The sequence below is a fragment of the Roseivivax sp. THAF197b genome (assembly GCF_009363255.1).
In the GTDB taxonomy this organism is placed as follows: Bacteria; Pseudomonadota; Alphaproteobacteria; order Rhodobacterales; family Rhodobacteraceae; genus Roseivivax.
This window is the reverse complement of record NZ_CP045318.1, coordinates 2323642-2437960: the sequence shown is the minus strand read 5'-3', so window position 1 is coordinate 2437960 and position 114319 is coordinate 2323642. Positions and strand designations below refer to the sequence as shown.

At 65.0% G+C, this 114319-nt stretch carries 103 protein-coding genes and 1 pseudogene (2 of these 104 running past the window's edge); 65 read left to right on the top strand and 39 right to left on the bottom strand.

Translation table 11 applies throughout. From position 1 onward, the window contains the following. Positions 1-14, bottom strand: partial view of an NAD(P)/FAD-dependent oxidoreductase gene (locus tag FIV09_RS11855; protein ID WP_172975698.1) — the start only. 952 nt of this gene lie to the left of the window's left edge; the window shows 14 of its 966 coding nt (coding positions 1-14); the start codon lies at positions 12-14; its stop codon lies off the left edge, out of view. A 180-nt stretch (positions 15-194) separates the two neighbouring features. After that, positions 195-1298 carry a Gfo/Idh/MocA family protein gene (locus tag FIV09_RS11850; protein ID WP_152450143.1) on the bottom strand — a complete coding sequence of 368 codons (1104 nt, stop codon included), beginning with the start codon at positions 1296-1298 and terminating at the stop codon, positions 195-197. 235 nt (positions 1299-1533) lie between these two features. Here FIV09_RS11850 and FIV09_RS11845 point away from each other — a divergent pair, with 235 nt between their 5' ends. Next, positions 1534-2562 carry a carbon-nitrogen hydrolase family protein gene (locus FIV09_RS11845; protein ID WP_172975697.1) on the top strand — a complete coding sequence of 343 codons (1029 nt, stop codon included), beginning with the start codon at positions 1534-1536 and terminating at the stop codon, positions 2560-2562. A gap of 56 nt (positions 2563-2618) precedes the next feature. Here the strand turns inward: FIV09_RS11845 and FIV09_RS11840 are convergent, their stop codons facing one another. The 4 genes from FIV09_RS11840 to FIV09_RS11825 form a co-directional block, all read right to left on the bottom strand. Further along, positions 2619-4124 (bottom strand): fumarate hydratase, encoded by a 1506-nt coding sequence (locus FIV09_RS11840; RefSeq protein ID WP_152450141.1) that lies wholly within the window; start codon positions 4122-4124, stop codon positions 2619-2621. A 90-nt stretch (positions 4125-4214) separates the two neighbouring features. After that, positions 4215-5027, bottom strand: a complete 813-nt coding sequence (locus tag FIV09_RS11835; protein WP_152450140.1) for a CoA ester lyase — start codon at positions 5025-5027, stop codon at positions 4215-4217. A 306-nt stretch (positions 5028-5333) separates the two neighbouring features. Further along, a complete protein-coding gene (locus tag FIV09_RS11830) occupies positions 5334-6164 on the bottom strand; it encodes a universal stress protein (RefSeq protein WP_172975696.1) in 831 nt (276 codons plus the stop codon). A 152-nt stretch (positions 6165-6316) separates the two neighbouring features. Then, a complete protein-coding gene (locus FIV09_RS11825; RefSeq protein ID WP_152450138.1) occupies positions 6317-6991 on the bottom strand; it encodes a helix-turn-helix domain-containing protein in 675 nt (224 codons plus the stop codon). Between the two features lie 170 nt (positions 6992-7161). Between FIV09_RS11825 and FIV09_RS11820 the strand changes: the two genes are divergently transcribed. Then, positions 7162-7968, top strand: a complete 807-nt coding sequence (locus FIV09_RS11820) for a response regulator (protein WP_152450137.1) — start codon at positions 7162-7164, stop codon at positions 7966-7968. Here the strand turns inward: FIV09_RS11820 and FIV09_RS11815 are convergent. The 3 genes from FIV09_RS11815 to FIV09_RS11805 all read right to left on the bottom strand — a co-directional run bounded on the left by FIV09_RS11815 (position 7914) and on the right by FIV09_RS11805 (position 10524). Further along, positions 7914-9458 (bottom strand): PAS domain S-box protein, encoded by a 1545-nt coding sequence (locus FIV09_RS11815; RefSeq protein WP_254702214.1) that lies wholly within the window; start codon positions 9456-9458, stop codon positions 7914-7916. The genes FIV09_RS11820 and FIV09_RS11815 overlap by 55 nt on opposite strands. 59 nt (positions 9459-9517) lie before the next feature. Continuing rightward, entirely contained in the window at positions 9518-9985 is a 468-nt protein-coding gene (locus FIV09_RS11810) for a CBS domain-containing protein (RefSeq protein ID WP_216646957.1), read from the bottom strand. A gap of 98 nt (positions 9986-10083) precedes the next feature. Then, positions 10084-10524 (bottom strand): Fur family transcriptional regulator, encoded by a 441-nt coding sequence (locus tag FIV09_RS11805; protein WP_152450135.1) that lies wholly within the window; start codon positions 10522-10524, stop codon positions 10084-10086. Between the two features lie 146 nt (positions 10525-10670). Between FIV09_RS11805 and FIV09_RS11800 the strand changes: the two genes are divergently transcribed. From FIV09_RS11800 to FIV09_RS11745, 12 genes are all read left to right on the top strand, one after another. Next, positions 10671-11582: a metal ABC transporter substrate-binding protein gene (locus FIV09_RS11800; RefSeq protein WP_152450134.1), complete on the top strand. Its 912-nt coding sequence runs from the start codon at positions 10671-10673 to the stop codon at positions 11580-11582. A 61-nt stretch (positions 11583-11643) separates the two neighbouring features. After that, positions 11644-12498 carry a manganese/iron ABC transporter ATP-binding protein gene (locus FIV09_RS11795; RefSeq protein WP_152450133.1) on the top strand — a complete coding sequence of 285 codons (855 nt, stop codon included), beginning with the start codon at positions 11644-11646 and terminating at the stop codon, positions 12496-12498. A gap of 5 nt (positions 12499-12503) precedes the next feature. Beyond that, the gene (locus tag FIV09_RS11790; RefSeq protein WP_152452557.1) at positions 12504-13361 is read left to right on the top strand and encodes a metal ABC transporter permease; all 858 of its coding nucleotides are present in this window, start codon (positions 12504-12506) and stop codon (positions 13359-13361) included. Next, on the top strand, positions 13358-14221 hold the full coding sequence (locus FIV09_RS11785) for a metal ABC transporter permease (protein ID WP_152450132.1): 864 nt from the start codon (positions 13358-13360) through the stop codon (positions 14219-14221). Before FIV09_RS11790 ends, FIV09_RS11785 begins: the two co-directional genes overlap by 4 nt. Positions 14222-14523: 302 nt before the next feature. Then, positions 14524-15810: a DEAD/DEAH box helicase gene (locus tag FIV09_RS11780; protein ID WP_152450131.1), complete on the top strand. Its 1287-nt coding sequence runs from the start codon at positions 14524-14526 to the stop codon at positions 15808-15810. Between the two features lie 386 nt (positions 15811-16196). Next, a complete protein-coding gene (locus FIV09_RS11775; RefSeq protein WP_152450130.1) occupies positions 16197-17429 on the top strand; it encodes a putative DNA modification/repair radical SAM protein in 1233 nt (410 codons plus the stop codon). After that, on the top strand, positions 17429-18913 hold the full coding sequence (locus FIV09_RS11770; protein ID WP_152450129.1) for a UdgX family uracil-DNA binding protein: 1485 nt from the start codon (positions 17429-17431) through the stop codon (positions 18911-18913). The genes FIV09_RS11775 and FIV09_RS11770 overlap by 1 nt, the downstream gene beginning before the upstream one ends. A 176-nt stretch (positions 18914-19089) precedes the next feature. After that, positions 19090-20187 carry a TRAP transporter substrate-binding protein DctP gene (gene dctP / locus FIV09_RS11765; protein ID WP_152450128.1) on the top strand — a complete coding sequence of 366 codons (1098 nt, stop codon included), beginning with the start codon at positions 19090-19092 and terminating at the stop codon, positions 20185-20187. An 84-nt stretch (positions 20188-20271) separates the two neighbouring features. Then, positions 20272-21585, top strand: coding sequence for a TRAP transporter small permease subunit (locus FIV09_RS11760; RefSeq protein ID WP_152450127.1), 1314 nt, complete (start codon positions 20272-20274; stop codon positions 21583-21585). Between the two features lie 3 nt (positions 21586-21588). Next, positions 21589-22947: a TRAP transporter large permease subunit gene (locus FIV09_RS11755; protein ID WP_152450126.1), complete on the top strand. Its 1359-nt coding sequence runs from the start codon at positions 21589-21591 to the stop codon at positions 22945-22947. A gap of 517 nt (positions 22948-23464) precedes the next feature. Beyond that, entirely contained in the window at positions 23465-25282 is a 1818-nt protein-coding gene (gene typA / locus FIV09_RS11750; protein WP_152450125.1) for a translational GTPase TypA, read from the top strand. Between the two features lie 95 nt (positions 25283-25377). Next, the gene (locus FIV09_RS11745; RefSeq protein ID WP_152450124.1) at positions 25378-26022 is read left to right on the top strand and encodes a DUF6639 family protein; all 645 of its coding nucleotides are present in this window, start codon (positions 25378-25380) and stop codon (positions 26020-26022) included. A gap of 40 nt (positions 26023-26062) precedes the next feature. Here the strand turns inward: FIV09_RS11745 and FIV09_RS11740 are convergent, their stop codons facing one another. The 3 genes from FIV09_RS11740 to recA form a co-directional block, all read right to left on the bottom strand. Next, positions 26063-26371 carry a DUF1330 domain-containing protein gene (locus FIV09_RS11740; protein WP_152450123.1) on the bottom strand — a complete coding sequence of 103 codons (309 nt, stop codon included), beginning with the start codon at positions 26369-26371 and terminating at the stop codon, positions 26063-26065. Between the two features lies 1 nt (position 26372). Further along, positions 26373-29033: an alanine--tRNA ligase gene (alaS, locus tag FIV09_RS11735; protein WP_152450122.1), complete on the bottom strand. Its 2661-nt coding sequence runs from the start codon at positions 29031-29033 to the stop codon at positions 26373-26375. 165 nt (positions 29034-29198) lie between these two features. Next, on the bottom strand, positions 29199-30263 hold the full coding sequence (gene recA, locus FIV09_RS11730) for a recombinase RecA (protein WP_152450121.1): 1065 nt from the start codon (positions 30261-30263) through the stop codon (positions 29199-29201). A gap of 187 nt (positions 30264-30450) precedes the next feature. Between recA and FIV09_RS11725 the strand changes: the two genes are divergently transcribed. After that, entirely contained in the window at positions 30451-31044 is a 594-nt protein-coding gene (locus FIV09_RS11725; protein WP_152450120.1) for a gamma-glutamyl kinase, read from the top strand. 4 nt (positions 31045-31048) lie between these two features. Here FIV09_RS11725 and FIV09_RS11720 read toward each other — a convergent pair whose 3' ends face one another. The 6 genes from FIV09_RS11720 to FIV09_RS11695 form a co-directional block, all read right to left on the bottom strand. Further along, positions 31049-31162 (bottom strand): DUF2474 family protein, encoded by a 114-nt coding sequence (locus FIV09_RS11720; protein ID WP_152450119.1) that lies wholly within the window; start codon positions 31160-31162, stop codon positions 31049-31051. After that, positions 31162-32166, bottom strand: a complete 1005-nt coding sequence (gene cydB, locus FIV09_RS11715; protein WP_152452555.1) for a cytochrome d ubiquinol oxidase subunit II — start codon at positions 32164-32166, stop codon at positions 31162-31164. The genes FIV09_RS11720 and cydB overlap by 1 nt, the downstream gene beginning before the upstream one ends. A 7-nt stretch (positions 32167-32173) precedes the next feature. Further along, entirely contained in the window at positions 32174-33589 is a 1416-nt protein-coding gene (locus FIV09_RS11710) for a cytochrome ubiquinol oxidase subunit I (protein WP_152450118.1), read from the bottom strand. 142 nt (positions 33590-33731) lie between these two features. Continuing rightward, complete coding sequence (locus FIV09_RS11705) at positions 33732-35468, bottom strand: SulP family inorganic anion transporter (RefSeq protein ID WP_216646425.1); 1737 nt, start codon at positions 35466-35468, stop codon at positions 33732-33734. A gap of 127 nt (positions 35469-35595) precedes the next feature. Then, positions 35596-36471: an MBL fold metallo-hydrolase gene (locus FIV09_RS11700; RefSeq protein ID WP_152450117.1), complete on the bottom strand. Its 876-nt coding sequence runs from the start codon at positions 36469-36471 to the stop codon at positions 35596-35598. Positions 36472-36495: 24 nt separating this feature from the next. Then, positions 36496-36711, bottom strand: a complete 216-nt coding sequence (locus FIV09_RS11695; RefSeq protein WP_152450116.1) for a DUF2892 domain-containing protein — start codon at positions 36709-36711, stop codon at positions 36496-36498. Positions 36712-36924: 213 nt separating this feature from the next. On the opposite strand from FIV09_RS11695, the gene FIV09_RS11690 reads away from it, so the two are divergent. The 7 genes from FIV09_RS11690 (at position 36925) to paaZ (ending at position 43639) form a co-directional block, all read left to right on the top strand. Continuing rightward, positions 36925-37785 carry a PaaX family transcriptional regulator C-terminal domain-containing protein gene (locus FIV09_RS11690; protein WP_216646956.1) on the top strand — a complete coding sequence of 287 codons (861 nt, stop codon included), beginning with the start codon at positions 36925-36927 and terminating at the stop codon, positions 37783-37785. A 73-nt stretch (positions 37786-37858) separates the two neighbouring features. Beyond that, positions 37859-38851 carry a 1,2-phenylacetyl-CoA epoxidase subunit PaaA gene (gene paaA, locus FIV09_RS11685; RefSeq protein WP_152450114.1) on the top strand — a complete coding sequence of 331 codons (993 nt, stop codon included), beginning with the start codon at positions 37859-37861 and terminating at the stop codon, positions 38849-38851. 11 nt (positions 38852-38862) lie between these two features. Beyond that, complete coding sequence (gene paaB, locus FIV09_RS11680) at positions 38863-39162, top strand: 1,2-phenylacetyl-CoA epoxidase subunit PaaB (protein WP_152450113.1); 300 nt, start codon at positions 38863-38865, stop codon at positions 39160-39162. After that, positions 39162-39965: a 1,2-phenylacetyl-CoA epoxidase subunit PaaC gene (gene paaC, locus FIV09_RS11675; RefSeq protein WP_152450112.1), complete on the top strand. Its 804-nt coding sequence runs from the start codon at positions 39162-39164 to the stop codon at positions 39963-39965. Before paaB ends, paaC begins: the two co-directional genes overlap by 1 nt. Continuing rightward, positions 39959-40480 (top strand): 1,2-phenylacetyl-CoA epoxidase subunit PaaD, encoded by a 522-nt coding sequence (gene paaD, locus FIV09_RS11670; protein WP_152450111.1) that lies wholly within the window; start codon positions 39959-39961, stop codon positions 40478-40480. The genes paaC and paaD overlap by 7 nt, the downstream gene beginning before the upstream one ends. A 12-nt stretch (positions 40481-40492) precedes the next feature. Next, positions 40493-41563: a 1,2-phenylacetyl-CoA epoxidase subunit PaaE gene (paaE, locus tag FIV09_RS11665; protein ID WP_152450110.1), complete on the top strand. Its 1071-nt coding sequence runs from the start codon at positions 40493-40495 to the stop codon at positions 41561-41563. A 27-nt stretch (positions 41564-41590) separates the two neighbouring features. Beyond that, on the top strand, positions 41591-43639 hold the full coding sequence (gene paaZ / locus FIV09_RS11660) for a phenylacetic acid degradation bifunctional protein PaaZ (protein ID WP_152450109.1): 2049 nt from the start codon (positions 41591-41593) through the stop codon (positions 43637-43639). An 18-nt stretch (positions 43640-43657) separates the two neighbouring features. Here paaZ and FIV09_RS11655 read toward each other — a convergent pair whose 3' ends face one another. The 7 genes from FIV09_RS11655 to FIV09_RS11625 form a co-directional block, all read right to left on the bottom strand. Then, on the bottom strand, positions 43658-44257 hold the full coding sequence (locus tag FIV09_RS11655) for a TetR/AcrR family transcriptional regulator (RefSeq protein ID WP_152450108.1): 600 nt from the start codon (positions 44255-44257) through the stop codon (positions 43658-43660). A gap of 4 nt (positions 44258-44261) precedes the next feature. Further along, the gene (paaK, locus tag FIV09_RS11650) at positions 44262-45569 is read right to left on the bottom strand and encodes a phenylacetate--CoA ligase PaaK (RefSeq protein ID WP_152450107.1); all 1308 of its coding nucleotides are present in this window, start codon (positions 45567-45569) and stop codon (positions 44262-44264) included. Further along, complete coding sequence (gene paaI, locus FIV09_RS11645; protein ID WP_152450106.1) at positions 45566-46036, bottom strand: hydroxyphenylacetyl-CoA thioesterase PaaI; 471 nt, start codon at positions 46034-46036, stop codon at positions 45566-45568. The genes paaK and paaI overlap by 4 nt, the downstream gene beginning before the upstream one ends. A gap of 203 nt (positions 46037-46239) precedes the next feature. Further along, positions 46240-46800, bottom strand: a complete 561-nt coding sequence (locus FIV09_RS11640) for a sarcosine oxidase subunit gamma (RefSeq protein ID WP_152450105.1) — start codon at positions 46798-46800, stop codon at positions 46240-46242. Positions 46801-46814: 14 nt separating this feature from the next. Then, positions 46815-49805: a sarcosine oxidase subunit alpha gene (locus tag FIV09_RS11635; RefSeq protein ID WP_152450104.1), complete on the bottom strand. Its 2991-nt coding sequence runs from the start codon at positions 49803-49805 to the stop codon at positions 46815-46817. Further along, complete coding sequence (locus FIV09_RS11630; protein ID WP_152450103.1) at positions 49802-50101, bottom strand: sarcosine oxidase subunit delta; 300 nt, start codon at positions 50099-50101, stop codon at positions 49802-49804. The genes FIV09_RS11635 and FIV09_RS11630 overlap by 4 nt, the downstream gene beginning before the upstream one ends. Before the next feature lie 11 nt (positions 50102-50112). Beyond that, complete coding sequence (locus FIV09_RS11625; RefSeq protein ID WP_152450102.1) at positions 50113-51366, bottom strand: sarcosine oxidase subunit beta family protein; 1254 nt, start codon at positions 51364-51366, stop codon at positions 50113-50115. A 97-nt stretch (positions 51367-51463) separates the two neighbouring features. Here FIV09_RS11625 and FIV09_RS11620 point away from each other — a divergent pair, with 97 nt between their 5' ends. From FIV09_RS11620 to FIV09_RS11610, 3 genes are all read left to right on the top strand, one after another. Then, positions 51464-52459, top strand: a complete 996-nt coding sequence (locus tag FIV09_RS11620; RefSeq protein WP_152450101.1) for a GlxA family transcriptional regulator — start codon at positions 51464-51466, stop codon at positions 52457-52459. Positions 52460-52655: 196 nt separating this feature from the next. Next, on the top strand, positions 52656-53408 hold the full coding sequence (locus FIV09_RS11615; RefSeq protein ID WP_254702213.1) for a response regulator: 753 nt from the start codon (positions 52656-52658) through the stop codon (positions 53406-53408). A gap of 311 nt (positions 53409-53719) precedes the next feature. Next, a complete protein-coding gene (locus FIV09_RS11610) occupies positions 53720-54829 on the top strand; it encodes an ATP-binding protein (RefSeq protein ID WP_172975694.1) in 1110 nt (369 codons plus the stop codon). A gap of 130 nt (positions 54830-54959) precedes the next feature. Here FIV09_RS11610 and FIV09_RS11605 read toward each other — a convergent pair whose 3' ends face one another. Next, positions 54960-57140 carry a DEAD/DEAH box helicase gene (locus FIV09_RS11605; RefSeq protein ID WP_152452549.1) on the bottom strand — a complete coding sequence of 727 codons (2181 nt, stop codon included), beginning with the start codon at positions 57138-57140 and terminating at the stop codon, positions 54960-54962. A 247-nt stretch (positions 57141-57387) separates the two neighbouring features. Between FIV09_RS11605 and FIV09_RS11600 the strand changes: the two genes are divergently transcribed. After that, positions 57388-58722 (top strand): NAD(P)-dependent oxidoreductase, encoded by a 1335-nt coding sequence (locus FIV09_RS11600; protein ID WP_152450099.1) that lies wholly within the window; start codon positions 57388-57390, stop codon positions 58720-58722. Positions 58723-58759: 37 nt separating this feature from the next. Then, a complete protein-coding gene (preA, locus tag FIV09_RS11595) occupies positions 58760-60067 on the top strand; it encodes an NAD-dependent dihydropyrimidine dehydrogenase subunit PreA (RefSeq protein ID WP_152450098.1) in 1308 nt (435 codons plus the stop codon). A 159-nt stretch (positions 60068-60226) separates the two neighbouring features. Here the strand turns inward: preA and FIV09_RS11590 are convergent, their stop codons facing one another. Next, complete coding sequence (locus tag FIV09_RS11590) at positions 60227-60463, bottom strand: N-(5'-phosphoribosyl)anthranilate isomerase (RefSeq protein ID WP_254702212.1); 237 nt, start codon at positions 60461-60463, stop codon at positions 60227-60229. Between the two features lie 34 nt (positions 60464-60497). Next, positions 60498-61148: a TetR family transcriptional regulator C-terminal domain-containing protein gene (locus tag FIV09_RS11585; RefSeq protein WP_152450097.1), complete on the bottom strand. Its 651-nt coding sequence runs from the start codon at positions 61146-61148 to the stop codon at positions 60498-60500. Between the two features lie 181 nt (positions 61149-61329). Between FIV09_RS11585 and FIV09_RS11580 the strand changes: the two genes are divergently transcribed. The 19 genes from FIV09_RS11580 to FIV09_RS11490 all read left to right on the top strand — a co-directional run bounded on the left by FIV09_RS11580 (position 61330) and on the right by FIV09_RS11490 (position 83017). After that, positions 61330-62580 carry a Zn-dependent hydrolase gene (locus tag FIV09_RS11580; protein ID WP_152450096.1) on the top strand — a complete coding sequence of 417 codons (1251 nt, stop codon included), beginning with the start codon at positions 61330-61332 and terminating at the stop codon, positions 62578-62580. 67 nt (positions 62581-62647) lie between these two features. Next, on the top strand, positions 62648-64108 hold the full coding sequence (gene hydA, locus FIV09_RS11575) for a dihydropyrimidinase (protein WP_152450095.1): 1461 nt from the start codon (positions 62648-62650) through the stop codon (positions 64106-64108). 8 nt (positions 64109-64116) lie between these two features. Next, positions 64117-64689, top strand: coding sequence for a hypothetical protein (locus FIV09_RS11570; RefSeq protein WP_152450094.1), 573 nt, complete (start codon positions 64117-64119; stop codon positions 64687-64689). Next, complete coding sequence (locus tag FIV09_RS11565) at positions 64689-65471, top strand: ABC transporter ATP-binding protein (protein WP_152450093.1); 783 nt, start codon at positions 64689-64691, stop codon at positions 65469-65471. The genes FIV09_RS11570 and FIV09_RS11565 overlap by 1 nt, the downstream gene beginning before the upstream one ends. Further along, positions 65468-66469, top strand: coding sequence for an ABC transporter permease (locus tag FIV09_RS11560; protein ID WP_152450092.1), 1002 nt, complete (start codon positions 65468-65470; stop codon positions 66467-66469). Before FIV09_RS11565 ends, FIV09_RS11560 begins: the two co-directional genes overlap by 4 nt. Continuing rightward, positions 66466-67311 carry an ABC transporter permease gene (locus FIV09_RS11555; protein ID WP_152450091.1) on the top strand — a complete coding sequence of 282 codons (846 nt, stop codon included), beginning with the start codon at positions 66466-66468 and terminating at the stop codon, positions 67309-67311. The genes FIV09_RS11560 and FIV09_RS11555 overlap by 4 nt, the downstream gene beginning before the upstream one ends. A 41-nt stretch (positions 67312-67352) precedes the next feature. After that, positions 67353-68354 (top strand): ABC transporter substrate-binding protein, encoded by a 1002-nt coding sequence (locus FIV09_RS11550; protein ID WP_152450090.1) that lies wholly within the window; start codon positions 67353-67355, stop codon positions 68352-68354. Positions 68355-68564: 210 nt separating this feature from the next. After that, positions 68565-70178, top strand: a complete 1614-nt coding sequence (locus FIV09_RS11545; RefSeq protein ID WP_152450089.1) for a thiamine pyrophosphate-binding protein — start codon at positions 68565-68567, stop codon at positions 70176-70178. Next, the gene (locus tag FIV09_RS11540; RefSeq protein ID WP_152450088.1) at positions 70162-71388 is read left to right on the top strand and encodes a CaiB/BaiF CoA-transferase family protein; all 1227 of its coding nucleotides are present in this window, start codon (positions 70162-70164) and stop codon (positions 71386-71388) included. Before FIV09_RS11545 ends, FIV09_RS11540 begins: the two co-directional genes overlap by 17 nt. 114 nt (positions 71389-71502) lie before the next feature. Further along, entirely contained in the window at positions 71503-72864 is a 1362-nt protein-coding gene (locus FIV09_RS11535) for a tetratricopeptide repeat protein (protein ID WP_152450087.1), read from the top strand. 27 nt (positions 72865-72891) lie between these two features. Next, the gene (locus tag FIV09_RS11530; RefSeq protein ID WP_152450086.1) at positions 72892-74103 is read left to right on the top strand and encodes an OpgC family protein; all 1212 of its coding nucleotides are present in this window, start codon (positions 72892-72894) and stop codon (positions 74101-74103) included. Between the two features lie 6 nt (positions 74104-74109). Then, on the top strand, positions 74110-75645 hold the full coding sequence (locus FIV09_RS11525; RefSeq protein WP_152450085.1) for a glucan biosynthesis protein: 1536 nt from the start codon (positions 74110-74112) through the stop codon (positions 75643-75645). Further along, a complete protein-coding gene (mdoH, locus tag FIV09_RS11520; RefSeq protein WP_152450084.1) occupies positions 75642-77522 on the top strand; it encodes a glucans biosynthesis glucosyltransferase MdoH in 1881 nt (626 codons plus the stop codon). Before FIV09_RS11525 ends, mdoH begins: the two co-directional genes overlap by 4 nt. A 44-nt stretch (positions 77523-77566) precedes the next feature. Then, complete coding sequence (locus tag FIV09_RS11515; protein ID WP_152450083.1) at positions 77567-78439, top strand: PHB depolymerase family esterase; 873 nt, start codon at positions 77567-77569, stop codon at positions 78437-78439. 211 nt (positions 78440-78650) lie between these two features. Continuing rightward, positions 78651-79562: a 2-dehydro-3-deoxygalactonokinase gene (locus FIV09_RS11510; RefSeq protein ID WP_152450082.1), complete on the top strand. Its 912-nt coding sequence runs from the start codon at positions 78651-78653 to the stop codon at positions 79560-79562. Beyond that, a complete protein-coding gene (locus FIV09_RS11505) occupies positions 79559-80182 on the top strand; it encodes a 2-dehydro-3-deoxy-6-phosphogalactonate aldolase (RefSeq protein WP_152450081.1) in 624 nt (207 codons plus the stop codon). Before FIV09_RS11510 ends, FIV09_RS11505 begins: the two co-directional genes overlap by 4 nt. Before the next feature lie 75 nt (positions 80183-80257). Continuing rightward, a complete protein-coding gene (locus FIV09_RS11500; RefSeq protein ID WP_152450080.1) occupies positions 80258-81034 on the top strand; it encodes an SDR family NAD(P)-dependent oxidoreductase in 777 nt (258 codons plus the stop codon). An 80-nt stretch (positions 81035-81114) separates the two neighbouring features. Next, the gene (locus FIV09_RS11495) at positions 81115-81879 is read left to right on the top strand and encodes a LamB/YcsF family protein (protein WP_152450079.1); all 765 of its coding nucleotides are present in this window, start codon (positions 81115-81117) and stop codon (positions 81877-81879) included. Further along, the gene (locus FIV09_RS11490; RefSeq protein ID WP_216646424.1) at positions 81872-83017 is read left to right on the top strand and encodes an FAD-binding oxidoreductase; all 1146 of its coding nucleotides are present in this window, start codon (positions 81872-81874) and stop codon (positions 83015-83017) included. The genes FIV09_RS11495 and FIV09_RS11490 overlap by 8 nt, the downstream gene beginning before the upstream one ends. Before the next feature lie 37 nt (positions 83018-83054). Here the strand turns inward: FIV09_RS11490 and FIV09_RS11485 are convergent, their stop codons facing one another. Further along, entirely contained in the window at positions 83055-83234 is a 180-nt protein-coding gene (locus FIV09_RS11485; RefSeq protein WP_152450078.1) for a hypothetical protein, read from the bottom strand. Positions 83235-83241: 7 nt separating this feature from the next. Continuing rightward, positions 83242-83805, bottom strand: coding sequence for a hypoxanthine phosphoribosyltransferase (gene hpt, locus FIV09_RS11480; protein ID WP_152450077.1), 564 nt, complete (start codon positions 83803-83805; stop codon positions 83242-83244). 70 nt (positions 83806-83875) lie between these two features. On the opposite strand from hpt, the gene FIV09_RS11475 reads away from it, so the two are divergent. After that, positions 83876-84319, top strand: a complete 444-nt coding sequence (locus FIV09_RS11475) for a type II toxin-antitoxin system RatA family toxin (protein WP_152450076.1) — start codon at positions 83876-83878, stop codon at positions 84317-84319. A gap of 280 nt (positions 84320-84599) precedes the next feature. On the opposite strand, the gene FIV09_RS11470 is transcribed toward FIV09_RS11475, so the two are convergent. From FIV09_RS11470 to FIV09_RS11460, 3 genes and pseudogenes are all read right to left on the bottom strand, one after another. Continuing rightward, positions 84600-85073 carry a CinA family protein gene (locus FIV09_RS11470; RefSeq protein WP_152450075.1) on the bottom strand — a complete coding sequence of 158 codons (474 nt, stop codon included), beginning with the start codon at positions 85071-85073 and terminating at the stop codon, positions 84600-84602. Further along, positions 85070-85558: a phosphatidylglycerophosphatase A gene (locus tag FIV09_RS11465; protein WP_152450074.1), complete on the bottom strand. Its 489-nt coding sequence runs from the start codon at positions 85556-85558 to the stop codon at positions 85070-85072. The genes FIV09_RS11470 and FIV09_RS11465 overlap by 4 nt, the downstream gene beginning before the upstream one ends. Beyond that, a pseudogene (locus FIV09_RS11460) lies at positions 85555-86686 on the bottom strand (bifunctional 2-C-methyl-D-erythritol 4-phosphate cytidylyltransferase/2-C-methyl-D-erythritol 2,4-cyclodiphosphate synthase). Before FIV09_RS11460 ends, FIV09_RS11465 begins: the two are co-directional and overlap by 4 nt. Positions 86687-86871: 185 nt before the next feature. Between FIV09_RS11460 and dusB the strand changes: the two are divergent. The 9 genes from dusB to hflX all read left to right on the top strand — a co-directional run bounded on the left by dusB (position 86872) and on the right by hflX (position 99079). Then, a complete protein-coding gene (dusB, locus tag FIV09_RS11455) occupies positions 86872-87849 on the top strand; it encodes a tRNA dihydrouridine synthase DusB (protein WP_254702211.1) in 978 nt (325 codons plus the stop codon). Beyond that, positions 87846-88931 (top strand): nitrogen regulation protein NR(II), encoded by a 1086-nt coding sequence (locus FIV09_RS11450; protein ID WP_152450073.1) that lies wholly within the window; start codon positions 87846-87848, stop codon positions 88929-88931. Before dusB ends, FIV09_RS11450 begins: the two co-directional genes overlap by 4 nt. Continuing rightward, positions 88931-90301 (top strand): response regulator, encoded by a 1371-nt coding sequence (locus FIV09_RS11445; RefSeq protein WP_152450072.1) that lies wholly within the window; start codon positions 88931-88933, stop codon positions 90299-90301. The genes FIV09_RS11450 and FIV09_RS11445 overlap by 1 nt, the downstream gene beginning before the upstream one ends. Before the next feature lie 154 nt (positions 90302-90455). Continuing rightward, positions 90456-92678: a PAS domain-containing sensor histidine kinase gene (locus tag FIV09_RS11440; protein WP_152450071.1), complete on the top strand. Its 2223-nt coding sequence runs from the start codon at positions 90456-90458 to the stop codon at positions 92676-92678. A gap of 16 nt (positions 92679-92694) precedes the next feature. Beyond that, a complete protein-coding gene (locus FIV09_RS11435) occupies positions 92695-94122 on the top strand; it encodes a sigma-54 dependent transcriptional regulator (RefSeq protein WP_152450070.1) in 1428 nt (475 codons plus the stop codon). 420 nt (positions 94123-94542) lie between these two features. Further along, positions 94543-95919, top strand: a complete 1377-nt coding sequence (gene trkA / locus FIV09_RS11430; protein WP_152450069.1) for a Trk system potassium transporter TrkA — start codon at positions 94543-94545, stop codon at positions 95917-95919. Positions 95920-95922: 3 nt separating this feature from the next. Then, positions 95923-97437 (top strand): potassium transporter TrkG, encoded by a 1515-nt coding sequence (locus FIV09_RS11425; protein ID WP_152450068.1) that lies wholly within the window; start codon positions 95923-95925, stop codon positions 97435-97437. 128 nt (positions 97438-97565) lie between these two features. Next, positions 97566-97808 carry an RNA chaperone Hfq gene (gene hfq / locus FIV09_RS11420; protein ID WP_076446634.1) on the top strand — a complete coding sequence of 81 codons (243 nt, stop codon included), beginning with the start codon at positions 97566-97568 and terminating at the stop codon, positions 97806-97808. Then, positions 97805-99079, top strand: a complete 1275-nt coding sequence (gene hflX / locus FIV09_RS11415; RefSeq protein ID WP_152450067.1) for a GTPase HflX — start codon at positions 97805-97807, stop codon at positions 99077-99079. The genes hfq and hflX overlap by 4 nt, the downstream gene beginning before the upstream one ends. A gap of 119 nt (positions 99080-99198) precedes the next feature. On the opposite strand, the gene FIV09_RS11410 is transcribed toward hflX, so the two are convergent. The 5 genes from FIV09_RS11410 to FIV09_RS11390 all read right to left on the bottom strand — a co-directional run bounded on the left by FIV09_RS11410 (position 99199) and on the right by FIV09_RS11390 (position 104002). Beyond that, the gene (locus FIV09_RS11410; RefSeq protein WP_152450066.1) at positions 99199-99432 is read right to left on the bottom strand and encodes a hypothetical protein; all 234 of its coding nucleotides are present in this window, start codon (positions 99430-99432) and stop codon (positions 99199-99201) included. 5 nt (positions 99433-99437) lie between these two features. After that, positions 99438-99686: a hypothetical protein gene (locus FIV09_RS11405; RefSeq protein ID WP_152450065.1), complete on the bottom strand. Its 249-nt coding sequence runs from the start codon at positions 99684-99686 to the stop codon at positions 99438-99440. An 11-nt stretch (positions 99687-99697) separates the two neighbouring features. Next, a complete protein-coding gene (locus tag FIV09_RS11400) occupies positions 99698-99943 on the bottom strand; it encodes a hypothetical protein (RefSeq protein WP_152450064.1) in 246 nt (81 codons plus the stop codon). 67 nt (positions 99944-100010) lie between these two features. Further along, a complete protein-coding gene (locus tag FIV09_RS11395) occupies positions 100011-101381 on the bottom strand; it encodes a radical SAM/SPASM domain-containing protein (RefSeq protein WP_152450063.1) in 1371 nt (456 codons plus the stop codon). A gap of 152 nt (positions 101382-101533) precedes the next feature. Further along, positions 101534-104002, bottom strand: coding sequence for a penicillin acylase family protein (locus FIV09_RS11390; RefSeq protein WP_152450062.1), 2469 nt, complete (start codon positions 104000-104002; stop codon positions 101534-101536). 136 nt (positions 104003-104138) lie between these two features. Here FIV09_RS11390 and FIV09_RS11385 point away from each other — a divergent pair, with 136 nt between their 5' ends. The 5 genes from FIV09_RS11385 (at position 104139) to FIV09_RS11365 (ending at position 109485) form a co-directional block, all read left to right on the top strand. Continuing rightward, on the top strand, positions 104139-105011 hold the full coding sequence (locus tag FIV09_RS11385; RefSeq protein ID WP_152450061.1) for an NAD(P)-dependent oxidoreductase: 873 nt from the start codon (positions 104139-104141) through the stop codon (positions 105009-105011). Positions 105012-105119: 108 nt separating this feature from the next. Next, the gene (locus FIV09_RS11380) at positions 105120-105461 is read left to right on the top strand and encodes a hypothetical protein (protein WP_152455479.1); all 342 of its coding nucleotides are present in this window, start codon (positions 105120-105122) and stop codon (positions 105459-105461) included. Next, the gene (locus FIV09_RS11375) at positions 105454-105804 is read left to right on the top strand and encodes a helix-turn-helix transcriptional regulator (RefSeq protein WP_152450059.1); all 351 of its coding nucleotides are present in this window, start codon (positions 105454-105456) and stop codon (positions 105802-105804) included. The genes FIV09_RS11380 and FIV09_RS11375 overlap by 8 nt, the downstream gene beginning before the upstream one ends. Next, a complete protein-coding gene (locus FIV09_RS11370; RefSeq protein ID WP_152450058.1) occupies positions 105804-106094 on the top strand; it encodes a hypothetical protein in 291 nt (96 codons plus the stop codon). Before FIV09_RS11375 ends, FIV09_RS11370 begins: the two co-directional genes overlap by 1 nt. Before the next feature lie 478 nt (positions 106095-106572). Then, the gene (locus FIV09_RS11365) at positions 106573-109485 is read left to right on the top strand and encodes a ribonuclease E/G (RefSeq protein WP_152450057.1); all 2913 of its coding nucleotides are present in this window, start codon (positions 106573-106575) and stop codon (positions 109483-109485) included. A gap of 106 nt (positions 109486-109591) precedes the next feature. Here the strand turns inward: FIV09_RS11365 and FIV09_RS11360 are convergent, their stop codons facing one another. After that, positions 109592-109813 carry a sulfurtransferase TusA family protein gene (locus tag FIV09_RS11360; RefSeq protein ID WP_152450056.1) on the bottom strand — a complete coding sequence of 74 codons (222 nt, stop codon included), beginning with the start codon at positions 109811-109813 and terminating at the stop codon, positions 109592-109594. 116 nt (positions 109814-109929) lie between these two features. On the opposite strand from FIV09_RS11360, the gene FIV09_RS11355 reads away from it, so the two are divergent. The 4 genes from FIV09_RS11355 to FIV09_RS11340 form a co-directional block, all read left to right on the top strand. After that, a complete protein-coding gene (locus FIV09_RS11355) occupies positions 109930-110682 on the top strand; it encodes a cytochrome c biogenesis CcdA family protein (protein ID WP_152450055.1) in 753 nt (250 codons plus the stop codon). A gap of 113 nt (positions 110683-110795) precedes the next feature. Continuing rightward, positions 110796-112037, top strand: coding sequence for a hypothetical protein (locus FIV09_RS11350; protein ID WP_152450054.1), 1242 nt, complete (start codon positions 110796-110798; stop codon positions 112035-112037). Then, positions 112034-113386, top strand: a complete 1353-nt coding sequence (locus FIV09_RS11345; RefSeq protein WP_152450053.1) for a cytochrome P450 — start codon at positions 112034-112036, stop codon at positions 113384-113386. The genes FIV09_RS11350 and FIV09_RS11345 overlap by 4 nt, the downstream gene beginning before the upstream one ends. A gap of 122 nt (positions 113387-113508) precedes the next feature. Continuing rightward, on the top strand, positions 113509-114319 hold the 5' portion of the coding sequence (locus FIV09_RS11340) for a fructose bisphosphate aldolase (RefSeq protein WP_152450052.1). It continues 95 nt past the right edge of the window; only the first 811 of its 906 coding nucleotides appear in the window; its start codon is at positions 113509-113511; the stop codon falls past the right edge of the window.

Below are 114319 nucleotides of genomic sequence, written 5' to 3'. Positions count from 1 at the left end.
CGGCGCTCAGACATGACGGGCCGCGTGGAGCGCATGGTTCTGCATGAAGGCTCCGACAAGGCGCGAATAGGAAGGGCGGTGCGAATTACTCATAATACGTTTGTAGGCCAGTGCGCGCGGAAGACCATGCCGGGCGGCACCGGATATCCGCATTCTATGCACGCCGGATCTTCACCACCGGACAGCAGACGACATCACGACACACCAACGGATTGCCAACGGCCTTCAGCCTGCGAACGCCGCGCCGCTTCCGTCACCTCGCTCACGGACAGGCCATCGCGGAACGTGGGCCAGAGCGCGCGTCCTTCATGGATCGCCTGCAGGAAATCGCGTGCCTCGATGATGATCTGGTCCTGATAGCCCGTGCCATGCCCCGGCCCCTGGCAGAAGGGCAGGTAATCGGGATGTGCGGGCCCGGTCAGGATCTGGCGAAAGCCGCGCGTGGCCTCGGGGCCCTCGGCCTCATAAAGCCAGAGCGCGTTCTGGTCTTCCTGGTTGAAGCGGATCGCGCCACGGGTGCCGGTGATCTCGTAGATATAGCCCATCTTGCGACCCGTTGCGACGCGGCTGAAGAACATATGGCCCATCGCGCCACTCTCGAACCGGCACATCATCTGCGCCTGATCGTCATTCTCGACCGCTCCGCCTTCGCGCTGGGCGTGCACGGTCTCGATCTCGGCCATGACGGTGCGGACGGGACCCACGAGGGCCAGTGCCGCGTTGATCATATGCGGCGCGAGATCCCCGAGCGCGCCGTTGGCATCCCCCTTGGCGCGCCATGTCGCGGGCAGGGCGGGGTCGGAATAGAAATCCTCCACATGCTCGCCCCGAAACCATGTGATGTCGCCGATGGCGCCCTCCGCCACGAGTTGCCGGGCGAATTGCGAGGCGGGCGTGCGGATATAGTTGAAGCCGATCATGTTGACGATCCCGGCCGTTTCGACCGCCTCGACCATGGCCGCGCCATCGGCGAGCGACGCGCCCAGCGGCTTTTCGCAGAAGACCGGCTTGCCGAGCGCTGCAGCCGCGCGGGTGATCTCAAGATGCGTCTCGGGCGGGGAGGCGATGACAATCGCCTCGACCTTCGGATCGGCGACGAGCGCCTGCCAATCCTGCGCTGCACGAGCAAAGCCGAAAGCCTTGGCGTAGCGGGCGGCCGAGGCGGGCATGGAGGCCGCGACCATCTCCAGCCGGGGCCGCAGGGGCGTGTCGAACACCGCGCCCACGGCCGCATGCGCCACGGCATGGGCCTTGCCCATGTAGCCGCCGCCGATGATGCCGATGCCGATCTCGGTCATGTGCTCTCCTTCGCAGAATGCCGGGCGCTGATCGGAGCCGCCCCACGCGGCGGGCGGCTGCCGATCAGCGCCGGGGATGTTGGAATCCCGAATAGGGCGGAATGGCCGGGAATGCGACCTCGGATGCGCATGCGCCCCCGCGGAAAGGCGCCCGTTTGCGAAGTTCGGGCGCGCGCCTATAGTCGCGGGATCGCGCGTCCCGGCGCATTCGTTTTGCAAAAGGAAGGCCTGCACCATGTTCGCAATGCCAAGCTTCAAGGCGGCGGTGGCGCATGCGGCGCCGGTCTATCTCGACCCGGCGGCGACGGTGGACAAGGCCTGCGCCATCATCGCGGAGGCTGCGCGAAACGGCGCGCGGATCGTGGCATTTCCCGAAAGCTACCTGCCGGGCTTTCCGGTCTGGGCGGCCCTTTTCCGGCCCATCGAGACGCATGATCTCTTCGCGCGCTTCGCCGCCGCGTCGGTGCGCGCCGACGGGCCAGAGATCGCGGCGATCCGGCAGGCCGCGCGGGCGCATGGGATCCTCGTCTCGCTGGGCTTTTCAGAGGCGAATCCGGTCTCCATCGGCGGGTTGTGGAACAGCAATATCCTGATCGACGAGACGGGCGCCGTGCTGGTTCATCACCGCAAGCTCGTCGCGACCTTCTTCGAAAAGCTCGTCTGGGCTCCGGGCGATGGCGCGGGCTTGCGCGTGGCGGATACCTCGGTGGGGCGCGTCGGCGCGCTGATCTGCGGGGAGAACACCAATCCGTTGGCGCGGTTCGCCCTGATGGCGGAGGCCGAGCAGGTGCATATCAGCAGCTACCCGCCCGTCTGGCCGACCCGGCCGCCCGAGGACGCGGGCAATTACGACAATCGCGGCGCGAACCTGATCCGGGCCGCGGGCCATGCCTTCGAGGCCAAGGTCTTCGGCCTCGTCTCGGCGGGGTGCCTCGACGACAACGCGAAGAGGATCATTGCGAATGGGTCGTCCGAGGCTGCCGAGATGCTTGAGAAATGCCCCGCTGCTCCGAGCTTTTTCGTCGATCCGACCGGCAAGTGCATCGGCGACGAGCTGACCGAGGAGGGCATCGGCTATGCCGAGATCGATCTCTCCGGGGCGGTGGAGCCGAAGCGCTTTCACGATGTCTCGGCGGGCTATAACCGCTTCGACGTGTTCGACCTTCGGGTGGATCGCACCCGGCATAGCCCCGCGACATTCACCGAGATGGACGCGCCGGGGCCTGCCGATCTGCCCGATCCCGGTGGGGTTGCAGAGGAGTAGAGGCCAGTAGAGGGCGGGTCGCACCGCCGCGCCTGTCACGCGGCGGCGTCGTCACCTCAGGCCGGTTCGGGCGTGCGGCGCCAGGCGGCAGGTCCTGTCTTGTGGATCGAGTTGCCGCTCGTATCGACAGCGACGGTGACGGGCATGTCCTCGACCCGCAGCTCGTAGATCGCCTCCATCCCGAGGTCCTGGAAGGCCACGGGTTTCGCTTCCTTGATGGCTTTCGACACCAGATAAGCCGCGCCGCCCACCGCGATCAGGTAGGCCGCCTTGTGCTTTGCGATGGCCTCAAGCGCCGCGGGGCCCCGTTCGGCTTTGCCGATCATGACCTTGAGCCCCGTCTCGCCCAGGATGCGGTCGGTGAACTTGTCCATCCGGGTGGACGTGGTAGGGCCCGCAGGGCCGATCGCCTCGTCGCCCACCGCGTCCACGGGGCCCACGTAATAGATCGCGCGGCCCTTGAGATCGACAGGCAGCGGTTCGCCGCGATCCAGCATGTCGATCATCCGCTTATGCGCGGCGTCGCGGCCCGTATAGAGCGTGCCCGACACGAGCAGCGTCTGGCCGGGCGTGAGCGAACCCACGACCTCGTCGGTGAGGTTGTCGAGGTCGATCCGCGTGGCATGGGCGCTGGCCTGATCGAGCAGAATTTCCGGCCAGTCATTGATGTCGGGCGGCGTGAAGGCGGCAGGGCCCGAGCCGTCGAGCGTGAAATGCACATGCCGTGTGGCCGCGCAATTGGGGATCAGACCCACCGGCAGCGAGGCTGCGTGGGTCGGGAAGGATTTCACCTTCACGTCGAGCACGGTGGTGACGCCGCCCAAACCCTGCGCGCCGATGCCAAGCGCGTTGACCCGTTCGTAGATCTCCACGCGCAGCTCCTCGGTCTTGTTGGCGGGGCCGCGGCGCAGCAAATCTGCCATGTCGATGGGCTCGGACAGCGCGGCCTTGGCGAGCGCCATGGACTTGTCGGCATTCCCTCCCACGCCGATGCCCAGGATGCCGGGCGGGCACCAGCCCGCGCCCAGCGTCTCGACCGTGCTCACCACCCAGTCGGCGACCGAACCCGACGGGTTCAGCGTGGTGAATTTCGACTTGTTCTCCGACCCGCCGCCCTTGGCCGCGACCTCCACCTCGATCCGGTCGCCGGGCACCATTTCCACGGTCAGCATGCAGGGCGTGTTGTCACCGGAATTCTTGCGCTCCCCTAACGGGTCTACCACGACCGAGGCGCGCAGCGGGTTCTCGTCGCGCAGATAGCCCTGCCGCGTGCCCTCGTCGCAGATCTCCTGCAGGGAGCGTTTGAAATTGGTCTGCGCCTCCACGCCGTATTTGACGTGGATGTTCGCGGCCCCGGTATCCTGGCAGATCGGCCGACGCCCCAGCGCGCACATGCGCGAATTGACGAGGATCTGCGCCATGGCCTGCTTGGCGCCGGGATTTTCCTCGCGCTCCCAGGCGGCCGACATGGCGCGCACGAAATCCTGCGGGTGAAAGTAGGAGATATATTGCAGCGCTTCGGCGATGGAGGCGATGAGGTCGTCTTCGCGGATGACGGGCATGGCGGGAGTTCCTTGCAGCGGGTCACGTCTATGGACGCAAGATTGCCGGTTTTGCGAGCGGCCACAACGCGATTGGCGCTTTCGGGCGCGCTATTCGGTGGGCAGATCAGCGGCAGCCAGGATGCGGCGCGCGGCCTCCTCCACGGGTTTGTCGATCATCTTGCCGTCGATGGTGCTAGCGCCGGCGGCACCATCGGCCACCGCCGCGATCACGCGCTGGGCCCAATCGATCTGGGCCGCGTCGGGCAGGAAGGCCTCGCGGACGGGGGCCACCTGCGCGGGATGGATCAGAAGCTTGGCGCCGAAGCCCAGGTTGCGCGCCGCCTCGGCATCGGCGCGGACCTTGCCTGCATCCTTCACCTCGGCGGTGATGCTTTCGACGGGCGGCTCCGCCCCGGCGAGACGCGACAGGGCCACAAGTCGCGAGCGGGCGTAAAGCAGCGGCTCCCATTCCGGCGCGGCGCCGAGATCAAGCGAGAAGTCGAGATGCCCGAAGACCGCGCGCCTTGCCATCGGATGCGAGAGGATATCGCCCACAGCCTCGAGCCCCGCCACAGTTTCGACCTGCGGCAGAAGCTCCGCCGCGCGCCCCAGCGCCTCGGCCACACGAGCCAAGACATCGGGATGTTCGGCCTTCGGGATCATCACGGCAGCCGCCTTCAGCGACGCGAGGAAGGTAAGGTCATCGGCGAAAAAGGGCGTCGCGGCATCGTTGATCCGTACCGCCACCCGCGACCAGTCGAGATCGGCGGCAAGGATCGCGTCCCGCGCTGCCGCCTTCTGGTCCGGACGGACCGCGTCTTCGAGATCGAGGATCACCCGATCCGCACCGGAGGCCTGCGCCTTGGCAAACCGGTCGGGCCGGTCCCCCGGCACGAAGAGATAGGTGATCGCTGGGCGCATGGTCTGGTCCTTTCGCGGGTATCTCGGGACGGGGTCAGGAGGGTCGTCGGTCGTGCGGCTGAAGGATGGTTCGGGTTGGACAGGGCACCGCGTGGCGCGCAGCGGATGCCCTTTCTTCGGCCAATCCTATCCTGTCCCCGTCTTTCGTTCGGGCGCGATCTTGCCCAGCAGAAGGGGCGGGAAGTCAAGCGCGATGATGCAAGGGGATGGCGGCGCGGGCCAGTCTTTGGCACAGGCGGGGCCCTCCGGCTTGGATGGATCGATCCGGCGCACGGAGCGGCAAACCGAACTGCGCGGCCGGAGCGCTCAGGCGCTGAACATCACCGGCATCTCGGCATCGCGCAGAAGCGTGTGGGTCACGGCGCCGATGACAAAGTCATAGGTCCGGGAATGCCCGTAGGCCCCGGTTGCGACCAGGTCGGCGCCGATCTCGCTTGCATGGTCGAGAAGCACGCGGGCGATATCCGCGCCGTGACCGTGACGATGTGCGGTCTTGGCCGTCAGCCCCTGCCGCGCCATTGCCGCCGCGAGGTCGACCGCGTCATGGTCATGCAGGGCGTCGCGGTGGCCATCGACGCGCAGGATGCAGACCTCCGCGTCCTTCTCGGCCAGTGCCACGAGGTCATGGGCCGCGCGGGCCGCTTCGCGCGTATCGCTCCAGCCCAGCACGATCGACCGGCCCACCTCCGGGCCGTCGTAATCGGGCGGTACGATCAGCACGGGCCGCCCGCTTTCGCGGATCACCCGGGTCTGGGCATGGACCTGGTCACCCCGGTCGATGGCGTGATCCTCCTTCGGCATGACGACGAGATCGGCGGCATGAGCGCTTTCGATCATCCGGTCCGCCGCGGAGGTGGATTCCGTGCGCAGGCAGCGCCATTCCGCGGTGAACGGCTCTCCGTCCGTGTGCTTGGCGAAGACGGCCTCGATCTTGTCGGCCTCCTCGGACTGGCTGGCATTGAAGGCCGCGAAGGTCGCGTCGGGCACATGCATGGCGATGCCGGGATAGACCAGAAGCGCCTCGATCGTGTGCAGGCCGATCAGATGCGCATTGTGCCTGCGCGCAAGTGGCACAGCACAGGAGAGGATCGCATCGGCGCTCTCATGGTTCATCAGGCAGCACAGCAGCGTTTTCATCGGCATGTCCTCCGGGGGGCGGCCATCAGGGCGCGCGCATCATGGTCTCCGTCTCCCGAGGGGAAGCCGGAAGATCCGGATGTCCTTGATAGCAATGCCGCAGCGAAACGCCTTGATCGGGGTCAAGTATGCCCGAAGGGCCGCGGGCCGCGCTATCCGCAATTGCCTGTGGCCAGCGCCCGCAGCGCTTCCCCGCGCAGGAAAACGACGCGGTGTATCCCGTCGAGCGCGATCACCCGGCTTTTGCGCAGCTGGCTAAGCACGCGGCTCACGGTCTCCGTCGTCAGGCCCAGGAAATCCGCGATATCGGCGCGGCTCATGGGCAGGTCGACCTGCCGCCTGCCGTCGCGATCCTGACCGGTGCGGGCCTCCAGCGCGAGGAGGAACGAGGCCACCCGTTCTGCTGCGGATTTGCGGCCCAGCATCATGAAGTGGTCCTGCATCGCCGCGATCTCGCGCAGGGCGGCCTCCATGAAGCGGCCGCGCAGTTCCCGATCCCCGGTCCTGCAATCGATCTGCGACAGCCGGAAGGGCTGCAGGCGCACGAGCGACAATGCTTCGCAATCGGTATGGTGGCGCCCGTTGCTCGGAAATCCCACCAGATCGCCGGGCAGCCCGAAGGCGATGATCTGGCGGCGTCCGTCTTCCAAGAGCCGATTGAGCGAGACCACTCCGGTGACGACCTTGTAGATCCGTTCGACCGGATCACCTTCGCGAAAGAGGTGGGTGCCGGCCTCGAGCCGGGTTTCCGGCAGGGCGGGCGCCCGCTCGGACCATTGTGCAAATTCACTCGTGTCGAAGGCCTGGCCTGCATTCGTGACATACATCTGTTTCGTCCCCCAAGGCTGCAAGACGGGGCACTTTGACAAGCCGGTGTCATGGAATTGCACCCGCAGATGTATCGTTTTGTAGCGAAATGTATCGCGGGTATCGGCGGCAGGGTGCACGGGCGCGATCAATGCTGGCCCGAGCGCGAGGGAGGCGTTAAATTCCTGCCATGACACCGCAAAGCATTCTTGTCGTGGACGACGATGCGGGCGTGCGCGCCCTGTTGCGGGACGTGTTCGAAGGCGGGGGGTTCCGGGTGATCGAGGCCAAGGATGGCGCAGCAGCGCTCGACCTGCTTGAGCACGAAGCGGTCAGCCTCGTCTCGCTCGATCTGCAACTCGGGGCCAAGGACGGGCTGGATGTCGCCCGCGAGATCCGCAAGCGCCGCGATGTGCCGATCGTGATGGTGACGGGGCGCGACGACGTGGTCGACCGCGTCGTGGGGCTGGAGCTGGGTGCGGACGATTACATCACCAAGCCGTTCCATGTCCGCGAGGTCCTGGCGCGGGTGCGCAGCGTTCTGCGGCGGGCCGCTCAGGCGGAGGGCGCTGTCGGGCATGAGGATGACACCGCGCAGGCCGCGCCGGGGCTGGCCGCAGAGGGGCCTTCCGCCTTTCGCTTCGACGGCTTGGTGGCCATCCCCGACCGGTTCGAGCTGATCGACCGCGACGGCACCCGCTCGGATCTGACCAGCGGCGATTTCCGGCTTCTGACCGTCTTTTTGCAGAATGCGGGCCGGGTGCTGTCTCGCGACCGGCTGATGGACCTGACCAGCGGCACGGGCTGGAGCCCGCTTGACCGGACCATCGACAACCAAGTGGCGCGGCTGCGAAAGAAGATCGAACGCGATCCCGCCGATCCGCAGATCATCAAGACCGTGCGCGGCGTGGGCTACACTTTCGCGGCCGAGATCACGCGCCCTCAGTCGGAGGATCGGCGCAACAGCTCGGACAGTCGGCGCGCCAGCACGCCTTGATGATAGGGCTTATGTAGAAGGTCGGCATCGGGCGCGCCGGGCAGGCGGTCCGAGACCGCGTCGCTGGCATAGCCCGAGGTCAGGATCACGCCGATCGACGGGAAGCGCTCGTCGATGCGCCGGGCCAGATCGAAGCCGTTCAGCGCGCCGGGCATGATCACGTCCGACAGGACAACCGCCACGTCGAGTCCGCCCTCCAGCATGCGCCAAGCCGCATCGCCGCTCTCCGCGACCTCGACGGCGTAGCCAAGCGCAAGCAGCCGGTCGGCGGTGATCTGGCGCACATGCGCGCTGTCTTCGACCACGAGGATGCGTTCTCCGTTCCCGCGGGGCAGGGCGTCCGGGCCCGCCTCATTGGGGCCCGATCCGGCCTCGTCTGCATCGCGGGGCAGGGCGGGCAGGTAGACCCCGATGGCGGTGCCGTGGCCCAATTCGCTGTAAAGGGTGATATGCCCGCCCGATTGCCGCACGAAGCCGTGCACCATCGCAAGGCCGAGACCCGTGCCCTGACCGGGCGCCTTGGTGGTGAAGAACGGCTCGAAGGCGCGGGCCTGGGCTTCTTCCGACATGCCCGATCCATTGTCGCTGACCAGAAGGCGCAGATAGTGACCGGGCGCCACATGCGTTTCCTGCGCCATGTAGGTGTCGTCGATCTCGATCTCGCTGACCTGGAACAGGATGCGCCCACCCTCCGGCATGGCATCGCGGGCATTCACGGCGATGTTGACGATGGCTGATTCCAGCTGAACGGGATCGACGTGCACGCGCGGCAAGCCTTCGGGGCATTGGGCCGCGATCTCGTAAGCCTCGCCAAGGGTGCGTTCCAGAAGCGCCACGGTCTTGCGGCAGATATTGCCCAAATCCACGGCCTCGGGCTTCAGGCTGCCCTTGCGCGCGAAGATCATCAGGCGCGAGGTCAGGCCCGCCCCGGTCTCCGCCGCCTCCATCGCGCGAGCGAGATACCGCCGCGTGTCGGGCGCGTCCGTCGTGGCCTCGGCCAGTTCCAGGTTGCCGATGATGACGGTCAGCAGGTTGTTGAAGTCATGTGTGATCCCGCCGGTCATCTGCCCCACCGCATCGAGCCGCATGCTGCGCGCGAGCGCCGTCTCGCCCGCGCGGCGCTGGCTCAGATCGTGCAGGATCGCCACGAAGACCGGCTCGGCACCCACCTTTGCCTCGCCAACGGAAAGATGCAGCGGAAAGGTGCTGGCATCCGCCCGGCGGCCCGTCAGGTCGCGCCCGATCCCGACAATGCGGGCGATGCCGGTGTCGCGATAGGCGGTCATGTATTCGTCATGGGCGCGGGCATGATCCTCGGGCATCAGGACGCGCACATTCGCACCGATCAGCGCATCGGGATCATGGCCGAACAGATCATGGGTCGCGCGATTGGCCCGCAGGATGGTGCCCTTCGCGTCAGCCACCACCATCGCATCGACCGCCGCATCGAGGATCGCGCTCAGGATTTCGCTGTCGGCGGGATCAGGCAAGGCGGCGCTCCTTTCGGGCCAGGGTCATGTCTCGTGCCGAAGGGGATTAGACCGCAGGCTCACGGCGCTGACAAATACTCCGTCAGATCGCTCAGGGTGAGGACACCGACAAGATGAGCGTCTTCGGCGACAAGGAACTTGTGCTGACCGGTCTTCGAGATCAGCGCGAAGACATCGCCAAGCGGCAGCGCATCCGACAGGACATGATCGCGGGCCAGATCGACAAAGATATCGTTAGCGCGGGTGCTGACCCAATGCTCGCGGTCGATGGCGGAGATGGCGCGCCGGTCGAGCCGTCCCAGAAGCACGCCGTTCTCGACCACGGGCAGGAGGCCGATGCCGCGTGCGACCATCAGCCCTTCGAGGGCCTCGGCGAGGGTCGTCTCGGGCGCGATGCAAACGGGCTCACGGGTCATGACATCGGCCACGATGCCCGCGGAGCCGGGCGCAGTGCCGCGCGGCACGCGCCGATGCGCGCCGGGTGCGGCCCGCGCGCGGACAAGTCGGAGGAACGAGGACAGGGACATCGCAACACCCGATGAAACGGGCATCATGCTAGCGCGATGCGCCGGTGAGCGGTTGATCTTGCGCAAATGACGCGGGCGAGGGCTGCTCCGCGCGCGCCTCAACCGCCGCGTTTCTTGCGTGCCTTGCGGACGTAAAGCTCCATCCGGTGATGCACGATCTCGTAGCCCATGGAGGCCGCCAGAGATTCCTGTAGCGCCTCGATTTCCGCGGATTGGAATTCCACCACCTCGCCGCTGTCGACGTCGATCATGTGATCGTGATGGTCGAGATCGGCATGCTCGAACCGGGCGGTGTCGCCTTCGAATTGCAGCCGCTGGATGACGCCATGCTCCTCCAGCGCGGAAAGGGTGCGGTAGACCGTCGAAAGCGAGATGCCCGGCACCGTGTCCGTGGCGCGGCGGTGCAATTCCACCGCGTCGGGATGATCGTCCGATTGCGCGATGATGTCGACAAGCGCCGCCCGCTGGCGGGTGATCCGGATGCCGGACTCCCGCAGCGCCTGGGTGAATTTGTCGGCCAATGCATCGCTGTCGCTCATGGCGTCTGAATGCACAAAGCGCAGGCGTTCATCAAGGGCTTTGTTGCAAATCACTCGCAACTGGCTTGACAGTTGCAAATCATTCCTAAATGCATATCGAGAAACCAAGCAATCCATCGACCAACCTACCGACAGAGGAGATCCGCATGTTCCGCCGACCGACCGTTCCGGCCGTTATCCTGACCGCTCTTGCCGCGAGCTGGGGCGCCACGCCTGCCGCAGCAGAGGACAAGATGAAGGTTGTCACGACCTTTACGGTGCTCGCGGACATGGCGGCGAACGTGGCGGGGGATGCCGCCGAGGTCGTGTCCGTCACCAAGCCCGGCGCGGAAATTCACGGGTATGAGCCCACGCCGCAGGATATCGTGCGCGCGCTCGATGCCGATCTCGTGCTGTGGAACGGCCTGAACCTGGAGCTGTGGTTCGAGCAGTTCCTCGCGAACCTGCGTGATGTCCCCTCGGTGACCCTGTCGGAAGGGATCGATCCCATTTCGATCTCCAGCGGCTCCTACGAGGGCAAGGCCAACCCGCATGCCTGGATGGGGCTCGATAACGCGCTGATCTATATCGATAATATCGCCGCCGCCTTCGCCGAAGAGGATCCGGACAACGCGGAAATCTACGCCGCCAATGCCGAGGCCTACAAGGACGAGATCCGCGCCGCGATCGAGCCCTTGCGCGCGCGGGTCGAAACCATTCCCGAAGATCAGCGTTGGCTTGTGACCTGCGAGGGCGCGTTCAGCTATCTCGCGCGGGATTTCGGAATGCAGGAGCTGTATCTCTGGCCGATGAACGCCGATCAGGTGGGCACACCGCAGCAAGTGCGCGCCGTGATCGACGGGGTGCGTGAGAACGACATCCCCGTGGTGTTCTGCGAAAGCACCGTCAGCACCGCGCCCGCCGAGCAGGTCGCGCGCGAGACCGGCGCGGCATTCGGCGGCGTGCTCTATGTCGACAGCCTCAGCGCTGGGGATGGGCCGGTGCCGACCTATCTGGACCTCTTGCGGGTCACGGCGACCACCGTTGCGGACGGCTTGACCCAATCGGCCACCAACTAGGGGCGCGCGGATGACGCGGGCCTGACATCACCCCGGAAGGATACGAGGGATCGAAAGCGCCATGAAACACGACACGCCCGATACGGCCCGTTCCGTTCCGGCGGAGCATGCGCGGCCCCATGCGCAGTACGTAGCGGCTGAACAGCCAAAGGCCGAGCAGGCCGAGGCGGGCATTTCCGTGCGCGACGTGACCGTGACCTATCGCAACGGCCACACGGCGCTCTGGGATGCCTCCTTCGAGGTGCCGCGCGGGTCGATCACGGCGATCCTCGGGGTGAATGGCGCGGGCAAATCGACGCTCTTCAAGGCGCTGATGGGCTTCGTGCCCGTGGCACGGGGCGATATCGCTCTGATGGGTCGCCCTGTGGCAGACGCGTTGAAGCGCAATCTCGTGGCTTACGTGCCGCAGGCCGAGGAGGTGGACTGGGATTTTCCCATCCTCGTCGAAGACGTCGTGATGATGGGCCGTTACGGGCATATGGGCTTTCTGCGCCGCGCACGGGCTGCCGACCGCGCAGCCGTGGATGCCGCGCTCGCCCGCGTCGACATGACCGAGTACCGCCACCGCCAGATCGGCGAGTTGTCGGGCGGGCAACGCAAGCGCGTCTTTCTCGCGCGCGCGCTGGCGCAGGAGGGGCAGGTGATCCTGCTCGACGAGCCCTTCACCGGGGTCGACGTGAAAACCGAGGAACGGATCATCGAGCTTCTGCGCGAATTGCGCGCCGAGGGTCGGGTGATGCTGGTCTCGACGCATAACCTCGGCACGGTGCCCGATTTCTGCGACCGGACCGTGCTGATCAAGGGCACCGTGCTCGCTGCCGGTCCGACCGAGACGACCTTCACCCGTGAGAAGCTGGAAGACGCCTTTGGCGGGGTGCTCAGGCAGGTCACGCTGGGGCTCGAGGCGGCCGGGTGACCCAGATGCTCTTCGAGCCCTTCACCTATGGCTACATGACCAACGCGATCTGGGTGTCGGCGCTGGTGGGCGGCGTCTGTGCCTTCCTGTCGGCCTACCTGATGCTCAAGGGCTGGTCGCTCATCGGCGACGCGCTGTCCCATTCGGTCGTGCCGGGCGTGGCGGGCGCCTACATGCTTGGTCTGCCCTTTGCGCTGGGCGCGTTCCTGTCGGGCGGGCTGGCGGCGGGGGCGATGTTGTTCCTGTCGGAACGCTCGGGCCTGAAGCCCGACGTGATCATCGGCATGATCTTCACCTCATTCTTCGGCCTCGGCCTCTTCATGGTCTCGGTGAGCCCCGTCTCCGTGTCGGTGCAGACCATCACCATGGGCAATATTCTGGCGATCACGCCCGAGGATACATTGCAACTGGCGATCATCGGGGTGGTGTCGCTGACCATCCTGACGCTGAAATGGCGCGATCTCATGGTGACCTTCTTCGACGAGACCCATGCCCGCGCCATCGGGCTCAGGCCCGATCTGCTGAAGGCGTTGTTCTTCATCCTTTTGTCGGCCAGCGTCGTCGCCGCGATGCAGACCGTGGGCGCCTTCCTGGTCATCGCCATGGTGGTGACGCCCGGGGCCACGGCGTACCTGCTCTGCGACCGGTTCGAACGGCTGATCGTCACCTCGGTGGCCATCGGGGCGGGCACGAGCTTCGCGGGCGCTTATCTCAGCTACTTCCTCGACGGGGCGACGGGCGGCGTGATCGTCACGCTGCAGACGCTGATTTTCCTCGCGGCCTTCGCCTTCGCGCCAAAATACGGACGGCTCGCATCGCGCCGCCGCGCCGCCGAGGCCTTGTCCGGGGAGCGCGCGGCATGACTCTCGACGCTCTCCTTTTGCCGTTCCAGCTGCCCTTCATGCAGAACGCCTTTCTGATCTGCCTGATCGTGTCGGTGCCCGCAGCGCTTCTGTCCTGCTTTCTTGTCACCAAGGGCTGGGCGCTGATGGGCGATGCGGTCAGTCACGCGGTCCTGCCGGGCATCGTGCTGGCCTATATCCTGGGCATCCCTCTGCTGATCGGAGCCTTCGCGGCGGGCATGACTTGTGCGGTGGCCACGGGCTACCTCGCGGGCAATTCCCGGGTGAAGCAGGACACGGTGATGGGCGTGGTCTTCTCGGGCATGTTCGGCATTGGCATCGTCATGTATGTCTCGATCGAGACCAATGCCCATCTCGACCATATCCTTTTCGGCAACATGCTGGGCATTGCGCCCGCTGAGCTTTGGACCGCGCTCGTCATCGCGATCGTGGTGGCAGCAGGTCTGCTCCTGCGCTGGCGGGACCTGATGCTGCACGCCTTCGATCCCGCGCAGGCCCATGCGGCGGGTCTGCCCGTGACATGGCTGCATTACGGGCTTCTGGCGGCGATTTCGCTGACCATCGTGGCGACCCTGTCGGCGGCAGGGCTGATCCTCTCCATCGGGCTGCTGATCGCGCCCGGCGCCATCGCCTTCCTGCTGGTGCGGACCTTCCGCGCGATGCTTTGGGTGTCCGTGGCAATCTGCATGGGGGCGATGAGCCTTGGCACCTATCTGAGCTTCTTTATTGACAGCGCGCCTGCGCCGACCATCGTGCTGATCCTGACCGCGCTCTTCGTGATGGCGTTCCTGCGTCGTCAGATCACGACCCGCCGCGCCAGCCTGCGCGCGCGCGATGCCGTGGCGGATATGCCCGGTTGAGGAGCCATGTCCGCGCACCGCTTGACTTCGGGCCGGGCAGGCGCCATGTGTCCTCCATCGCCGCGCTGCCGCGTGAGCTAGCCGCGCCTGACGTCATCCCAGACGATCCAAGCGCACCCGGCGATATGACATTCCCAGTTCCCCATCACGCAGGGTTCCTGATGCGACGGCCAGAGCCGCGGGAAACGCCCGCGCCTTGAGAGGCCGCGCTTGACCCCACGTGCGCCGCACCCCGCGGCCATGATCAAGCATGGTCTGCCCCGCAACACGGGTGTCGGGCCTTGCGGCTTAAAGGATATCTTTTGTTCGACTTTGACATGCTCGGCCTCGCGCCGGCCCTCAACACCGCCCTTCTGAACAACAAACTGACCCAACCCACGCCGATCCAGAACAAGGCCATTCCGCTGGCCCTGGAAGGCCATGACATCCTGGGCCTCGCCCAGACCGGCACCGGTAAGACGCTGGCCTTCGGCCTGCCGCTCATCGACCATCTGCTGGCAGCCCCCGGCAAGCCCGAGCCCAAGCAAGCCAAGGCGCTGATCTTGGCACCCACGCGCGAACTGGTGAACCAGATCGCCGACAGCCTGCGCAGCCTGACGCGCGAGACCCGCATCAAGGTCGCGACCGTGGTGGGCGGGCAGTCCATCAACCGCCAGATCTCCACCCTGTCGAGGGGCACGGACATTCTGGTGGCGACGCCCGGACGGCTCATCGACCTGATGGATCGCCGCGCGGTGGATCTCTCCTCCGTGCGCCATCTGGTGCTGGATGAGGCGGACCAAATGCTCGACATGGGCTTCATCCATGCGCTGCGGAAGATCGCACCCAAGCTCGGCACGCCGCGTCAGACCATGCTGTTCTCGGCCACGATGCCGAAGCAGATGGAGGAGCTGTCGGGCGCCTACCTGACCAATCCGCGCCGCGTGCAGGTCTCCCCTCCGGGCAAGGCCGCCGACAAGATCACCCAGTCGGTGCATTACGTCGAGAAGGGCGCAAAGCCCGGCCGTCTGCGCGAGATCCTGTCGCAGGACCCCGACGCGCTGACGCTCGTCTTCGCGCGCACGAAGCACGGCGCCGAGAAGCTGATGAAGGGTCTCGTGGCGGATGGCTTCAACGCCGCCTCGATCCACGGCAACAAGAGCCAGGGCCAGCGCGACCGCGCGATCAAGGCCTTCCGCGACGGCACGATCACCATCCTCGTGGCGACCGATGTGGCCGCGCGCGGCATCGACATCCCAGGTGTGGCCTACGTCATCAACTACGAGCTGCCGGATGTCGCGGACAACTACGTGCACCGGATCGGACGCACCGCGCGTGCCGGACGCGAGGGCGAGGCGATTGCCTTCTGCGCCGCGGACGAGGTGGAACTGCTGGAGCAGATCGAGAAGGTCATGAAGACCGAGATCCCGGTGGGCTTCGGCACCCGCCCGAAGGCCGAACCGCGTCCCAAGCCGGGCGGCGGGCGTCGCGGTGGCGGCGGCAATCGCGGCGGTGGCAACCGGGGTCGCGGCGGCAAACCGCAGGGCGCTCCCAAGGCGCAGGGTAGCGCGCCGAAGAAGCACCGTCCGCGCCGACGCAAGGCGGCGTAACGGAATAGGGAGAGGCCTCGAACTTTGTTCGGGGCCTTTTCCTTTTCGTCGGGCTCCAGAAACGTTTGGTGTGCTTAAGACGGGTTTGCAAAGCGCCCCAGGCGCGGAATCAAGGCTGCTTGCAGCCGCCGCGCCAAGCGCCTGCCCGCTCGGGTGGGCTGGCGCTCTGGTTACGTTGGCGCAGTCGCTCGTTCTGTGGAGGGGCGTTGCAGGCATAAAGCGCCTGCGTTCGGCCGTTGCAGCGCCATCCCGCGAGCAGGCGCACCAACCGATGGGCTTTGTGGTCACGGCATGTGGTTCCGGACCATAGCCCAAATCCGCAAACGCGACCCCCTGCCGCAGCCTTTCCACTTGCCGGACCCCACGTGCGAACATACCATGAACGCATGGTCAAGCGTACTCTCTCAGACAAGCTCGCGATTCTGTCCGACGCGGCGAAATACGACGCCTCCTGCGCTTCGTCCGGGGGTGAACGGCGCGACTCGCGCGATGGCAAGGGCCTCGGCTCCTCGGGCGGGTCAGGCATCTGCCACGCCTATGCGCCGGACGGGCGCTGCATCAGTCTTCTGAAGATCCTGATGACCAATTTCTGCACTTACGAATGCGCCTATTGCATCAACCGCGCCTCCTCTCGCGTGGAACGCGCGCGCTTCTCGGTTGAGGAGGTGGTGCATCTGACGGTCGAATTCTATCGTCGCAATTACATCGAGGGGCTGTTCCTGTCCTCGGGCATCATCCGTTCGCCCGACGACACCATGGCCGACATGGTCCGCATCGCCCGCAAGTTGCGAGAGGAGGAAGGCTTTCGCGGCTATATCCACCTCAAGACCATCCCCTCGGCCAGTCAGGAACTGATCGACGAGGCGGGCAAGTGGGCCGACCGGCTGTCCATCAATATCGAGATGCCGACGGAGCGGAGCCTGAAATCGCTGGCACCCGAAAAGGATGCCCGCAACATCAAGCAGAGCATGGCCGATGTGCGCGTGAAGCGCGAGGAAAGCCGCACGGGGCGCAGCTGGCGCGGCAAGCGGCCCGCGAAGTTCGCGCCCGCAGGCCAGTCGACGCAGGTGATCGTGGGCGCCGATCAGGCCAATGACCGTACGATCCTGACGCAAAGCTCGGACCTTTACGCGAGCTACGGTCTGTCCCGCGTCTATTATTCCGCCTTCTCGCCCATCCCGGACCCGGCGAAAGCGCTGCCGATCAAGCCCGCGCCGCTCATGCGCGAACATCGCCTGTATCAAGCCGATTGGCTGCTGCGCTTCTACGATTTCCAGGTTGAGGAGATCGGCGGCGCGTCGGGGATGCTCGACCTCGATCTCGACCCCAAGACCGCTTGGGCAGTGGCGCACCGCGAACATTTTCCCGTCGATATCAACCGCGCCCCGCGCGAGGCGCTGCTGCGGGTGCCGGGCTTTGGCACGAAAACGGTGAACCGGCTGTTGGCCGCGCGGCGCAGGGGGCTGGTGCGCTATGAGCATCTGGCGGCCATGGGCGCCATCGTGAAACGCGCGAAGGCCTTCATCACGGCCCCCGGCTGGGCGCCACGCGGTCTTCTGGAAGAAGAACACCTGCGCGCCCGGTTCGCGGCGCCTGCCGAGCAACTCTCGCTTTTCTGATGTACGAGGTGGTGCTGCCCCGGATCGGCACGGTCGCGGCCTGGCGGGCCGAGGCGCGCAGGCTTGCCCGTGCCGGTATCCCGCCCGAGGCGGTGCTGTGGCGGCGCGGCGGGCAGGCGCCGGATCTCTTCGCGGGCGCGCCGGTCGTGGCCGAGGGCACGGCGCGGGACATCCGCCTGTCGAAAATCGCCATCGACGGGATCGAAAGCGCGCTCTACCACACCGATCCCGAACGCTTCGCAAGAGCCTATCGCACGGTACTGCGGCTCAGCGCAGGCGCGGTGCAATGGGGTGACCGCAGCGATGCGGATGTCGCGAAACTGCTGGCGCAGGGCAAGGCCATCGGGCGCGACGTGCACAAGATGCACGCCTTCGTGCGCTTCCGCGAGGTGGAGGCGCAGGGGCCGCGCCGGGCCTTCGCCGCGTGGTTCGAGCCCGAGCATCCCTGCCTGGAACGCGGTGCGCCGTTCTTTGCCAAACGCTTCGGCGATATGGATTGGGTGATCGCCACACCCGACCTGACCGCGCGGTTCGAGGATGGCAAATTGCGGTACGAGGAAACGGAGGCGCCCGAACGCCCACCCGAAGACGCGACCGAGGATCTGTGGCGCACCTATTACGCGTCGATCTTCAATCCCGCGCGGGTAATGGTGAAGGCGATGTGCGCCGAGATGCCCAAGAAATACTGGAAGAACCTGCCCGAGGCGGAGCTGATCCCGGGCCTTATCGAAGGGGCCGAGGCCCGCGTGCGCGCCATGGCCGAGACGATGCCGGTGCTGGAGCCTGACCGCCGGGCACGAGCGCTCTCCGATCATGCGGCGCGGGTGCTGGCAAAGCCCGCGCCCGAAGGCCCGGTCGCCACCTTGGCCGAGGAGGTGCGCGGCTGCACGCGCTGCGATTTGTGTCATCACGCGACGCAGGCCGTGCCGGGGCAGGGGCCGCGGGAGGCGCGGGTGATGATCGTGGGCGAACAGCCCGGCGATCAGGAAGATCTCCGTGGTCAGCCCTTCGTGGGACCTGCGGGGCAGGTCTTCGACCGGGCCGCAGGGGCCGCAGGGCTCGACCGCCAGGCGGCGTTCATCACCAACGCGGTCAAGCATTTCAAATTCCAGGCGCGCGGCAAACGGCGCATCCACCAGCGTCCCGATGCGGGCGAGGTCGAGGCCTGTCGCTGGTGGCTCGATCTCGAACGCGAACTCGTGCGGCCCGAGCTGATCGTCGCGATGGGTGCCACCGCTGCCGAGGCGCTGACGGGCGAAGGGCGGCACCTCACCCGGCGCAGGGGCCGGATCGAGACGTTGACGGACGGCACGCCGGTTCTGATCACCTGGCATCCCTCCTACATCCTGCGCCTTCCCGATGCCGACGCCCGCGCCCGTGCGGAGGCGGAACTGGTCGGTGATCTGACCATCGCACGCCAGATGGGAGAGGCGGGTGCACTTGGCGCGGCGGGCGCGCAGATCGCCACGATACGTGAGCGGTAACGCCGCATTGCGGCGACGAAAGTGCTTGCCCTCACCGCCCAGAAATCTAGCCTCCGCGCCAGGAGGAGGCGTCCGATTTGCTGTGCGGCGAAGGGCGATCATCGGGGATGACACGCAACAAGCTGTTGGCAGGGCGCGCTTTTTCCAAGAAGAAAGAGTGACCTAGGGAGGACTCAATGAAAAAGCTCACAACGCGGCGCCATGCGCTACGCACACTGGCCGGTGCCGGTGCGGCCACGCTTGCAGCGCCCCATATCGCAGGTGCTCAGGCCAACGGCACCACCTGGAAGATCCAGACGTCCTGGCCGGGCGGCGCAGGCCTTCAGATCTTCAAGGATTGGTGCGCCTCGATCCAGGAAAAGTCGGGCGGCGAGCTGGCCTTCCAGGCCTTCGGTGCAAATGACGTCGTTGGCGACTTCCAGCTTTACGACGCGGTGAAGAACGGCGTTCTGGACGCAGTGAACCCCTTCACCATCTACGGACAGGGCATCATTCCGGCGGCGACGTTCCTGACGTCCATCCCGCTCGGTCTGCGCAACCCGCACGAGTTCGACGTGTTCTATTACGGCCTCGGCGGCATCGACATCGCGCGCGAGCTCTACGCCGAGCAGGGCCTGATGTTCGTGGGCCCCGTCCACCATGGCCCGAACATCATTCACTCGAAGGTGCCGATCCGCTCCATCGACGACTTCGCGGGCCGCAAGATGCGCCTGCCGGGCGGCATGGTCGCGGAAATCTTCACCGAAATCGGGGCCGAGACCACGGTTCTGCCGGGCTCCGAGATCTTCCCGGCGCTCGAGAAGGGCACGATCGACGTGGCCGATTACGTGGGCCCCGCGGTGAACTACGCGCTCGGCTTCAGCCAGGTCACCGACTACATCGTCATGGGCCCTCCGGGCTTCATGTCGCTCTACCAGCCGGTCGACATCATGGACATCACCGTGGGCATGGATGCGTGGAACGCGCTCTCGCCGCAGATGCAGCAATTCGTCGAGATGGAGACGCATGTCTACTCCGACATGCACCATGCCGCGATCCAGGCCGCCGACCAGGAAGCCTGGGGCAAGTTCGAGGCCGATGGCACCGAGGTCACGCGCCTCAGCCAGGACGACGTGGAACTGATGACCGAAGTGGCCGTGCCGATCTGGTTCGACTACGCCAACCGCGATCCGAATGCGGCGCGGGTCTTCAAGATCCAGCTCGACTACATGATGTCCGGCTCGCTGGGCTACGTGGATCCGGCGCTGACCGACGGTCTGTCGCTCGATATCTGAAACCGCTCGCCGGTAATCTAGGCCGCCCGGCACGGATCGTGTCGGGCGGTCGCTCATGTCATATAAGGAAATAAGGGACAGGACATGCCCAGCATAAGCTTCACGCTTCCGCATTGGCTCTATTGGGTGGGGCTGATCGTCTTCCCGCTGATCGCCATGGCGCTGGCCAAGCGCCCGAAGGTCGTTCACAAGCAGTATTCCGTCGCACTGGGTTACATGATCCTCGTGACGGGTGGCATGCTCGGCCTGCACCGGTTCTATCTGAAGAACCTTTTGGGATTTCTCTTCATCCCGGTCTTCATCGTCATTCTCTATGCCAACGGACAGCAGCAGACCGCGCGCACCGTGGTCTCGAACCTCGCCAACGAGGAACGGGTCGCACAGCGCGTGATCGAGCGCGAAGAGGAGCGGGTCACGCAGGCGCGCGAAGATATCGCCGGGCTGCGCACTGACTTGGCCGAGGCCGAGGAAGGATCCTTCCAGCAGCGCGCCGCAGAGCGCCGGGTCGAGCGCGCCGAGCGCACGATCGAGCAGGGGCAGGAACGACTCGATGAGGCCCAGGCCTCGCTTACGGAGCTGTCCGCCCCGCTGGAGGAAGCCCGCGCGAACCGGGTCTTCTGGGACAACACGGTCGGACGCAATGCGCTTTATCTGCTGCTGGCGATGATGGCGATCGACGCGCTTCTGCTGCCCATGCTGGTGCGCCGCGCCAATGCGAACCTGCCCGTGGAGGTCGAGACCGAAAACGACCGCAAACTGCGCGAGGCGGGCATCGGCGTGATGGAGGAGGACAGCCGCTTCGCCAAGAACTGGATCGACCGGCTGTGTCTGTTCGCGGGCGAATTCACCGCCTATTGGGCCGTGATCGCCGTCTTCGTCTATTATTTCGAGGTGATCTCGCGCTACGTCTTCGGCAGCCCCACCAACTGGGCGCATGAGGCGATGTATCTGATGTTCGGGATGCAATACCTCATCGCGGGCAGCTACGCGATGCTGACCGAGCAGCATGTGCGCGTCGATATCTTCTACGCGCCGCTGCCCAAGAAGAAGAAAGCCTGGGTCGATATCGCGACCTCGATCTTCTTCTTCATCTTCGCCTTCACGCTTCTGGCCACAAGCTGGATCTTCGCGATGGATGCAATCGCCGTGCCCTCGGGCAACGGACTTATCAGCCAGTGGGCGCGCGGGGAGATCCCCACGGGCGAGATGCTGGCCAACTGGAACATGGCCCAATGGACGGACAGCAATATCCGCTGGGGCGAGATTTCCTTCAACGAATGGGAGGTGCCTTTGTGGCCCATGAAATGGGTGATGGTGATCGGAGCATTGCTGCTCGTTCTGCAGGGGGTGTCGAAGCTGATGAAAGACATCCAGATCGCAATGCGGGGGGAGGCCTGATCCATGGGACTTGAGATCGGTATCGGGTGGCTCACCCTGATCATGTTCGGCACGCTTCTGGTGCTTCTGATGGCGGGCCTGCCTTTGGCCTTCGTCACCGGTGGCCTGGCTTGCGTGTTCCTCTTCATCCTGGGCGACGAGCGCGCCCTCAACATCGTGCCGTCACGTATCTTCCCGCTGATGACGAACTATCAGCTCTCGGCCATTCCACTCTTCATATTCATGGCCGCGATGCTCGAAAGGGCGGGGATCATCAACGACATGTTCGACGTGATCTACAAGGTCCTGGGCGGCGTGAAGGGTGGCCTCGCGGCCGCGACGATCCTCGCCTCCACGGTCCTTGCGGCCATGGTGGGCGTGATCGGGGCTGCGGTCGTGACCATGGGCATCATCGCGCTGCCGGCGATGCTCAACCGCGGCTATGATCCGAAGATCGCCATGGGTTCGATCATGGCAGGCGGCACGCTGGGCATCCTGATCCCGCCCTCGATCCTCGCCATCATCTACGCGGTGGTGGCCGAGCAATCGGTGGGTGAGCTCTTCATCGGCGCGGTCATTCCGGGCCTTCTGCTGTCGGGCATGTACATCGTCTACGTGCTGGTGCGCAGCTTCATCAACCCGCAAGTCGGCCCGCCGATCCCGGTCGAGGAGCGCATCTCGACGGCCGAGAAAATCAAGCTGCTGGGCAACATGTCCGCGCCCATCGTGCTGATCGCGCTGGTGCTGGGCGTCATCTTCTCGGGCGTGGCCACGCCCGTGGAAGCGGCGGGCATCGGCACGTTCGGCGCCTTCATCGTGGCGGCCATTCACCGCAAGCTTGACTGGCAGACGGTGCGCGAGGCGTCGCTGACGACGCTGAAGGCCTCGGCCATGGTGATCTGGATCATGTTCGGCGCGACGATCTTCGTGGGCCTCTACGTGCTCGAAGGCGGTCAGCAATTCGTGCAGGACAGCCTGGCCGCGACGGGTCTTGGCCCCTGGGGCATCGTGATCCTGATGCAGGTGCTGCTGGTGGTCCTGGGCATGTTCCTCGACTGGGTGGGCATCCTTCTGCTCTGCGTGCCGATCTTCGTGCCGATCGTGAAGGCGCTGGGGGCTGCGGCCTTCGGGCTCGACGATCCCAACGATCTGGTGCTGTGGTTCGGGGTTCTTTACCTTGTGAACATGCAGATGAGCTTCCTGTCGCCGCCCTTCGGCTACGCGCTCTTCTACCTGCGGGGCGTGGCACCGCCGGAGATCCCGATGACGGACATCTTCAAGGCCGCACTGCCCTTCCTGGCGCTTCAGATCGTCGGTCTGGTGATCTGCATGCTGTTCCCGCAAGTGGTGATATGGCTACCCAACATTGTCTACGGGCCATAGGGCCCGACAGAGCGACACAGGGAAGGGGCGGTCTTCGGGCCGCCCCTTTTTACTTTGTCGGGGGGGGACGGGGTTTTTGCCATGGCATGTGTTGGGGGGAATCCTCGGGACAGGCCCGAGGGTGACGGTTTCTTGTCTCCAGCCGAGCGAAGTTACCCCGAGCGCGGAACAAGGCTGCTTGCAGCCGCCGCGCTCGAGCGCCTGCCCGGCCCGGCGGGCTGGCGCTTTGGTGACACCAGCGCTTGCGTTCGACCTGTAGAGGGGCGTGGCTGGGATAAAGCGCTTGCGTTTCAACGTAGCAGCGCCATCCCCCAGAACAGGCGCGCGAGCGTGGAGCATGTGGCCTTGATCACAGTTGCCGCACTTCGGCCATGCAATCCCTCGCGGCTGCGACGAGAGCGCCAGCCGTGGTTCCGGTCCCAAAGTCACGCGCGGACACGCCCAAACGAAAACTGCTGGCCTTTTCCCGGTCCCCGCTATAGGTCGCGCGCAACTCTCGAGATATTGGATACCCGACATGGACCTGCGCAACGTCGCAATCATCGCTCACGTGGACCACGGCAAGACAACCCTGGTGGACGAGCTTCTCAAGCAATCCGGCGCTTTCCGCGAAAATCAGCAGGTGGCCGAGCGGGCGATGGATAGCAACGACCTCGAACGCGAACGCGGCATCACCATCCTCGCCAAGGCCACCTCGGTCGAGTGGAAGGACAGCCGCATCAACATCGTGGACACGCCCGGACACGCCGATTTCGGCGGCGAGGTGGAGCGCATCCTGTCGATGGTGGACGGTGTTGTCCTCTTGGTCGATGCCGCCGAAGGTCCGATGCCGCAGACGAAATTCGTGACCTCCAAGGCGCTGGCGCTCGGCCTGCGTCCCATCGTGGTGCTGAACAAGGTCGACAAGCCCGACGCCGAGCCCGACCGCGCGCTCGATGAGGTGTTCGATCTCTTCGCAAGCCTCGGTGCCAATGACGATCAGCTCGATTTCCCGCATCTCTACGCCTCGGGTCGGTCCGGCTGGGCCGATGCGGAGCTTGATGGCCCGCGCAAGGACCTCACGGCGCTGTTCCAGCTGATCGTGAACCACGTGCCGCGCCCCAAGCAGCAGAAGCGCCAGGACGAGGACTTCCGCATGCTGGCGACCACGCTCGGCGCCGATGCTTTCGTGGGACGGATCCTGACGGGCCGGGTGGAGACGGGCAAGCTGAAGGTCGGTGCGACGGTGCAGGCGCTCAGCCGCGTCGGTCAGAAGATCGAGCAGTTCCGCGTCACCAAGATCCAGGCCTTCCGGGGTCTCGGCCAGCAGGACATCGAGGAAGCGGTCGCGGGCGACATCGTCTCCATCGCGGGCATGTCGAAGGCCACCGTGTCGGACACGATCTGCGCGCTTGCGGTGGACGAGCCGCTCGATGCGCAACCCATCGATCCGCCGACCATCACCGTGACCTTCGGCATCAATGACAGCCCGCTGGCGGGCCGCGACGGCAAGAAGGTGCAGTCGCGTGTCATTCGCGAACGCCTGATGAAAGAGGCCGAGTCCAACGTCGCCATCAAGATCAAGGACACGCCCGGCGGCGAGGCCTTCGAGGTGTCTGGCCGCGGCGAATTGCAGATGGGCGTTCTGATCGAGAACATGCGCCGCGAAGGGTTCGAGCTGTCGATCTCGCGCCCGCAGGTGATCATGCGCGACGGCGAGAACGGCCTCGAGGAGCCGGTCGAGGAAGCCACGATCGACGTCGACGACGATTATTCCGGTGCGGTGATCGAGAAGCTCACCGGCGCGCGCAAGGGCGAGCTCGTGGAGATGAAGCCCGCTGGGGCCGGCAAGACCCGCATCGTGGCGCATGTGCCCTCGCGCGGCCTGATCGGCTATCACGGCGAATTCCTGACCGATACGCGTGGCACCGGCGTTCTGAACCGCGTCTTCCATGGCTGGACGCCCCACAAGGGCCCGATCCCGGGTCGGCGCGCGGGTGTTCTGATCTCGATGGAGAACGGCGAGGCAGTGGCCTATGCGCTGTGGAACCTCGAGGAGCGCGGCAAGATGTTCATCGGCGCGCAGGCCAAGGTCTATGAGGGCATGATCATCGGCGAGCATAGCCGCGAGAACGACCTCGAGGTGAACCCGCTCAAGGGCAAGAAGCTCACGAACGTGCGCGCGTCGGGTACGGATGATGCGGTGCGTCTGACCCCGCCCGTGATCCTGAACCTCGAAGAGGCCATCGCCTATATCAACGATGACGAACTCGTCGAGGTGACGCCGAACGCCGTGCGTCTGCGCAAGCGCTTCCTCGATCCGCATGAGCGCAAGCGCCAGTCGCGCACGTCCTGATCGGCGACTTGATGCGCGCGGGATGCGCCGGGCTTTGCGTTCGGCGCGTCCGCCTCTAAGCTTGTCCGATGGGGGCGTGTCTTCGCATCGTTGGAATGCCTGTGCTGCTCTGTGCAAGCGTCGCCGCAGCAGAGGCGCAGCGTTGCGACAATGGCGTCGTCGCAACTGTCGACGTGCCGCCCCCTCTGGCCGCCCGGATTTGCAATGCGGCGGATGCGGCGCTGTCGCTCTACGAAGCCTGCGATCTGTCGCTGTCCGGGCCGGTGGTCATCACCGTCACGGACCGGATCGAGCCGTCCTGTTTCGGCGTGTTCCATTGCGGCGAGGCGCGGATCGAGCTTCTGACGCCCGATGCGATGGGGGAGGCGCTGCGCGATGAAAGCGTCTTTGCCCATGTGCCGCCCGAGCGGTTTTTCGACAGCGTCGTGGTGCATGAACTGACCCACGCGCTTTACGATCAGGTCGAATGCCCGTTCCCGAGCTGCATGGCGACGGCGGAATACATGGCCTACAGCTACCAGATCGAAAGTCTGACGCCGGAAGATCGCGCGCCGATCATGGCCGCCGAGGGCGCGGACAAGCACGTGCCGCGCGACATGATAAATCCGTTCATCGTGATGATGGCGCCCGACCGGTTCGCAAGCGCTGCCTGGCGGCATCTGCAGCAGCGCGACGATATCTGCGCTTGGCGGCAGGGGATCATGTCAGGCACGATCCTGTTCGATCATGAAACCCCTTGAGGCGGGCGCGCGGATGCCGCGAGGCTGGCGGCCCTATCCTCTAGGCTTCGGGCAATTCCACAAGGATCAGGTCGCGGTCGGAGGCGCCCTTCGCGTGGCTCAGCGCTTCCTGGTAGGCGTCCGACCGGTAGCAGGCCTCCGCCGCCTCGAGCGACGGGAAACGCGCCACCACATGGCGCTCGCGGTCCTGACCGTCTGCGGTCTTGTTGCCTTCGAGCACGATATAGGCGCCGCCGCGGGCCATGAACTCACCGCCATGGGCGGCGATGGCCGGGCCTGCCAGCTTGGCGTATTGGCCGTAGGCGTCGGCATCCGTCACATGCACATGGGCGATCCAGAGTGCGGGCATCTTATCCTCCGATCACGGCTTCCGCCGCCTTGATGGCCTGGTCTGCATTCTCGGCCGAGGCGGCACCGCCCTGGGCCATGTCGGGACGTCCACCGCCGCCCTTGCCGCCAAGCGCTTCGACCGCGGCCTTCACCAGGTCCACCGCCGACACCGTGCCGGTCAGATCGTCGGTCACGCCTGCGGCCACGGCGGCCTTGCCGTCCGCATCGGCGACAAGCAGGATCGCGCCCGAGCCGAGGCGCTTCTTGTGCTCGTCGATGAGCGGGCGCAGGTCCTTGCCCGACACGCCGGACAGGACCTGGCTCAGGAATTGCACACCGCCCACATCGCGCGGCTCGGCCCCGCCGCCAGAGGAGGCGCCGCCGCCCATGGCGATCTCGCGCTTCAATTGAGCCACTTCGTTCTGCAGCGCTTTCCGCTCGTCGAGAAGGGCGCGCAGCCGGTCGGGCAGGTCGGCGGCCGAGGTCTTCATCTCGCCCGCGAGGCGCGCCACCATCTGGTCCTGCGCCCGCAGGTGATCGAGCGCGGCCTGTCCGGTCAGCGCTTCCACGCGGCGGACACCCGCCGAGGATGCGCTGTCGCCCAGAAGCGTGAACAGGCCAATCTCGCCCGTGCGGCCCACATGGGTGCCGCCGCAAAGCTCGATCGAATAGGTGTCGCCATTCGTGCCTTTCTGCGCCTCGGGATCGAGGCCCATCGACACGACGCGGACCTCGTCGCCGTATTTCTCGCCGAAGAGAGCCTGTGCGCCCAGATCGCGAGCGTCGTCCGGTGTCATGATCCGGGTCTCGACGGGGGCGTTCTGGCGGATGTAATCGTTCACCTCACGCTCCACGGCCTCGATCTCATCGACGGTCAGCGCCTTGGCATGGCTGAAGTCGAACCGCAGACGGTCGGGCGCGTTGAGCGATCCGCGCTGTGCGACGTGATCGCCAAGCGCGCGGCGCAGCGCCTCGTTCAGAAGGTGCGTCGCGGAATGGTTCGCGCGGATATTGCCGCGCCGTGCATGATCCACCTCCAGCTTCGCAGCCTCTCCGGAGGCCAGCGCGCCTTCGGTGATCTCGGCGAAATGGATGAACACACCGGCGGTCTTGCGAGTGTCGGTCACGCGCGCCTGTCCGGCTTCGGTCGTGATCAGGCCGGTATCGCCGACCTGACCGCCGGCTTCCGCATAGAAGGGCGTCTGGTTCAGCACGATCTGCACGCTCTCGCCCTTGCTGGCGGTCTTCACCTCGGCGCCATCACGTACGAGCGCCAGGATCTGACCCTCGGCTTGCTCGGTATCGTAGCCCAGGAAATCCGTCGTGCCCTTGGCTTCGGCGATGTCGAACCAGATCTCGGCATCGGCCGCCTCGCCGGAACCGGTCCACGCAGCGCGGGCCTTGGCCTTCTGTTCGGCCATGGCCACATCGAAGCCGTCGGTGTCGACCTTGCGATCCTTTTCGCGCAGCGCATCCTGCGTGAGGTCCAGCGGGAAGCCGTAGGTGTCGTAAAGCTTGAACGCCGCTTCGCCGGGCAGGGCGGCGTCTTCGGGCAGCTTGGCCAACTCGTCATCGAGAAGCTTCAGGCCGCGATCCAGCGTCGACTGGAAGCGCTGCTCCTCGAGTTTCAGCGTCTCTTCGATCAGCGCCTGCGCACGGCCCAGCTCGGGGTAGGCACCGCCCATCTTCTGCACGAGGGCCGGGACCAGACGGTGCATCACGGGATCCTTCGCGCCCAGAAGATGCGCGTGGCGCATGGCGCGGCGCATGATCCGGCGCAGCACGTAGCCGCGTCCGTCATTCGAGGGCATCACCCCATCCGCGACCAGGAAGGAGGTGGAGCGCAGATGGTCCGCGATCACCCGGTGGTGCACGTTGCCGGGGCCATCCGGTTCGGTCGAGGTGACATTGGCCGAGGCCTCGATCAGCGCGCGCATCAGGTCGGTGTCGTAATTGTCGTGCTTGCCCTGCAGAAGCGCGCCGATCCGTTCCAGCCCCATGCCGGTATCGATCGACTGCATGTCGAGCGCGCGCATGGAGCCGTCCTCGAACTGCTCGTTCTGCATGAAGACGATGTTCCAGATCTCGATGAAGCGGTCGCCATCTTCCTCGGGGCTGCCCGGCGGGCCGCCCCAGATGTGATCGCCGTGATCGTAGAAGATCTCGGTGCAGGGGCCGCAGGGACCCGTGGGGCCCATCTGCCAGAAATTGTCCGAGGTCGCGATGCGGATGATGCGATCCTCGGGGATACCCATCTTCTTCCAGATCTCGAAGGCCTCGTCATCGGTGTGATAGACCGTGGCCAGCAGGCGCTTGTGATCGATGCCGAATTCCTTGGTGATCAGCTCGTAGGCGAAGGGGATCGCCTCGGTCTTGAAGTAATCGCCGAAGGAGAAGTTGCCGAGCATCTCGAAGAAGGTGTGGTGCCGCGCGGTATAGCCCACATTGTCCAGATCGTTGTGCTTGCCGCCGGCGCGGACGCATTTCTGCGAGGTCGTCGCACGGGTGTAGTCGCGATGCTCGACCCCGGTGAAGAGGTTCTTGAACTGCACCATGCCAGAATTGGTGAACATGAGCGTCGGGTCATTGCGCGGCACGAGCGGCGAGGAGGGCACAATCGTGTGCCCCTGCTTCTCGAAATAGTTGAGAAACGTGGAGCGGATATCGTTCAGGCTGGGCATCGGGCAGGCATCCGTGATCCGGGGGTCAAAAGGTTGCGCCGAGATGTATCGCCGGGGGGGGCGGGTGTCCACAAGGGCAGGGCGCAAAACGAAACGCCCCGGCGCTGTGGCCGGGGCGAGGAAAGCCCGCAAGGGCTTGAGGAGCTGTTGTGCCGGGTGGGGGCGTCAGCCCTCCATCACCGCGTCGTCGTCTTCCTTGCCGAGATCGAAATCGAGCCCATGGGCCGCGCGGATCTTGTCCTCGATCTCGAGCGCGAGGGCCGTGTTTTCACGCAGGAAGGTCTTGGCGTTCTCGCGCCCCTGGCCGATCCGTTCGTCGCCGTAAGAATACCAGGCGCCCGATTTCTCCACGACCCCGGCCTTCACGCCCAGATCGATGAGCTCGCCCATCTTGGAGATGCCTTCGCCATACATGATGTCGAACTCGACCTGCTTGAAGGGCGGGGCGACCTTGTTCTTGACGACCTTCACGCGGGTCGCGTTGCCCACGACCTCGTCGCGGTCCTTGATCGCGCCGATCCGGCGAATGTCGAGGCGCACGGAGGAGTAGAACTTCAGCGCGTTGCCGCCCGTCGTCGTCTCGGGGCTGCCAAACATCACGCCGATCTTCATCCGGATCTGGTTGATGAAGATGACCATGCAATTCGAGCGGCTGATCGAGCCCGTGAGCTTGCGCATCGCCTGGCTCATCAGGCGCGCCTGCACACCGACATTCGAATCGCCCATGTCGCCTTCGAGTTCGGATTTCGGCGTCAGGGCGGCAACCGAATCGACCACCACCATGTTGACCGCCCCGGAGCGCACCAGCGTATCGGTGATCTCAAGCGCCTGTTCGCCGGTATCGGGCTGCGAGATCAGAAGCTCGTCGAGATCGACGCCCAGTTTCTTGGCATATTGCGGATCGAGCGCATGCTCGGCATCGACGAAGGCGCAGACGCCGCCCTTGCGCTGCTGCTCGGCCACGCAATGCAGCGTCAGCGTGGTCTTGCCCGAGCTTTCCGGGCCGTAGATCTCGATGATGCGGCCCATCGGCAAGCCGCCGATGCCGAGCGCGATATCGAGCCCGAGAGAGCCCGTCGACGTCGCCTCGATGTCGCGCATCGCATTGTCGCCGCCCATCTTCATGATGGAGCCCTTGCCGAACTGCCGTTCGATCTGTGCCAGCGCCGAATCGAGCGCCTTCTGCTTGTCCGCGGTCTTCTTGCTGTCCATGGAGAGTAGGTCTGCCATATTGTGCCTTTCGGTCCTTATTCCACACCCGCAGGGGCGCGGCAATGACTGCGTCGTTCACCTCTTGTTCCGTTTTTTATGGGGTCAAAAGGAGAACATTTCAAGAAAATTCGACAGATCCAGCTTTTTCGGTTTCTGGTTAACGTCTAGTTTATGGCGCAACGAAAAAAGGCGGGCAGGGCAGGCAATGTTGGTTTTCTGGAAAGCGCGGCTCGTCATGCTGGCCGTGCCGAAAACGGGCACATCCGCCTATGCCAAGGCCCTGGCGCCCCATGCGGGCCTCGTGGTCAACGACCCGCCGGAGCTGAAACACGCGCCTGTCTATCGCTACAACCGCTTCTTCCGGCCGATGTTCGAGAAGATGGGCGCGGAGAGCATGGATGTGATGGCCGTGATCCGGGAGCCGATCTCCTGGCTCGGCTCCTGGTATCGGTACCGTCAGCGGCCGTTTCTGGATGGCAAGCGCGTCTCGACCAGGGATCTGTCCTTCGACGCGTTTGTCGATGCCTATTGCCGCGGCGATCGTCCGCCCTTCGCCAATATCGGCGATCAGTCGAAATTCGTCGAACCGCGCCCCAACGGAACAGAGGTCACGCATTTCTTCCGTTACGAGGATCAGGGGCGAATCGTAGGCTTCCTCGAAGACCGGCTTGGCGTGGCCATCGATCTGCCCCGGGAGAACGTCTCGCCCCGTCGGGATCTGAGCCTGAGCCCCGAGATCGAGGCCAAGCTGCGCCGCAAATGCGCGGCGGAATTCGATCTCTGGGAGGGGATCGGCTGACCGCTCAGACCGCGACCAGCCGGATGAGATAGGCCAGCAAGGTCAGCGCCAGAACCGAGGCGAGCCATATCCCCGCAAACCAGGCGAGCCGGGCCCAGACCGGACGATCCTCTGCCATCAGTGATAGCCCGAATTCTCGTCGATCTTGCCGCGGAACACCCAATAGGCATAGCCCGTGTAGATCAGGATGATCGGCACGAGGATCCCCGCGCCGACAAGCGTGAAGAGCAGGCTCGAATTCGGCGCTGCGGCTTCCTGGATCGTCATGCCGGGCGGCACGATATGCGGATAGAAGCTGATCCCGATGCCGATGAAGCAGACCACGAAAATGGCATTGGCCATCAGGAAGGGCTGCAGATCGAACCCGTCCCGCAACCCGGTGAAGAGCTTGTAGGCGATCACGGCGACGAGGATCGGCACGATCGCGGTCCAAAGCGATCCGGGGAAGGACAGCCAGCGCTCGAAATAGACGGCGTCCTGGAAGGGTGTGAGGGCTGACACGAGACCGATCATCACCAGTGTGATCAGCGCCAATGGCTTGGCCGCGTCCCGGTTCCAGGCCTGCAGGGCGCCTGCGGTCTTGAGATTGATCCAGGTCGCGCCCAGCAGCGCGTATCCCACGATGAGCGCGATCCCGGTGAAGACGGAGAAGGGCGTCAGCCAGTCGAACCAGCCGCCGGAATAGGCGCGCCCCTCGAACTCGATTCCTTGCACGAGGGCGCCGAGCGCGATGCCTTGCGTGAAGGCCGCAACCACCGAGCCGCCGAAGAACGCGACCGACCAGAACCCCTTCCAGCGCTGCGTCCGCCAGCGATACTCGAAGGCAACGCCCCGGAAGACGAGCGCCAGAAGCATCAGGATGATCGGGATATAGAGGGCGGGCATCACCACTGCGTAGGCCAGCGGAAACACCGCAAAAAGGCCGCCTCCGCCCAGGATGAGCCATGTCTCATTGCCATCCCAGACGGGGGCGACCGTGTTCATCATCACGTCCCGCTCCTTCTCGGAGCGGGCGAAGGGGAACAGGATGCCGACGCCCAAATCGAACCCGTCGAGCACGACGTAGACGAGCACGGCGAAGGCGATCAGACCGGCCCAGATGAATGCGAGATCGAAGATCATCATTATCTCACTCCCCCGGAGCCAGCGTATCGGGTTTCAGTTGCGGCGCGGGGGTGATCCCCGCCGTACGGATCGGTCCGTCCGTGATATCGGGCGAGGTTTGATTGACGCGCTGTGACATCAGGCGCAGCAGGTAGAAGGTCCCTGCGCCGAAGACGAAGAAATAGACCACGATGAAGGCCATGAGCGACGCACCGACCGCGGGCGCATCCACAGGAGAGAGGCTGTCCGAGGTCCGCAGCAGGCCGTAGACCGTGTAGGGCTGACGGCCCACCTCGGTCGTGATCCAGCCCGCCAGGACCGCGACGAAGCCCGAGGGGCCCATGACGACGCTGGCGCGATGCAGCCAGATGGCCTCATAGAACGTGCCGCGCCACCGCGTCCAGGCGGACCATGCGCCGACGCCAAGCATCAGGAAGCCTAGGCCGACCATCACGCGGAACGACCAGAAGACGATGAAGACGGGCGGTTGATCCTCATCCGGGACAGTATCGAGCCCTTCTGTCGGATAGTCGAGCGGGTGCTCGAAGATCAGGTTTCCAAGACCGGGAATGCCGACCGCGTAATCCAGCCGCTGCTCCGCATCGTTCGGAATGCCGAAAAGATAGAGGGGTGTCCAACCGTCGGGGTGGCTTTCGTAATGACCTTCCATGGCCATGATCTTCACCGGCTGATGCTCCAGCGTGTTCAGCCCGTGCTCGTGACCGGCGAAAATCTGCAGGGGTGTCACGATCACCGCCATCCACATCGCCATGGAGAACATCTTGCGCGCCTCGGGATCGGTCCTGCGGCGCAACAGATGCAGCGCGCCGACCGCGCCCACCACGAAGGCGGTGGTGAGGTAGGCCGCCAGAACCATATGGGTGAGGCGGTAGGGGAAGGACGGGTTGAAGACGATATCCCACCAGTCCAGCGGCAGGAATTGCCCGTTCTCCGAGATCAGGAAGCCATCAGGCGTGTGCATCCAAGAATTGACCGACAGGATCCATGTGGCCGACATGAGCGTGCCGAACGCCACCATGGCCGTCGCGAACATGTGCAGCTTCTCGCCCACCTTTTCGCGGCCGAAGAGCATGATGCCCAGAAAGCCCGCCTCGAGAAAGAAGGCCGACAGCACCTCGTAGGCCATGAGCGGGCCGAGGATGGGGCCCGTCCGGTCCGAGAAAACGGACCAGTTGGTGCCGAACTGATAGGACATGACGATGCCCGACACGACGCCCATGCCGAAGGCCACCGCGAAGATCTTCTTCCAGTAATTGAAGAGGTTCTTGTAGACGGGATTGCGCTTCCAGAGCCAAAGCCCGTTCAGCACGGCAAGGTAACTTGCCAATCCGATGGAGAAGGCCGGGAAGATGATGTGAAACGACACCGTGAAGGCGAACTGGACGCGGGCCAGCGTTTCGGCGGAAAAGGCTTCAAACATCGGGAACTCCCGTCAGGGTATAATAAAGTGGGACCTAGGCCTTACGGCAGTCATGGAAAGCGCCTGTCGGCAATGAGATGCGCGCAAACATACTAGGTCTTTACGAGCACGCTTCGCGAACAGGCCTTTTGCCGCACGCGTCTCATTGTGCGGCGGTGGCCATGGGCGCCTTGGCCAGTGCCACATGCGCATCGTATTGCGACAGGAAGACCTGGCCGTTCAGGTGTTCGAGGAAATGCGTGCCCTGCAGACGATCCATGACCGGGCCCTTCACCTCCGACAGGTGCAGTCCGATGCCAAGCTCGGTGAGACGGGTGTTGATCTCTTCCAGCGTCTCGAGCGCGGAGTAATCCACGGCGTTCACCGCCGAGAACATCAGCACGACATTGCGCAGATGCGTATCCTCGGCCACGCGGGCCATGACCATGTCTTCGAGGAAGCGGGCATTGACGAAATAGAGGTTCTCGTCGACCCGCAGCGTCACGAGGCTCGGGCAGACCTCCACCCGGTGGCGCAGGATATTGCGGAAATGCTGGCTGCCCGGCACGAGCCCGACCTCGGCCACATGGGGCTTCGTCGTGCGGTAGAGATGCAGGAACAGCGACAGGATCACGCCGGAGGCGACGCCGATCTCGACGCCGAAGGTCAGCGTCAGCACGATGGTCGCGGCGACGGCTGCGAAATCCTGATGCGAATAGGCCCATGTTTTCTTGAGGATGCTCAGATCCACCAGCGACAGGACCGCGACGATGATCGTGGCGGCCAGCGTCGCCTTGGGCAGGAAATACACAAGCGGTGTCAGCGCCACGGCAGCGATGGCAAGGCCCGCTGCGGTGAAGGCGCCCGCCGCCGGCGTGGCGGCGCCCGCGTCGAAATTCACCACCGAGCGCGCAAAGCCGCCCGTGACCGGATAGCCCCCGGTGAAGGCCGCGCCCAGGTTGGCCGCGCCGAGGCCGATCAGCTCCTGATCGGGGTCGATGCGCTGGCGCTTCTTCGCGGCCAAGGTCTGCGCGACGGAGATCGACTCCACGAAGCCTATGACAGAGATCAGGATCGCGGGCACCAGAAGCGCACCGACCAGATCCGGCGAGAGGCCGGGCAGGGTCAGGGGCGGCAGACTTTGCGGCACGTCGCCCACGATGGCGACACCCCGGTCCTCAAGCGACAATGCCCAGGTGACGAGCGTCGTGGCGAAGACCGCCGCGACGGGGCCTGCCTTGGTCAGGATATCGGCCAGCATGGGTTTCAGGCCAAGCGCCAGAAGCCGGGGTTTCAGGCCCTTGCGCACCCAGAACAGGAAGCCCGTGGCCGCGATGCCGATCACCAGCGTGGCAAGGCTCGTCTGCTCAAGGTTGCCAATGAGGGACGCGATCATCTCGGGCAGGGTGTGGCCATGCGCCTCGACGCCCAGAATGTGTTTGAGCTGGCTCGCCGCGATCAGGATGCCCGAGGCTGTGATGAAGCCCGCGATAACCGGATGGCTCAGGAAATTGGCGATGAAGCCCAACCGGAATATGCCGAGGATCAACAGGAAGCCCCCCGACAGGAACGCGAGCGTCAGCGCCGCCACCGCGTAGCCCGCAGTGCCCTGTTCGGCCACTTGCCCCACGGCGGAGGCAGTTAACAGCGACACGACCGCGACGGGGCCCACCGCCAGCGCGTTCGAGGTGCCGAAGACGGCGTACAGCAGGATCGGCGCGATGGAGGCATAGATGCCCGCCTCGGGCGGCAGCCCCGCCAGAAGCGCATAGGCCAGCGATTGCGGGATCAGCATGATCGTCACGATCACCGCCGCCACCCCGTCATTCGTCAGCGCTGCGGTGTCGTAGCGCCGACCCCAATCGAGGATCGGCAGGTATTTGCGCAGCCGCTGGATCATCAGGTGCCTCTGTTCAGGGATTATCGTTCGGAGAAAGGAAAGGACGGGTCGGCGGGAGGAGAGGCCGACCCGTCAGGATGGCCGGGCCACAGGGAGCGAACCGGCGTCTTGGAGGGTGAAGCCGGACCTAAAGCCCGTTCACCGGAACCTTCAGCATCGGGCGTCCGTCCTTGTCTTTCGGTACTTCGCCCGCGCGCATGTTCACCTGCAGCGACGGGATGATGAGCTTGGGCATGGCCAGGGTCGCGTCCCGCTCGGTGCGGAACTTCACGAATTCCTCCTTGGTCTTGCCTGCGCCCACGTGGATGTTGTGGGCCTTCTCCTCGGCCACGGTGGTTTCCCACTTAATGTCGCGGCCATTGGGGCCGTAATCGTGGCACATGAAGAGCCGCGTCTCGTCGGGCAGGGCCAGCACCTTCTGGATCGAGTCGTAAAGCGTCTCCGCATCGCCGCCGGGGAAATCCGCACGCGCCGATCCGCCATCGGGCATGAAAAGCGTATCGCCCACGAAGGCCGCATCGCCGATGACATGGGTCATGCAGGCGGGCGTATGACCCGGCGTGTAGATCGCCCGCGCCTCCATGGTGCCGATCATGTAGGTGTCGCCATCCTCGAACAGGGCGTCGAATTGCGACCCGTCGCGCTGGAACTCGGTGCCTTCGTTGAAGATCTTCCCGAACGTGTCCTGCACGACCATGATCTTGGCGCCGATGCCGATCTTGCCGCCCAGTTTGTCCTGGATGTAGGGCGCGGCGGACAGGTGATCGGCATGCACATGGGTCTCGATGATCCATTGCAGATCGCAGCCCAGCTCCCGGATCCGGGCGATGAGCGCATCTGCGTGATCATAGGTGATCCGGCCCGCGGCGTAGTCGATATCCATAACCGAATCGATGATCGCGCAGGCAGTCGAGTTCGGGTCGCGCACGATATAGCTGATCGTGTTGGTGGCCTCGTCGAAGAAGCCTTCGACCTCCGGATGGAGCGGAGTTTGGTCAGTCATGTCATGTCTCCGTGGGACAGGGCGTCACTTGCGTGGGCAGGTGGACATCCCGAGCATGGTGTAAAGCGGACAGGAGCGCATCGCGGAGGTGACAAGCATCACGAGGCCCGCAAGCGCCGCGATCCATTTGAGCAACCCGGCCTCGAAAGCGGGCAGGCCCGACGCAAAAGCGAGGTATAGGAGAACAAGGCCCAGAAGGGCGCGGGCGATCCGGTCGATGGTGCCGACATTGGTGGTCATGAGGGGCTCCGATGCAGGTCGGGGCAGGGGCGCGATTGGCCTCTGCGGGTTTGGGTGATGTATTTGTATTCTGTTTTTTGAATATGTCAACCGTTGCAGCGTCGAATTGCATCACCAGAAACGCATCCTGTCCCCGAATTTGCATGACAGGCCGCGCGGCAAAGTTTACCTTCCCGTGCCATGACAGACCTCTTGCGCAAAGACCCGGGCGCTGTGCCCTCCGACCTTGCCTCCTGCCTCGCCTCCGGGCCGCCAAGGGCCACGGCCTTCATCGTCACGATCTATGGCGATGCCGTCGCGCCGCGGGGTGGTGTTCTGTCCATGCGCAGTCTCATCGAGGCGGGGCGCGCACATGGGCTGAGCGAGAGCCTCATGCGGACGGCGGTGTCCCGGCTGGTCACGGCCGGACGGCTTTCGGGCGAGCGGATCGGCCGAACCTCGCATTATCGCCTGACCGAGGCCGCGCAGGCGGAGTTCGGGGCGGCCGCGCGTATCCTTTACGACCCGCCCGTGGCGCCGCGCGGCTGGCTGTTTGCGATGACCGATGCCGCGCCCGGCGAGGGCTGGGCGGAAGTAGCGAGCGGCCTTTGGGCCGCCCCGGATCGCAGCGACATCGACCGTCCGGAAGGGCTGACCTTCGCGGCGGACGTGGTCGCCGGTGCGCCGGACCTGCCCACATTTGCCGCGGCGCATTGGCCGCTCGACGCGGTTGCCGCGGCCTATCGCACCTTTCTGTCTGATTTTGCACCTTTGCGCGCGGATTCTGCGGTTTTGCGCGACGTGTCTGCGGAAGCAGCGCTCGTCCTGCGGCTGCGGCTTGTTCATGCCTACCGCGCCGCGGCCCTCGCCGATCCGCGTCTGCCGGATGCGGCCTTGCCCGCGGACTGGCCCGGGGCCGCGGCCCGCGCGCTCTTCATCTCGGCCTATCTCGCGCTATCGCCCGGTGCCGATCTGCGCATCGCGCAGGTCTTCGAGGATGCGCAGGGCCCGCTGCCCCGCGAGACGGAAGCGACGCGGGACCGGATGCAGCGCCTCGGTCGGGAGGCGGCGCTGCATAACATCACACGAAAGTAGGCAATCCAGATTTGACCGTGATGCTTCTGGCGTGTATTGTTCAAGCGATAATTCCAGCTTGCTCGGAGGTCGCATGTACGCGCAGATGGTGAAATCGGAAGCTTCATCGGGGGAGATGACGCCCGAGGAGCGCGCATTCCAGGCCCGGATCGACGCGGGCGAGAAGATCGAGCCGAAAGAGTGGATGCCCGAGGGCTACCGCAAGACGCTGATCCGCCAGATCGGCCAGCACGCGCATTCCGAAATCGTGGGCCAGCTGCCCGAAGGCAACTGGATCACCCGCGCGCCCACGCTGCAGCGCAAGCAGATCCTGCTCGCCAAGGTGCAGGACGAGGCGGGGCATGGCCTGTACCTCTATTCGGCGGCGGAAACGCTGGGCGTGAGTCGGGACGAGCTCACCGAAAAGCTGCTCTCGGGGCAGATGAAATACTCGTCGATCTTCAACTACCCGACGCTGACCTGGGCGGATATGGGCGCGGTCGGCTGGCTCGTGGATGGCGCCGCGATCATGAACCAGGTGCCGCTGCAGCGCACCTCCTTCGGGCCGTATTCCCGCGCGATGATCCGCATCTGCAAGGAGGAAAGCTTCCACCAGCGGCAGGGCTACGCCATCATGATGAAGATGGCGCGCGGCACGCCCGAACAGCGGGAAATGGCGCAGGATGCGCTCAACCGGTTCTGGTTTCCGTCGCTGATGATGTTCGGCCCGTCCGACAAGGATTCGGTGCATTCCGCGCAGTCGATGCGCTGGAAGATCAAGATGAACACCAATGACGAGCTGCGTCAGAAATTCGTCGACGAGACGGTGCCGCAGGCGGAATATCTCGGACTGACCATTCCCGACGAGACCGTGCGCTGGAACGAGGAGCGCGGCCATTACGACTTCGCCGAGCCCGATTGGGACGAATTCTTCGAGGTGCTGAAGGGCAACGGCCCGTGCAACCGCGAACGGATCGAGGCGCGTCAGAAGGCCTGGGACGACGGCGCGTGGTTCCGCGATGGCCTGACCGCCTATGCCGAGAAATCCGCCGCCCGGCGCGCCGCGGCCGCCACCGCCGCGGAATAAGGAACGCCCCGATGAGCAAAAACCAGACCTCTAAAGAATGGCCCCTGTGGGAAATTTTCATCCGTGGCAATCACGGTCTGAACCACCGGCATGTCGGATCGCTGCACGCGCCGGACGCCGAAATGGCCATCCGCAATGCGCGCGACGTCTACACGCGCCGCAAGGAAGGCGTGTCGATCTGGGTGGTGAAATCCAACGACATCACCGCCTCCAGCCCGTCCGAGAAGGGTCCGATGTTCGATCCGGCGGAAAGCAAGGCGTACCGGCACCCGACCTTCTACGACATCCCCGATGATGTGGGGCATATGTGATGGCCGAGGTGATCGCGCTCGACACGGCCGATCCGCTTTTTGCTGCGGATCGCGCGGCGGCGTTCGATTGGCTCTGCCGGTTGGGCGACGCGACGCTGATCCTCGGGCACCGGTTGTCGGAATGGTGCGGCAAGGGCCCGGCACTTGAGGAGGATATCGCGCTCGCCAATGTCTCGCTCGATCTGATCGGCCATACGGAAATGTGGCTGGCGCTTGCGGGCGAAGTGGAGGGCAAGAGCCGCTCCGCTGACGATCTGGCCTTTCTGCGCGACGCGATGAAGTTCCGCAATCCGCTGCTGGTGGAGCTCCCCAATCGCGACATGGCGCTGACGACGATGCGCCAGTTCCTGTTCGATGCCTGGCATTACGAGATGCTGGACGCGCTCACCGACAGCCGCAGCGCCCGCGTGGCCGAGATTGCCGCGAAGGCGTTGAAGGAAGTCTCCTATCATCTTGAAAGATCGCAGGATCTGGTGATCCGCCTTGGCGACGGGACGAAGGAAAGCCACGCCCGGATGCAGGATGCGCTGGAGCGGCTCTGGCCCTATTCCGGAGAGCTTTTCGCTGCGGATCACGTGGATGAGGCGATGGCCGAGGCGGGTCTCGGCCCGGATCCGGCGCATCTCCGCGCGCCCTGGCGGGCGCTTGTCGAAGCGACCCTGGCCGAGGCCACGCTGGCACTGCCCGAGACGTCGGCCGATGTCCATCATGGCGGCAAGACGGGCCGTCACACCGAGCATCTGGGTTTTCTTCTGGCCGAGATGCAGTTCCTGCAACGCGCCTATCCCGGTGCAGAATGGTGACGTCGGTTCTGCCCGATATCGCAACAGTGCGCACTTGGCTGGATGAGGTGCCGGACCCGGAAATCCCGGTCATCTCCGTCACCGAGTTGGGCATCGTGCGCGACATCGCGTGGCAGGGCGACACGCTCGTCGTGGCGGTCACGCCGACCTATTCGGGCTGTCCCGCCGCCCGCGTCATCGAGATGGAGATCGAAGCGCATCTGCTTGGCAAAGGCGTCGAAAAAGTCCGCGTCGAACGACGTCTCTCGCCCGCCTGGACAACGGACTGGATCACGCCCAATGCCCGCGAAAAGCTGAAGCGCTATGGCATCGCGCCGCCCATCGACGGCACGGCCAGTGACGGGCGTCTGCGGTCCCGAGCAGCCCGGATGGCGGGCGGCAACATGGCCGTGGAATGCCCGCGCTGCGGATCGAGCCGAACGGAGGAAGTGAGTCGCTTCGGCTCCACCCCTTGCAAGGCGTCCTGGCGCTGCACCGATTGCCTCGAGCCCTTCGATTACTTCAAGTGCATCTGAGAAGGCCCTGATATGGCACGCTTTCATCCCCTTGAGGTCATGGATGTCCGGAAGACCACGCGTGATGCGGTCGTGGTCACGCTGAAGCCCGACGATGCCACGGCGGAGGCCTTCGACTTCACCCAAGGGCAATACCTGACCTTTCGCCGCGATTTCGATGGCGAAGAGCTGCGCCGCTCCTACTCGATCTGCGCGGGGCTTGATGACGGCGTCTTGCGCGTGGGCATCAAGAAAGTCGCGGGCGGGGCATTCTCGACCTGGGCGAACGAAAACCTCAAACCCGGCGACGTGCTGGAGGCGATGCCGCCTGCGGGGCGGTTCTTCACGCCGATCGAGCCCGAGACCGGCAAGCAATATCTGGGCTTCGCGGGCGGCTCCGGGATCACGCCCGTGCTGTCGATCATCAAGACCGTGCTCGCGCGCGTGCCCAAGGCGCAGTTCACGCTGATCTATGCCAATCGGCAGACCTCCTCGATCATGTTCCGCGAGGAGCTGGAGGATCTGAAGAACACCCATCTCGGTCGTCTGTCGGTCATCCATGTGCTGGAGGATGAGGGGCAGGAGATCGACCTCTTCTCGGGCCGGATCGACGCGGAAAAGATGGAGGCGCTGTTTCGTCATTGGATCGACGCGGCTTCCGTGGATACCGCCTTTATCTGCGGACCGGAGCCGATGATGCTGACCATCGCCGAGAGCCTGCGCGCGCATGGTCTGAGCGACGATCAGATCAAGTTCGAGCTGTTCGCCGCAAGCCCGCCGCGCCGCAACGCGCCGGTGCAGTCCGCCTCGGCCGAGGCGGTCGAGGGCTGCGATGTGACGGTCACGCTTGATGGCGTGACGCGCGCCTTCACCATGCCCATGGACGGCACGCCGGTGCTGGACGCAGCACTTGCGCAGGATATCGAAGCGCCCTGGTCCTGCCGGGCGGGCGTGTGCTCCACCTGCCGCGCCAAGGTGACCGAGGGCGAGGTGGAAATGCGCACGAACCACGCGCTGGAAGATGACGAGGTGCGCGCGGGCTACGTGCTGTCGTGCCAATGCATTCCGCTGTCCGAAAAAGTGTCGCTGACCTACGACGCGTGACGCGCGGAACGGCTCCGGGGAGGATCCATGTTCGACCAAAATACGGCGCCGCGGCGTCTGGAAAGCTACGTTGCGGGCGCATGGCGTCGGGGGCAGGGCGCGCGGCGACCGCTGCATCACGCGGCAACGGGCGCGGTGGTGGCCGAGATCGGGGCGGAGGGCCTCGATATGGGGGCAGCGCTTGCCTGGGGGCGCGAGGTGGGCGGACCGGCGCTGCGCCGCCATACGCTGCATGAGCGCGCGCTGATGCTGAAGACCATCGGCCTTGCGCTGATGGAGATGAAAGAGGCCTTCTACACCGAGAATTTCTGGACCGGCGCCACCCGCCGGGATGGTTGGCCCGATATCGACGGCGGCATCGGCACGATGCTGACCTTCGCCTCCCGCGCGCGGCGCGAATTCCCGAACGCGCATGTCATTCCCGAAGGCCCGGTGGAGGCGCTGTCGGGCGATAACACCTTCTCGGCCCAGCATATTCTGACCCCGCGTCGGGGCGTCGCCGTCCACATAAACGCGTTCAACTTCCCCGTCTGGGGGATGCTTGAGAAGATCGCGCCGAGCCTGATCGCGGGCATGCCGTGTCTCGTCAAGCCCGGCTCGCAGACGGCGTATCTGACCGAGCGCGTCGTGCGCGCAATCCTCGATATGGGCGTATTGCCGGACGGCGCATTGCAGATCGTCTGCGGCTCGGTCGGCGATCTTCTGGATCACGTGGAGGGGCAGGACGTGGTGACCTTCACGGGCTCTGCTGCCACGGGCCGCAAGCTGAAGGCGCATCCGGCGATCATCGAAAATGCCGTGCCCTTCACGATGGAGGCGGACAGCCTGAACGCCGCGATCCTGGGGCCGGATGCCGGGCCGGATAGCCCGGAATTCGATCTGTTCATCCGCGAAGTCACGCGCGAGATGAGCGGCAAGGCGGGGCAGAAATGCACGGCGATCCGCCGGGTTATCGTGCCGCGCGGCGTCGAGGATGCGGTGGCGGAGGCACTCACGGCGAAGCTCGCGGCCCTCAGCATCGGTCTGCCCGAGGATGAGACGACGCGAATGGGCGCGCTGGCCTCGCTGACGGATCGCGACGTCGTGCGGGATCAGGTGGCTGCCCTCCGCGCCGAGGCGGAGATCGTCATGGGCGATCCCGACCATGTCACGCTGACCTCGGGTGACGCCGAACGGGGCGCGTTCATGGCGCCGATCCTGTTGCGCGCGGGCGATCCGATGGGCGGGCAGGCGATCCACGAGGTGGAAGCCTTCGGACCGGTCGCGACGCTCATGGGCTATGACGATGCGGACGCGGCGGTCGCGCTCGCAGCGAAGGGAAAGGGCTCGCTCGTCTCCTCGCTCTTTACCAACGATCCCGCCGTTGCGGCGGAGGTCGTGGGGGCGCTTGCGCCCTATCACGGCCGGGTGCTGATCGGCAGCCGGGCCTCCGCGAAATCCTCGACCGGACACGGATCACCGCTGGCGCCCCTTGTCCATGGCGGCCCGGGTCGTGCAGGCGGCGGCGAGGAGATGGGCGGCATGCGCGGCGTGAAGCACTTCATGATGCGCAGCGCGGTGCAGGGCGCGCCCGAGCTGCTGACGGCGGTGACCGGCGAATGGTCGGCAGGTGGCGCCGTGCGCGAGGATCGCCATCCCTTCCGCAAGTCGTTGAAAGAGCTGGCACTCGGGGACCGCGTCACCGCTGGCCCGCGCGCGATCACCCGCGCGGACGTGGAGCATTTCGCGCATTTCACCGGCGATACCTTCTACGCCCATATGGACAGCGAGGCGGCGGGGGCGAACCCGTTCTTCGAGGATCGCGTCGCCCATGGCTACCTGATCGTGTCCTTCGCCGCGGGGCTCTTCGTCGATCCCGAGCCGGGGCCGGTCCTGGCCAATTACGGTGTGGATAACCTGCGCTTCATGACGCCTGTCTATTTCGGCGATGCGCTGACCGTGCGGCTGACCTGCAAGGCGATCAATCCGCGCGCGGAGGCGGGCCATGGTGAGGTGCGCTGGGACGCGGTCATCACCAATCAGAAGGATGAGATCGTCGCGCAATACGACGTGCTGACCATGGTCGCGAAGGAATAGGGCGGCTGGATCCGTGCCTCAGGTCAGGCGCGGCACGCCGCCCAACATCAGCTCCGTCGCGATCTTCGCGTAATCGCGGCGGCTGAGCGCGCCGTCGTCGCGAAACCACAGATAGGCCCAGTTGAGCATGCCCAGAAGGGACATGGTCACGGCTGTCAGGCGCGGGGCGCCGCCCTCCGACAGCGATGGCGCAACTTCGGACAGAAGAGCCGCGAACCGCCCCACGATGCGCCGCTCGATGGCGCGCAGGGCCGCCCGTTGCGCGTCCGACAGGGCCGGGTCCGCGTTGATCTGGACCTTGTGCTGATTGTCCGCGCCGCGATAGGCCTCGAGCATGGTGGCCACCAGCGTCTCGAGCCGCGCCTCGGGCGGCTCGTCCGGATCGGTCGCCGCCTCGAGCGCTGCATCAAGCGCTGCGAGATGGTCATGGATGATGGCGAAGATCAGCTCAGATTTCGACGGATAATAGTGATAGAGCAGGGACTTGGAGACACCGGCTGCGCGGGCGATCTCCGCCATGGAGGCCTTTTCCATGCCCTGTTCGGCAAAGACCCGTGCTGCGTCGAGCAGAAGCCCGTGGCGCTTTTCCTCGAAATCCTGCGCGCGGGGGCGGGCCACTGGATCACGCCCCGCGATTGTCGACGACGCGCTTGGCCTTGCCTTCGGAGCGCGCGACGCCACCCGGTGCGGCCACGTCGATCTTTGCGGTCACGCCCACGACGGATTTGATGTGCTCCGCCAATTCCCGGCCCGAGGCGGCGCGCGCAGCATCGTCCGCGGCCTGCGGCAGGGCCTCGGCATGCACGATCATCGCATCCATGCGGCCATCGCGCACGAGCTCGATCTGGAAATGCGGCGCGAGGCCTGGGCATTTGAAAAGCTGTTCCTCGATCTGGGTCGGGAAGACATTCACGCCGCGCAGGATGATCATGTCGTCCGAGCGGCCGGTGACCTTCTCCATCCGGCGCATGCTGCGCGCGGTGCCGGGCAGGAGGCGGGTCAGATCGCGGGTGCGGTAGCGCACCATCGGCAGCCCTTCCTTGGTGAGCGTGGTGAAGACGAGCTCTCCCATCTCGCCATCGGGCAGGACCGCGCCCGTCTCGGGGTCGATCACCTCGGGGTAGAAGTGATCCTCCCAGATATGCAGGCCGTCCTTGGTTTCCACGCATTCATTCGCCACACCCGGACCGATGATCTCCGACAATCCGTAGATGTCGACCGCATGCATGTCGAAGGCCTCCTCGATCTCGTGGCGCATCGCATCGGTCCAGGGCTCCGCCCCGAAGATGCCCACGTCGAGCGAGGTGTCGCGCGGATCAATGCCCTGCGCCCGGAAGGCATCGAGGATCGACAGCAGGTAGGAGGGCGTGACCATGATGATCTGCGGTTTGAAATCCTGGATCAGCGTGACCTGCCGCTCGGTCATGCCGCCCGAGACGGGCACCACGGTGCAGCCCAGCCGCTCCGCCCCGTAATGCGCGCCAAGCCCGCCCGTAAAGAGCCCGTATCCATAGGCGATATGCGCCAGATCGCCGGGCTTGCCGCCCGAGGCGCGGATCGAGCGCGCGACCACCTCGGCCCAGACATCGAGATCGTTCTGTGTGTAGCCAACAACGGTCGGTTTGCCCGTGGTGCCCGACGAGGCATGAAGCCGCGCGATCCGGTCCCGCTGCACGGCGAACATGCCGAACGGATAGGTGTCGCGCAGATCCTGCTTGGTGGTGAAGGGAAACTTGGCGAGGTCTTCCAGCCCCCGGAAATCGTCGGGATGCACGCCTGCCGCATCGAACTTCGCGCGGTAGAAGGGCGAATTGTCGTAGGCGTGGCGCAGCGAGCGGTCGAGCCGGGCGGTCTGGAGGGCCGCAATCTCGTCGCGGCTGGCGATCTCGATCGGGTCGAGGCTGCCCTTGGGTGGGGTCAGGTCCTTCATTTCTCTCCTCCCTCAGGATCAGGGCGCGGCAGCAGCGGCTTGCCGAGGCTGCGCGACTGGCCGCGAAATTCGGCGATCACGGTGCCGTCCGGATTGGTCACGCGCACATCGTAAAGGCCGGAACGTCCGGGCCGCGCGACTTCATGCGCGGTCGCGGTCAAGCGCTCGCCCAGTCGACCCGGGGCGAGGTAGGTGATCTGATTGGATTGCGCGACGGTGATGTTGTCATAGCCATTGCAGGCAAAGGCGAAGGCACTGTCGGCGAGCGTGAAGATGAACCCGCCATGGGCGATGCCATGGCCGTTCACCATCGCCTGGCTGATCTCCATCGACAATGTTGCGCGGCCGGGCGCGATGGCGTCGATGCGCATGCCGAGCCCGCGGCTGGCATGGTCCTCGGCCCACATGGCTTCTGCACAGGCTTCGGCGAGTGCCTGCGCGTCTGTGCGGGTGTCCCTGTCGGTCATTCCCGTCCTCCCTCGGCTCGGGAGAATATATAAACCGTCCGGTCGGTCAATGAATTTATGAGGGAGGTGCGCACGGCACGCTTGGGTCGCGGCCGCGGGCCGCGCTGGAGGCTCTGCCTCCAGACCTCCGGAGGTATTTCCGGTCCGGTCGTGACAGGGGCGGGGCGCGTCGTGCCCTGGGTGGGACTTGCAGGCGGTTGGGCTCAGAGCTCCAGCGCGAGTTCCCGGCAGCCGGTGGCCAGAAGATGGGCCACATGCGGTGCGAAGGAGCGCCAGACATCCATGCGGAAGGCCTGGTCTTCGTCGCGCCAGAGCACCACGGTTTGCCCGTCGAACACCGTCCGGCGGCCTTCGCCCACGGCGATGCTGTCGACGTCGCGGGGCAGGCCGAGGGTCAGAAGATCGCGCGCCTCGGGGCCCGAGATGGCGAAGGTGACCTCGCGGTCGGAAATCTCCACAAGGCTGTGCGGTGCAGCGTCATAGGCCGCGGCGCAATCGGCGGTGAGACGCGGGGCTTCCGCCTCGGGCGCGTGAATCAACCATTCGTCAGGCCCGAGGCGCAGGGCCTCGCGCGCCTCCGCACGGCTGCGCGCGCCGATCCGGTCGGGCAGAGTGAGGCCCAGCACCCGGGCCAGCGTTGCGCGCGCAGCGGGCCGGGCGCGCAGCGAGAACCGCGCGACGGGAGCGGCCAGCTTGACGCGCGCCGCGGCGCTTTCGGCCACGAGGCCCGGTGTCTGATCGGGGGAGAATGTGAATTGGGTCATGATCGTCTCCGCCGTCAGAGCTTCAGCCGGGAATTGTCGGGATCGTAGAACACGGTGCCCGTGACCTTGGCCGCAATCGTGCGGTCGGGCATCGGGATATAGACCGTCTCGTCCGTCAGGTCGTGCCCGCCTGCCAAGAGCGCCAGCGCGATGGGGCGGCCCGCGGCCACGCTGTCATAGGAGGACGTGACATGACCGACCATGGTCATGGGTAGCGCTTCGTTCGGATCGCGCACGATCTGCGCGCCTTCCTCAAGCTTGCTGTTGTCTTCGGTCAGAAGGCCCACCAGCTGCTTGCGTCCGGGCGCCACCAGGTCGGGGCGGGCAAGACCGCGCTTGCCGACGAAATCGGGCTTGTTCTTGCCCACCGCCCAGCCGATCCCGGCATCATGGGGCGTGACCGTGCCGTCGGTGTCCTGACCCACGATGATATAGCCCTTCTCGGCGCGCAGGACGTGCATGGTCTCGGTGCCATAGGGGCAGATGTCGTATTTGGCACCTTCGGCCATCAGCGTCTCCCAGAGCGCGCGGCCATGGCGGGCGGGCACGTTGACCTCGAAGCCCAGCTCGCCGGTGAAGCTGATCCGGAAGAGGCGCGCCTTGAAGCCCGCGACCGTGCAATCGGCGACCGACATATGCGGGAAGGCGTCGTCCGATAGATCGTGGCCTTCGGTCAGCGGCGCCAGCAGATTGCGCGCATTGGGACCGTTGAGCGCGATGGTGGCCCATTCCTCGGTCGTGGAGGTCAGCCAGACCTGCAGGTCTGGCCATTCGGTCTGGAGGTAATCCTCCATCATGTTGAGAACCCGCGCAGCGCCGCCCGTGGTGGTGGTGACGTGGAAGCGGTCGGACGACAGCCTGCCGATCACACCGTCGTCGCGGATGAAGCCGTCATCGCCCAACAGGAGGCCGTAGCGCGCGCGGCCCGGCGCAAGCTTGGTCCAAGGGTTGGTGTACATGCGGTTCATGAACTCGACCGCGTCGGGGCCCACCACTTCGATCTTGCCGAGGGTGGAGGCGTCGAAGATGCCGAGGCTTTCCCGTGTCGCACGGCATTCCCGGGCGACAGCCTCCTCCATGGTCTCGAAGCCTTGCGGGAAATACCACGCGCGGCGCCACAGGCTGACCGGCTCGAAAACCGCGCCGTTCTCCTCGGCCCAGGGGTCGATGGGGGTCTTGCGGGTGACCTCGAAGTGCTCGCCCTTGTGGTAGCCCGCGAAGGTGCCGAAGGTGGTGGGCGTGTAGGGCGGGCGGAACGTGGTCAGGCCGACCTGCGGCTGGGCTTTACCCAGTGCATCAGCAGCGATGTTCAACCCGTTGATGTTGGACATCTTTCCCTGATCCGTCGCCATGCCATTCGTGGTGTAGCGCTTGACATGCTCGATGGAGCGCATGCCTTCGCGCACCGCAAGGCGCAGGTCCTTGGCGGTAACGTCGTTCTGGTAATCGACGAAGGCGCGGGCGCTCGACGGGTTCCGGTCGGTGGGCAATTCGATCTGCGTGACGCCGGTGCCGGGGCGGTCGTGCTCGACGCCGAGGGAGGCGGCGTCCGCGGATTTGCCCAGAGCTTCGGCGGCAGCGGCCCCCATGGCGAAGCCATCGTTCAGCGCCGCCGCGATCCCCCAGAGCCCGCGGCCCGCGCCCGCGATCTGACAGGCCTCGGTCTTCTGATCGGGCAGGAAAGTGGTCAGGTCGTCATTCCAAACAAGCTTGCCCATCGTATGCGAAAACAAGTGCAAGGACGGCGTCCAACCGCCTGACATCAGAACACAATCGCAGAAGATGCGCCGCCCGAAGGACACCTTGCCGCCCGACACGCGGTTGACGCGGATCGACTTCACGCGCAGCCGCCCGTCGGTGCCCGAGACGGAATGGGCAAGGTGCATTTCGATGCCGCGCGCCTCTGCCGCCTCGATGAGGTCGGTGCGCACATCGGCGCGGGTATCGACGATGGCCGCGATCTCGCAACCCTCATCGGCCAGGTCGAAGGCCGCATACCAGGCGCTGTCATGGCTGGTCGCCACCACGGCGCGTTTGCCCACCATGACGCCGTAGCGGTGCAGATAGGTCTGCGCGGCGCCTGCCAGCATCACGCCGGGGCGGTCGTTGCCATCGAAGATCAGCGGTTTTTCCAGCGCGCCCTGCGCCAGCACGACCTGACCCGCACGCACCCGCCACATACGTTCGCGGGGCATGTCGGGATCGGGCGCGTCGAGGTGGTCGGTCAGCTTTTCGCTCAGGGCGACAAAATTCTGGTGGTAATAGCCGATCGCCGTGGTCCGGGTCATGACCCGCACGCCGAGCGTCTCGAGCTCGGCCAGTTGTGCCGCCAGCCAGTCCCAGGCGGGCGCGCCGTCAATCACCGCTTGCGGCTCGCTCAGCAGGGTGCCACCGGCCTCGGCGTTCTCGTCCACCAGCGTGACCCGAAGGCCCGCGCGCGCGGAAGACAGCGCCGCGGCAATGCCCGCCGGCCCCGCGCCCACGACCAGAACGTCGGTGTGGTGATAGCGGGACGCGTAGTGATCGGGATCGCGTTCCGTGGGCGATTTGCCCAGGCCCGCTGCCTCGCGGATGAAAGGCTCGTAGACCTTGTCCCAGAACGACTTCGGCCACATGAAGGTCTTGTAGTAAAACCCTGCACTGAACAGCATATAGGCCGCGTCGTTCACGGCACCCACGTCGAATTTCAGCGACGGATAGGTGTTCTGGCTGTTGGTCTTCAGGCCCGGATAGATCTCCTGCACCGTGGCGCGGGTATTGGGCTCGTACCGGCCCGTGCCGCGCTTCGTGCCGATGAGCGCGTTCGGCTCCTCGGAGCCTGCGGAGACCGGACCGCGCGGGCGGTGATATTTGAAGGATCGACCCATCAGATGCACGCCGTTCGCGAGCAGGGCGGAGGCCACGGTATCGCCGCGGCGGCCCTCATAGCTCTTGCCGTCGAAGGTGAACCGGACGGGCGCGCGGTGGTCGATGCGGCCCTTGCCATAGACGCGGAAGGGGTTCATGCGCGGGGCTCCGTCTCGTCGGTCGCGGGGCGCGGCTCGCCCGCCTTGTAGGTGGTCACGAACTTGTCGGTGACGGTGTGGCGCAGCGCGTTGAAGAAGCGCCCGCAGCCATGGACGTGCCGCCAGCGCTCGGCATGCACGCCCTTGACGTTGTCGCGGATGAAGAGGAAATCGCGCCAGTCCTCGTCCGATTGCGACGATGGATCCGCAGCGCGCGCCACATGCGCTTGCCCCGCATAGGCAAACTCCAGCTCCGGCAGCGTCTCGTCGCAATAAGGGCAGTGAATCAACAACATATCGGCTCTCCTTAATGCGCGACGGCGGCGGCGGCGGCTTCGTCGATCAGCCGTCCGGTGGTGAAACGCTCCAGCGTAAACGGCGCGTTGATCTTGTGCGGCTCGTCCTTGGCCACAGTCCAGGCGAGCGTATGCGCGGCCCCCGGTGTGGCCTTGAACCCGCCCGTGCCCCAGCCGCAATTGACGTACAAACCCTGGACTGGTGTCTTGCCGAGGATGGCCGAGCGATCGGGCGTCACATCGACGATCCCGCCCCATTTCCGCAGCATCCGCATGCGGTTGAAGATCGGAAAGACCTCGCAGATCGCGGCGACCGTGTGCTCGATCAGCGGCAACCCGCCGCGCTGCGAATAGGAGGTGTACTGGTCCGTGCCCGAGCCGATCACCAGCTCGCCCTTGTCGGACTGGCTGATATAGGCGTGCACCGTGTTCGACATGACGACGCAGGGGAAGATCGGTTTCACCGGCTCCGACACCAGCGCCTGCAGCGGATAGCTCTCAAGCGGCATGCGCACGCCCGCGCTGTCCATCAGCACGCTTGTATGTCCGGCGGCGGAAACGGCGACCTTCTTGGCTCGAATGAAGCCGCGCGCGGTCTCCACACCCTCGACGGCGCCATCCGGGCCGCGCCGGATCGCGGTGACGGGGCAGTTCTGGATGATGTCGACGCCGCGTGCCGCCGCGCCCCGCGCATAGCCCCAGGCCACCGCATCGTGCCGTGCGGTGCCCGCGCGCTGTTGCAACGCCGCGCCCATCACCGGGTAGCGCGCATCGGACCGGATATTGAGCGGCGGGCAATATTCCTTGGCCTGTTCGGGCTCCAGCCAGCGGTTGTCGACGCCGTTCAGCCGGTTCGCGTGGATGTGCCGCTTGAAGCTCTGCACGTCATGCACGTTATGGGCGAGCATCATCACGCCCCGTTGCGAGAACATGACGTTGTAATTCAGCTCCTGGCTCAGCCCCTCCCAGAGGTCGAGGGCGTGATCGTACAGCCGCGCGCTTTCGTCATAGAGGTAGTTCGAGCGGATGATCGTCGTGTTCCGGCCCGTATTGCCGCCGCCGAGCCAGCCCTTGTCGATCACCGCGACATTGGTGATGCCATGCTCTTTGGCAAGGTAATAGGCCGCTCCCAGCCCGTGCCCGCCGGCACCCACGATGATGACGTCGTATTCGTCCTTGGGCTGGCTGTCGGGCCATTGCTCCGTCCAGTTCTTGTTGCCGGAGACGGCGTTCTTCAGAAGCGACAGGGCGGAGAATCGGGTCATGGGCGGGGCCTCGCAGAACGGGGATGTCCTTTCGCTCTAGACCAGCCGATGCCTGCGGGACTGGAGAAATGCGACGCTTCGGCTGTAGTATCGCGACATGCGCCATGCTGATTCCAAACTTGCCACGAAGACACGCCGTTTGCGCGTGGGATTCCTGCTGGCCGACCGGTTCACCCTGTCGGCCTTCGCGAATTTCGTCGATGTGCTGCGGCTTGCCGCGGACGATGCCGACCGGTCGCGTCCGATCCTGTGCGACTGGGCGGTGCTGTCGCATGACATGAGCCCGGTGCGGTCCTCCTGCGCGGTCAAGGTGCAGCCCGATCTGCGCCTGCGGGCGGCACCGCGCTTCGATTACATCGCCGTTGTGGGCGGGCTGATGGGCGAGGGACGCGCGCTGGCGCCCGAAGCGCTCGATTTCCTGCGCGGGCAGGCGGCGGCGGGCGTACCCCTGATCGGGCTCTGTACCGGCGTCTTCATCCTGCATGAGGCGGGGCTTCTGGACGGTTACCGTGCCTGCGTGAACTGGTTTCACCACGATGAATTCGTCGCCCGGTTTGCAGGCGCGCGCCCGGTCTCCGACCAGATCTTCGTGGTCGATCGCGACCGTCTGACCTGTTCGGGCGGGCAAAGCACGGCGCATCTTGCCGCCCATCTGGTCGAGCGGCATGTGGGCCATTCCGCGGCCACGAAAAGCCTGTCGATCATGATCATCGACGAGGCCAAGGGCGGTGAGCGTCCGCAGCCCGGCGTGCCATCACGACGCGAGGCGGCGGACCCGGTGGTGCGCCGGGCGTTGATTCGCATGCAGCAGCATCTCGACGCGCCCGAAACCGTCGCCGAGATCGCCGCATATCTCGGCATCGGTCGGCGCAGCCTCGAGCGGCGCTTTCAGCGCGATCTGGGTGTCTCGCCGTCGCGGGCCGGGCTGGAGATACGGCTCGACCAGGCGCGCCGATTGCTCACGCGAACGGAGCATGGCCTGACCGATATCGCGATCGCCTCGGGCTTCTGCGACGCGCCGCACCTGATCCGGGCCTTCAAGGCGGAATGGGCGATGACACCCGCGGAATTCCGTTTGAAATCAGGGGCGTGAGGACGCGTCGCCTCTGGCGTCGTTCGCGCATGGCCGGTGTGTCGGCATGTCGTTGATCTCTTCACGGATTCTTAAAGCTGCGCGCGGATAGTCGCGAAAGCCGCTTCCGGTTCTGCGTGTGCATGGTCCGGGTGATTGTTTGGCTGCGCCGCGCTGTCGGCCGCTGCCGTCTCAGTGATGAAGAAAGGTCAGGAACATGCAAGGCTTAGCCACGAACCAGCCGGTGACAGGTGTCGACATGAATGTCGGGCGACACGCTGAAATCGACGCGACGCTTCACATCCTCGTGCTCGACGACATGGAGGCGGATCGCGCGCGGATCAGGCGCCTCTGCCGGAAGGCGGGCCTCGACTTCGTGATGCACGAGGTGCGCGATCTGGCGTCGATGCGCCGGGTGCTCGACCAACATGACATCGACCTTGCCTTCCTCGATTACCACCTCGAGATGGATACAGGTCTTGATGCGCTGAAACTGCTGATCGGACACGAAGATCAGGTCAACGCGATCCCGATCATGATCACCTCCGTGGATCGTCACGACATCGCTGTGGAAGCTATGCGAAAGGGATGCGCCGACTACCTCACGAAAGAGGAGTTGACCGTCGATGCCCTGCGCAAATCCGTCACCTCCGCGTTCGAGCGGCGCCTCCTGATCGCCGCCCTTGGTGAGGCGCAATCCTCCCGTTCGACGATGCACCTGTCGGTACTGCGCTTCGCGCAGACATGCGGGCCGCAGATCCGGGAAGCGCTAAATGCGACCCTGTCCCAGGTGCGCAGCCTGAAACGGGCCCAGACGGAGGACAAGCGCCTTCGCGAAACGCTTCTGGGTCTCGAAGCGTCCTGCGGGGATATCTTTGCCTTCCTCGATGACGTGCAATCCCTGATGGACGAGCAGACGCGGATGCGGGACGCCTCGGTGCAAGCCGGCAAGCTCTTGCACGACGCTTGATGGGCTGTGACCCGGGTGTCGGACAGTCACGCCTTGCGCAGTATCGCGTCTTCCCGGTGCAGGGCGGTCCGTTCGGCCTGCGCCGACGATAAAACCCTTTGGGTCCTGGTCGAAACAGTCACAGGTGGCGGGCCGATCCCCGCCGCGCGATTCAGCTGCAGCTCTTGGTCACAATCTCCGGCTCGCCAAAAACGGATACGGAAAAGGGGTGGCGTCGACTGCGCCGCCCTCGTTCCGCTCGGCATACGCTTTTCGGTGGGTGCCAGAAACACAATCCACAACAATCCAGCGTCATTCTAAGGAGAATGGACATGGACGATTATGCCGTATTGATCGTCGACGACGACGATGGGGATCGCAAGATGCTGACCCGGCTCCTCGCGAAAACAACCCTTGTCGTGACGACGCAAGAGGCGCGATCGACCGATGAGCTTGGCGATGTCGAGGCCACGCATCTTGATGCCGTGTTTCTGGACTACCTTCTTCCCGGTGCGTTCGGTCTGAATGTCCTTGAAACGGTGCGGTCGCGATGGCCGCAAGCGGCGGTGTTCATGGTCACGGGGCAGGGGGATGAGGAACTCGCGAAAAGCGCGATCCAACTCGGTGCCGCGGATTACATCGCCAAGTCCTCGATCACCGCCGCTGCGCTTGAGAGGATGTTGAGAACCGGCGTCGGGGCTGCTCGAACGCAATCGAAACTCGATGAACAGCACCGTGATCTTGCGACCTTTTCAGAGGTTCTGGTGCATGATTTCAAGGCTCCGATCCGTGCCGTGTCCTATCTGGTCGACCAGGTTTCCGAGGATATCGAGGCCGGAGAGATGGAGGATGTGCATGAAAGCCTGCGCCTGCTGCGCAAATCCTCCCGGCATATGCTCGAGACGATGAAAAGCCTGTCCGATCATATCCGCTTTGATCGAGAGGACGTCATCAACGAGGTTTCCGGCGTGGATTTGGTCGATCGCGCGATGAATGCCCTGTCTCAGGTCATCACCGAAGCGGATGCCAGGATCGATCTCGATCAGGTTGATGCAACCACGCGTCTTTCCTGCCGCGCCCCGCAAATCGCGCAGGTCCTCCAGAACCTGATCGCAAATGCGATCAAGTTCTGCAGTGCGGATGCCCCCCGCATTGCGATCAGCGTCCAAAACCGCTGCGACAGCCATCTTTTCGAGGTTTCGGATAACGGCATCGGGATCGCCAAAGACCAGATTGAGCGCGTTTTCGAGCCCTTCAAGCGCGCGCCGGGCACCACCGGCATTGCGGGCACGGGTCTTGGGCTCGCGACCTGCAAGAAAATCGTCCTGCGCCATGGCGGCCGGATCTGGTGCGAATCAACACCCGACAAGGGAACCAAATTCGCCTTCGAATTGCCCAATCGCTCAGCGCAGGAGGCGACCAACTTGGCGCTGGTCGGATGACCCGGCATGCGTGCTCCCAGCGCGTGGCGATAGTGCACCGAAGCAAAGGACACCAAGTTCGACAGAGTCGCAGACCTTTCCCGCGCAGGGATGCGCAGGCAAGGGGTCCTGCACTCCGAGCTTCGACCGATCAGCGCCGCCTTTTCGGAGCGGCGTCTCCGCCACGGGCTTTCGCGCGGGCCGTAGCCCGACGCTTGCCCATCGGCTGCGAGGGATCCGACGCGCCCGCCCGCGCGGAGGAAGGCGGTTTTGCTCCGCTCGATTTTCCGACCCCCGGTCCTTTGGGGCCTGCATTTTTCTGCGTACGCCCCGGCGCCGATTTCGAAGTTTTGGGCTTGCCCTGGGACATGCCGGTTTTGGCGCCGTCGGAACGCGACGACTTACCGGTCGCCTCATCCCGCCCTCCGGCTTTCGCGGAGGAAGCGCCTGTTTTCGTGGCTTCAGCTGCGCCTTTCTCTTTGCGATCCGGACGCTTCCAGTCTTTCTTGCCGTCAGATGAAGCTGCATCCCGCGCTGGCTTTGCCGCAACCGGTGCGCCAGGGCCGTCAGACTTGGCAGATGCCGGTTTGGCCGCCTTCGGGGGTTTCGGCGTTCCGAGAGGCGCGGAACCCTTCGTGTGCGCTTGGCCGTCACGGGGTTTGCGCGCCGGAGCCGAGCCAGACTTCGGCCCGGTCCCGTCATGCTTATCGCCCCGCGGCGCAGGGTGCGGTTTTCGCGCAGCTGCGGCGGACGGGGCCGCCCCCTGGGTCGTCGCGCGCACATCATTCTCCAGCAGCCCGTCCGGTCCGAGTTTCGCCAGGAAGTCGGGCAAGGCGGCTTCGGTGATTTCCACGGTGGTTTCCGTCTCGCTGACACGGATCTTGCCGATCTGGTCCTTGTCGAGACCCCCTGCGCGACACAGAAGCGGCAAAAGCCACCGCGGTTCGGCCTTTTGCGCCCGCCCGACCGACAGGGTCACCCATGCGGAGGGTCCGAAAGGCGCGCGCTCTGCCCCACGCTCCGCGGCCCCCCGGGGCGGCCGCGTGTTCAATTCCTCCGGCGCAGACAGTCCGGCGCGGTACAGCCGAAGGCAGGCCACCGCGATCTGTTCGGCGGAAAACGCCTCCATCAGCCGCGCGGCGAAGGCCGCTTCATCTTCCGCGGCGGGCGTCGACCAGGCCGGATCGGCCAGAAGCCGGGCCTCGTCGCGCGCGCTGATGTCGTCGGCGGAGGGGGCCGCGATCCAATCGGCCGTGATTTTCGCCCATTTCAGAAGGCGCGTGGCCTTGTTCGCTGCCTTGTCCGGCACGATCAGCGCCGAGATGCCTTTGCGCCCGGCACGTCCGGTGCGTCCCGAACGGTGCAGCAATGCCTCGGTGTTCTGGGGCAGATCCGCATGAACGACGAGTTCGAGATTGGGCAGGTCGATGCCGCGCGCGGCCACATCTGTGGCGACGCAAACGCGGGCGCGGCCATCCCGAAGCGCCTGCAACGCATGGCTGCGTTCGTCTTGGCTGAGCTCGCCCGAAATGCTGACCACGGATACGCCCCGATTGGCCAGACGTGCGGTCAGGCGCGCCACCGCCGCCCTTGTATTGGCGAACACGATCGCTGTTTGCGCATCGTGAAAGCGCAAAAGATTCAGAATCGCGGCCTCGGCGTCGTGCTGTGCGACCTGGATCGCCTGGTAGGCGATATCGGCGTGCTGGCTGCCCTTGGTCTGGGTGGTCACGCGGACCGCGTCGCGCTGATAGCGCTTGGCCAATTCGGCGATGGCGGGCGGCACCGTGGCCGAGAACAGCAATGTGCGTTTGCTCGCGGGGGTCTCGGCCAGCATGAACTCAAGGTCTTCGCGGAAGCCCAGATCGAGCATCTCGTCGGCCTCGTCGAGCACGATGGCGCGGATATCGCCCAGCTCGAGTGCGCTGCGCATGATGTGATCGCGCAGACGGCCGGGCGTGCCCACGACGATATGGGCGCCGCGTTCGAGCGTGCGACGTTCCTGCCGCGCATCCATGCCGCCGATGCAGGTCGCAACCCGTGCCGAGGTCCTGGCAAACAGCCATTCCAACTCGCGGGCCACCTGCATGGCCAGTTCGCGCGTGGGGGCCACGATCAGGGCAAGCGGCGCACCGGCCGGGCCGAAGGTTTCGGCGCCCTCTAGAAGCGTGGGCGCGATGGCAAGGCCGAACCCCACCGTCTTGCCTGATCCGGTCTGCGCGGAGACAAGAAGGTCGGCCGCGGCAAGCTCGGGCGCTGTCACCGCCTCCTGGACATCGGTCAGTGCGGTATAGCCACGCTCGCTCAGCGCATCGGCAAGGGTCGGGATCATATCGGGAATTTCCATAGTCAGGCGCGGCTCGCGATAGGGCAGGGCGCGCGGAAGTGTGCGGCATAGCCGAGCTTGGCCGCGCTGTCCATCCGCAGCGCATGTTGCAGGCGCATGGGTGCCATGTCCGGCGGATCGACCGGGCGGATGGGGCGCAGTGGTGGAATTTGTCAGATGCCTAAAATTTACCGTTTGATAAAAAAATTTTCCGTGCAAAGCTCAGATCCGAGGACAGAACGGAGACATTCGCATGACAGACACGCTGACACCGGGGATCGCCGCAGGCCGCCTGAGCGCGGAGGAGATCGCGTCGAACTTCGCCGATCTTCATGCGCCGCTCGATCCGCACGAGGCCGCCGTGGCGGCGGATCGCTGCTATTTTTGTTATGACGCCCCCTGCGTGACGGCCTGTCCCACGGATATCGATATACCGCTTTTCATTCGCCAGATCGCTACCGGCCAGGCGGAAGAGGCGGGGCGCACCATCTTCGAGCAGAACATCCTGGGCGGCATGTGTGCCCGCGTTTGTCCGACAGAGGACCTCTGCGAAGGCGCCTGCGTGCGGGAAATCGCGGAAGGCAAACCGGTCGAGATCGGACGATTGCAGCGACATGCCACCGATGCGGTCATGGCCCGTCAGGACCACCCCTTCACGCGGGCGGCGTCGACCGGAAAGAGCATTGCCGTGGTGGGGGCAGGGCCCGCGGGGCTGTCTTGTGCCCATGGTCTGGCGCGGCATGGCCATGACGTCGTGATCTACGAGGCAAAGGACAAGCCCGGCGGGCTCAACGAGTTTGGCATCGCCGCTTACAAAAGCACGGATGATTTCGCGCAGGCCGAGGTGGCCTGGCTCATGCAGATCGGCGGTATCGAGGTCCGCTACGGGCAGGCACTCGGGCAGAACCTGACCCTGGCCGCGCTTGAGGACGCCTATGATGCCGTCTTCCTCGGGATCGGGCTGGGCAATGTGAATGCCCTCGATGTCGACGGTGCGTCGCGGGACGGTGTCGAGGATGCGGTGAGCTTCATTGCCGATCTCCGTCAGGCCTCGGATCTCACGGATCTGGCGGTGGGGCGCAATGTGGTGGTGATCGGCGGCGGCATGACCGCGATCGACGCCGCGGTGCAATCGAAGCTTCTGGGCGCCGAAAGCGTGACGATCGCCTATCGTCGCGGGCAGGACCAGATGGGGGCCTCGCGCTACGAGCAGGACCTCGCGACCTCCAAGGGGGTCCGGATCCTGTGCAACGTCAAGCCGGTTGCCGTGCATGGCAACGGCGCCGCAGTCGAGATCGAGCTGGAATACACCAGGGAGGACGGCGCAGGCCTCGTCGGGACCGGTCAGACCATTCGTCTCGCGGCAGATCAGGTCTTCCGCGCCATCGGCCAGACGCTGGTCGCCCCTGACGATTTCGAGGTGGATGGCCGCAAGTTGAAGGTCAGCGCGACGGGGCAGACCTCGCGCGCCAAGGTCTGGGCCGGCGGGGATTGCACGCCGGGCGATGACCTGACCGTGGTTGCCGTTGCCGAAGGACGCGACGCCGCCGCCGACATCCACGCAAGCCTCATGGGCGCGGCACGCTGATTGCCCGGCACTGATTGCCCGACAAGGAGACAAAGACATGGCCGATCTGACGACCAACTTCGTGGGCATTGAAAGCCCGAACCCGTTCTGGCTGGCCTCCGCGCCGCCGACCGACAAGGAATACAACGTGCGTCGCGCCTTCGAGGCGGGCTGGGGCGGCGTCGTGTGGAAGACGCTGGGCTCGGAAGGGCCGCCCGTCGTCAATGTGAACGGCCCGCGTTACGGCGCCATCTATGGAGCGGATCGGCGCCTTCTGGGGCTCAATAATATCGAGCTGATCACCGACCGGCCGCTTTCGGTCAATCTCGAGGAGATGGCCCGCGTCAAGGCCGACTACCCCGACCGGGCCCTGATCGCGTCGATCATGGTGCCTTGCGAAGAAGCCGAGTGGAAAGCGATCCTGCCGCGGGTGGCGGAGACCGGCGCAGACGGGATCGAGCTGAATTTCGGCTGTCCGCACGGGATGAGCGAGCGTGGCATGGGCTCTGCCGTGGGGCAGGTCCCGGAATACATCGAAATGGTCACGCGCTGGTGCAAGCAATATTACGACAAGCCGGTGATCGTGAAGCTGACACCGAACATCACCGATATCCGGAAGCCCGCGGAGGCGGCCCGCAACGGTGGCGCGGATGCGGTTTCCTTGATCAACACGATCAATTCGATCACCTCGGTCGACCTTGACCAGATGTGCCCGCAGCCGACGATTGACGGGAAGGGCAGCCACGGCGGCTATTGTGGCCCGGCCGTTAAACCCATCGCGCTGTCGATGGTGTCCGAAATTGCCCGCGCCGAAGCCACGCACGGCCTGCCGATCTCCGGCATCGGTGGCGTGACCACATGGCGGGACGCCGCGGAGTTCATGGCGCTGGGCTGCGGCAATGTTCAGGTCTGCACCGCCGCCATGACCTACGGTTTCCGTATCGTGGAAGAGATGAAGCGCGGTCTGTCTGCCTGGATGGACGAAAAGGGCTACACGAACACGTCGGATTTTGTCGGCATGGCGGTGCCCAACGTGACCGACTGGCAATATCTGAACCTCAATTACGTCACCAAGGCCCGGATCGATCAGGACGCCTGCATCCAGTGCGGTCGCTGCTATGCCGCCTGCGAGGATACCTCGCACCAGGCGATTGCCATGAAGCCGGGAAGGGTGTTCGAGGTCATCGATGAGGAATGCGTCGCCTGCAATCTCTGTGTCGACGTCTGCCCGGTTGAGAATTGCATCTCGATGGTGGAAATGGCTCCGGGAGAAACAGATCCCAGAACCGGACGCGTGGTCGAGGAGGCCTATGCGAACTGGACGCAGCATCCGAACAATCCGATGTCGGTGGAGGCGGCCGAGTAAGGCCGGGGCCTCGGGACAATGACTTTAGGGATGGCGGTAGGCTTCATGTCGTGGCTGCCATCCTGAACTATGATTTCATTTCGATGCCTCGCGTAAGTTAAGATTATTAATGAATAATCTTATCACGATCTTATTTAAGATCGTGCGACATCGTTGCACTCAGACGAGCACCGTCAATTGCCCGGCGTTGCAGATGACAATCATCTGCCCTCCGCATTCCACCAGGTGAAATCCGCGCAATCGAACTTCGCGTTTGAATGCGTCCCGCCCGATCATCCGGTCCACATCCCTCGTCGCGCGTCGGACAACACCTCCTTTCGCAACGGCCTGGGCTCCAAACAATTGAGCCAGCCATTGTTCCCGGGTCGGGAGGGTGGTGACGCGCTGCATCTGCATGCGTCTTCCTACAGCGCGCTCGGTTAAAAGGACGTTAAGCGCGCTGCGGAGACAGAAGCGTGCGAAACATGCCGTCTACATGTGCTGTCGCACGGTCCCAGCCACCGGCCTGTCCGGCCACGAGCACATCGACCTGCGCTTCGAAATCCGCGTAATGCTGGGTGACCGCCCAGATCGTGAAGAGCAAATGCTCCGGGTCGACCGGCGCGATCCGGCCCGCCTCGATCCAGCGCCGGATCAACCGACATTTTTCGTCGAAGAGCGGTTTCAATCCGGCGCGAAGATGAGGTCCCATCCGGGGCGCGCCCTGCAGGACTTCATTCGCGAACAGACGGCTTTCGCGCGGCATGGACCGGCTCATGTCGAGCTTGGTCGCCACATAGGCCATGAGCGCATCGAGCGGCGAGTCCTCGTCGCGCAGGGCCTCGAGCGGCGCCAACCATTTGGCCATCAGGCCGTTCAGAAGCGCCACGTGGATCGCTTCCTTGCCATCGAAATAATACAGGATGTTCGGCTTTGACATGCCTGCCCTGTCCGCAATCTCATCGAGCGTGGCACCGCGGAAACCTTGGGATGAGAACACATCAAGCGCCGCGTCGAGGATCCGTTCACGGTTCCGCATCTGAATGCGGCTGAGGGGTTTTCCCTCGGGCTTTTCGGGCGCGGGGCGAGCAGACGTGTCCATGGACGGGTTCCTGATGATGCGCTTCTAGGCACTGGCATCGCAGGATGGCCGGATGCGCGCGGGTGAAGGGTTGCGCCGCTTGACAGGGGGGCGGGCGGTTGCAATCGTGTCTTGACCAAATGGTAAAAAACCACACGGGGCGCGGTCAAGCCGCTCCGAAGACAAGCGACAGGGACGAGACATGGCAGCACCAGGCGAAAATCTCAGGATCAATGGCGACCGGCTCTGGGACAGCCTGATGGAGATGGCCAAGATCGGCCCCGGCGTTGCGGGTGGCAACAATCGCCAGACCCTCACGGATGAGGATGCGGAAGGGCGCGCGCTTTTTCAATCCTGGTGCGAGGCGGCGGGCTGCAGCATGGGGCTCGACCAGATGGGCAACATGTTCGCGCGCCGCGAGGGCACCGATCCCGATGCGCTGCCTGTCTATGTTGGCAGCCATCTCGACACCCAGCCCACGGGCGGCAAATATGACGGCGTTCTGGGTGTGCTGGGCGGGCTGGAGATCCTGCGCACGCTCAATGACCTGGGGATCAAGACCAAGCACCCGATCGTGGTGACGAATTTCACCAACGAAGAAGGTACGCGCTTTGCGCCCGCCATGCTGTCCTCGGGCGTTTTCGCGGGCATTCACGATCAGGACTGGGCGTACGCCCGGACCGACGCGGCAGGCAAGACCTTCGGAGATGAGCTGACCCGCATCGGCTGGAAGGGCGACGAAGAGGTGGGCGCACGGAAGATGCATGCCTTCTTCGAGCTGCACATTGAACAGGGACCGATCCTCGAGGCCGAAAAGAAGGATATCGGTGTCGTCACGCATGGCCAGGGCCTCAGCTGGACGCAGGTGACGGTGACGGGCAAGGACGCGCATACCGGCTCGACGCCCATGCCGATGCGCAAGAATGCGGGCCTCGGCATGGCGCGCATCCTCGAAAAGGTCGACGAGATCGCCTGGTCGCACAAGCCCCATGCCGTGGGCGCTGCGGGACATATCGACGTCTATCCCAATTCGCGCAACGTGATCCCCGGAAAGGTCGTCTTCACGGTCGATTTCCGCTGTCCCGACCTTTCGGTGATCGAGGATATGGAGACAAGGCTGCGCGTCGAGGGTCAGACGATCGCCGACGAGATGGGGCTCGAGGTCGTCTTCGAGAAGGTCGGCGGCTTCGATCCCGTGGCCTTCGATGAAGGCTGCGTCAAGGCCGTGCGCGATGCCGCCGAACGGCTGGGCTATTCGCATATGGATATCATCTCGGGCGCGGGGCACGATGCCTGCTGGATCAACCAGGTGGCGCCCACGGCGATGATCATGTGCCCTTGCGTGGACGGCCTGAGCCACAACGAGGCCGAGGAGATTTCCAAGGATTGGGCCGCGGCCGGGACGGATGTGCTGATGCATGCCGTGGTCGAGACGGCGGAGATCGTCGAATAAGGCCGGGCTCTGGTCCACCGGGCCACGCGCCCCAGAAAATATGCGAACCAACGCAGGGAGAGACACCATGACCAAGGTCATCAAGAACGGCACCATCGTCACCGCCGACCGCACCTGGAAGGCCGATATCCTGATCGAGGGCGAAACGATCAAGCAGATCGGCGAGGACCTGAAAGGCGACGAATATATCGACGCCGAAGGCGCCTACGTGATCCCCGGCGGCATCGACCCGCACACGCATCTGGAGATGCCCTTCATGGGCACCACCGCCGCCGAGACCTTCGAGACCGGCACCTGGGCCGCGGCCTGTGGCGGCACCACGATGCTTGTCGATTTCTGCCTGCCGGGGGCCGACGGCTCGATCAAGAACGCGATCAACGAATGGCACCGCAAGTCCGCGCCGCAGATCTGCTCCGACATCGGCTATCATATGGCCATCACCGGCTGGAACGAGACGATCTTCAACGAGATGAAGGATGCCGTCGATATGGGCGTCAATTCCTTCAAGCATTTCATGGCCTACAAGGGCGCGCTGATGATCGAGGACGACGAGATGTTCGCCTCCTTCAAGCGCTGCAAGGAGTTGGGCGCGCTGCCGATGGTGCATGCGGAGAACGGTGATATCGTCGCCGATCTGCAGCAGGAGATGCTGGCGAAGGGCATCACCGGGCCGGAAGGTCACGCCTATTCGCGCCCGCCGGAAGTGGAGGGTGAGGCCGCCAACCGCGCCATCATGATCGCCGATGCGGCGGGCGTGCCGCTTTATATCGTGCATGTCTCCTGCGAGCAGGCGCACGAAGCGATCCGGCGCGCGCGACAGAAGGGCATGCGGGTCTATGGCGAGCCGCTGGCGCAGTTCCTGACCCTAGATGAGAGCGAGTATTTCAACAAGGATTGGGACCACGCCGCGCGCCGCGTGATGTCGCCGCCCTTCCGTTCGAAAGAGCATCAGGACGGGCTCTGGGCCGGGCTTCAGGCGGGCAGCCTGCAGGTCGTGGCCACCGACCACGCCGCCTTCTCCACCGAGCAGAAGCGCATGGGCGTGGGCGATTTCACCAAGATCCCCAACGGCTCGAACGGGCTGGAGGAACGGCTCGGCGTGCTCTGGACACAAGGGGTCGAGACGGGCCGCCTGACGATGAACGAATTCGTCGCCGTGACCTCGTCGAACGTCGCCAAGATCCTCAACATCTACCCCAAGAAGGGCGCGCTCGTGGAAGGGGCCGATGCGGATATCGTCGTCTGGGATCCGTCGATCACCAAGACGATCTCGGCTTCGAACCATCACTCCATCCTCGATTACAACGTGTTCGAGGGCTTCGAGGTCACCGCTCAGCCGCGCTACACGCTCTCGCGCGGCGAGGTCATCTGGGCTTGGGGTCAGAACAGCCAGCCCCAGCCCGGAAGGGGCCGCTTCGTGCCGCGCCCGGCCTTCCCCTCGGCGCATACCGCGCTGTCCAAGTGGAAGGCGCTGACCGCGCCTAAGATGATCCAGCGCGATCCGATGAACATTCCGGCGGGTATTTGAGGTGACAGATGACGAAAAAAAAGGCGGTTGACTTAAAGTTTGAAGTTTTGATGCAAGACTGGCGTCAAACCAAAGACTCGATTTCTTCGCTAGGCGCGCAATTGACGCGTTTTCGAAGCTGGGCCGTCGCGTTTACAGGTGTATCAATTGGAATAGCCGTTAGAGAAGAGTCCGCATGGTGGGTGTGCTTTCTTGCGATTTTTGTGAATGGCTTCCTGCTTTATTTCGACGCAATGTTCAAAGCGTTCCAAGACTGCTTCATTTGGCGAGATCGCGAGATCGGTCATTACCTCTCAACGGAAAAATTTAGCCAAGATATCAAGGGCGGGAAGGTAGGAATTCCAGTCGCTCGACCATTTTCTTTGGATGGTCTATGCAAGAGTTCCGATGTCTCTGACCTTTCAATCATGAATGCCCGTGGAATGGCAAGCAAGATTGGATTTCACGACATTTGGAATTCGGAAAGTCAAGCGAGTGTTTGGTTTATCTATTTTTTATTGATAGTGCTGTCGTTCTTTGGAATGTTATTCGCTGTCGATTTAGTGCCTTTTGCCGTAATATTTGATGAAAAGAGGCTCTAATGGCTACTGCCCCGGTGATCCGCGCCAAGGATCTGAACCTCACCTTTCAGACCAATGATGGCCCCGTCCATGCGCTGAAGGATGTGAACCTCGACGTTGCCAAGGGCGAGTTCGTGTCCTTCATCGGGCCTTCGGGCTGCGGCAAGACGACCTTTCTGCGCTGCGTGGCGGGGCTGGAGACGCCGACGGGCGGCACGCTCACGGTGGACGGAATGACGCCGGACGAGGCGCGAAAGGCGCGCGCCTATGGCTATGTCTTTCAGGCGGCAGGGCTCTATCCGTGGCGTACGATCGGCGGGAATATCCGCCTGCCGCTGGAGATCATGAAATATTCCTCGGCGGAGAAAGACCGCCGCGTGAAGGAAACGCTGGAACTCGTTGATCTTGCAGGGTTCGAGCAGAAATACCCATGGCAGCTTTCGGGCGGGATGCAGCAGCGCGCCTCCATCGCGCGGGCGCTCAGTTTCGACGCAGCGATCCTGTTGATGGACGAGCCCTTCGGCGCGCTGGACGAGATCGTGCGCGACCGGCTCAACGAGGAGCTACTGAACCTCTGGGCGCGCACGGAGAAGACCATGCTCTTCGTCACCCATTCGATCCCCGAGGCGGTCTATCTCTCGACCAAGATCGTGGTGATGTCGCCCCGTCCGGGCCGTATCTCGGACGTGATCGACAGCCCGCTGCCCAAGGAACGCCCGCTCGATATCCGCGACAGCCGCGAGTTCATCGAGATCGCCCACCGCGTCCGCGAAGGCCTCCGCGCGGGCATGGAGGCGGCATGAGCGATACCGCTCCCATCGCAGGGCAGGGCGCGGGTGTCGGGCGGTCGGGCCGCGTGGCGCTTTTCGCGCGAGCTGCCGGCGCGGGGCTGGCGCCGGTTCTGACCGTCGTCGCGGCGCTGATCGTCTTCTGGTATCTCGCCTGCATCCCCATGAACGCCGCGCAATCGGTTCGGGATGCGGCGCGAGCAGATATCGCCGTCAGCCCCGAAAGCCCTGCCGAACGGCGCGTCATGGGCGGGCTGGCCCTGGCGCTGGCCAATCCGGGCGTGGCCATTGACGGGGCCTACACGCAGGACCGCGCGCGGCTGCCCGCCCCGCATCAGGTGGCGACGGAGCTGTGGAACTCCACCGCCGCAATCGCCCCCACATCGCCGCGCAGCCTGATATATCACGGTTGGGTCACGCTGTCGGCCACGGGACTCGGCTTTCTGATCGGCACCGGGCTTGGCATCCTTCTGGCCGTGGGGATCGTGCATTCCCGCGTGATGGATATGAGCGTCATGCCCTGGGCGATCGTCAGCCAGACCATACCGATCATCGCCATCGCGCCGATGATCATCGTGGTGCTCTATTCCATCGGCATTCAGGGTCTCGTGCCCAAGGCTGTCATCTCCGCGTATCTCTCGTTCTTCCCGGTGATCGTGGGCATGGTGAAGGGCCTGCGCTCGCCCGATGCGATGCAGCTCGACCTGCTTGCGACCTATGGGGCCAGCAAGTCCGAGACCTTCTGGAAGCTGCGCCTGCCCGCGTCGATGCCTTATCTCTTCGCATCGCTGAAGATTGGTTTCGCCGCAGCCCTCATCGGTGCCATCGTGGGCGAATTGCCTACGGGCGCCACGGCGGGGCTGGGCGCGCGGCTTCTGGCGGGGAGCTATTACGGGCAGACGGTGCAGATCTGGTCTGCGCTTTTCGCGGCGGCCATTCTGGCGGCGCTCTGCGTGGGGCTCATCGGCGTGATCGAACGCGCACTTCTGGCAAAGATGGGGATGCGGCGATGACCTTGGTGGCGGCAGCAATCGTTCTCTGGGCGGCGGGCTGGATGCTGAATGTGCGTCTGGCCACCGGGCCAGTGGCCGAGACCCGCGCGGCGCAGCTGGCCGTGCCGATCATCTTCGGCCTGACGCTTCTGGGGATCTGGGAACTGGTCGTGCGCGGCCTCGACGTGCCGGGCGTGATCCTGCCTGCGCCAAGCGTGATCACCGCGACCTTCGCCGCGCAGATCGATATCCTGTGGCAGGATTTCGTGCAGACCTTCGTCAAGGGCGCGCTGTCGGGCTTTGCTATGGGCTGCGTGGCGGCGTTTGCGGTGGCGATCCTTGCGGACCGCACGGATTTCCTGCGTCGGGGCATCCTGCCGGTGGGCAATTTCATGGCAGCCCTTCCCATCGTCGGCACCGCCCCCATCCTTGTGATGTGGTTCGGCTTCGACTGGCAGTCCAAGGCGGCGGTGGTCGTCGTAATGGTCTTCTTCCCGATGCTGGTGAACACGGTCGCGGGACTGCAGGATACGGCCGCGATGCAGCGCGACCTGATGCGGACCTATGGCGCGAGCTATGTGCAGACGCTGATCAAGCTGCGCCTGCCCGCCGCGATGCCCTTCATCTTCAACGGCCTGAAGATTTCCACCACGCTGGCGCTCATCGGCGCGATCGTTGCCGAATTTTTCGGCTCTCCGATCATGGGCGTGGGCTTCCGCATCTCCACCTCGGTCGGGCAGCTTGCGCTCGACATGGTCTGGGCCGAGATTGTCGTGGCGGCGCTTGCAGGGACACTCTTTTATGGCGCGGTCGCCGCCATCGAAAAACGGGTCACGTTCTGGCACCCGTCGCACCGACGCTGAGACGTCGGGCGAGAAGCCGGAACCGACATGGAGGTTAAGATATGAAGAAAACACTCATCGGTGCTGCCGCGGTTCTGGGGATGATGGCCCCGGCCGTGCAGGCGCAGGATCTCGACGAGGTCACACTGCAGCTGAAATGGGTCACGCAGGCCCAGTTCGCGGGCTATTACGTGGCCGAGGCGCAGGGCTTTTACGAAGAGGAAGGTCTCGACGTCGAGATCAAGCCGGGTGGGCCGGACATCGCGCCCGAGCAGGTCATCGCGGGCGGCGGCGCCGACGTGATCGTGACCTGGATGGCCGCGGGTCTCGCCGCACGTGAACGCGGCGTGCCGCTGGTGAACATCGCGCAGCCCTTCGCCACGGGCGGTCTGCAGCTGACCTGCCTCAAATCCACAGGCGTCGAGACGCCCGAGGATTTCCCGGGCCGCACGCTGGGTGTGTGGTTCTTCGGCAATGAATATCCCTTCTACGCCTGGATGGCGCAGCTGGGCGTCGACACCGATGGCGCGGACGAGGATGGCGTCACGGTCCTGAAGCAGGCCTTCAACGTCGATCCCCTGCTGCAGGGGCAGGCCGATTGCATCTCGACCATGACCTATAACGAATACGGTCAGGTGCTCGATGCGGGTTACGCGCCCGAGGAGCTTGCGAATTTCAACTATCTCGAACAGGGCGTCGGCATGCTCGAAGACGGGCTCTACGTGCTCGAGGAAAACCTCGAGGATCCCGAATTCGAAGACAAGATGGTCCGCTTCGTGCGCGCCTCGATGAAGGGCTGGAAATACGCCGAGGAAAACCCCGAGGAAGCCGCGCAGATTGTTGTCGACAACGACATGACCGGCGCGCAGACGCTCGATCACCAGACCTATATGATGGGCGAGGTGGCGAAGCTGACCGCGGGCTCCAACGGTGCGCTCGATCCCGCCGATTACCAGCAGACGGTCGACACGCTTCTGTCGGCCATCTCCGAGGATAACCCCGCGATCACCGCGGAGCCGGAAGGCGCCTGGACCCATGCCATCACGGACAAGGCGCTGAACTGATCGCTTTGGTCTGAACCGACACCGCCGCGCGAGGGGACTTGCGCGGCGGTTTTTCTTTGCGGGAGCCGATCCGTGCGGTCGCGCGCGACCGGGCACCGAAATCCCGCTTTGGGTCGGCATGTTACAGCCCCCTCGCGCGGCTTTGTTGCCGGGGGTCTTGTCATTGGGGCGCGGCTCGCCTCTCGTCTGTCGGACACTTTCGGAGGCATCATGGCCGAGACACGTACTGCCGATATCCTTGCGCGCCGCCTTCACGATGCGGGCTGCCGCCACGCCTTCGGGATGCCGGGCGGCGAGGTTCTGACCCTCCTCGATGCGCTGCGTCAGGCGGGCATCGCCTTTCACCTCGTCAAACATGAAAACGCGGGCGGCTTCATGGCTGAAGGCGTGCATCACGTGGATGGTGCGCCCGCACTTCTGGTGGCCACGGTCGGGCCCGGTGCGCTCAACGCGATAAATGTCGTCGAAAACGCGCGCCAGGACCGGGTGCCGATGATCGTCGTGACGGGCGCCATTGATGCCGACACGGCGGAGCGCTACACCCACCAGGTGCTCGACCAGCGCGCGGTCTTCGGCGCGGTCTGCAAGGCGAGCTTTACCATGACACAAGGCGCGGCAGAGGTCATCGCCGACAAGGCGCTGGCCATCGCCACGGATGGGCAGCCCGGCCCGGTGCATATCGACCTGCCCATCGCTGTGGCCGATGCGCCTGCGACGGCCCAGCCTGCCTTGCGGCGGCGCGCGGCGATGCCGATGGCGCCTGCGCCCGGTGCGGCCCTCGATGCGGCGCGGGCGGCGGTCTTGGGGGCGACGCGTCCCCTGATCGTGGCGGGCGTCGATGCGGTGAACGAAGGCGCGGGCGATGCCATCCGCGCAGCCGCGGAGGCGCTAGGTGCGCCGCTCATCACCGCCTACAAGGGCAAGGGGTTGATCGACGAAGATCACCCGCTGGCCCTGGGCGGCGCGGGGCTGTCGCCCAAGGCGGACACACATCTTCTGCCGCTGGTGCGCGAAGCCGATGTGGTCCTGCTTGCAGGCTATGACCCGATCGAGATGCGGCCCGGCTGGCAGGACGCGTTCGATCCGGACCGTCAGACGGTGATCGATATCGCCGCCGTGCCCAACGCCCATTACATGCATCAGGGCAGCGTGAACGTGCTGGGCCATGTCGCCCCGAGCCTCGCCGTGCTGACCGCAGGCGCACAACCGGCAACCGGCTGGGGTGGGCGCATTGCCGAGGTTCAGGCGGCCCTCGCGGAGGCTTTCGCGCCAGAGCCCGACTGGGGCCCCGGCGTCGTCATCGATACCTGCCGCCGGGTGCTGCCGCGCGAGACCCGTGCCACCGCCGACAGCGGCGCGCACCGGATCCTTCTGTCGCAGATGTGGCGCTGCCACGCCCCGCGCGGGCTCGTGCAATCCTCGGGGCTTTGCACCATGGGTTGCGCCGTGCCGTTGGCCATCGGGCTGAAATTGGCCGACCCAAACGTGCCGGTCGTCAGCTTCTCTGGCGATGCGGGTTTTCTGATGGTCGCAGGCGAGTTGGCCAGTGCGGCGGAGCTGGGCGTCGCGCCGATCTTCGTCGTGTTCGTCGACCGCTCCCTCGCGCTGATCGAGCTGAAGCAGCGTCAGCGGCAGCTTGCCAATACTGGCGTCGATTTTGGCGGCACGGATTTTGCCGGACTTGCCCGTGCCATGGGCGGGCAGGGCGTGCATGTCTCAGACCGCGCCGGGCTGGAGAGGGCATTGCACGCGGCCATGGCCGCAGAGACCTTCACCGTGATCGCGGCAGAGATCGACAGGAGAGCTTATGACGGACGCCTCTGATCCGAAGTCCAATTCGCCCGGCGCGCTGGACGGGCTGATCGTCTGCGACCTTTCGCGCATCCTCGCAGGGCCGACGGCCACGCAGCTTCTGGGCGATCTGGGCGCGACGATCCTGAAGATCGAGAACCCCAAATCCGGCGGCGACGACACTCGCGCCTGGGGGCCGCCCTATGCCGAAACGCGAGACGGGCAGAGCGATCTCTCGGCCTATTTCATGGCCGCCAACCGCAATAAACACAGCATTGCCGCCGACATCTCCACGCCGGAAGGCGCCGCGCTGGTGCGCGAGATCGCGATGCAGGCCGATGTGGTGATCGAGAATTTCAAACCCGGCGGTCTTGAGAAATACGGGCTCGACCATGCCACGCTCTGCGCCGCGCGGCCCGATCTCGTTTACTGCTCGATTTCGGGCTTCGGGCAGACCGGCCCCAACCGGCATCTCGCCGGCTATGATCTGATGGCGCAGGGCTATGGCGGGATCATGTCGCTGACCGGCGAACCTGAAGGCGCGCCCATGAAGGTGGGCGTGGGCATCGCGGACGTGATGTGCGGGATGTACGCGACCGTGGGCATTCTGGCCGCATTGCGCCACCGCGACCGCACGGGCGAGGGTCAGCATATCGATCTGGCGCTCGTCGATGCGCAGATGGCCTGGCTGATCAATGAGGGCACGAATTTCCTCACCTCCGGCAAGGTGCCCGAGCGGCGCGGCAACGCGCATCCCAACATCGCGCCCTATGACGTTTTCGCCTGTGCCGATGGCCACGTGATCCTCGCGGTGGGCAATGACGGGCAGTTTGCGCGCTTTTCCAAGGCAATGGGCCGGGATGAGCTCGCAGCGGATTCCCGCTTTGCAACAAATCAGCTTCGGCTCAAGAATCGCGCGGATCTCACGGCAATTATTACAGAAATTCTCGCGCCAATGGCGCAATGCGACATCCTTGAGCGCCTCGCAGGCGAAACCGTGCCGGCCGGCCCCATCCATAACGTCGCTCAGGCGCTCATGTCGGATCAGGCGCAGGCGCGGGGCGCTGTGGTGGAAATGGTGCATCCGGAATGCGTCAATGAGGCGGTGCAAGTGCTTGGAAACCCGCTTAAATTCTCCAGGACGCCGGTGCGCTACCAGACCCCGCCGCCGCGCATGGGACAGGACAGCGACCGGGTTCTGGAGGTCTTGCGATCGGCCATAACCCGCCGAGACAACCGCTGATTCCCGCTCAAAGCGATTTCACAAATGCGCGTTTTGGCGCGTATGTGACCTGCCGGACGCCCCGCCGACGACTAGGCTGGTCGCGACCGGAATGACAGCGATGCAGGACAGCCCATGAATCTAGATGTTTGCCGCGCGGAGACTGACTTCGACGATCCCGCCGCGCTGGCTGCGTGGAATGCGATGGTCCGTGCCTTCCTCGCGCATGGGCTGAAGGCGCCCGATCACCTGGCCGAGGTCTTGCGCCTTTCGCCCAACTCCGTGCTGGCCCTGTCGGCCAAGGGGTTGTTCTGCCTGATGCTCGGACGGCGTGAGTTGGTGGCGACGGCGCGGGAGGTGTCGCAGCAGGTCAGGACGCTTCTGGACGAGGGCGGCGCGCCAGACCGCGCGCGGGCCTATGCCGACGCGCTTTCGGCCTGGCTTGCGGGGCATCCCTCGGGGGCGGTTTTCCATCTCGACCGGGTGTTGGCGCGCAATCCCGCCGACACGCTGACGCTGAAGATGGCCCATGGCATCCGTTTCATCCTGGGCGACGCGCCCGGCATGCGGCTTTCGGTGGAAAGCGCGCTTGCAGCCCATGACAGCGATCACGCGCTCGCAGGTTACGCGCTGGGCTGTCATGCCTTTGCCCTTGAGGAGACGGGCGCCTATTCCGAAGCTGAGAAAGCGGGGCGCGCAGGCCTGGAGCTTGCAGCCGACGATGCCTGGGGGTTGCACGCGGTCACCCATGTCTTTGACATGACGCATCGGCCCGATTGCGGCATCGCCCTGATCGAGAACAACACAAGCGCCTGGGATCATTGCAACAACTTTCGCTACCATGTCTGGTGGCACAAGGCGCTTCTGCATCTCGACCGCGGCGAGGTGGACCGGGTTCTGGCGCTTTATGATACGCAGATCCGGGCCGACAAGACCGACGATTACCGCGATATCTCCAACGCGACCTCGCTTCTTATGCGGCTGGAGCTTGATGGCGTCGATTGCGGGACGCGCTGGACAGAGCTGGCCGATCTGGCCGAAGCCCGGCTGAGCGATGGCTGCCTCGTCTTTGCGGATATGCATTACATGCTGGCCTTGTCGGGCGATCAGCGCCCCGGCGCCGCACGACAGCTTGCAGCGCGCATCGCGGGCAGCGGGGCCGCAACGCCCGAGACCGCGCGCATCGCATCCCATCCCGGCGAGCGGGCCGCGCGGGGCCTCGCCGCCTTCGGAGAGGGGCAATATGCGCAGGCCTTCGCGGACCTGACTGCCGCCCGGAGCCATATGCGCCAGATCGGCGGCAGCCATGCACAGCGCGATGTCTTCGAACGGATCACCGTCGATGCAGGCATCCGCGCCGGCGCCTTTGTCGCAACCTCCGCCATCCTCGCCGAGCGTACCGCGCTGCGGGCGAGCCGTCCCGACACCTTCGCGGAAAGCCGCATCGAGGCCATTGCCGAGGCGCGCCGCAATGCGGGCCTTTACGCCGCGCAATAACCGGGTCAGGACCCACAGAAAGCCAACATGAGTCTTGCAGACCCCACATTGACCACCGCTGCCCCCGCCACATCGGATGCCAATGCCGCCGCATCGCGGTCCGCCTTGCGCGACCCCCGGCTCGATTTCTTCCGCGGTATCGCGATGTTCATCATCCTGATCGCGCATGTGCCGGGCAATTGGCTGGCCATGTGGATCCCCGCGCGGTTCGGCTTTTCCGATGCGACGGAGATCTTCGTCTTCTGCTCTGGCATGGCCTCGGCCATCGCCTTCGGGAAGGTCTTCGCCACGCGAGGCTGGGCCTTGGGGGCGGCCCGCGTCGCGTTTCGCTGCTGGCAGGTCTACTGGGCGCATATCGGCCTCTTTCTGGCCATTGCCGCCACCATGGCCGCGCTCAATGCCAGCGGGGCGCTGGAGCGCGACTATATCGGCCAGCTCAACCTCCACCCGTTCTTCAACAATCCCGAGCGCAATCTCATGGCGCTCATGACGCTGACCTATGTGCCGAACTATTTCGACATCCTGCCCATGTATCTGGTGATCCTGGCGATGATGCCGTTTTTCGTGGCGCTCGTCTGGGTGCATCGCGGATTGGCGGCGCTGGTGGTCGTGACGGTCTGGGCCTTTGCGCAGGCGGATCTGGTGTATTTGCCCGCGGAGCCCTGGTCGGCGCGGGAATGGTTCTTCAATCCATTCGGCTGGCAATTGATCTTCTTCACGGGCTTTGCGTTCATGGCAGGCTGGCTGCCCGCGCCGCCGGTGGATCGGCGCCTCGTTCTGGTGGCGCTGGCCATCGTCCTGCTGACCTTGCCCTTTGCCTATTTCCGTCTGATCGGGGCGTGGGACTATGCCCGCGAATGGCGCTCCGACTATGCGCTTCTGATCGCCAAGACCGATTTCGGCCTCTTGCGCTACGTGCACTTCCTGTCCCTTGCCTATCTGGCGTGGGTCGCGGTCGGACCGCGCGGGGTGCGCCTGATCCCGTCCGACACGGCGGGCCTTGCGGCAGAGGCCTGGCGGCGGGTTCTCGCCGTCATCATGAAGGTCGGTCAGCAATCTCTCGCCGTTTTCATCACCTCGATGTTCCTGGCGCGGATCATGGGCACCGTTCTTGACGTCACCGGCCGGAACCACTTGTCGATGCTGCTTGTTAATGCCGCAGGTGCATTGCTGCTCGTGGCAGTGGCCTACGGAGCGGGTTGGTTCAAATCCCAACCCTGGCGCAAGTCGAAGGGATAAATGGCAATGCTGCGGCGCGAACTCATTCAGGGGCTTCTGGCCCTGTCGGCTCTGCCTGCCACGAACGCGTTCGCCGCCACGGAAGAGGCGGTTGAGCCCGGCCTGCAACTGGGCGAGGGGCGGCCTTTCACGCCTGCGGATGTGCGCGCGATGGCTGAACGCATGGCCTCCGAGGCGTATCAGCCCCCCACGCGGATTCCCGACGCTTGGACCGAGATCAGCTACGATCAGTACCGCAAGATCTGGTTCGATGCCCGCAACGCGCTTTGGGAGGGCGAGGAGGGCACGCCCGTCCGCGTCGATGTCTTCGCACCGGGGCTCTATTTCCCGACGCCGATCCGCCTTGAGGTGGTGGAAGCGGGGCAGGCGCGCCCCGTGCTGTTCGACATGGGCGTGTTCGATACGACCGACAAGTTCCCCGATCTTCCCGTCGACGAGACGCTTGGCTATTCCGGTTTCCGCCTGCGCGCAGAACTGGAACGGCAGGACATCTACACCGAATTCGCGGTCTTCCAGGGCGCCAGCTATTTCCGGGGTATCGGTGCTGGTCAAACGTACGGGCTGTCCGCGCGGGGGCTCGCCATCGACACCGCGTCGCCCGATGGCGAGGAATTTCCCGAGTTCCGGCATTTCTGGCTCGAGCGGCCGGAGGTCGAATCCGACCGGATCGTGGTTCATGCGCTCATGGACAGCCCGTCCGTGACCGGCGCGTACCGGTTCGAGATCATCCCCGGCGATACGCTCGAGATCGGGGTCGAGGCCGAGGTGTTCGCGCGCGAGCGTGTGACGAATATGGGCATCGCGCCGCTGACCTCGATGTTCCAGTTCGACGAGACGAACCGCGACCGGTTCTCCGACTTCCGCTCTGCCATCCACGACTCGGACGGGCTTTCCATCGTCAATGGCGGCGGAGAGACGATCTGGCGTCCGCTGGCCAATCCCCGCACGCTCCAGATCAGCGGTTTTCTCGACAACAACCCCAAGGGCTTCGGCCTGATGCAGCGTGCGCGGAACTTCGAGGATTTCGGCGATCTGCAGGCGCTTTATCACCGCCGTCCATCTCTCTGGATTGCCCCCCGCGAGGGCTGGGGCGCGGGTGAGGTCACGTTGGTGGAAATTCCCACCGATGACGAGATCTACGACAATATCGTCGCCTATTGGCGGCCCGCATCGCCGCTGGAGCCCGGGCAGTCGCGCGCCTTCTCCTACGACATGACGTGGGGTGCGCGCACCGAATACGGCACCGGTCTCAAGGTCGCCAATACCCGTGCCGGCGCGGATCGGGGGGGCGGGCTCCGCTTCACCATCGATTTCGCCCACGAAGAAAGCATGGCCGTCGCCCGCGACGAAATCACTCCCTTGGTGCGCGCCTCGGACGGCACAATTGTTGCGCCCATCGTGGAAGACAATCCGCAGACGGGCGGGCTGCGGCTCGGCTTCAAGCTCGAACCCGGCGATGCCGACCTCATCGAGATGCGCGCGCAGCTGCGTGCAGGCGACGGACCCTTATCCGAAGTTTGGCTATACAGGTGGACACGATGACACGGCCGCTCGATCCCATGATGCCGCCGCGCGCGCCGCTCGATCTCGCGCCGCAACGCTTCGACCGGGCCGACACGCCCGTGCATTCCCTTCCGCGCCGCAGGCTGCGTGATCTGGCTTGGCGCGTCGGTGCCTTCGGCCCGGCCATCGCGATCACGCTGTCGCTGATCGTGGGCCTAGTGCGCTGGTTCGACACGGGCGGCTTCACCTGGGGCGAGGCGCTGGCCACGCTGCTCATCGGTCTGACCTTCGTCTGGGTGTCGCTGTCAGTCTCGGCCGTTGTGATGGCGGTGATCCGGCTTTGGCTCGGTCGGGGACGCGAGGCCCGGGCGCGCGGCCCGGAGCAGAAGATCGCGCTTCTCGTGCCCGTCTATAACGAGACGCCGTCGGACGTGATGGGCAATGTCGCCGCCATGCGCCGCGAGCTTGAACGGGGCCGTCGCCGCGACAGCTACGCGTTCTTCATCCTGTCCGACACGCAGGATTCCGAAATCGCCGCCGAGGAATGGCGCGCGGTGCAGCATCTGCGCGCCGAAGAGGCCCGGCAGATCGACGTCTATTACCGCCGCCGCAACGCCAATACCGACAAGAAGGTCGGGAACATCAACGGCTGGATTGCGGAATATGGCGCGGCCTGGGATGCGATGATCGTGCTCGATGCCGACAGCCTGATGACCGGTGCCGCGATCCGCAGGCTCTCCGACGCATTGGCCCGCGATCCCGATGCCGGCCTGATCCAGTCCTTCCCGGTGCTGATCTCCGCCGAGACGCTGTTTGGCCGGATGCAGCAATTCGCCACCTCCGTCTATGGCTGGCTCGCCGCAGAAGGCCTGTCGATCTGGTCCCAGAAAGAAGGCAATTACTGGGGCCATAACGCGATCATCCGGACCCGTGCCTTCGCCGCGAGCGCCCAGCTGCCGCATCTGCCGGGGCGCAACGGGCAATCCGAATTGATCCTGAGCCATGATTTCGTGGAGGCCGGCATGCTGCGCCGCGCAGGCTGGTCCGTGCGCTTCCTGCCCCACGCAGGCGGCTCGTTCGAGGAGACGCCCGCCTCGCTGATCGATTACGTGCTGCGCGACCGGCGCTGGTGTCGGGGCAACCTCCAGCATCTGCGTCTTTTGGCGGCCCGCGGCTTCCATCCCATCACGCGCTTCCATCTTCTGCAGGGCGCGTTCGCCTATCTTCTGTCGCCCGCCTGGTTCGCGCTTCTGGTCCTGTGGTCGGCCTTCCTGCCGATGAGCGCGGTCGAGCCCAGCTATTTCAGCCCGGCCAACCCGTTCTACCCGGTCTGGCCCACTGTGAGCCGCATCGACGGGGTCTGGTTCCTGGCCTTCATCTACACGATGCTTCTGTTGCCCAAGATCGTGGCGGCAGCCCTTCTCGCGGCCTCGCCGGGGGTCGTGCGGCTTTATGGCGGGATCGGACGGTTCGCGGCCACCACCTGTGTCGAGATTGCGCTCGCAATCCTGTATGCGCCGATCCTGATGGTGCAGCAGAGCCTTGCGGTCCTGGCCTCCTTCTCGGGCAAGGCCGCGACCTGGGCTCCGCAGGCACGCGGCACGCAGCGCCATTCCTGGCCGGTTCTTCTGCGCTTTCACGCCGCCGAGACGGTGCTGGGCATCGTTATGATCGCTGGCATGGCCGCAGGGGTGCTGTCGCTCTGGCTGGCCCCGGTCGCGCTCAGCCTGGCCTTCGCGACGGTGCTGTCGCGGCTCTCCTCGCTGGAAGTTTCGAAGCTGCGGTTCCGTCCGCTCCGCCTCGATACGCCTCTGTCCCTGCGTGAGCCGCGCGTGCAGATGCATGCCCGTGCCGAGCGTGCGCGCCTGCGGGCCGCACTCGATGCGCCGGAGGCGGCCCCCATGGCCGCGGAGTGATCGTGCGTTAGGTTGCAGCCCGGATCGCAATGAAAGGGTCTGTCATGCGAGGTCTCGCGGCTCTGCTTGTCGTTTTTCTGTCTGCGCTTCCCCTGACCGCGAAGGCGGGCTGCGGCGATGCGCCGGGCCCCTGTGCGCTGCCGGGGGGCGGGACCTATCACATCGAATTGCCGACGGAGCCGCGCGCGGACGGGGCGGCGTTGATGTTCCTGCACGGATGGGGTTCTAGCGGGCAGGGCACGCTGAGCATGCGCGGCGTGGTCGAGACGGCGCTCGGCCGCGGATACGCCGTGATCGCGCCCGACGGCATTCCGCGTGAGGGTCGCAACGGACGCACCTGGGCTTTCAATCCCGAGCGCGCCGCGCCGCGGGACGAGGTCGCTTTTCTGCAATCGGTGCGCGATGCCGCCGCAGACCGGTTCGGCCTGTCTCCCGATGCGATGCTCCTGTCAGGCTTTTCCATAGGCGGTTCGATGGCGAGCTATCTGGCCTGCGCCGCCCCTGACACCTTTGCCGCTTACGCGCCGGTGGCAGGCAGTTTCTGGCGACCACACCCCGCGTCCTGTGAGGGGCCTGTGCGCCTGTTGCACACCCATGGCTGGCGCGATCAGGTCGTGCCGCTGGAAGGGCGGCTGTTGCGCGGCGCTGCCCCGGACGCGCCCGGTGCGGTGGCGCAGGGTGATGTCTGGTACGCGATGGATGTCTGGCGCCGGGCCAATGGATGCCCGCTGATGGCGGACCGGTTCGCAACCGACGCCACCTATATGCGCCGTACATGGGATGGATGCGGTCCGGGGGCTGCACTGGAATTCGCGCTTTTCGATGGCGGCCACGCTGTGCCCGAGGGCTGGGCCGCGATGGCGCTCGATTGGTTCGAAGGTCTCGACTTGGCGACGGACGCGGACGCGGTGGAGTGACCCCATACCTTTTGACGCGATGCGGCTGTCACTGGCTGGGCGTTTTCCTTCGGTCTTTCCCCGAGAGACGACCCCGTCCTTGAGGGCCCGCTCGAGGCATAGTAGGCCCCGCGCCAAAGCTGCCATTCCAGAGGGAAAAGCCCGCGATGACCCGAACTCTTCCGCGCTGCGACATTGACACAACAAGGCCCGCTGGCGGGAGGGTGGCGGCATGAGCGTCACAGATTGGATCGCCGTCGATTGGGGCATGACGCATCTCAGCGCCTGGCTGATCGGCGCGGATGGCAGCATTCTGGATCGCCGCAGTTCTGATCAGGGCGTGGACAGAGTGCCGCGCGACGGGTTCGAGGCGGCCTTGCTCGACCTCGTTGGCGATGCGCTTCCTTTGGATGGCCGCGTGATGATCGTGATATGTGGTGCTGCCGGATCACGGGACGGCTGGGCCGAGGCACCCTATCGCGCGGTGCCTTCTGCGCCGCCCGGCATGGCGCAGGCGATGCGTGCGCTGACCCTCGATCCGCGCCTTGACGTCCGCATCCTGCCGGGGCTCAAGCAGGACAAGCCCGTCGATCTCATGCGCGGGGAGGAGACGCAGATCGCGGGCGTTTTCGCCGCGCAGCCCAATTTCGACGGGGTGATCTGCCTGCCCGGCACGCATACGAAATGGGCGCAGGTCTCGGCCCGCGAAGTGGTGTCGTTCCGGACCTATCTGACAGGCGAACTCATCGACCTGCTCGCCGAGCATTCGGTGCTGCGGCATGCGGTGGGCGGCGATGGCTGGGACGAGGCGGCCTTCCTCGACGCGGTGAGCGAGGGCATGTCGCGCCCCGCACCGATGGGGGCCAACCTCTTCTCGCTCCGTGCCGAGGCGCTTTTGTCGGGCCTCGATCCGGCCACGGCCCGGGCGCGCCTCTGCGGGCTACTGATCGGCATGGAGCTTGCGGGCGCGCGCGCCTATTGGCTGGGACAGCAGGTCCTGATCGTGGGTGAGGGGACTCTGGCGCAGGCCTATCGCGCGGCCCTCGCGGCGCAGGGCGCCCCGGCCCGGATCATCGATGCCGAGGCGGCCACGCTGGGGGGGCTCGTTGCCGCGCGGGCCGGGATGACCGGGGGCGCATCATGAGCCGGGAGATCATCGCCATTCTGCGCGGCATCACGCCTGCAGAGGCCGCCCCCGTCACCGAAGCGCTGATCGCGGCGGGGATCACGAAGATCGAGGTGCCGCTCAACGTGCCGGATGCCTGGCAAAGCATCGCGGCCATGGTCGAGGTGGCGCAGGACCGCGCGATTATCGGCGGAGGCACGGTCCTCGATCCGGGCGACGTGTTGCGCTTGCGCGATATGGGCGCGCGGATGGTCGTGTCGCCGGATTGCAATCCGCGCGTGATCGTCGCGACCAAACAGGCTGGCCTGCTGTCCTATCCCGGTGTTTTCACCGCCACCGAATGCGTGGCAGCCCTGCGCAATGGCGCGGACGGGCTCAAGCTGTTTCCGGCCTTCAAGCTGGGCCCCGACGGGTTCAAGGCGCTGTCGGCCATCCTGCCGCCCGATGCGCGCAGCTATGCGGTGGGTGGCGTGGCGCCTGCGGATTTCGCGGATTGGCACGCTGTGGGCATCAGCGGTTTCGGTCTTGGAACGGCGCTTTATGAGCCGGGCTTGCCTGCAGATGCGGTCAGCGACCGTGCGGCGCAGGTCGTGGCCGCATGGGACGCGCTGTCATGGTCGCGGGATCAGGCGGTCTGATCAGGTCGCCGTCCTCTTGCACCTGCGGGTCCGGCTGTCACACTGCACCGCAACAGAAACGTAAGGATGCGACACATGAGACAAACAGACCGAGCCGTTATCGTCACAGGCGCCGCGCAGGGGCTGGGCTTGGCCTGTGCCGAACGCTTCATTGCCGATGGCGATCGGGTGTTCATGGTGGATATCAAGGAGGAGGCGCTCCTTGCCGCCGCCGACCGTTTGGGCGACCGGGCCGTCGCGCATGTGGCCGACCTTGCCGCACTGGGCGCGGACGGCGCGGCGGGCATCGTTGCGGCCTGTGTGGATGCATTCGGCCAAGTCGATGTGCTGATCAACAATGCGGGCATCATCGTGCAGGCCGATTTTCTCGACTTTCCGGAGGATGGCTTCGACAAGACCATGGCCGTGAACCTCAAGGCGCCGTTCCTTCTGGGGCAGGCCGTCGGTCGGCAGATGAAGGCGCAGGGCGAAGGTGGCGCGATCATCAACATGTCGTCCGTCAATGCCGAACTCGCGATCCCCAACACCGTGGCCTATGCCTGCTCCAAGGGTGGCATGAAGCAGCTGACTGCGGTCATGGCCGTGGGGCTCATTCCGCACGGGATCCGCGTCAATGCCATCGGGCCGGGCACGATCCTGACCGACATGGTGCGCCAGTCGGTCATGCAATCCGACGCCGCGCGTCAGACGATCCTGTCGCGCACGCCCGCGGGCCGCTGCGGGGAGCCGTCAGAGATCGCCGCTGTCGCCGCCTTCCTCGCCGGGCCCGATGCCTCCTACATGGTCGGGCAGACGATCTACCCCGATGGCGGGCGGATGGTGCTGAACTACACGGTGCCCGTTCCCGACTGAGCCCGACCGTTGCGGTCTGCCCTTGCAAGCCGCGGCTGCATGCCGTTCCCTGAGGGCCAAACATGCGCATGGAGGGCAAGATGGCGGTCACGCGGGTCGATCTGAATTCGGATATGGGCGAGGGCTTCGGCGCCTACCAATCGGGCGATGACGAGGCGATCCTCGGCATCGTCTCCTCGGCCAACGTGGCTTGCGGCTTTCACGCAGGCGATCCGGAAATCATGGCCCGCGTCTTCGCCATGGCCAAGGAGCGCGGCGTGGCCATCGGCGCGCATCCGGGCTTTCCCGACCTCTGGGGCTTCGGTCGGCGCAACATTCCCTTCTCCACCGGAGAGATCGAGCGGCTCGTGGCCTACCAGGTCGGCGCGGCGCAGGCCCTCGCGGCCTATGCGGGCTACAAGATCACTTACGTCAAACCGCATGGCGCGCTGGGCAATCTCGGCTCGCAGAACCGCGAGGTGGGCGAGGCCGTGACCCGCGCCATCAAGGCGGTGGACCCGAGCCTCGTGTCGCTCTCCATAGCGCTTGGTCATCAGGAACGCGCCGCGCGCGAGGCCGGGCTGACCGTCGCGTCGGAGATCTTCGCGGATCGCGCCTATGAGGAAGACGGCACGCTGGTCAATCGCAAGAAGCCCGGTGCGGTGATCCATGACCCGGAGATTGCAGCCGCCCGCGTGGCGCAGATGGTGGCCGAGGGGGCGATTGAGACAGTGTCGGGCAAGAAGCTTGAAACGCCCATCGACTCCATCTGCGTGCATTCCGATACACCTGACGCCGTGGCGCTGGCGCAGAAGGTGAAAAACGGGCTGGAAGCCGCTGGAATTGCAGTGAAACCTTTTGCCTGATCATGTCGTCGTCGTCGGCGGGGCTGCCATGGGCAGCTTCACGGCGCTGTCCTTGCGCGAGGCGGGCTTCACCGGCCCCATCACGGTGATCGAGCGCGATCTGAGCTATGCACGCTCCTCCACGGCGCTGTCCGCCGCCTCGATCCGCACGCAATTCGACACGGCACTCCTTGTGGAGATGTCTCTTTACGGCGCGGCCTTCCTGCGCGCGCGAGCTGCGGAGATGGCGTTTCGCGAAGGTGGCTACCTCGTGTTGTCGGCGGCCGATGCGGCAGAGGACCGTGCGCGTCTTGTCGCGATGCAAAATGCGGCCGGGGCCGAGGTTGCACTGCTGGACCGGCGGGCCTTGTCCGCCCGGTTTCCCTTTCTGAACACCGAAGACTTAGCCTGCGGGTCGTTCGGAACCCGGCATGAGGGCTGGTTCGACGCCTGGTCGCTACTGAGCCACGCGCGCGCCGGTGCGAAAGCCGCGGGCGTGACCTACCTTGTGGGCGAGGTGGCAGGGCTTTGCGTCCGGGGCGAGGCCGTTGACGCGGTGCAACTCGCAGATGGCACGCGCCTTGCCTGCGATTGGTGCGTGATCGCGGCAGGCGCCCTGTCCGCGCCTCTGGTGGCCGCAATCGGGATCGACCTGCCCGTGGTGCCGAAGAAACGCACGGCGTTCGCGTTCGATGCGCTGGTCCCGGGGGCGGGTGTTCCGATGATCTTCGATACGTCCGGGCTGTGGGTCCGACCGGAAGGCCGGGGCTTCATCGGGGGGATCCAGCCGCCGCCCGAGCGCGATTGCCATGCGCCCGACGATCTCGACCCCGATCACGATCTGCTGCTGGAGGCTTTCTGGCCACCGCTCGCCCATCGCATCCCGGCCATGGAGGAGTTGCGCGTAAGCCGCGCCTGGGCCGGGCATTACGAGATGTGCACGCTCGACCAGAACGCGGTGATCGGGCCGCATGATCGCTACGGCAACCTTCTCTTCTGCACAGGCTTTTCCGGCCACGGCATCCAGCACGCGCCTGCTGCGGGCCGGGGCGTGGCGGAGTGGATCGCCCACGGCGCCTATCGCACGCTCGACCTCGCGCCGCTTGGATGGGCGCGCATCGCGCAAGGGCGACCGCTGCTGGAAGGGATGGTGTTTTAGTTGAGGGGGCGGAGACCTGACCCGCACGGCGCAGCACTCAATCGGCCACCCGGTTCGGCGGCGCGGTGCGGTTCGTGCTCAGCGCGTCGGGCCAGCCGATCCAGCGCTCCACGGCGTATAGCGCAAGGCAGGCGGCGATGATCGCCAGCATGAATTTGACCTGCTTCTCGCTCTTGGGGTTCTGCGCCCAGAGCCGCATCCGCATGAGCATCCGCATATCAGGCCTATTCGGTGAAGCGGACTTTGCCGATATGCGGCAGGTTGCGATCCCGCTGGGCGTAATCGATGCCATATCCCACGACAAATTCATCCGGGATGTCGAAGCCGATCCAGTCGGCGCGCACCTCGACCTCACGCCGCGACGGCTTGTCCAGAAGTGCAATGGTGCGCAGCTTGTGCGGATTGCGACTTTGCAGCAGGCGGATCACGTGGCTGAGCGTGTAGCCGGTATCGACGATATCTTCGACCACGAGCACGTCGCGCCCTTCAATGCCGGTCCGCAAGTCCTTGAGAATGCGCACTTCCCGGCTGCTCTCCATCGCGTCACCGTAGGAGGAGACCTCAAGGAAATCGACCTCGACCGGCAGGCGCAGTTCGCGCACGAGATCGGCAATGAAAACGAAGGAGCCCCGCAACAGCCCCACGACGACCAGCTTGTCGGTGGCGTCGAATTCCGCTTCGATCTTGCGCGCGAGCGCCTCGATCCGGGCGGCGATCGACTTTGCTGATATCATCTCATCGATGACATAGGCCGGTTGCGTGCGCGGTTGTGTGGCAGGCTGAGACATCCCGATCCCTTGATTTCCCCGTGCCTCTATACGACATCTTTGCGCAGTGTCACCACCGGACCGGAGCCTCATGACCACGCATTCCGAGACGAAGAAGCTGCCTTACACGGCGGATCAGATGTATTCGCTTGTGGCGGATGTCGGGAAATATCCCGAATTCCTGCCATGGTGCGCGGCAGCACGGGTCCGTTCGACCGAAGACAAAGGTGACCGCACAGAAATGCTGGCCGATCTGGTGATCTCGTTCAAAGTGTTCCGCGAACGGTTTGGCAGCCGCGTGACGCTTTGGCCCGAAAAAGGCCAGATCGATACCGAATACCTCGACGGGCCATTCCGATACATGGAAAGCCGCTGGAATTTCAGGAATGTGGAAGGCGGGTGCGAAGTCTCCTTCTTCGTGGATTTTGAGTTCAAGAACCGCATCCTGCAAGGCGCGGCCGGCATGTTCTTCTATGAGGCAATGCAGCGAATCGTACGCGCATTTGAGCGGCGGGCCGCAGCACTTTACGGCTAGAGACGTTAACCCTTCCCTATCATGTCGGCGATTTTCCCGAATTTCGCCCGATTGCCGCGTCAGACCCTGCGTGCATTTTGCACGAGACGGGTCATGGACAGGCAAGACGACAGGAAAACGGATCAGCTCTTGCTCCCACCACCGGCCCCACAGCCGCACAGCGAGGCGCCTGTCAGGCCTTTGGGTCGGGAGGCGGCAAATGGCTACCTGATCGGGCAGATCGCAAGCCTCCCGCCCGAGGCAGGCCGCGTCGACACAACCTCGTAAGGCGTGTCGCGACCTACACGGTCAACGCATCGAGCAGCATTTGCAGGGCGTGGCCCCGTGTGTTCGCCCGGACCTGCGCCCGTCCAATCGCGCCGAATTCGACGGTTTCGCTGGAAATCCCGTCTTTAGTTGCCAGGGCAAAGCAGACCCGGCCTTCGGGCTTGTGCTCCGACCCGCCGGGGCCTGCGATGCCGGTGACCGCGACGGCGAGATCCGCGCGCGCCGCGTCTTTTGCGCCCTGCGCCATCTCGCGCGCGACCTCTTCGGAGACGGCGCCATGGGCGGCAAGCGTCGCCTCGGACACGCCCAACATCTCCGTCTTCGCGGCATTGGAGTAGGTGACGAAGCCGCGCTCGAACACCGCGGAGGAGCCCGCGATATCCGTGATCGCCGCGGAAATCATGCCGCCCGTACAGCTTTCGGCCGTGGTGATCGTGACCCCGCGCGCCTGGGCTGCCTTGAGCAGGTTTCCTGCCAGCGCGCTCACAGGAAGACCACGTGCCAGAGGGCACCCAGCACGAAGGTCGCCAGCGCCGCGAAAGCGCCGGCGATCAGGTCGTCAAGCATGACGCCCCAGGCCGTGCCCATGCGATCGGCCCGGCCCACCAGCCAGGGTTTCCAGATGTCGAACAGGCGGAAGAAGACGAAGCCTGCGACCCAGCCTGGCCACAGGGCGATGATGTCGCTTCCGGTGAAGTGCGCGCCGTAAGCCACTGTCAGCAAAGCAATCCATTGCCCTGCGACCTCGTCGATCACGATCTCGGACGGGTCATGATCGCTCTTGCCTCTGGTTTCGGCGGCAATGGCCCACGTGCCGAGCGCCGTGACAACTGCAATGGCCAGCAGTGTGCCGAAAAAGCCGACAAGCTCATACAGGCCCCAGAAAAGCGGCAGCGCGGCAAGCGAGCCCCAGGTGCCCGGCGCCGGGCGCAGATAGCCAACGCCGAGGACGGTCGCGATCATCCGGGTCATGGCGCCACCAAGGCAGCCGTTGCGATCGTCGCGATGCCTTCCTCGCGCCCTGTGAATCCGAGCTGTTCGGAGGTGGTGGCCTTGATCGAGACGCGCGACGGGTCAAGCTCCATGATCGAAGCCATTTTTGCAATCATGTCCGATGCGTGCGGGGTCACCTTGGGTGTTTCGCAAATAATCGTCACATCTATGTTCGATATCGTAAAGCCGCGCGTCTTGGCCAATGCCATGGCATGGCGCAGAAAGATGTCGCTGGCAGCGCCCTTCCACTGAGGGTCGGAGGGCGGGAAATGACGTCCGATATCACCCTCGGCCAAGGCGCCGTAGATCGCATCCGTGACCGCGTGCATGGCGACATCCGCATCGGAATGACCGTCGAGGCGGCTGTGATGCGGAATGTTCACGCCACACAGCGTGACGTGGTCGCCGGGGGCGAAGCGATGCACGTCGAACCCGTTGCCGAGCCTAATGTCCATTCTGTCTCTCCAGGATCGCGGCTGCGCGGGCAAAATCCGCGGGGCCGGTGATTTTCAGATTGTCTTCAGAGCCTTCGACGATGGCGACAGGCAGGCCTGCGGCCAATGCGACCGCAACATCGTCAGCCGCGTCGGGGCTGGCGCTTGCGTGAGCGGCAAGGATGGCGGGATAGTGAAAGCCCTGCGGTGTTTGTGCACGGAAAAGCCCGTCGCGGGGCGTGATCCCCGCAACCTGTCCATCCCGCCCGGACCACAGCGCATCGGTCACCGGTAACGCTGGAGCTGCGCCTGCGAAATTATCAAGCGCAGTCAGAACGTTGTCGATGACAGTTGATGTGATGCAGGGCCGGGCGACATCGTGGATGAGGACGCGCTCCGGGGCGTTGTCGACCAGCGCGTCGAGCCCCGCACGCACCGAGGCAGCACGGCTCGCTCCGCCTGTCACCACACGGATGTCCGGGGTGGTGGCGAACTGGCGGGCATGCTCCATGTCGCTTTCGTTGACGACGAGGATGCGCGTCGTGGCGCCTGCGAACCGCTCAAGCGTCCAGGCCGCGACAGGGCGGCCCGCAACGTCCTGCCATTGCTTGGGCACTTGGCCACCGGCGCGGGTGCCCCGACCGGCAGCGACAATGATCGCGGCATAGCGCAAAATCTGGTCCTTCATCTGACGCAGGTATCCTTAGAAGAGCGGCTGAATGGGCGCAATCTTTGCGGTGTCTGCCTAAAATTTACGCAACTGCCCGGAGGCGGTGCCGCGTAAACCCCGTATGGCGTTGATTGATCGCAGGCTGCGGAGTAGCTGGAAGCATCTGCACACCAAATAGGCGTTTTCGAGTGAAACTCGGCGGCACTGCCATTTCCACCCCGGTCTTTCTCGCGCCTCTGGCGGGAATCACGGATCTGCCCTTTCGAAACCTCGTGTCGCGGTTCGGCGCGGGGCTGGTGGTGAGCGAGATGGTCGCAAGCCAGGAACTCGTGCAGGGCAAATGGGCGACGCGCGAGAAAGCCGAGCTTGGCTTCGGGATCGAGAACACGTCGGTGCAGCTTGCAGGCCGCGATCCCTACTGGATGGGGGAGGCCGCGCGGGTCGTGGAAGCCTCCGGCGCGCGGGTGATCGATATCAACATGGGCTGCCCTGCAAAAAAGGTGACGGGTGGCTATTCGGGCTCTGCCTTGATGCGCGATCCCGACCATGCGCTGCGGCTGATCGAGGCCGTGGTGGGCGCGGTATCCGTGCCTGTGACGCTGAAAACGCGGCTCGGCTGGGACGATGGCTGCCTGAACGCGCCTGATCTTGCGCGCCGGGCGGAGGGTGCAGGCGTACAGATGGTGGTGATCCACGGACGCACGCGCTGCCAGTTCTACAAGGGCCGGGCGGATTGGGCCGCGATCCGACGCGTGACAGACGCGGTCGGCATTCCGGTCATCGCGAATGGCGATATCGTCGATCCGGCAAGTGCGGCCCAGGCGCTGAGCCGCTCCGGTGCGGCAGGTGTCATGGTCGGGCGCGGCGCGCAGGGTGCGCCCTGGCGGCTGGCCGAGATCGCGGCCGGCTTGGGATATGGACCCGCGCCCGACATCCCCACCGGAAACGCCTTTCTGGACATGGTTTCAGCGCATTACGAGGCGATGCTCGCGTTCTACGGCGCCGAGCTCGGTCTCAAAGTCGCGCGCAAACACCTTGGCTGGTACATGGATGAGGCAGGCACGCCTTCCGCGTTGCGGCGCGAGGTTCTGACCGCCAGATCGCCGGAGGACGTGTTGCGCCTTCTGCCCGCCGCGCTGATCGGAGCGGAGGTGGTCGCCGCATGAACACCGCGCTTGCGCTCTCGCTCTGGTCATCGCTGCCGATCCCGGCGCTGCTGATCGACGCCTCGGACAATATCGCCGACATGAACCCCGCCGCGGAAGGGTTCATGAACAACTCGGCCAAGTGGATCACCGGCCAGCCCATCTGGGACCGTCTCGCCGTCGATGCGCCCATCGAGGAGAGTTTCGCCAAGGCGCGCGCCAACGGGACGCCGCTTTTCGTCAATGATGTCGATGTCGGCACGGGTTCGCGCCCGCCGCGGATCTGCTCGCTGCATATCTCGCCGCTGCAAGGCCAGATGGACTGGATGATCGTCCTGGTCTCGCCGCGCGAGCTGGCCGGGCGCATGACGCAGAACAATTCGGTGAAGGCGGCGGCGAAATCGGCCATCGGCATGGCCGAGATGCTCGCGCACGAGATCAAGAACCCGCTCGCGGGGATCGCGGGCGCGGCGCAGCTTCTCTCCATGGGGCTCAGCAAGGACGACCTTGAGCTGACCGACCTGATCGTCAGCGAGACTCGGCGCATCGTGAAGCTGCTCGAGCAGGTGGAGCAATTCGGAAACCTCTCCGCGCCCGAGCGCAAACCGGTGAATATCCACGACGTTCTGGACCGCGCCCGCCGCTCGGCACTTCTGGGCTTCGGCGCGCATATGACCATGATCGAGGATTACGACCCGTCGCTGCCCTTGGCGCATGGGGATCCCGACCAGTTGCTGCAGGTGGTGCTCAACCTTCTGAAGAATGCCTCGGAAGCGGCGGATCAGAAGGAGGGGGGCAGGATCCGCCTGCACACCTTCTACGAGCACAGCTTCAAGCTGCGCCGCGCGGACGGCTCCGGCCAGACGTTGCCCTTGCAGATCGAGATCATCGATGACGGGCCGGGCCTGCCCGAGGATATCCGGGGCGACGTGTTCGAGCCGTTTGTTTCGGGACGCGAAAACGGCACGGGGCTCGGCCTCGCGCTCGTCTCGAAGATCATATCCGACCATGACGGCTGGATTTCCGTCGACAGCGTGCCGGGGCGGACCGTGTTCCGCATCTCGCTGCCGCTGGCGCCCAAAGACGCGAAGGAGAATGAGTGATGGATGGCACGGTACTGGTTGCAGATGACGACCGCACGATCCGCACGGTCCTGACCCAGGCGCTGACGCGGGCAGGGTGCAAGGTGCATGCTACTTCGTCGCTCACGACGCTCATGCGCTGGGTCGGCGAGGGCAAGGGCGACGTGGTCATATCGGACGTGGTCATGCCCGATGGCAACGGTCTGGAAATGCTTCCGAAAATCCAGCAGGACCGGCCCGACCTGCCGGTGATCGTGATCTCGGCGCAGAACACGATCATGACCGCGATCCAGGCCGCCGAGGCGGAGGCCTACGACTACCTGCCCAAGCCCTTCGATCTGCCGGATCTGATGAAACGGACGGCCCGCGCGCTGGAAAACCGCAACCGTGCGCCGCGCCGCGACGAGCCCGTTGAACATGCGGACGGCCCCGAGGAATTGCCGCTTGTGGGCAAGACGCCCGCGATGCAGGCGCTCTACCGTTTAGTGGCGAAGGTGATGAACACCGATCTGCCGGTCCTGATTTCGGGCGAGTCCGGCACGGGCAAGAGCCTGATCGCGCGGGCCATTCACGATTTCTCCGACCGCCGCACGCTGCCATTCGTCATGGTGACGGGCTCCGAACTGGCAGATCTCGAAGGTCCGTCGCGCATCCTCGCACGGGTTAAGGGCGGGACGCTTCTGATCGAGGAAGTGGGCGATATCGACGAGGAAGTGCAGGCCCGGATCGTGCGCATGATGGATGTGCCGGGCGAGCATGTGCCGCGCTTCATGGCGACGTCGCAGGGGGAATTGTCCATCGCGATGGAGGAAGGCCGCGTGCGCCGCGACCTCTATTACCGTTTGTCGGGAGCCACGATCCAGGTGCCGTCCCTGCGCGAGCGAGTCGATGACATCGCCCTTCTGACGGAGCATTTCCTGATGCGGATCGACCGCGAGGGCGGCTCGGCACGCTGGCTTTCCAAGGAAGCGGCAGAGTTGTTCCGCGCCTATTCCTGGCCGGGCAATGTGCGTCAGCTTGAAAACGCGCTGCGCCGCCTGTCCCTGACCGCCCGGACCGAGGAAATATCCCGTTCCGAGGTGGAGGCCGTGCTCGGCAACCAGCCCGAGACAGGCCCGATCCTGCGCGGCGGCGATACGGAAAAGCTGGGCACCTCGGTCGCGCGGCATCTGCGGCGATATTTCGATCTGCATGGCAACATGCTGCCGCCGCCGGGCCTATACACCCGGATCCTGCGCGAAGTGGAGGCGCCGCTGATCGAAATTGCCCTCGATGCGACGGGCGGAAACCAGGCCAAATGCGCCGATTTGCTTGGAATCAACCGAAATACGCTTCGGAAAAAGATCACAGACCTCGATATCCGCGTGACACGACGCCGCAAATTGATGTAAAACCGCAACATAACCGTGGCCCCGTTGCCCAGAGCAGCGGCGAGACCACAACATATGGCGGTTGGTCGCATCACGCGATCGCAGATAACGAGGGTCGGCTGTGGCCACTCGGGCACGGAATTGGTCGTGGGCGCGCATTGCGCAGCTCAGACGCATGCGGCGCGTACAGAATGCCGCCACCCTGGGACTTGTCCTTCTCGGGCCTGTTTTGGCGATCGCGACTTATCTTGTCCTCGGACCCTTGCAGGGGGCGGAGCGGACAGACCTGAGCCTGCGGCTGATCCTTCTGGCCGATCTTGTTTACGTCCTGCTGATTGCGGCGCTCGTCCTGTCGCGTGTCGCGGGGCTTGTCGCGGCGCGACGGGCGAAATCCGCAGGCTCGCGGCTGCATTTGCGCCTGACGGGGGTCTTCGCCCTTATGGCGCTCTTGCCCACGATCACCGTCGCGGTATTCGCGGTCCTGACCATCAATATCGGGCTTGAGACTTGGTTCTCGACCCGCGTGCAGAACGTTGTGGGCGCGTCCCTGTCTGCCGCAGAAGCCTATGAGGAAGAGCACCGCGCGGACCTTATCGAGGATGCAGGCGCGCTTGCGCGGTTCCTCGATGCGACGCGGCGCGCGCAGCCCCTGATGAATGACGGCGAGCTGCGCCAGCTTCTGGGCAGCGGACAGGCGCAGATCCAGCGCGGCCTGCGCGAGGCCTATGTGATCGACAGCGATCGGGAGATCCGGGCGCGCGGCGAACGGTCCTATCTTTTCGACTACGAGCGTCCGTCCCGGGCGCAGATGACGACGGCGCGCAATGAGGGCGTCGCCATCATCGAGGATTGGGACAACAACGAGTTTCGTGCCCTCGTACCGCTGCAGGCCTTCGTGGACCGCTACCTTTATGTCAGCCGCGAGGTGGATGGCGGCATCCTCAACCTGCTCGACGACACGCAGGAAACCGCGCGTTTCTACCAGCAACAGGAAAGCGAACGGGGCAGGCGGCTTTTCGACTTCGCGCTGCTTTATCTGGGCTTTGCCGTCCTGCTGATCCTGGCGGCCGTCTGGCTGGGCCTGTGGTTCGCGGAACGGCTTTCGCGCCCCGTGGGCCGTCTCACCGGGGCGGCGCAGCGCGTGGGCGCCGGCGATCTGGACGTGCAGGTCAAGGAGGACGTGGGCGACGACGAAATCGCCATGTTGGGGCGGTATTTCAACCAGATGACGCGGCAGCTGAAAGGCCAGCGCGAACGCCTGCTGGAAAATACCCGCCAGATCGAGCGGCGTCAGCGTCTGTTCGATTCCGTGCTGACCTCGGTCACCTCGGGCGTCGCGGGGCTCGATGCGGAGGGGCGGGTGACCTTCGTGAACCGCTCCGCAGAGCGGCTTTTGGGCATTGGTGCGACGCGCGCGGATCATCCCATTCACGTGGTGGTGCCTGAATTCGGGCCGCTCTTCGACCGCCTGATCGAGACCGGCGCGGAGGTCGCGCAGGAAGAGGTGAAGGTCAGCCGCAACGGACAACTCGAGAACCTGCTCGTGCGCATGTCGACCCGGCGCCGCGACGATGGCGGGCTTGAAGGCTACGTGGTGGCCTTCGACGATGTGACCGACCTTGTCTCCGCACAACGGATGGCCGCCTGGGGCGATGTCGCGCGCCGCATCGCGCATGAGATCAAGAACCCGCTCACGCCCATTCAGCTTTCGGCAGAACGCATCAAGCGCAAGTTCGGCCGCGCGCTGCCCGAGGACGATGCCGAGAAGCTCGACCAGATGACCGGCGTGATCATCCGCCAGACCGGGGATCTGCGGCGCATCGTCGATGAATTCTCGAAATTCGCCCGCATGCCCGAGCCAGAGCGCAAGCCCGAGGATCTGCGCGATCTGGTGCAGGGCGTGGTCCTCCTGCAGGAGGCGGGGCAACCGGATGTGCGCTTCGAGACGTCATTGCCGGACGGGCCGGTCGCCGCGGAGCTCGATGCGACGATGATCAGCCAGGCGCTGACCAACCTCGTGAAAAATGCGGGCGAGGCGACGACCAGCCTCATAGAGGCGGACCAGGCGCCCGACAGCTACAGTCCCGAAATTCGCATCGCCCTGACGATGATCGACGGGGACCGGGCCGAGATCACGATTGCGGATAACGGCATCGGCCTGCCCGAAGACCGCGCCCGCCTGTTCGAGCCTTACGTGACCACGCGCGACAAGGGCACCGGCCTCGGCCTGCCCATCGTCAAGAAGATCATCGAGGAACATGGCGGCACGCTCACGCTCGAAGATGCGCCATGCTTCGGCGAGACCCCGCATTACGGCGCCATGGCGGTGATCCGCCTTCCCGCCACACCGGGCCCCCTGGGACAGCCGCCCGAGGCCCGCAAGACAGAAACGGTTTGAGAGAGAGGTTTGAGACATGAGTGACATTCTGATCGTCGACGATGAACGCGACATTCGTGAGCTGATCGGGGACATCCTCGAGGATGAAGGCTTCACCATCCGTCTGGCAGGCAATTCCAACGAAGCCATGTCGCAAATCAACGGCGAGCCGCCCGCGCTCATCATCCTCGATATCTGGCTGAAGGACAGCAAGATGGACGGGATCGACATTCTCAAGACCGTCAAGCGCGACAATCCCGACATTCCCGTGGTCATCATTTCGGGCCATGGCAATATCGAGATCGCGGTCGCGGCCATCCGTCAGGGCGCGTATGATTTCATCGAGAAGCCCTTCAACATCGACCAGCTTCTGGTGGTGATCCGCCGCGCGATGGAGACTTCGCGCCTGCGCCGGGAAAATCACAAGCTCAAGCGCCGCGAGGCCGATGTGGCCGAAATGATCGGCGAAAGCCCGGTCTTCCGCAATCTCGTGAGCCAGCTCGACAAGGTCACCAAGTCGAACGGTCGGGTGATGCTGACGGGGCCTGCGGGCTGCGGCAAGGAGGTGGCCGCGCGCTACATCCATGCCAATTCCGGCCGCGCTTCCGGGCCTTTCGTGACCGTGAATTGCGCAGGTGTGACGCCCGAAAGCATGGAAGAGGTACTCTTCGGCCGCGAGACCGCCGATCGGGGAATCGAGCCCGGTCTTCTCGAACAGGGCCATGGCGGCATCGTCTATTTCGACGAGGTGGCCGACATGCCGCTCGGCACCCAGTCGAAGATCCTGCGCGTGCTGGTTGATCAGCAATTCACCCGTGTCGGCGGGCAGGACAAGGTGCGCGTGGATCTGCGGGTGATCTCCTCGACCAATCGCGATCTCGCGACGGAGATCGAGGCGGGCCGCTTCCGGCAGGAACTGTATCACCGGCTGAACGTGGTTCCGATCGCCGTGCCGTCGCTCGAGGACCGGCGCGAGGACATCGCGCTTCTGGCGGATCACTTCATCGCGCTCTGCCACAAGGGGCAGGGTCTGCCGAACCGCGCCCTGTCCGAGGATGCGATTGCGCTTCTTCAGACGATGATCTGGCCCGGCAATGTGCGCCAGTTGAAGAACCTGATCGAACGCGTGCTGATCCTGGGTGACAGCTCCGATCCCATCGAAGCCGAAGAGCTGCCGCAGGAAACCGCGCGTGGCGGCGACGGCGAGGGGCGCGTCGTGCTGTCCGGCACGCTGGCCACGATGCCCCTGCGTGAAGCGCGCGAGGCCTTCGAACGCGAATACCTCCTCACCCAGATCAACCGTTTCGGGGGCAATATCAGCCGGACCGCGAATTTCGTCGGGATGGAGCGCTCGGCCCTGCACCGCAAACTCAAATCGCTGGGGGTGGTCACCTCCGCGAAGGGCGGTGCCCGCATCGCCCATGTGGATGAGGACGAGGCCGAGCCGGAACGCCAGACCGCCTGACGGCCCGGTCGCCACGGCGCGCTCCGCAATCCCAGAATGACGTCGGAACGGCTCGGCGTCCTTTGACGGTTCGGACCCGGTCTTATCCGGCCAGCCCGAGGCATCGAAATCCCGGGCGAGACCCTTTCGTGCTTCACCTTTCCCGAAAACCGCCGGGAGTGAATTGGCCGCTTGCGGCCAAGAGAGGGCAGGGCCCTCTGACCGCCGGGACCGCCCAAAAGGGCGGATCCGGCCAGACATGCGCGCGGGGGCGCAAGACCCCGCGCCCCACCGGATCAAGACACACCGGATCAAAACCCGCTGGATCATGGCACAAAGATCAACGCCCCGCGCTGACGGGGTGGCACGGCGCAGGCTCAGATTGACGGCCCGGGCGCCCCGTGTCAGACCGAAGTACCGACCAAAGGCGCAGGGACAGCCATGAAGATCATCATCTGCGGTGCGGGCCAGGTCGGCTGGCAGATCGCCCGGCATCTCTCGGGCGAGCGGAACGATGTCACCGTTGTCGACAGCAATGCCGATCTTGTGCGCCGCGCGACCGAGGCGCTCGATGTGCAGGGCATCGCGGGCTTTGCCTCCTATCCGGACGTTCTGCAACGCGCCGGCGCGTCCGATGCCGAGATGATCATCGCCGCCACTCACTCCGACGAGGTCAACATGGTCACCTGCCAGGTGGCCCATTCGATCTTCTCGATTCCGCGCAAGATCGCGCGGCTGCGCGCGCAAAGCTATCTCGACGCTATCTATTCCGATCTTTACCGCCGCGATCACCTGCCCATCGACGTGGTGATCTCGCCCGAGCGCGAAGTGGCCGATGCGGCCCTCCAGCGGCTCGAGGCGCCCGCGGCCTTCGACACCGAAACCTTCCTCGATGGCGGCGCGCAGCTTCTGGGCCTCACGATCGAGGAGGATTGCGCGGTGGTGAACACGCCGCTGCGCCAGCTCACCGATCTCTTCTCGACCCTGCGCGCCGTGGTCGTGGGGGTGCGCCGCGAAGGCACGCTCTTTGCGCCGGAGCCACGTGACCAGGTCTTCATCGGCGACAGCGTCTACGTGATGGTCCATGCCGATGACGTGGCCCGCGCGCTGGAGATCTTCGGCAAGCCCAATCGCAAGCAGGAGCGTGTCGTCCTGATCGGGGGCGGCAATGTCGGCCTGATGGTCGCGCGCGCGCTCGAGGACCGCGAGGACCGGATCCGCGCCAAGGTGATCGAGAAGAACCGCAAATGCGCCGAACGCGCCGCCGAGGAGCTTGAAAAGACCATCGTGCTGCATGGCGACGGGCTCGATACCGCGCTTCTGGCGGAGGCCAATATCGGCCGCGCCGATGCGGTGCTCTGCGTGACCGATGACGACAAGACCAACATGCTGGCCGCGGTGCGCGCCAAGAACCAGGGCTGTCCGATGGCCATCGCGCTGATCAACGATCCCACCCTGTCGCCCTTGATGGCGCCCCTCGGAATCGATGCCTACATCAACCCGCGCGCCACCACCGTCTCGTCGATCCTGCGGCATATCCGGCACGGGCGGGTGCGGGCGGTCTATTCCATCGGCGATGCCGAGGCGGAGGTGATCGAGGCGGAGGTTCTCTCGACCTCGCCCATTTCGGGCCAGAAGATCCGCGACATCGATTTCCCGGAAGGCGTTCTCGTGGGCGCGCTGCGCAAGGCGGGCAAGGTGGTCAAGATCTCCGGCTCCACCCGGGTCGAGGAAGGCGACCAGGTCGTGATCTTCACGCTGTCGAAGGATGTGGCGGCGGTCGAGACGCTCCTGCAGGTCTCCATCGACTTCTTCTGAGCGATGGCGCGCCTTCTCTCCATCCCTTTGCTCATCCTCCTTGCCGGCGCGGCCGCGCTGGCGATGCTGGCCCCTGCCGGTCTGGCACTGGCTTACGGCGAGTATCACGACGCGCGCAGCTTTTTTCACTCGGCCCTCCTGGGGTTTCTGATCGCGAGCCTTTTGGGCATCGCCCGCGCGGGCCTGCCCAACAACCGCAACGATCTGCGCCAGCTTTTCGCGCTGCTTCTGGCCTTCATCCTGCTGCCCGCGATGCTGGCCGTGCCGTTTCACCAGGCGGTGCGCACCACGAGCTTTCTCAATGCCTATGTCGAGATGGTCTCGGCGCTGACCACGACGGGGGCCACGCTTTTCGCGCCGGACCGGCTGTCGATGGCCGAACATCTCTGGCGCGCCCAGGTGGGCTGGATGGGCGGTCTTCTCATGTGGATTGCGGCGGCAGCGATCCTCGCGCCGCTGACCCTTGGCGGTTTCGAGGTCACCGCTGTCAGCGAACCCGGCCAAAGCATGGCGCCCGGGGCCGCGCATCGCGACAAGGCCGATCCGCGCTTCCGGCTCGCCCGGGCCGTCCACGGGCTGGTGCCGATCTATCTCGGGCTGACCCTTGCGCTGTGGCTCTTGCTGATGGTGACAGGCGACCGGCCTTTTGTCGCGTTGTGTCACGCGATGTCGACCATGGCGACCTCCGGCATCTCGCCCATCGGCGGCCTCGCGCAGGCGGAATCGGGCATTTGGGGCGAGGCGGTGGTCTTCTGCTTTCTGTTCTTCGCGCTGTCGCGGCTGACCTTTTCCAACGACACATCCGCGGCCCGGCGGCAGGGCCTGATGAACGATCCCGAGTTCCGCATCGGCCTTGCCATCGTCGCAGCCGTGCCGCTGATCCTGTTCGCGCGGCATTGGGTGGCCTCCTTCGATGTCGGCACCGAGGAGAACATCGTTCTGGGATTGCGCGCCTTTTGGGGGGCGGCCTTCACCACGCTCTCCTTCCTGACCACGACCGGCTTTGAAAGCGCGGACTGGACGCAGGCGCAGGGCTGGTCGGGGCTCGACACGCCGGGCCTGATCCTGATGGGCCTTGCCATCATCGGCGGCGGGGTCGCGACCACGGCAGGCGGGGTGAAGCTTCTGCGGGTCTTCATCCTCTATCTCAACGGCAAACGCGAGCTGGAGCGTCTGATCCATCCGAACTCGGTCGGACGCTCGGGCCTTCTGAGCCGCCGGACCCGCCGCGAGGGCGCGTTCATCGCATGGGTCTTCTTCATGATCTTCGCGCTCACCATCGCGGTGATGGTCCTGGCCTTCTCGATCCAGGGCATCCCCTTCGAAGGCGCCTTCGTGATGACCATCGCGGCACTCACGAATACCGGACCGCTCGTGGCCCTGGCCACGGAGATGCCCTTGCCGCTGACCCAATATGCCCCATCGGTGAAGGCGACGCTGGCGCTCGCGATGATCCTGGGCCGCCTCGAGGTGCTGGCGATTGTGGTGATGCTGTCGCCGGATTTGTGGCGCGATTAGCGGCAGGCGAGGAACGGGTCGACGGAAATTCCCGATTTGCTCTGGAAACTCGGCACTTGGCAGACCATACTGCCCTGCGGCGAGGGGCGTCATTTTCTGTGGCGCATACAAGAATAAAAGGCTTTTCAATGGCTTCCGACAGACAGAATCTCCAAGATGCATTTCTTAACCATGTTCGGAAAACAAAGGTCCCGGTGACCGTTTTCCTGATCAACGGCGTCAAATTGCAGGGCGTCATCACCTGGTTCGACAACTTCTGCGTGCTTCTACGCCGTGACGGTCAGTCGCAGCTTGTCTACAAGCATGCGATCAGCACGATCATGCCTGCGCAGCCGATCAACCTCTATGACGGTGACGGCGAGGGGTCTTGAACGAACACGACCCGCACGTCACCCGCGCCTGGGTTCTCCACCCTGACATCAAAAGCGACCGCGAGCGGCGCGATGCCGAGATCGGCCTTGCGGAAGCGGTCTCTCTGGCCGTGGCCTTGCCCGACCTAGAAGTCGTGGGCCAGTCCATCGTGCCGCTGCCGAAACCCCATCCGGGCGAATTGTTCGGCTCGGGCAAGATTGCCGAACTGAAGGAGCTGTTTCACGAGCACGAGGTCGAACTCGTTCTTGTGGACGGCCCCGTCACGCCCGTGCAGCAGCGCAATCTCGAACGGGCCTGGAAGGTGAAGCTTCTGGACCGGACGGGGCTTATCCTAGAGATTTTCTCGGACCGGGCGGCGACGCGCGAAGGCGTCTTGCAGGTCGAAATGGCGCATCTGAGCTACCAGCGCACGCGCCTTGTCCGGGCATGGACGCACCTCGAACGACAGCGCGGCGGGCTCGGCTTCGTGGGCGGTCCGGGCGAGACCCAGATCGAGGCCGACCGCCGCGCCATCGACGAACAGCTCGTGCGCCTGCGCCGCCAGCTCGACAAGGTCGTCAAGACCCGCACGCTTCACCGCGCCGCGCGCGCCAAGGTGCCGTATCCGATCGTGGCGCTCGTGGGCTACACCAATGCCGGCAAGTCGACGCTGTTCAACCGGCTGACCGGGGCCGAGGTGATGGCCAAGGACATGCTTTTCGCCACGCTCGATCCGACCATGCGCGGGGTCCGGCTGGCCTCGGGGCCCGAGGTCATCCTGTCCGACACGGTGGGCTTCATCTCGGACCTGCCGACCGAACTGGTCGCGGCGTTTCGTGCCACGCTGGAGGAAGTGACGGCGGCGGACCTGATCGTGCATGTGCGCGATATCTCGCATCCGAATACCGAGGAACAGGCCGCCGACGTGCAGGCGATCATCGCATCCCTCGGGGTGCTGGAGACGACACCCCAGATCGAGGTCTGGAACAAGATCGACCTTCTGGACCCCGAGGCGCGCGAGGGCTTTGCCGCGCGGGCATCGCGCGAAGAGGACATCTTCGCGCTGTCGGCCTGGACCGGGGAGGGGATGGAGGCGCTTCTCGAAGCGATCGCCCACCGTCTCGAGGGCGAGACGCGCGAAGATCACCTTCGGCTCGGTTTCGACGAGGGCCGCAAACGTGCATGGCTCTTTGATCGCGGACTTGTGGAAGACGAGAGGCAGGACGAGGACGGCTACGCGCTGACCGTCCGCTGGTCGGCCAAGGATGCCGCGCAGTTCGAAAAGCTCTGAGGCGTCGCGCGCGGCATCGGTCAGATTTCAACGAATGTGGCGGTAGATACCGCAGAGCAGCGGGCGTTCGTTCCGCGTGGTGGCCGGACCCCGTGGGGATGCAGGGCCCGGCCTGTTGCTCAGCGGCGGAGCCGTCCGCCGCCCAGCATGTCACCGATCAGATTGCATTGCGGAGAGTTGCATTGGCAATTGTTCGGCGTGTTCGCGATCCCGCCTGCGATGACTTCGCGCAAGGCTGCTGCATCGCCGGCGTCGACCGCCGCCGTCAGACGCAGGTTCCAAAGCTGCATCTGACCTGCGACGAGCGCCTCTTTCGCCTTCGAGGCAGCTGTCAGCTGATGCCTGGAAAGCATCGCATTTACCGACGGACCAAGCCGCCGGGATTGACGAGCGCGCCGGGCCCTTCCTGAAGGGCGCCGCACTGGACGTTGCATCCGCAATTGTTGATGTCGTCCTCGACCGAGGCGCCGATGCGTTCCATCACCGCCTTGCCATCGCCGGTGTCGACCGCCGCCTGGAGCCGCAGGTTCCAGAGCTGGGTCTGCGCCGTCAGCTTGGCCTCCTTGGCCTGTGTGACGGTCTTGAGCTGTTCTTTCGTGAAAGCCATTGTTCCGCTCCTTACCGCCGCGTGATGCCGGGATTGACGAGACCGCCAAGATCTGCGTCCTGCAGCGCGCCGCATTGGACGTTGCAGCCGCAATTGTCGATCTTGTCTTCGACTGGGCTCGACAGATGATCGAGGACGGAGGAGAGATCGCCCGCCTCCACCAGCGCCTCAAGCCGCGTGTTCCAGAGCGTCATCTGTGCGTCGACGATCTGTTTTCGCGCGGCCATGGCCTCGGTCGCGATTTTCTTGGTATCCATAACATATTCCTTTCAAATCAATTTGGGTTGGGTCGGGCGGTTCATCCGCCCCGGGGATCCCCGGTGATCAGGCCGGAGATGGCTGGCGCGCCTCCTGTAATTGGTGCGCGGCAACAGTGACCATGCGTTCGTAATCCGCAGGGGTGAACGGGCAGGGCGGTTCGCCCTGATCCATCGCGGCAAGCGGGCAGGCCCGGCTCTGGCAGGCCGCCGAGAAGGAGCAGGTGCCGCACTTGCCCGAGGGCGAATGGGGCTCGGTCCAGGCGCGCCACTTGTCGCGGTCGATCTCGAGCGTGCCATCTGGATAAAGCTGTCCGACCTTGTTGCGGTCATCCTCGAAGGCGACGGTGCATTTGTAGATCGTCCCGTCCGAGCCCACGACCATCGACGACGCCTTGCCCGCATAACATGCCGCCCCGTGCGGCTTCAGCGCATCAAGCGCCGAGGTCGCGGGAAAGCCGTGGCACGTGGCCTGATCGATCAATCCGAGGCGGGCTTCGGCCGCACTTTGTTCCTCGACCACGGCCATGACCTGATCGTTCGGCCCGCCCCAGCGCCCCACCGCGTGGAAATCGAGGAAGAAGCGCGGATCGTCTGCGAGATGCGGCGCGGCCTCCTTCAGGAAATCGTCGATGGTGCGGATGGTGAGCGGGTTGAAATTCACCCGCACGGCCACGCTGAAATCGCGCTCCTGTTCGGTCATGCGCACGAGGTTCTGGAAGATGCGCCGGTAGGTGGGCTGGCCGCCGCGCAGGCGGCGCACGGTGTCGTGCGCCTCTTCGGAGCCGTCGATTGTGATCTGAAAATGCTGAATGCCCGCGTCGAGCAGACGTCCGACCGTGACCTCGTCCAGGAAATATCCGTTGGTGGTGATCGCAGCGCGGTACTTGATCCCGGCATTTTCGCAAAGCGACTGAAATTCCGCGGAGAGATCGTAGATCACATCCCGCGCGAGGCAGGGCTCGCCGCCGAACCAGCCCACGTTCAGAAGTCGGATATTGGGCATCTCGCGGGCAATGTAGGATTTCAGGCCCGCGACGATCTCGGGGCTCATCTTGCCGCGCTCGAAGCTCTCGTAGCAGTAGGTACACCGGAAGTTGCAATCCTCATGCGGCAGGATGATGAGATGGGTGCCGTAATCGCGCTCCCGGCTCAGAAGGTCCTCGGCGCGTGTTTCTTCCTGCAGGGACTCGTCCACCACGAAGCCCTGGCGGTGCATTTCCTGCGCGAAGGCGTCCCGCGCGGTCAGGACGGGCTGAATGTCCCGGTTCTTGGCACGCAGACGTTCGAGCCACGGGGCAAGGCTGCGCCCGATATCGGACGGCACGACCATCAGGGCCCCCATGAAGGAATTGTGCAGGAAGCCGCCTCCATCACTGGTGTCGGGAATGAAACGGCAATAGCGGGACGCCCGCCAAACGGAATGCGCTTGGGTCATAAATTTCTCCAGGAAATCAAAATTTGAACAATTGGGAATCAACTAATGGCTCAACTATACCATAAGTTGTGCAGCTTCCGTATTACGGAAAACCTGACCGGCCAGATCCCGCGCAGAAATCCGCGGTGTTCGGCGCCCTGAGATGGCTTATGTCATTCGGGCGCAGGAACCAGGTTGGTGATGCCGACAGCCGCCGCGCGGGCGAGGTCAGGATCAAGCGACATGGGGATATATTCCCCCCGCCGCCAGAGCTGTCCCAGATCGTCGTAATGCCGCGAAAGGAAGTGCCCGGACTGCCCGGTCGAGGTGATGAACACCGACGAATCCGGATCCGCGAAGTCGTAGACCCCGCGATAGCCCGCACCATGCACGTTGAGGAACGGGTTGGGCCCGCGTCCGCGCGTGGCCCCGCGCTGCAGGGTGAAATCGCCGCCCGAGGTCGATTGGCGAATATTCACGAAGGCCTGCAGCACAGGCACTTCGCCCAGCACCTGGTGGTCATGCGTGGCTTCATGCGCGTCGCCCCAGCGGAGCGAGGCGAGGGTGGTGTTGTAGGTCTCCTCGATCCAGATCAGCGCATCGTCGAGGGCAAGCCGAGCGAGGTCGGAGCAGCTTTCCTCCACGGCGGAGCGGGTCACGTCGCACCAGGCCGCAGCCCCGTCCACGTCGCGATAGACGCGTTCCAGAAAGAGCGGCTCGATCCGGGTGAACTCATCGGCAAGCGGGCCCAGATCGTCGCGGATCAGCCGGTCCTGCAGGAAGCGCAGCCAGGCGGCGTAGATCAGCGGTTCGGGCAGATGCTCGCTCATCTCGCCGTTCCATTCGGCCAGCAGATCGAGCGCGTCGCGGCGGCGCCGTTCAGGCGTGCCTTCGGGGGCGGCCTCTCCGGTGAACCACAGATCGGCGCCCACGAGCGGCAAAAGCGTGCGCGCGGCCTCTGACACGGTATCGAGCTGAAACTCGATGAAACTGTCGCGCGTATGCACTTCGCGGCCCTGCATCAGGTCGCGCCAGCGCTGGATGCGCTGACTGTCGCCCCATTTGTAGCTCACATGCAGCGGGAAGGGCCGGTCGAGCACCTTGTTGTTGGTATTGCCGACGATACCGCCGACCGGGTCGGTGAAGCTGGGATTGGCGCTGTAGGGCAGGTTGCCCTGCCAGCGATTGGCAGCGATCCATCCCGGCGCGGGCATCCGGCCCTGGCTTTGGTGCTCGGCGTCGCGCTCGGGCATCGCGCCGATAAGCTGCATCGCGACCTCCTGACCATCGGTCAGCGTCAGCATCTGCGCGGGTGCCACATAGGCTTCGCTTTGCGCGATCGCCGTGTCGATCGTATCGGCGAACATCAGCCCCACCGCCGCACTCATCGAGGTGTCGGAGCCCGACAGCGCCGTCCAGGACAGGGCCATCACGTGGCCCGGGGGGGTAATGGTGCCGAGGTCGAACTGCGTGCCGGGCAGAACGGGGCCATTGTCGGTCCAGCGCAGGGTGACGGTGACAGGCGGGGCGTCCTTGATGTCGATGATGGACCGGCGCGTCTCGAAGCGCTGCCATCCGTCGATGCCCTGATACTGGTTGGAATCCTCGGGGTTGAGCTTTTCGAGAAAGAGGTCCTGATCGTCGAGATAGGCCGATGTCAGACCCCAGCCCAGCGTCTCGGACCGGCCCACCATGATCGCGGGGATGCCGGGGATCGAGCCGCCGATCACGCCGCCCGAGGACAGCTCCATCCGCGCGAGATACCAGATCGCGGGCGCGGTGAAGCCGAGATGCGGATCATTGGCAAGAAGCGCGCCGCCCGAGGCCGACCGCGTCGGATCAGCCGCCCAGGCGTTCGAGGCGCCTGCAAGGCCGGGCTCGGGCACGGGCCAAAGAGCGCCCCGCGGGGCGGCGGCGATGCGTGTCTGACCCGTGGCGCCGGGGGCGAGGCTCGAATATTCGGGCAGGGCCGCAACGCCGGTGCCGGGTGCGTCCGGCAGTATGTCGGCCAGCCGTTCCCCGTCTTCGAGAGCCAGTGAGGTGCGCGCGCGCAAGACCTCGTTCGAGAGGTGGCCCGAAAGCTGCAGCGCCATGAGCTTGATGATCGAGAGCGAATCCGCAGGTTGCCACGGGGCGAGTTCCGCGCCGAACAGGAAAAACTCCGGCGCGCCCCGGCCGAGGCTGTCGGAATTGATCTCCTCGATGCGGGCATTCACGCCGGCCGCATAGGCCCGCAAAGCGGACTTGGTGCGGTCGTCCTGCGCGGCAAAGCTTTCCCGGGCGCGGGTGTAAAGGTCGAGACGGCGCAAGAGCTTGTCGGTCTCGACCGTGCGCGTGCCGAAGACCTCGGAAAGGCGGCCCTGGGCGGTTCGGCGCATCAGCGTCATCTGCCAAAGGCGGTCCTGCGCATGCACATATCCCAGCCCGAAAAAGGCATCCGCGTCGTCGCTGGCCATGATGTGGGGCACGTTGGAATTGTCGCGCACGATCTCGACCGGCGCGTTGAGGCCTGCCAGCTCCAGCTCCTTGTCGTAATCCGGCAGCGACCGCGCGCCGAGATAATAGACCAGCATGACAGCCAATGCGCCAAGGATCAGCGCGGTGCCCACAAGACGGACCAGCCAGCGAAAGATAACCCGCATATCGCCCTCTCTTCGCGCGCGCCGACGCTGGCGCGCTCCGTCTCGGGCACTAAACCCAATGCCAGTGCTTGCCAAGTCGCGGGCAGGGGGCGACAAAGCGCGCCGACACAGGAATTGAGAACAAGGGAGAGAGATCATGGCGAAATGCGCATTTCTGGGACTGGGCGTGATGGGCTACCCGATGGCGGGGCACCTTCAGGCCAAGGGGCACGACGTCACGGTCTACAACCGCACCTTCGCCAAGGCCGAGGCCTGGGCCAAAGAGCATGGAGGGACGGCGTGCGAGACCCCGCGCGAGGCGGCCCAAGGCATGGATTTCGTCATGGCCTGCGTGGGCAACGACGACGACCTGCGCTCCGTCTGCCTCGGTGAGGATGGCGCGTTCGCAGGCATGAAAGAGGGGGCGATCTTCGTCGATCACACCACCGTCTCGGCCGAAGTGACCGCCGAATTGTACGCCGCCGCCAAGGAAAAGGGTGTGTCCTTCGTCGATGCGCCGATCTCGGGCGGGCAGGCCGGGGCCGAGAACGGCGCGCTGTCGGTGATGTGCGGCGGGGACGAGGATGCCTATGCCAAGGCGGAGCCCGTGATCGACGCCTACGCGAAACTCTGCCGCCGGATCGGCGCATCTGGCGCGGGCCAGATGACGAAGATGTGTAACCAGATCGCCATTGCAGGGCTGGTGCAGGGCCTGTCCGAGGCGTTGCATTTCGCCGAGAAGGCAGGCCTCGATGGCCGCGCGGTGGTCGAGGTCATCAGCCAGGGCGCCGCCGGGTCCTGGCAGATGCAGAACCGTTACGAGACCATGCTCGACGACAAGTTCGATCACGGCTTCGCAGTCGACTGGATGCGCAAGGATCTGGGTATTTGCCTGAAGACCGGGGACGAGGTGGGCGCCTCGCTGCCCGTGACGGCGCTGGTCGATCAGTTCTACAAGGACGTCCAGAAGATGGGCGGCGCGCGCTGGGACACGTCCAGCCTGATCAAGCGGCTGCGCGCGGCGGGCTGAGGCGGCGTTGCGTCGTGCTGGAATATATCCTTGAAATCATATACCGTAAAACGTATATTGTGACCGTGGCAGGCGGTCTTGTCGCCTGTCATGCGTAAGGTTGCGCCTGTGCCCGCACGATACGAGGCGGTGTTGGACGAATTCCGCGCGCTGTCGCCGCGATGCGTCGCCGGGGCGGATTTCCTGCTCGAGGAGCTGGAAAGCGCCGATCCCGATCTCGACGAGCGCTGCGGCCTGCTGGAGGATCGCTATGAGATCTACACGATCGCCATTCCGGATTGCCGGGGCTCCGTGCTCGCGGTCGCGCTCGATACCGGGCGGCGCCCGCCCTGGCCCTGCCTCCTGCTGGGCATCCTGCCGCGGCGGGGCGCTGTCTGTGATGCCGCCCGCCTGCGTGCTGCGCAACATCTGTCCCTGATCGATCCAAGCTGGGAGCCTGCCCATGGCTAGAAAGAGTTTCCGATCCGACTTGAACCGCGCCCGGCCCGATATCGCCGAGGCGACGCGCGGTCACGAGATGAAGCGCAAGTTGGCCCTCGCGCTGCGCGCCCTGCGCAAGGAAAAGGGTCTCACGCAGAAGGATATCGAGGCCCGATCGGACCTCACGCAGCCGATGATCTCGCGGCTGGAACAGCCCACCGGCGCGCTTCCCAACTGGGACACGGTGACCCGCTATGTCGAGGCCTGCGGCGGGCACATGCTGATCAGTTTTTCCGGCGCCAAGGTGGACGAGACGGCCTTTCTCGATGCACAGCCCCCACGAGCCGAGACGGTCGCGGCCATCGCGGTTTGATGGATCCTGCCGATCTGCATTGGTGGCTCAACCTCGCATCGGCAGCGGGCATCGCGGTGCTGTCCGTGCCGGTCTGGTCGCTCAATGCCCGCAAGAAAAAGCTCCAGGCGGTGCAGGACGCGCTGCCGCAAGATCCGCAGAGCTTCCGCGACAACGTGAAGGGCATTCTGGGCGAGAAATGGCAGCGCGACGTGGCCGCCTGGCGTCGCCTCGATGAGCTGTGCCTCGCAGCCGGATATCTGCTGCTTCTGGGCAGCGCTGTTGCGCGCCTTTTCGTACCCCTCGCATGATCTGGTGCCTGCATGAGGTGCCGCGCGCGATATCGGGCCGAACCGCAGGCGGCGATATCTGCCCCGCGATTGGACGGCGCCGCTTTTGCCCATTGTCTTTTGACGCTTTTCCCGCGTAAGGTGCAAATGTTGGCGCGCTTTGTCGCGCCCCCGAATTCGCTGAACGGACAGGGGCTTCAGAACCGAACCGGTTCCTCCCGTCCCGACAGACCGATGCGGCCACATGGCCACTCCACTCCGCCCAGGCTGCAAGATTGGCAGTGCCGGGTTTTCAAATCGGCGACGTATCCGGACCAACGTTCGGCGCGCGCCAGGGACCAAATGCGATGATCCGAACGATCGAGACGAGGCAGGACAGGCGGGACACGAACGTGTCCGCATGCGGCCCGCTCGGCTGGTCATCGCTCAGACAAGACACAGGCTCATCAGGCCTCCGCTCCGACAGGGGCGGGGGCTTCAGGCCGTGCAAACGGACAATATGGCAAAGAAGATGCTCATCGACGCCACCCACGCGGAAGAGACCCGCGTTGTGGTGGTTGACGGAAACAAGGTTGAGGAATTCGACTTCGAGTCGGAAAACAAGCGGCAACTTGCAGGCAATATCTACCTCGCAAAGGTAACCCGGGTCGAACCCTCTCTGCAGGCGGCCTTCGTCGATTACGGCGGCAACCGCCACGGTTTCCTCGCTTTCTCGGAAATTCATCCCGATTATTACCAGATCCCCGTCGCCGACCGTCAGGCTCTGATGGAGGAAGAAGAAGCCCAGGCCCGCGCCGAGGCCGAGGACGAACAACCCAAGCCAAAATCGCGCCGCCGCTCCCGGTCGCGCAAGCCCGAGGCCGAGAAGGCCGTGTCGGACGACGCGGTGGCGACGAAGTCCGCCGATGGCCCTGCGGGCATGGAAACCATCGATCTCAGCGATGAGGATGCGGGCGAGGTCAGCGACGACAGCGAAGGTCTGTCGCCGATGGAGACCGTCGCCGAAACGCCGGTCGAAGAGCCCGAGGCAGACACGCCCTCCGACGACGATGCGGGCGGCGAGGCCGGTGCTGACAAGGCCGAGGCCGCCTACGATGGCGAAGAAGGGGACGAGGATGCCCGCTCTGACGCGACATCGCGCGACGAATCCATCGAATCCGTCGCCGATGACGACACCGAGGAAGACATCCGCCCGGCCCGCAAGCCCCGGCCGCGGCGCTACAAGATCCAGGAAGTCATCAAGGTTCGCCAGATCCTGCTGGTACAGGTCGTCAAGGAAGAGCGCGGCAACAAGGGTGCTGCACTGACCACCTACCTGTCGCTTGCGGGGCGCTATTGTGTGCTCATGCCGAATACCGCGCGCGGTGGCGGCATCTCCCGCAAGATCACCAATGCGGCCGACCGTTCCAAGCTCAAGGAAATCGCGGGCACGATCGAGGTGCCGAAAGGCGCGGGCCTCATCATCCGCACGGCGGGCGCCAAGCGCACCAAGACCGAGATCAAGCGCGACTATGAATACCTGCAGCGCCTCTGGGAGCAGATCCGCGAGCTGACGCTGAAATCCATAGCACCCGCGAAGATCTACGAGGAGGGCGATCTGATCAAACGCTCGATCCGCGACCTCTATAATCGCGAGATCGACGAGGTCTTCGTCGAGGGCGAGCGCGGCTATCGCATCGCCAAGGACTTCATGAAGATGATCATGCCGTCCCATGCCAAGAACGTGAAACTCTACAACGACCAGATGCCGCTTTTCGCGCGCTACCAGGTGGAATCCTACCTGTCGTCGATGTTCAACCCGACGGTTCAGCTGAAATCGGGCGGCTACATTGTGATCGGCGTGACCGAGGCGCTGGTGGCCATCGACGTTAACTCCGGCCGCGCCACCAAGGAAGGCTCGATCGAGGAGACCGCGACCAAGACCAACCTCGAGGCGGCCGAAGAGGTGGCGCGCCAATTGCGTCTGCGCGATCTCGCGGGCCTCATCGTGATCGACTTCATCGACATGGACGAGCGCAAGAACAACGCGGCCGTCGAGAAGAAGATCAAGGAAAAGCTGAAAACCGACCGTGCGCGCATCCAGGTGGGCCGCATCTCGGGCTTCGGACTGATGGAAATGTCGCGCCAGCGTCTGCGCCCCGGCATGATCGAGGCGACGACAGCGCCGTGCCCGTCCTGCCATGGCACGGGACTCATCCGTTCGGACGATAACATGGCGCTGCAGATCCTGCGCCAGATCGAGGAAGAAGGCACGCGCCGCCGCTCCAAGGAGGTCTGCGTCAAGGCGCCTGTGGGCATCGCCAACTTCCTGATGAACCAGAAGCGCGAGCACATCGCCCAGATCGAGGCGCGCTACGGCATGGCCGTGCAGATCGAAGGCGATCCGTCGCTGGTCTCGCCCGATTTCTCGATGGAGAAGTTCAAGACCGCCTCGCGCACCGTGCCCGAAGCGATGGCCCCGGTCGTATCGGTGGACACGTCGATCATGGACGCGATCGACGCCGATGAAGCAGCCGCCGCCAGCGAAGAGCCCGATCCGAGCGAGGCACCGCCCGCGCCCGGAGCAGACGCCGCTCCTGCACCGGCCGCTGCCTCGGAAGACGGGGAACAGAAGCCGAAAAAACGCCGCCGCCGTCGCCGTCGGAGCAAGAAGTCCGGCAATGGCGAGGGGCAGGAGAACGGTCAGGATAATGGCCAGGACAACGGTCAGGACCACGCCGCTGGGGCCGATGGAAACGCCGCGCCTCAGAATGGCGGGTCCGAGGGATCGGATGCAAAGACCGAGCCCGAGGCCGCCGATGTGAAAGAGGCCGCTCCGGCTGCCGACGCCACGGCGGAGGCCGAGACCCCGCCCGAGAAGCCCAAGCGCACCCGGACGCGTAGCCGCAAGAAGGCGGCCTCTGCGCCGGTCGACGGAGCGGAGGCCGCGGCGAGCGCGCCGTCTGAGCCCGTGGCCGACAATCCCGAGGAGCCGGTGGCAGAGGAGGCGCCCAAGCCCAAGCCGAAGCGCCGGTCGCCCAGCCGCAAGAAGGCGCCCGAGCCTGCCTTGGCGGACGAGGCCTCCGATGCGGTGGCCGAGACGACGCCCGATCCCGAGCCGCAGCCCGAGGCTGTGCCGGTCGATGCCAAGATCGAAGACGCGCCTGCCGCGCCGGAACCGGCCGCCGTGGAGACCGGCACCGCGCCTGAACCTGCGCCTGCGCCCGAGGAGACAGCGACAGCGGTCGAGCCCACGCCTGCGCCCGAAGAGGCTGCTGCGTCGGCCGTCGAACCCACGCCTGCGCCCGAGGAGACTGCGTCAGCGGTCGAGGAGGTGCGCTCGCTCGAGCCCGCGGACGCCACGACAGAGACCGCAGACGAAGAAGAAGCCGCCAAGCCCAAGAAGCGCGGCTGGTGGAACCTCGGTCGTTGAGCCTGCGCTGACGAGGTGCTGAAATAGGAAAGGCCCCGGGATCCAGATCAGGATGCCGGGGCCTTTTTCATTGGAAGGTCATGAGAAGAGCGCCGTTGCGCCGGGCTCAGCGCTTTTCGATGACCCAATGCATCGCAGACCCTTCTGCGCGCTGCTCGACCAGCGCATGCCCGCTTTCCTGGCAGTAATGCGGCATGTCGACGATGGCCGCCGGATCATCGGTCGTGACGGCGATCCGCTCGCCCACGTCCAAGGCGGAGAGTCTCTTGCGGGTTTTCAGAACGGGCAGGGGGCAAAGCAGGCCCCGGGCATCGAGCTCATGTATCATGAGACCTGAGCTAGGCGCTCGCCCCACGGCTGTCCAGCGCGATATTTCAATCATACCACGGCCATGTGACGCAGGCGGACGTGACGCCGACGCGCCGATAGCCTAGGTCTTGGGCCATGTTTGGAATCGAACTCATCGACGCGGGGCTTCTGCCCGCCATGATCGTCGCGCTCATCGCGGGCGGGCTGTCCTTCCTCAGCCCCTGCGTCCTGCCCATCGTGCCGCCCTACCTGGCCTACATGTCGGGCGTCAGCGTGTCTGACATGCAGGGCGGCGGATCGGCCCGCGCGCGCGCGGGCATGGCCGCGCTTTTCTTCGTGCTGGGTCTGTCCACGGTCTTCGTTCTGCTGGGCTTCACCGCGTCCTGGCTCGGCTCGCTCTTCCTGCAGCATCAGGTGCTTCTCGCGCGGATATCAGGCCTTGTGGTCATCGTGTTCGGTCTGCATTTCCTCGGGCTGTTCCGCATTCCCTTCCTCGACCGGGAGGCGCGGATCGATGCGGGAGATAGCGGCGGATCGGCGTTCGGCGCCTACGTGCTGGGTCTCGCCTTCGCCTTCGGATGGACGCCCTGCATCGGCCCGCAGCTGGGGGCGATCCTGTCTCTTGCGGCCTCGGAGGCCAATGCGACGCGCGGTGCGCTTCTGCTGGCGATCTACGCGGCGGGCCTGGGTATTCCGTTCCTGCTGGCGGCGATCTTCCTGACCCGCGCGATGGGGCTGATGAACCGCATCAAACGGCACATGGCGCTGATCGAGAAGGTCATGGGCGCGCTTCTCGTGGCGGTGGGCCTCGCGCTGGTGACAGGCGCGTTCACGGCCTTCTCCTTCTGGCTGCTCGAGACATTCCCGGCGCTTGCAGCGCTTGGTTGAGCAATGTGGCGCGCGGCGCGACTTTCGCGGACCAATCGCCAAATCGTGCATAAATCGCCTTAAACGCGCCGCGAAGCCGCGTTAGCCTTGGCGCGCGGTATGGAGGACAGACCATGGGCGGCAGCCGGGGCGAGCAGAGGGCAGAGGTGGCGCGGCGCCGGGTGTTCTACATCCCGGGCTACGATCCCATTCATCCCCGCCGCTACCGCGAGCTTTATCGCAAGGAAGGCGCCGCGCAGGCGGAGATCTCGGGCTACGAGATCGCGCTGACCCCCAAGACCACGAAGGGGCCTTATGGCTGGCATGTGGAGACCGTGATCGACGGCCATGCAGCCTCCGCCGATTTAGAGGTTCTGGTCTGGTCGGATATTGTGCGCGGCTCCATGTCCACTTCGATCCCGGCGACCTATCTGAGCCTGGTGCGTACGGCCTGGACCTATATTGCCTCCGGCGCGCTTCGGCGTCTGATGCGGCTGCGCAAGGGGCCGGTGATCGCGGCGCTCTACCCGATCGGGATGCTGCTCTTGCAAGCGCTGATCGCCCTGGCGGCGTTCTGGGGCATTTACGCGGCCGCGCAGCTCATCGGTCCGTTGCCGGACCTCCTCGCCCGGATCGTGGGCGGCGTCTTGGGCCTTGCCGCGGGGATTGCAATTCTGCGGTGGTTCAAGGCCAAGGACGGCAAGTTCTTTGCATATTACCTCATGCATGATTATTCCTATTCAGCCCGGCACAAGGGCGCCAACCCGCCCGATCTCGAAGCGCGAATGGCTACCTTCGCCGACCGGATCGCCGAGGCCCTGCGCGAGGATGTGGACGAGGTGCTGGTTGTCGGCCACTCCTCGGGCGCGCATCTGGGCGTGTCGATTTTGGCTGACCTCATTCGTGCAAAGCGTGTGCCCTCAGATGGACCGCAGCTTGCATTTCTGTCGCTGGGGCAGGTGGTACCGATGGTGTCCTTCCTGCCTGACGCGCACCGGTTGCGCGCTGATCTGCACTATCTTTCGGCCCGCGAGGAGCTGACATGGGTCGATGTGACGGCACCCGGTGACGGCTGCGCCTTCGCGCTCTGCGATCCGGTGGCCGTCTCGGGCGTGGCCCCCGCGAACAAGCGCTGGCCGCTCGTCTTTTCCGCGCAATTCACCCGGTCGCTCAGCCCCGAACGCTGGAAGGAATTGCGCTGGCGGTTCTTCCGGCTGCACTTCCAGTATCTCTGCGCCTTCGACCGCCCGCGCGATTACGATTACTTCCAGATCACGGCGGGACCGGTCAGCCTTGCCACGCGCTACGCGGATCGCCCCCCTTCGGCCAGCCGGATCGACGTGCCCGTGTCGAAATTCACGTCCATGGCGGCATGACGCCACCGAAGCCCCGATCCCGACCGGACCGCGTGTCGCTCTGGCGTTATGCGCGCCTTTTTCGCGAGGACATCCTGTCCGCGCAGCCCGCACGGCTTTATCGCGCGTGGATGGCGGAGTTTCGCACGCCCTTTTTCCGGTCCTATCTGCTGAACCAGCCCGATCTGGTGAAGACGGTGCTGAAGGACCGTCCGCGCGATTTCCCGAAATCGGACCGTGTGGGCGAAGGGCTGCGCCCGCTTCTGGGCGACAGCGTCTTTCTGACCAATGGCGCCACCTGGGAGCGGCAGCGCCGGATCATCGATCCCGCCTTCGAGGGCGGGCGGCTGCGCGACACCTGGGGGCCGATGTGGGCGGCGGGGCAGCGCGCCGTGTCGCGCCTGCAAGACCGCGCGGGCGCGCCCGTGGAGATCGAGGCCGAGACCAGCCACGCCGCGGCGGATGTGATCTTTCGTACGCTCTTCTCCATCCCGATCGAGGATGAGATCGCGCAGGCGGTCTTTCGCGAATTCCGTACCTATCAGCGCAGCCAGCCCATTCTGAACATAGCGGCCTTCATCCCGCTGCCGCGCTGGCTTCCACGCTTTTTCCGCGCGGACACGAAAGCCGCCGCGACGCGCATTCGCAGCCTGATCCGGCAATTGACCGAGCGGCGCATGGCCGAGATCGCGGCAGGCACGGCGCCTGACGATCTGGCCACGAAGATCATGACCACGCCCGATCCCGAAACGGGCCAGACCTTCAGCACCGAAGAGATGGTCGACCAGGTCGCGATCTTCTTCCTGGCGGGGCATGAGACATCGGCCTCGGCCTTGGCCTGGGCGCTTTATCTCTTGGCCACGCATCCCGAATGGCAGACGCGCGTGGTCGAGGAGGCCGCCGCTCTCTCGGGCGATTTCTCGGAGATGAGCCGCCTCAAGGTCAGCCGCGACGTGTTCCGCGAGACGCTCCGGCTTTATCCGCCGGTGCCGATGATGGTGCGGGAGGCGCGCTGCCCGGAACGCTTCCGGGACCGGGAGATCCGGCGCGGCGCGCAACTTGTCCTGAGCCCGTGGCATCTGCACCGGCACGAGCGGTTATGGGAGATACCCGACGCATTCGACCCGGCCCGATGGGCGACCGAGAACGGCAGGACCTGCGCCCGCGAGGCCTACATTCCGTTCTCCGCAGGCGCGCGGGTCTGTCCCGGGGCGGGGTTTGCCATGGTCGAGGGGCCGCTTTTGCTGTCGCTGATCGCGCGGGCCTTCGAAATCACGCCCGCGCCGGGGGATATCCCCGAGCCCGTGGCGCATCTGACGGTCCGCGCGCGGGACGGCATCCACCTGATCCTGCGCCCGAGGGGCAGATAGCGCCGCGCCAAATCAAGGGTTTAGCGCTAAACTTAGCGCTAACGCTCGCCTCCTCTCTCTATCCTTGGCCGCTCGGTTGTCGTATCCCTAGGGCAGATTTTTTCCGATAGAGGATGACGCGCATGGCCCCGAACCCTGAAATCTTTGCTGCCCAGAAGGCCCGTATGATCGAGGGGCAGGGGTTCATTGCCGCGCTCGACCAATCGGGCGGTTCGACCCCGAAGGCGCTGCGTCTCTACGGCGTCGAGGAAGACGAATACGATGGTGAAGACGCGATGTTCGCGGAGATCCACCAGATGCGGTCCCGGATCATCACCGCCGCGCCGTTTTCGTCGGAGAAGGTGCTGGGCGCGATCCTGTTCGAGAAGACCATGCGCGGCGTGGTGGACGGCAAGCCCACCGCAGAGACGCTTTGGCACGGGCTCGGCATCGTGCCGTTCCTGAAGATCGACAAGGGGCTCGAGGAGAAGGCAAACGGCGTGCAGCTGATGAAGCCGATGCCAGGTCTCGACGGGCTTCTGGGCGAAGCGGCGGGCCTTGGCATTTTCGGCACGAAGGAACGCTCGGTCATCCACGAGGCCAATGCCGACGGGATCGAGGCCATCGTCGCCCAGCAATTCGAGGTGGCCCGGCAGGTGATCGCCGCGGGCCTCGTGCCGATCCTGGAGCCCGAAATCGACATCCATTCCCCCACGAAAGAGGCCGCGGAGGACATGCTGCTGGCCTCGATCCTGCGGCATCTGGAGACGCTGGAGGATGGACAGGACATCATGCTGAAGCTGACGATCCCGTCCAAGCCGGGCCATTACGATGCCGCGGCAGATCATCCGCGTGTGCTTCGGGTGGTGGCGCTGTCGGGAGGCTATTCGACGGACGAGGCCTGCGAGCGGCTGTCTAAAAACCCCAAGATGATCGCGAGCTTCAGCCGAGCGC

Bases quoted from the DNA above. Each gene is read 5' to 3' on its own strand.
- FIV09_RS11630 (WP_152450103.1), bottom strand. From the start codon at position 50,101: ATGTTGTTGATTCACTGCCCTTATTGCGACGAGACGCTGCCGGAGCTG.
- FIV09_RS11795 (WP_152450133.1), top strand. From the start codon at position 11,644: ATGAAACACGACACGCCCGATACGGCCCGTTCCGTTCCGGCGGAGCAT.
- FIV09_RS11560 (WP_152450092.1), top strand. From the start codon at position 65,468: ATGAGCGATACCGCTCCCATCGCAGGGCAGGGCGCGGGTGTCGGGCGG.
- FIV09_RS11540 (WP_152450088.1), top strand. From the start codon at position 70,162: ATGACGGACGCCTCTGATCCGAAGTCCAATTCGCCCGGCGCGCTGGAC.
- FIV09_RS11840 (WP_152450141.1), bottom strand. From the start codon at position 4,124: ATGCCCGTCATCCGCGAAGACGACCTCATCGCCTCCATCGCCGAAGCG.
- paaE (WP_152450110.1), top strand. From the start codon at position 40,493: ATGGCACGCTTTCATCCCCTTGAGGTCATGGATGTCCGGAAGACCACG.
- FIV09_RS11770 (WP_152450129.1), top strand. From the start codon at position 17,429: ATGTACGAGGTGGTGCTGCCCCGGATCGGCACGGTCGCGGCCTGGCGG.
- FIV09_RS11435 (WP_152450070.1), top strand. From the start codon at position 92,695: ATGAGTGACATTCTGATCGTCGACGATGAACGCGACATTCGTGAGCTG.
- paaD (WP_152450111.1), top strand. From the start codon at position 39,959: ATGGTGACGTCGGTTCTGCCCGATATCGCAACAGTGCGCACTTGGCTG.
- paaZ (WP_152450109.1), top strand. From the start codon at position 41,591: ATGTTCGACCAAAATACGGCGCCGCGGCGTCTGGAAAGCTACGTTGCG.
- FIV09_RS11635 (WP_152450104.1), bottom strand. From the start codon at position 49,805: ATGAACCCCTTCCGCGTCTATGGCAAGGGCCGCATCGACCACCGCGCG.
- FIV09_RS11465 (WP_152450074.1), bottom strand. From the start codon at position 85,558: ATGACCCGGATGATCGCGACCGTCCTCGGCGTTGGCTATCTGCGCCCG.
- FIV09_RS11640 (WP_152450105.1), bottom strand. From the start codon at position 46,800: ATGACCCAATTCACATTCTCCCCCGATCAGACACCGGGCCTCGTGGCC.
- FIV09_RS11475 (WP_152450076.1), top strand. From the start codon at position 83,876: ATGACCACGCATTCCGAGACGAAGAAGCTGCCTTACACGGCGGATCAG.
- trkA (WP_152450069.1), top strand. From the start codon at position 94,543: ATGAAGATCATCATCTGCGGTGCGGGCCAGGTCGGCTGGCAGATCGCC.
- FIV09_RS11710 (WP_152450118.1), bottom strand. From the start codon at position 33,589: ATGTTTGAAGCCTTTTCCGCCGAAACGCTGGCCCGCGTCCAGTTCGCC.
- FIV09_RS11830 (WP_172975696.1), bottom strand. From the start codon at position 6,164: ATGAAAACGCTGCTGTGCTGCCTGATGAACCATGAGAGCGCCGATGCG.
- FIV09_RS11835 (WP_152450140.1), bottom strand. From the start codon at position 5,027: ATGCGCCCAGCGATCACCTATCTCTTCGTGCCGGGGGACCGGCCCGAC.
- FIV09_RS11550 (WP_152450090.1), top strand. From the start codon at position 67,353: ATGAAGAAAACACTCATCGGTGCTGCCGCGGTTCTGGGGATGATGGCC.
- FIV09_RS11355 (WP_152450055.1), top strand. From the start codon at position 109,930: ATGTTTGGAATCGAACTCATCGACGCGGGGCTTCTGCCCGCCATGATC.
- preA (WP_152450098.1), top strand. From the start codon at position 58,760: ATGGCCGATCTGACGACCAACTTCGTGGGCATTGAAAGCCCGAACCCG.
- FIV09_RS11400 (WP_152450064.1), bottom strand. From the start codon at position 99,943: ATGGATACCAAGAAAATCGCGACCGAGGCCATGGCCGCGCGAAAACAG.
- FIV09_RS11365 (WP_152450057.1), top strand. From the start codon at position 106,573: ATGGCAAAGAAGATGCTCATCGACGCCACCCACGCGGAAGAGACCCGC.
- FIV09_RS11785 (WP_152450132.1), top strand. From the start codon at position 13,358: ATGACTCTCGACGCTCTCCTTTTGCCGTTCCAGCTGCCCTTCATGCAG.
- FIV09_RS11410 (WP_152450066.1), bottom strand. From the start codon at position 99,432: ATGCTTTCCAGGCATCAGCTGACAGCTGCCTCGAAGGCGAAAGAGGCG.
- FIV09_RS11580 (WP_152450096.1), top strand. From the start codon at position 61,330: ATGGCAGCACCAGGCGAAAATCTCAGGATCAATGGCGACCGGCTCTGG.
- FIV09_RS11805 (WP_152450135.1), bottom strand. From the start codon at position 10,524: ATGAGCGACAGCGATGCATTGGCCGACAAATTCACCCAGGCGCTGCGG.
- FIV09_RS11360 (WP_152450056.1), bottom strand. From the start codon at position 109,813: ATGATACATGAGCTCGATGCCCGGGGCCTGCTTTGCCCCCTGCCCGTT.
- FIV09_RS11625 (WP_152450102.1), bottom strand. From the start codon at position 51,366: ATGACCCGATTCTCCGCCCTGTCGCTTCTGAAGAACGCCGTCTCCGGC.
- FIV09_RS11605 (WP_152452549.1), bottom strand. From the start codon at position 57,140: ATGATCCCGACCCTTGCCGATGCGCTGAGCGAGCGTGGCTATACCGCA.
- FIV09_RS11425 (WP_152450068.1), top strand. From the start codon at position 95,923: ATGGCGCGCCTTCTCTCCATCCCTTTGCTCATCCTCCTTGCCGGCGCG.
- FIV09_RS11375 (WP_152450059.1), top strand. From the start codon at position 105,454: ATGGCTAGAAAGAGTTTCCGATCCGACTTGAACCGCGCCCGGCCCGAT.
- hfq (WP_076446634.1), top strand. From the start codon at position 97,566: ATGGCTTCCGACAGACAGAATCTCCAAGATGCATTTCTTAACCATGTT.
- hydA (WP_152450095.1), top strand. From the start codon at position 62,648: ATGACCAAGGTCATCAAGAACGGCACCATCGTCACCGCCGACCGCACC.
- FIV09_RS11370 (WP_152450058.1), top strand. From the start codon at position 105,804: ATGGATCCTGCCGATCTGCATTGGTGGCTCAACCTCGCATCGGCAGCG.
- FIV09_RS11600 (WP_152450099.1), top strand. From the start codon at position 57,388: ATGACAGACACGCTGACACCGGGGATCGCCGCAGGCCGCCTGAGCGCG.
- dctP (WP_152450128.1), top strand. From the start codon at position 19,090: ATGAAAAAGCTCACAACGCGGCGCCATGCGCTACGCACACTGGCCGGT.
- FIV09_RS11515 (WP_152450083.1), top strand. From the start codon at position 77,567: ATGCGAGGTCTCGCGGCTCTGCTTGTCGTTTTTCTGTCTGCGCTTCCC.
- FIV09_RS11500 (WP_152450080.1), top strand. From the start codon at position 80,258: ATGAGACAAACAGACCGAGCCGTTATCGTCACAGGCGCCGCGCAGGGG.
- FIV09_RS11585 (WP_152450097.1), bottom strand. From the start codon at position 61,148: ATGGACACGTCTGCTCGCCCCGCGCCCGAAAAGCCCGAGGGAAAACCC.
- FIV09_RS11740 (WP_152450123.1), bottom strand. From the start codon at position 26,371: ATGCCCGCACTCTGGATCGCCCATGTGCATGTGACGGATGCCGACGCC.
- FIV09_RS11405 (WP_152450065.1), bottom strand. From the start codon at position 99,686: ATGGCTTTCACGAAAGAACAGCTCAAGACCGTCACACAGGCCAAGGAG.
- FIV09_RS11495 (WP_152450079.1), top strand. From the start codon at position 81,115: ATGGCGGTCACGCGGGTCGATCTGAATTCGGATATGGGCGAGGGCTTC.
- hpt (WP_152450077.1), bottom strand. From the start codon at position 83,805: ATGTCTCAGCCTGCCACACAACCGCGCACGCAACCGGCCTATGTCATC.
- FIV09_RS11720 (WP_152450119.1), bottom strand. From the start codon at position 31,162: ATGGCAGAGGATCGTCCGGTCTGGGCCCGGCTCGCCTGGTTTGCGGGG.
- paaA (WP_152450114.1), top strand. From the start codon at position 37,859: ATGTACGCGCAGATGGTGAAATCGGAAGCTTCATCGGGGGAGATGACG.
- FIV09_RS11570 (WP_152450094.1), top strand. From the start codon at position 64,117: ATGACGAAAAAAAAGGCGGTTGACTTAAAGTTTGAAGTTTTGATGCAA.
- FIV09_RS11790 (WP_152452557.1), top strand. From the start codon at position 12,504: ATGCTCTTCGAGCCCTTCACCTATGGCTACATGACCAACGCGATCTGG.
- FIV09_RS11620 (WP_152450101.1), top strand. From the start codon at position 51,464: ATGCGCCATGCTGATTCCAAACTTGCCACGAAGACACGCCGTTTGCGC.
- FIV09_RS11350 (WP_152450054.1), top strand. From the start codon at position 110,796: ATGGGCGGCAGCCGGGGCGAGCAGAGGGCAGAGGTGGCGCGGCGCCGG.
- FIV09_RS11775 (WP_152450130.1), top strand. From the start codon at position 16,197: ATGGTCAAGCGTACTCTCTCAGACAAGCTCGCGATTCTGTCCGACGCG.
- paaI (WP_152450106.1), bottom strand. From the start codon at position 46,036: ATGACCGACAGGGACACCCGCACAGACGCGCAGGCACTCGCCGAAGCC.
- FIV09_RS11755 (WP_152450126.1), top strand. From the start codon at position 21,589: ATGGGACTTGAGATCGGTATCGGGTGGCTCACCCTGATCATGTTCGGC.
- FIV09_RS11725 (WP_152450120.1), top strand. From the start codon at position 30,451: ATGTTGGTTTTCTGGAAAGCGCGGCTCGTCATGCTGGCCGTGCCGAAA.
- FIV09_RS11485 (WP_152450078.1), bottom strand. From the start codon at position 83,234: ATGCGGATGCTCATGCGGATGCGGCTCTGGGCGCAGAACCCCAAGAGC.
- paaC (WP_152450112.1), top strand. From the start codon at position 39,162: ATGGCCGAGGTGATCGCGCTCGACACGGCCGATCCGCTTTTTGCTGCG.
- FIV09_RS11745 (WP_152450124.1), top strand. From the start codon at position 25,378: ATGCCTGTGCTGCTCTGTGCAAGCGTCGCCGCAGCAGAGGCGCAGCGT.
- FIV09_RS11565 (WP_152450093.1), top strand. From the start codon at position 64,689: ATGGCTACTGCCCCGGTGATCCGCGCCAAGGATCTGAACCTCACCTTT.
- FIV09_RS11545 (WP_152450089.1), top strand. From the start codon at position 68,565: ATGGCCGAGACACGTACTGCCGATATCCTTGCGCGCCGCCTTCACGAT.
- FIV09_RS11450 (WP_152450073.1), top strand. From the start codon at position 87,846: ATGAACACCGCGCTTGCGCTCTCGCTCTGGTCATCGCTGCCGATCCCG.
- FIV09_RS11440 (WP_152450071.1), top strand. From the start codon at position 90,456: ATGCGGCGCGTACAGAATGCCGCCACCCTGGGACTTGTCCTTCTCGGG.
- FIV09_RS11615 (WP_254702213.1), top strand. From the start codon at position 52,656: ATGCAAGGCTTAGCCACGAACCAGCCGGTGACAGGTGTCGACATGAAT.
- cydB (WP_152452555.1), bottom strand. From the start codon at position 32,166: ATGATCTTCGATCTCGCATTCATCTGGGCCGGTCTGATCGCCTTCGCC.
- FIV09_RS11505 (WP_152450081.1), top strand. From the start codon at position 79,559: ATGAGCCGGGAGATCATCGCCATTCTGCGCGGCATCACGCCTGCAGAG.
- paaK (WP_152450107.1), bottom strand. From the start codon at position 45,569: ATGAAGGACCTGACCCCACCCAAGGGCAGCCTCGACCCGATCGAGATC.
- typA (WP_152450125.1), top strand. From the start codon at position 23,465: ATGGACCTGCGCAACGTCGCAATCATCGCTCACGTGGACCACGGCAAG.
- FIV09_RS11510 (WP_152450082.1), top strand. From the start codon at position 78,651: ATGAGCGTCACAGATTGGATCGCCGTCGATTGGGGCATGACGCATCTC.
- FIV09_RS11390 (WP_152450062.1), bottom strand. From the start codon at position 104,002: ATGCGGGTTATCTTTCGCTGGCTGGTCCGTCTTGTGGGCACCGCGCTG.
- FIV09_RS11395 (WP_152450063.1), bottom strand. From the start codon at position 101,381: ATGACCCAAGCGCATTCCGTTTGGCGGGCGTCCCGCTATTGCCGTTTC.
- alaS (WP_152450122.1), bottom strand. From the start codon at position 29,033: ATGCCCAGCCTGAACGATATCCGCTCCACGTTTCTCAACTATTTCGAG.
- FIV09_RS11535 (WP_152450087.1), top strand. From the start codon at position 71,503: ATGAATCTAGATGTTTGCCGCGCGGAGACTGACTTCGACGATCCCGCC.
- FIV09_RS11850 (WP_152450143.1), bottom strand. From the start codon at position 1,298: ATGACCGAGATCGGCATCGGCATCATCGGCGGCGGCTACATGGGCAAG.
- mdoH (WP_152450084.1), top strand. From the start codon at position 75,642: ATGACACGGCCGCTCGATCCCATGATGCCGCCGCGCGCGCCGCTCGAT.
- FIV09_RS11590 (WP_254702212.1), bottom strand. From the start codon at position 60,463: ATGCAGATGCAGCGCGTCACCACCCTCCCGACCCGGGAACAATGGCTG.
- FIV09_RS11825 (WP_152450138.1), bottom strand. From the start codon at position 6,991: ATGTATGTCACGAATGCAGGCCAGGCCTTCGACACGAGTGAATTTGCA.
- FIV09_RS11610 (WP_172975694.1), top strand. From the start codon at position 53,720: ATGGACGATTATGCCGTATTGATCGTCGACGACGACGATGGGGATCGC.
- FIV09_RS11445 (WP_152450072.1), top strand. From the start codon at position 88,931: ATGGATGGCACGGTACTGGTTGCAGATGACGACCGCACGATCCGCACG.
- FIV09_RS11760 (WP_152450127.1), top strand. From the start codon at position 20,272: ATGCCCAGCATAAGCTTCACGCTTCCGCATTGGCTCTATTGGGTGGGG.
- FIV09_RS11845 (WP_172975697.1), top strand. From the start codon at position 1,534: ATGTTCGCAATGCCAAGCTTCAAGGCGGCGGTGGCGCATGCGGCGCCG.
- FIV09_RS11700 (WP_152450117.1), bottom strand. From the start codon at position 36,471: ATGACTGACCAAACTCCGCTCCATCCGGAGGTCGAAGGCTTCTTCGAC.
- FIV09_RS11530 (WP_152450086.1), top strand. From the start codon at position 72,892: ATGAGTCTTGCAGACCCCACATTGACCACCGCTGCCCCCGCCACATCG.
- paaB (WP_152450113.1), top strand. From the start codon at position 38,863: ATGAGCAAAAACCAGACCTCTAAAGAATGGCCCCTGTGGGAAATTTTC.
- FIV09_RS11820 (WP_152450137.1), top strand. From the start codon at position 7,162: ATGACACCGCAAAGCATTCTTGTCGTGGACGACGATGCGGGCGTGCGC.
- FIV09_RS11385 (WP_152450061.1), top strand. From the start codon at position 104,139: ATGGCGAAATGCGCATTTCTGGGACTGGGCGTGATGGGCTACCCGATG.
- FIV09_RS11705 (WP_216646425.1), bottom strand. From the start codon at position 35,468: ATGATCCAGCGGCTGCGCAAATACCTGCCGATCCTCGATTGGGGTCGG.
- FIV09_RS11345 (WP_152450053.1), top strand. From the start codon at position 112,034: ATGACGCCACCGAAGCCCCGATCCCGACCGGACCGCGTGTCGCTCTGG.
- FIV09_RS11555 (WP_152450091.1), top strand. From the start codon at position 66,466: ATGACCTTGGTGGCGGCAGCAATCGTTCTCTGGGCGGCGGGCTGGATG.
- FIV09_RS11800 (WP_152450134.1), top strand. From the start codon at position 10,671: ATGTTCCGCCGACCGACCGTTCCGGCCGTTATCCTGACCGCTCTTGCC.
- FIV09_RS11810 (WP_216646957.1), bottom strand. From the start codon at position 9,985: ATGTCCCTGTCCTCGTTCCTCCGACTTGTCCGCGCGCGGGCCGCACCC.
- FIV09_RS11525 (WP_152450085.1), top strand. From the start codon at position 74,110: ATGCTGCGGCGCGAACTCATTCAGGGGCTTCTGGCCCTGTCGGCTCTG.
- FIV09_RS11695 (WP_152450116.1), bottom strand. From the start codon at position 36,711: ATGACCACCAATGTCGGCACCATCGACCGGATCGCCCGCGCCCTTCTG.
- recA (WP_152450121.1), bottom strand. From the start codon at position 30,263: ATGGCAGACCTACTCTCCATGGACAGCAAGAAGACCGCGGACAAGCAG.